Source organism: Streptomyces sp. NPDC050988 (genome assembly GCF_044456225.1).
In the GTDB taxonomy this organism is placed as follows: Bacteria; Actinomycetota; Actinomycetes; order Streptomycetales; family Streptomycetaceae; genus Streptomyces.
The window spans coordinates 113,703-219,829 of record NZ_JBITFQ010000008.1 but is presented as its reverse complement, the minus strand read 5'-3'; the positions used below and the strand labels follow the sequence as shown (position 1 = coordinate 219,829).

At 71.2% G+C, this 106,127-nt stretch carries 92 protein-coding genes and 2 pseudogenes (1 of these 94 only partly in view); 45 read left to right on the top strand and 49 right to left on the bottom strand.

The window, feature by feature from the left end; genetic code table 11:
• The coding region (locus tag ACIBEI_RS20260; protein WP_398890610.1) for a tetratricopeptide repeat protein at window positions 1-3,067 on the bottom strand (3,067 nt) is incomplete at its 3' end.
• Between the two features lie 307 nt (window positions 3,068-3,374).
• On the opposite strand from ACIBEI_RS20260, the gene ACIBEI_RS20255 reads away from it, so the two are divergent.
• From ACIBEI_RS20255 to ACIBEI_RS20240, 4 genes are all read left to right on the top strand, one after another.
• Entirely contained in the window at window positions 3,375-4,001 is a 627-nt protein-coding gene (locus ACIBEI_RS20255; protein ID WP_398890608.1) for a DUF4956 domain-containing protein, read from the top strand.
• Window positions 3,998-4,816 (top strand): polyphosphate polymerase domain-containing protein, encoded by an 819-nt coding sequence (locus tag ACIBEI_RS20250; RefSeq protein WP_398890606.1) that lies wholly within the window; start codon window positions 3,998-4,000, stop codon window positions 4,814-4,816. The genes ACIBEI_RS20255 and ACIBEI_RS20250 overlap by 4 nt, the downstream gene beginning before the upstream one ends.
• Window positions 4,813-6,690: a carbohydrate-binding domain-containing protein gene (locus tag ACIBEI_RS20245; RefSeq protein ID WP_398890604.1), complete on the top strand. Its 1,878-nt coding sequence runs from the start codon at window positions 4,813-4,815 to the stop codon at window positions 6,688-6,690. Before ACIBEI_RS20250 ends, ACIBEI_RS20245 begins: the two co-directional genes overlap by 4 nt.
• A gap of 137 nt (window positions 6,691-6,827) precedes the next feature.
• Window positions 6,828-7,193: a hypothetical protein gene (locus ACIBEI_RS20240; protein ID WP_398890602.1), complete on the top strand. Its 366-nt coding sequence runs from the start codon at window positions 6,828-6,830 to the stop codon at window positions 7,191-7,193.
• Between the two features lie 40 nt (window positions 7,194-7,233).
• Here the strand turns inward: ACIBEI_RS20240 and ACIBEI_RS20235 are convergent, their stop codons facing one another.
• The gene (locus ACIBEI_RS20235) at window positions 7,234-7,710 is read right to left on the bottom strand and encodes a hypothetical protein (protein WP_189841432.1); all 477 of its coding nucleotides are present in this window, start codon (window positions 7,708-7,710) and stop codon (window positions 7,234-7,236) included.
• A gap of 421 nt (window positions 7,711-8,131) precedes the next feature.
• Here ACIBEI_RS20235 and ACIBEI_RS20230 point away from each other — a divergent pair, with 421 nt between their 5' ends.
• The gene (locus ACIBEI_RS20230) at window positions 8,132-8,800 is read left to right on the top strand and encodes a hypothetical protein (RefSeq protein WP_398890867.1); all 669 of its coding nucleotides are present in this window, start codon (window positions 8,132-8,134) and stop codon (window positions 8,798-8,800) included.
• Between the two features lie 219 nt (window positions 8,801-9,019).
• Here ACIBEI_RS20230 and ACIBEI_RS20225 read toward each other — a convergent pair.
• A pseudogene (locus ACIBEI_RS20225) lies at window positions 9,020-9,541 on the bottom strand (response regulator transcription factor); the annotation flags it as partial.
• Window positions 9,542-9,913: 372 nt separating this feature from the next.
• On the opposite strand from ACIBEI_RS20225, the gene ACIBEI_RS20220 reads away from it, so the two are divergent.
• Together ACIBEI_RS20220 and ACIBEI_RS20215 are read left to right on the top strand one after the other, a co-directional pair.
• Window positions 9,914-10,738 (top strand): DUF3152 domain-containing protein, encoded by an 825-nt coding sequence (locus ACIBEI_RS20220; RefSeq protein WP_398890600.1) that lies wholly within the window; start codon window positions 9,914-9,916, stop codon window positions 10,736-10,738.
• A 122-nt stretch (window positions 10,739-10,860) separates the two neighbouring features.
• On the top strand, window positions 10,861-12,204 hold the full coding sequence (locus ACIBEI_RS20215; RefSeq protein ID WP_398890598.1) for a polysaccharide lyase family 1 protein: 1,344 nt from the start codon (window positions 10,861-10,863) through the stop codon (window positions 12,202-12,204).
• A gap of 55 nt (window positions 12,205-12,259) precedes the next feature.
• Here ACIBEI_RS20215 and ACIBEI_RS20210 read toward each other — a convergent pair whose 3' ends face one another.
• Together ACIBEI_RS20210 and ACIBEI_RS20205 are read right to left on the bottom strand one after the other, a co-directional pair.
• Window positions 12,260-12,457 carry a DUF397 domain-containing protein gene (locus ACIBEI_RS20210; protein WP_398890596.1) on the bottom strand — a complete coding sequence of 66 codons (198 nt, stop codon included), beginning with the start codon at window positions 12,455-12,457 and terminating at the stop codon, window positions 12,260-12,262.
• Between the two features lie 8 nt (window positions 12,458-12,465).
• The gene (locus ACIBEI_RS20205) at window positions 12,466-13,317 is read right to left on the bottom strand and encodes a helix-turn-helix domain-containing protein (RefSeq protein WP_398890594.1); all 852 of its coding nucleotides are present in this window, start codon (window positions 13,315-13,317) and stop codon (window positions 12,466-12,468) included.
• Between the two features lie 238 nt (window positions 13,318-13,555).
• On the opposite strand from ACIBEI_RS20205, the gene ACIBEI_RS20200 reads away from it, so the two are divergent.
• Complete coding sequence (locus tag ACIBEI_RS20200) at window positions 13,556-13,972, top strand: ATP-binding protein (protein WP_398890592.1); 417 nt, start codon at window positions 13,556-13,558, stop codon at window positions 13,970-13,972.
• Window positions 13,973-14,035: 63 nt separating this feature from the next.
• On the top strand, window positions 14,036-14,386 hold the full coding sequence (locus ACIBEI_RS20195) for a DUF397 domain-containing protein (RefSeq protein WP_398890590.1): 351 nt from the start codon (window positions 14,036-14,038) through the stop codon (window positions 14,384-14,386).
• A gap of 200 nt (window positions 14,387-14,586) precedes the next feature.
• Here ACIBEI_RS20195 and ACIBEI_RS20190 read toward each other — a convergent pair whose 3' ends face one another.
• Entirely contained in the window at window positions 14,587-14,934 is a 348-nt protein-coding gene (locus ACIBEI_RS20190) for a hypothetical protein (RefSeq protein WP_398890588.1), read from the bottom strand.
• A gap of 139 nt (window positions 14,935-15,073) precedes the next feature.
• On the bottom strand, window positions 15,074-15,934 hold the full coding sequence (locus tag ACIBEI_RS20185) for a helix-turn-helix domain-containing protein (RefSeq protein WP_398890586.1): 861 nt from the start codon (window positions 15,932-15,934) through the stop codon (window positions 15,074-15,076).
• 465 nt (window positions 15,935-16,399) lie between these two features.
• On the opposite strand from ACIBEI_RS20185, the gene ACIBEI_RS20180 reads away from it, so the two are divergent.
• Window positions 16,400-17,101 (top strand): class E sortase, encoded by a 702-nt coding sequence (locus ACIBEI_RS20180; RefSeq protein ID WP_398890584.1) that lies wholly within the window; start codon window positions 16,400-16,402, stop codon window positions 17,099-17,101.
• A gap of 317 nt (window positions 17,102-17,418) precedes the next feature.
• On the opposite strand, the gene ACIBEI_RS20175 is transcribed toward ACIBEI_RS20180, so the two are convergent.
• The 6 genes from ACIBEI_RS20175 to ACIBEI_RS20150 form a co-directional block, all read right to left on the bottom strand.
• Complete coding sequence (locus ACIBEI_RS20175) at window positions 17,419-18,171, bottom strand: ATP-binding cassette domain-containing protein (protein WP_398890582.1); 753 nt, start codon at window positions 18,169-18,171, stop codon at window positions 17,419-17,421.
• Window positions 18,172-18,182: 11 nt separating this feature from the next.
• Entirely contained in the window at window positions 18,183-18,764 is a 582-nt protein-coding gene (locus ACIBEI_RS20170) for a hypothetical protein (RefSeq protein ID WP_398890580.1), read from the bottom strand.
• Window positions 18,761-20,137, bottom strand: a complete 1,377-nt coding sequence (locus tag ACIBEI_RS20165) for a hypothetical protein (protein WP_398890578.1) — start codon at window positions 20,135-20,137, stop codon at window positions 18,761-18,763. The genes ACIBEI_RS20170 and ACIBEI_RS20165 overlap by 4 nt, the downstream gene beginning before the upstream one ends.
• Before the next feature lie 87 nt (window positions 20,138-20,224).
• Window positions 20,225-20,353, bottom strand: a complete 129-nt coding sequence (locus ACIBEI_RS20160; protein ID WP_398890576.1) for a hypothetical protein — start codon at window positions 20,351-20,353, stop codon at window positions 20,225-20,227.
• 556 nt (window positions 20,354-20,909) lie between these two features.
• Window positions 20,910-22,643, bottom strand: coding sequence for a methionine--tRNA ligase (gene metG, locus ACIBEI_RS20155; RefSeq protein WP_398890574.1), 1,734 nt, complete (start codon window positions 22,641-22,643; stop codon window positions 20,910-20,912).
• Between the two features lie 188 nt (window positions 22,644-22,831).
• Window positions 22,832-24,685: a VWA domain-containing protein gene (locus ACIBEI_RS20150; protein WP_398890572.1), complete on the bottom strand. Its 1,854-nt coding sequence runs from the start codon at window positions 24,683-24,685 to the stop codon at window positions 22,832-22,834.
• Window positions 24,686-24,931: 246 nt separating this feature from the next.
• Between ACIBEI_RS20150 and ACIBEI_RS20145 the strand changes: the two genes are divergently transcribed.
• Entirely contained in the window at window positions 24,932-27,013 is a 2,082-nt protein-coding gene (locus tag ACIBEI_RS20145) for a PhoX family protein (RefSeq protein ID WP_398890570.1), read from the top strand.
• A gap of 111 nt (window positions 27,014-27,124) precedes the next feature.
• Here ACIBEI_RS20145 and ACIBEI_RS20140 read toward each other — a convergent pair whose 3' ends face one another.
• The gene (locus ACIBEI_RS20140) at window positions 27,125-28,048 is read right to left on the bottom strand and encodes a LysR family transcriptional regulator (RefSeq protein ID WP_398890568.1); all 924 of its coding nucleotides are present in this window, start codon (window positions 28,046-28,048) and stop codon (window positions 27,125-27,127) included.
• 227 nt (window positions 28,049-28,275) lie between these two features.
• Here ACIBEI_RS20140 and snpA point away from each other — a divergent pair, with 227 nt between their 5' ends.
• Entirely contained in the window at window positions 28,276-28,944 is a 669-nt protein-coding gene (snpA, locus tag ACIBEI_RS20135) for a snapalysin (RefSeq protein ID WP_398890566.1), read from the top strand.
• A gap of 108 nt (window positions 28,945-29,052) precedes the next feature.
• Here the strand turns inward: snpA and ACIBEI_RS20130 are convergent, their stop codons facing one another.
• Window positions 29,053-30,081 (bottom strand): endonuclease/exonuclease/phosphatase family protein, encoded by a 1,029-nt coding sequence (locus tag ACIBEI_RS20130; RefSeq protein WP_398890564.1) that lies wholly within the window; start codon window positions 30,079-30,081, stop codon window positions 29,053-29,055.
• 229 nt (window positions 30,082-30,310) lie between these two features.
• Window positions 30,311-31,087 (bottom strand): alpha/beta fold hydrolase, encoded by a 777-nt coding sequence (locus ACIBEI_RS20125; protein ID WP_398890562.1) that lies wholly within the window; start codon window positions 31,085-31,087, stop codon window positions 30,311-30,313.
• A 77-nt stretch (window positions 31,088-31,164) separates the two neighbouring features.
• Between ACIBEI_RS20125 and ACIBEI_RS20120 the strand changes: the two genes are divergently transcribed.
• Window positions 31,165-32,490, top strand: coding sequence for a PLP-dependent aminotransferase family protein (locus tag ACIBEI_RS20120; protein WP_398890560.1), 1,326 nt, complete (start codon window positions 31,165-31,167; stop codon window positions 32,488-32,490).
• Here the strand turns inward: ACIBEI_RS20120 and ACIBEI_RS20115 are convergent.
• The 3 genes from ACIBEI_RS20115 to ACIBEI_RS20105 all read right to left on the bottom strand — a co-directional run bounded on the left by ACIBEI_RS20115 (window position 32,405) and on the right by ACIBEI_RS20105 (window position 35,343).
• Entirely contained in the window at window positions 32,405-33,289 is an 885-nt protein-coding gene (locus tag ACIBEI_RS20115; RefSeq protein ID WP_398890558.1) for a hypothetical protein, read from the bottom strand. The genes ACIBEI_RS20120 and ACIBEI_RS20115 overlap by 86 nt on opposite strands.
• A gap of 141 nt (window positions 33,290-33,430) precedes the next feature.
• Window positions 33,431-34,291, bottom strand: coding sequence for an ABC transporter permease (locus tag ACIBEI_RS20110; protein WP_398890556.1), 861 nt, complete (start codon window positions 34,289-34,291; stop codon window positions 33,431-33,433).
• Window positions 34,288-35,343 (bottom strand): ATP-binding cassette domain-containing protein, encoded by a 1,056-nt coding sequence (locus tag ACIBEI_RS20105; RefSeq protein WP_398890554.1) that lies wholly within the window; start codon window positions 35,341-35,343, stop codon window positions 34,288-34,290. Before ACIBEI_RS20105 ends, ACIBEI_RS20110 begins: the two co-directional genes overlap by 4 nt.
• A gap of 506 nt (window positions 35,344-35,849) precedes the next feature.
• Between ACIBEI_RS20105 and ACIBEI_RS20100 the strand changes: the two genes are divergently transcribed.
• Entirely contained in the window at window positions 35,850-36,149 is a 300-nt protein-coding gene (locus ACIBEI_RS20100) for a hypothetical protein (RefSeq protein WP_398890552.1), read from the top strand.
• A gap of 141 nt (window positions 36,150-36,290) precedes the next feature.
• On the opposite strand, the gene ACIBEI_RS20095 is transcribed toward ACIBEI_RS20100, so the two are convergent.
• Window positions 36,291-36,689, bottom strand: a complete 399-nt coding sequence (locus tag ACIBEI_RS20095; RefSeq protein ID WP_398890550.1) for a hypothetical protein — start codon at window positions 36,687-36,689, stop codon at window positions 36,291-36,293.
• 406 nt (window positions 36,690-37,095) lie between these two features.
• On the opposite strand from ACIBEI_RS20095, the gene ACIBEI_RS20090 reads away from it, so the two are divergent.
• Entirely contained in the window at window positions 37,096-38,286 is a 1,191-nt protein-coding gene (locus ACIBEI_RS20090) for a PP2C family protein-serine/threonine phosphatase (RefSeq protein WP_398890548.1), read from the top strand.
• Between the two features lie 153 nt (window positions 38,287-38,439).
• The gene (locus ACIBEI_RS20085; RefSeq protein ID WP_398890546.1) at window positions 38,440-39,678 is read left to right on the top strand and encodes a hypothetical protein; all 1,239 of its coding nucleotides are present in this window, start codon (window positions 38,440-38,442) and stop codon (window positions 39,676-39,678) included.
• Between the two features lie 32 nt (window positions 39,679-39,710).
• Here ACIBEI_RS20085 and ACIBEI_RS20080 read toward each other — a convergent pair whose 3' ends face one another.
• On the bottom strand, window positions 39,711-40,961 hold the full coding sequence (locus ACIBEI_RS20080) for an amidohydrolase (protein WP_398890544.1): 1,251 nt from the start codon (window positions 40,959-40,961) through the stop codon (window positions 39,711-39,713).
• 141 nt (window positions 40,962-41,102) lie between these two features.
• On the opposite strand from ACIBEI_RS20080, the gene ACIBEI_RS20075 reads away from it, so the two are divergent.
• On the top strand, window positions 41,103-41,672 hold the full coding sequence (locus tag ACIBEI_RS20075; RefSeq protein WP_398890543.1) for a TIGR03086 family metal-binding protein: 570 nt from the start codon (window positions 41,103-41,105) through the stop codon (window positions 41,670-41,672).
• Window positions 41,673-41,754: 82 nt separating this feature from the next.
• Here the strand turns inward: ACIBEI_RS20075 and ACIBEI_RS20070 are convergent, their stop codons facing one another.
• The 3 genes from ACIBEI_RS20070 to ACIBEI_RS20060 form a co-directional block, all read right to left on the bottom strand.
• Window positions 41,755-43,098 (bottom strand): helix-turn-helix domain-containing protein, encoded by a 1,344-nt coding sequence (locus ACIBEI_RS20070; protein WP_398890541.1) that lies wholly within the window; start codon window positions 43,096-43,098, stop codon window positions 41,755-41,757.
• 486 nt (window positions 43,099-43,584) lie between these two features.
• The gene (locus ACIBEI_RS20065) at window positions 43,585-43,971 is read right to left on the bottom strand and encodes a peptidase inhibitor family I36 protein (protein ID WP_398890539.1); all 387 of its coding nucleotides are present in this window, start codon (window positions 43,969-43,971) and stop codon (window positions 43,585-43,587) included.
• A gap of 73 nt (window positions 43,972-44,044) precedes the next feature.
• Entirely contained in the window at window positions 44,045-44,422 is a 378-nt protein-coding gene (locus tag ACIBEI_RS20060; protein WP_398890537.1) for a peptidase inhibitor family I36 protein, read from the bottom strand.
• Between the two features lie 284 nt (window positions 44,423-44,706).
• Between ACIBEI_RS20060 and ACIBEI_RS20055 the strand changes: the two genes are divergently transcribed.
• The gene (locus ACIBEI_RS20055; RefSeq protein WP_398890535.1) at window positions 44,707-45,702 is read left to right on the top strand and encodes a winged helix-turn-helix domain-containing protein; all 996 of its coding nucleotides are present in this window, start codon (window positions 44,707-44,709) and stop codon (window positions 45,700-45,702) included.
• Between the two features lie 103 nt (window positions 45,703-45,805).
• Here the strand turns inward: ACIBEI_RS20055 and ACIBEI_RS20050 are convergent, their stop codons facing one another.
• Entirely contained in the window at window positions 45,806-46,924 is a 1,119-nt protein-coding gene (locus ACIBEI_RS20050) for a MerR family transcriptional regulator (RefSeq protein ID WP_398890533.1), read from the bottom strand.
• 257 nt (window positions 46,925-47,181) lie between these two features.
• Between ACIBEI_RS20050 and ACIBEI_RS20045 the strand changes: the two genes are divergently transcribed.
• From ACIBEI_RS20045 to ACIBEI_RS20035, 3 genes are all read left to right on the top strand, one after another.
• Window positions 47,182-48,156 (top strand): permease, encoded by a 975-nt coding sequence (locus tag ACIBEI_RS20045; protein ID WP_398890851.1) that lies wholly within the window; start codon window positions 47,182-47,184, stop codon window positions 48,154-48,156.
• 20 nt (window positions 48,157-48,176) lie between these two features.
• Entirely contained in the window at window positions 48,177-48,911 is a 735-nt protein-coding gene (locus ACIBEI_RS20040; protein WP_398890849.1) for a TIGR03943 family putative permease subunit, read from the top strand.
• A 248-nt stretch (window positions 48,912-49,159) separates the two neighbouring features.
• Window positions 49,160-51,199: a TerD family protein gene (locus ACIBEI_RS20035; protein WP_398890847.1), complete on the top strand. Its 2,040-nt coding sequence runs from the start codon at window positions 49,160-49,162 to the stop codon at window positions 51,197-51,199.
• Here ACIBEI_RS20035 and ACIBEI_RS20030 read toward each other — a convergent pair.
• The 3 genes from ACIBEI_RS20030 to ACIBEI_RS20020 all read right to left on the bottom strand — a co-directional run bounded on the left by ACIBEI_RS20030 (window position 51,185) and on the right by ACIBEI_RS20020 (window position 56,493).
• Window positions 51,185-53,032 (bottom strand): SpoIIE family protein phosphatase, encoded by a 1,848-nt coding sequence (locus ACIBEI_RS20030; protein WP_398890531.1) that lies wholly within the window; start codon window positions 53,030-53,032, stop codon window positions 51,185-51,187. The two genes, ACIBEI_RS20035 and ACIBEI_RS20030, sit on opposite strands and share 15 nt — an antisense overlap.
• Before the next feature lie 417 nt (window positions 53,033-53,449).
• On the bottom strand, window positions 53,450-55,366 hold the full coding sequence (locus tag ACIBEI_RS20025) for a transglycosylase domain-containing protein (protein ID WP_398890529.1): 1,917 nt from the start codon (window positions 55,364-55,366) through the stop codon (window positions 53,450-53,452).
• On the bottom strand, window positions 55,363-56,493 hold the full coding sequence (locus tag ACIBEI_RS20020) for a sigma factor-like helix-turn-helix DNA-binding protein (protein ID WP_398890527.1): 1,131 nt from the start codon (window positions 56,491-56,493) through the stop codon (window positions 55,363-55,365). Before ACIBEI_RS20020 ends, ACIBEI_RS20025 begins: the two co-directional genes overlap by 4 nt.
• A 254-nt stretch (window positions 56,494-56,747) precedes the next feature.
• On the opposite strand from ACIBEI_RS20020, the gene ACIBEI_RS20015 reads away from it, so the two are divergent.
• The 3 genes from ACIBEI_RS20015 to ACIBEI_RS20005 all read left to right on the top strand — a co-directional run bounded on the left by ACIBEI_RS20015 (window position 56,748) and on the right by ACIBEI_RS20005 (window position 59,377).
• Window positions 56,748-57,257: a SigE family RNA polymerase sigma factor gene (locus ACIBEI_RS20015; protein WP_398890525.1), complete on the top strand. Its 510-nt coding sequence runs from the start codon at window positions 56,748-56,750 to the stop codon at window positions 57,255-57,257.
• The gene (locus ACIBEI_RS20010; protein WP_398890523.1) at window positions 57,247-58,131 is read left to right on the top strand and encodes a L,D-transpeptidase; all 885 of its coding nucleotides are present in this window, start codon (window positions 57,247-57,249) and stop codon (window positions 58,129-58,131) included. The genes ACIBEI_RS20015 and ACIBEI_RS20010 overlap by 11 nt, the downstream gene beginning before the upstream one ends.
• A 139-nt stretch (window positions 58,132-58,270) precedes the next feature.
• Window positions 58,271-59,377: a HoxN/HupN/NixA family nickel/cobalt transporter gene (locus ACIBEI_RS20005; protein WP_398890521.1), complete on the top strand. Its 1,107-nt coding sequence runs from the start codon at window positions 58,271-58,273 to the stop codon at window positions 59,375-59,377.
• A gap of 54 nt (window positions 59,378-59,431) precedes the next feature.
• Here the strand turns inward: ACIBEI_RS20005 and ACIBEI_RS20000 are convergent, their stop codons facing one another.
• Complete coding sequence (locus tag ACIBEI_RS20000) at window positions 59,432-59,857, bottom strand: luciferase family protein (RefSeq protein ID WP_398890519.1); 426 nt, start codon at window positions 59,855-59,857, stop codon at window positions 59,432-59,434.
• A gap of 194 nt (window positions 59,858-60,051) precedes the next feature.
• On the opposite strand from ACIBEI_RS20000, the pseudogene ACIBEI_RS19995 reads away from it, so the two are divergent.
• The 5 genes and pseudogenes from ACIBEI_RS19995 to ACIBEI_RS19975 form a co-directional block, all read left to right on the top strand.
• Window positions 60,052-60,195 (top strand): annotated as a pseudogene (locus tag ACIBEI_RS19995) (DUF4440 domain-containing protein); the annotation flags it as partial.
• 40 nt (window positions 60,196-60,235) lie between these two features.
• Window positions 60,236-60,457: a SpoIIE family protein phosphatase gene (locus tag ACIBEI_RS19990; protein ID WP_398890517.1), complete on the top strand. Its 222-nt coding sequence runs from the start codon at window positions 60,236-60,238 to the stop codon at window positions 60,455-60,457.
• Between the two features lie 165 nt (window positions 60,458-60,622).
• Entirely contained in the window at window positions 60,623-61,069 is a 447-nt protein-coding gene (locus tag ACIBEI_RS19985; RefSeq protein ID WP_398890515.1) for a hypothetical protein, read from the top strand.
• A 191-nt stretch (window positions 61,070-61,260) separates the two neighbouring features.
• On the top strand, window positions 61,261-62,004 hold the full coding sequence (locus ACIBEI_RS19980) for a SigE family RNA polymerase sigma factor (protein ID WP_398890513.1): 744 nt from the start codon (window positions 61,261-61,263) through the stop codon (window positions 62,002-62,004).
• A gap of 28 nt (window positions 62,005-62,032) precedes the next feature.
• A complete protein-coding gene (locus ACIBEI_RS19975) occupies window positions 62,033-62,389 on the top strand; it encodes a hypothetical protein (RefSeq protein WP_398890511.1) in 357 nt (118 codons plus the stop codon).
• Window positions 62,390-62,445: 56 nt separating this feature from the next.
• On the opposite strand, the gene ACIBEI_RS19970 is transcribed toward ACIBEI_RS19975, so the two are convergent.
• The 3 genes from ACIBEI_RS19970 to ACIBEI_RS19960 all read right to left on the bottom strand — a co-directional run bounded on the left by ACIBEI_RS19970 (window position 62,446) and on the right by ACIBEI_RS19960 (window position 65,384).
• Window positions 62,446-63,279 carry a class I SAM-dependent methyltransferase gene (locus ACIBEI_RS19970; protein ID WP_398890509.1) on the bottom strand — a complete coding sequence of 278 codons (834 nt, stop codon included), beginning with the start codon at window positions 63,277-63,279 and terminating at the stop codon, window positions 62,446-62,448.
• A gap of 78 nt (window positions 63,280-63,357) precedes the next feature.
• Complete coding sequence (locus ACIBEI_RS19965) at window positions 63,358-64,410, bottom strand: ABC transporter substrate-binding protein (RefSeq protein WP_398890845.1); 1,053 nt, start codon at window positions 64,408-64,410, stop codon at window positions 63,358-63,360.
• Between the two features lie 86 nt (window positions 64,411-64,496).
• Window positions 64,497-65,384, bottom strand: coding sequence for an alpha/beta fold hydrolase (locus tag ACIBEI_RS19960; protein ID WP_398890507.1), 888 nt, complete (start codon window positions 65,382-65,384; stop codon window positions 64,497-64,499).
• 338 nt (window positions 65,385-65,722) lie between these two features.
• Between ACIBEI_RS19960 and ACIBEI_RS19955 the strand changes: the two genes are divergently transcribed.
• On the top strand, window positions 65,723-67,900 hold the full coding sequence (locus tag ACIBEI_RS19955) for a BTAD domain-containing putative transcriptional regulator (protein ID WP_398890843.1): 2,178 nt from the start codon (window positions 65,723-65,725) through the stop codon (window positions 67,898-67,900).
• Between the two features lie 30 nt (window positions 67,901-67,930).
• On the opposite strand, the gene ACIBEI_RS19950 is transcribed toward ACIBEI_RS19955, so the two are convergent.
• The gene (locus ACIBEI_RS19950; protein WP_398890505.1) at window positions 67,931-68,809 is read right to left on the bottom strand and encodes a hypothetical protein; all 879 of its coding nucleotides are present in this window, start codon (window positions 68,807-68,809) and stop codon (window positions 67,931-67,933) included.
• A gap of 151 nt (window positions 68,810-68,960) precedes the next feature.
• Between ACIBEI_RS19950 and ACIBEI_RS19945 the strand changes: the two genes are divergently transcribed.
• The 3 genes from ACIBEI_RS19945 to ACIBEI_RS19935 all read left to right on the top strand — a co-directional run bounded on the left by ACIBEI_RS19945 (window position 68,961) and on the right by ACIBEI_RS19935 (window position 73,694).
• On the top strand, window positions 68,961-70,805 hold the full coding sequence (locus tag ACIBEI_RS19945) for a glycoside hydrolase family 15 protein (RefSeq protein WP_398890503.1): 1,845 nt from the start codon (window positions 68,961-68,963) through the stop codon (window positions 70,803-70,805).
• Window positions 70,806-70,846: 41 nt separating this feature from the next.
• Window positions 70,847-71,842 carry an FkbM family methyltransferase gene (locus tag ACIBEI_RS19940; RefSeq protein WP_398890501.1) on the top strand — a complete coding sequence of 332 codons (996 nt, stop codon included), beginning with the start codon at window positions 70,847-70,849 and terminating at the stop codon, window positions 71,840-71,842.
• A 328-nt stretch (window positions 71,843-72,170) separates the two neighbouring features.
• Window positions 72,171-73,694: a serine/threonine-protein kinase gene (locus ACIBEI_RS19935; RefSeq protein ID WP_398890841.1), complete on the top strand. Its 1,524-nt coding sequence runs from the start codon at window positions 72,171-72,173 to the stop codon at window positions 73,692-73,694.
• A 29-nt stretch (window positions 73,695-73,723) separates the two neighbouring features.
• Here ACIBEI_RS19935 and ACIBEI_RS19930 read toward each other — a convergent pair whose 3' ends face one another.
• Window positions 73,724-74,815, bottom strand: coding sequence for a PucR family transcriptional regulator (locus ACIBEI_RS19930; protein WP_398890499.1), 1,092 nt, complete (start codon window positions 74,813-74,815; stop codon window positions 73,724-73,726).
• A gap of 480 nt (window positions 74,816-75,295) precedes the next feature.
• Between ACIBEI_RS19930 and ACIBEI_RS19925 the strand changes: the two genes are divergently transcribed.
• From ACIBEI_RS19925 to ACIBEI_RS19905, 5 genes are all read left to right on the top strand, one after another.
• A complete protein-coding gene (locus ACIBEI_RS19925; protein ID WP_398890497.1) occupies window positions 75,296-75,811 on the top strand; it encodes a hypothetical protein in 516 nt (171 codons plus the stop codon).
• 92 nt (window positions 75,812-75,903) lie between these two features.
• Window positions 75,904-77,322 (top strand): flotillin family protein, encoded by a 1,419-nt coding sequence (locus ACIBEI_RS19920; RefSeq protein ID WP_398890495.1) that lies wholly within the window; start codon window positions 75,904-75,906, stop codon window positions 77,320-77,322.
• A gap of 229 nt (window positions 77,323-77,551) precedes the next feature.
• A complete protein-coding gene (locus ACIBEI_RS19915; protein ID WP_398890493.1) occupies window positions 77,552-78,037 on the top strand; it encodes a cation:proton antiporter regulatory subunit in 486 nt (161 codons plus the stop codon).
• Between the two features lie 4 nt (window positions 78,038-78,041).
• On the top strand, window positions 78,042-79,280 hold the full coding sequence (locus tag ACIBEI_RS19910; RefSeq protein WP_398890491.1) for a cation:proton antiporter: 1,239 nt from the start codon (window positions 78,042-78,044) through the stop codon (window positions 79,278-79,280).
• Between the two features lie 543 nt (window positions 79,281-79,823).
• Window positions 79,824-80,528 (top strand): DUF4232 domain-containing protein, encoded by a 705-nt coding sequence (locus ACIBEI_RS19905; RefSeq protein ID WP_398890489.1) that lies wholly within the window; start codon window positions 79,824-79,826, stop codon window positions 80,526-80,528.
• A gap of 87 nt (window positions 80,529-80,615) precedes the next feature.
• On the opposite strand, the gene ACIBEI_RS19900 is transcribed toward ACIBEI_RS19905, so the two are convergent.
• Window positions 80,616-81,041, bottom strand: a complete 426-nt coding sequence (locus ACIBEI_RS19900; protein WP_398890487.1) for a hypothetical protein — start codon at window positions 81,039-81,041, stop codon at window positions 80,616-80,618.
• Window positions 81,042-81,370: 329 nt separating this feature from the next.
• Between ACIBEI_RS19900 and ACIBEI_RS19895 the strand changes: the two genes are divergently transcribed.
• The 4 genes from ACIBEI_RS19895 to ACIBEI_RS19880 all read left to right on the top strand — a co-directional run bounded on the left by ACIBEI_RS19895 (window position 81,371) and on the right by ACIBEI_RS19880 (window position 86,864).
• Window positions 81,371-82,735, top strand: a complete 1,365-nt coding sequence (locus ACIBEI_RS19895) for a hemolysin family protein (protein ID WP_398890485.1) — start codon at window positions 81,371-81,373, stop codon at window positions 82,733-82,735.
• Window positions 82,732-83,766, top strand: coding sequence for a hemolysin family protein (locus ACIBEI_RS19890; protein WP_398890483.1), 1,035 nt, complete (start codon window positions 82,732-82,734; stop codon window positions 83,764-83,766). Before ACIBEI_RS19895 ends, ACIBEI_RS19890 begins: the two co-directional genes overlap by 4 nt.
• Before the next feature lie 235 nt (window positions 83,767-84,001).
• A complete protein-coding gene (locus tag ACIBEI_RS19885; RefSeq protein WP_398890481.1) occupies window positions 84,002-85,672 on the top strand; it encodes a protein kinase in 1,671 nt (556 codons plus the stop codon).
• A gap of 781 nt (window positions 85,673-86,453) precedes the next feature.
• The gene (locus tag ACIBEI_RS19880) at window positions 86,454-86,864 is read left to right on the top strand and encodes a DUF5994 family protein (protein ID WP_398890479.1); all 411 of its coding nucleotides are present in this window, start codon (window positions 86,454-86,456) and stop codon (window positions 86,862-86,864) included.
• A gap of 5 nt (window positions 86,865-86,869) precedes the next feature.
• Here ACIBEI_RS19880 and ACIBEI_RS19875 read toward each other — a convergent pair whose 3' ends face one another.
• The 5 genes from ACIBEI_RS19875 to ACIBEI_RS19855 form a co-directional block, all read right to left on the bottom strand.
• Entirely contained in the window at window positions 86,870-87,454 is a 585-nt protein-coding gene (locus ACIBEI_RS19875; protein ID WP_398890477.1) for a hypothetical protein, read from the bottom strand.
• A gap of 601 nt (window positions 87,455-88,055) precedes the next feature.
• Entirely contained in the window at window positions 88,056-88,607 is a 552-nt protein-coding gene (locus tag ACIBEI_RS19870) for a GNAT family N-acetyltransferase (protein ID WP_398890475.1), read from the bottom strand.
• A gap of 229 nt (window positions 88,608-88,836) precedes the next feature.
• The gene (locus ACIBEI_RS19865) at window positions 88,837-90,300 is read right to left on the bottom strand and encodes a PP2C family protein-serine/threonine phosphatase (RefSeq protein ID WP_398890473.1); all 1,464 of its coding nucleotides are present in this window, start codon (window positions 90,298-90,300) and stop codon (window positions 88,837-88,839) included.
• A 161-nt stretch (window positions 90,301-90,461) separates the two neighbouring features.
• On the bottom strand, window positions 90,462-91,148 hold the full coding sequence (locus ACIBEI_RS19860) for a response regulator (protein WP_398890471.1): 687 nt from the start codon (window positions 91,146-91,148) through the stop codon (window positions 90,462-90,464).
• A complete protein-coding gene (locus ACIBEI_RS19855) occupies window positions 91,136-92,584 on the bottom strand; it encodes a histidine kinase (RefSeq protein ID WP_398890469.1) in 1,449 nt (482 codons plus the stop codon). Before ACIBEI_RS19855 ends, ACIBEI_RS19860 begins: the two co-directional genes overlap by 13 nt.
• Window positions 92,585-92,754: 170 nt before the next feature.
• Between ACIBEI_RS19855 and ACIBEI_RS19850 the strand changes: the two genes are divergently transcribed.
• From ACIBEI_RS19850 to ACIBEI_RS19840, 3 genes are all read left to right on the top strand, one after another.
• On the top strand, window positions 92,755-93,009 hold the full coding sequence (locus ACIBEI_RS19850) for a hypothetical protein (RefSeq protein ID WP_398890467.1): 255 nt from the start codon (window positions 92,755-92,757) through the stop codon (window positions 93,007-93,009).
• Window positions 93,006-93,782 (top strand): polysaccharide deacetylase family protein, encoded by a 777-nt coding sequence (locus ACIBEI_RS19845; protein WP_398890465.1) that lies wholly within the window; start codon window positions 93,006-93,008, stop codon window positions 93,780-93,782. Before ACIBEI_RS19850 ends, ACIBEI_RS19845 begins: the two co-directional genes overlap by 4 nt.
• A gap of 229 nt (window positions 93,783-94,011) precedes the next feature.
• Entirely contained in the window at window positions 94,012-95,889 is a 1,878-nt protein-coding gene (locus ACIBEI_RS19840) for a lysyl oxidase family protein (protein ID WP_398890463.1), read from the top strand.
• Between the two features lie 175 nt (window positions 95,890-96,064).
• Here ACIBEI_RS19840 and ACIBEI_RS19835 read toward each other — a convergent pair whose 3' ends face one another.
• The 9 genes in view from ACIBEI_RS19835 to ACIBEI_RS19795 are tightly spaced (at most 5 nt apart) and all read right to left on the bottom strand, a layout consistent with a single transcriptional unit that may run on beyond the window.
• The gene (locus ACIBEI_RS19835) at window positions 96,065-96,784 is read right to left on the bottom strand and encodes an SDR family oxidoreductase (protein ID WP_398890461.1); all 720 of its coding nucleotides are present in this window, start codon (window positions 96,782-96,784) and stop codon (window positions 96,065-96,067) included.
• Complete coding sequence (locus ACIBEI_RS19830; protein WP_398890459.1) at window positions 96,666-98,375, bottom strand: MFS transporter; 1,710 nt, start codon at window positions 98,373-98,375, stop codon at window positions 96,666-96,668. Before ACIBEI_RS19830 ends, ACIBEI_RS19835 begins: the two co-directional genes overlap by 119 nt.
• Window positions 98,372-99,826: an adenylosuccinate lyase family protein gene (locus ACIBEI_RS19825; RefSeq protein ID WP_398890457.1), complete on the bottom strand. Its 1,455-nt coding sequence runs from the start codon at window positions 99,824-99,826 to the stop codon at window positions 98,372-98,374. The genes ACIBEI_RS19830 and ACIBEI_RS19825 overlap by 4 nt, the downstream gene beginning before the upstream one ends.
• A gap of 5 nt (window positions 99,827-99,831) precedes the next feature.
• Complete coding sequence (locus ACIBEI_RS19820) at window positions 99,832-101,691, bottom strand: FAD/NAD(P)-binding protein (RefSeq protein WP_398890455.1); 1,860 nt, start codon at window positions 101,689-101,691, stop codon at window positions 99,832-99,834.
• Complete coding sequence (locus tag ACIBEI_RS19815) at window positions 101,688-102,614, bottom strand: NAD-dependent epimerase/dehydratase family protein (protein ID WP_398890453.1); 927 nt, start codon at window positions 102,612-102,614, stop codon at window positions 101,688-101,690. The genes ACIBEI_RS19820 and ACIBEI_RS19815 overlap by 4 nt, the downstream gene beginning before the upstream one ends.
• A 3-nt stretch (window positions 102,615-102,617) precedes the next feature.
• Window positions 102,618-103,196, bottom strand: coding sequence for a hypothetical protein (locus tag ACIBEI_RS19810; protein ID WP_398890451.1), 579 nt, complete (start codon window positions 103,194-103,196; stop codon window positions 102,618-102,620).
• The gene (locus tag ACIBEI_RS19805) at window positions 103,193-104,920 is read right to left on the bottom strand and encodes a class I adenylate-forming enzyme family protein (RefSeq protein WP_398890449.1); all 1,728 of its coding nucleotides are present in this window, start codon (window positions 104,918-104,920) and stop codon (window positions 103,193-103,195) included. The genes ACIBEI_RS19810 and ACIBEI_RS19805 overlap by 4 nt, the downstream gene beginning before the upstream one ends.
• A complete protein-coding gene (locus tag ACIBEI_RS19800) occupies window positions 104,907-105,836 on the bottom strand; it encodes a hypothetical protein (protein WP_398890447.1) in 930 nt (309 codons plus the stop codon). Before ACIBEI_RS19800 ends, ACIBEI_RS19805 begins: the two co-directional genes overlap by 14 nt.
• Window positions 105,833-106,127, bottom strand: partial view of a beta-ketoacyl-[acyl-carrier-protein] synthase family protein gene (locus ACIBEI_RS19795; RefSeq protein WP_398890445.1) — the 3' portion only. Its footprint extends 1,022 nt past the window's final position; the window shows 295 of its 1,317 coding nt (coding positions 1,023-1,317); the start codon falls outside the window, past its right edge — the gene reads right to left on this strand; the stop codon is at window positions 105,833-105,835. Before ACIBEI_RS19795 ends, ACIBEI_RS19800 begins: the two co-directional genes overlap by 4 nt.

Sequence of the window (106,127 nt, the reverse complement as noted above, 5' to 3'; positions counted from 1 at the left end):
TGCCGGGCCTGTTGTTGAGGTCTTCTTTGATGGTGAGGGATTGGCGGTACCAGTTTTCGGCTTCGTCCAGTCGGCCTCGTTCTTCGGCGACCCTGCCGAGCTGGTGGTAGGAACTGGCCATGCCGGGCCTGTTGTTGAGGTCTTCTTTGATGGTGAGGGATTGGCGGTACCAGTCTTCGGCTTCGTCCAGTCGGCCTCGTCCATCGGCGACCATGCCGAGCTGGTGGTAGATGATGGCAAGACGGCTGTGCTGTTTCGAGGTGGCCGGTTGTAGCTGCAGGGCGTGAAGGACGTCTCTGTATGCGCGTTCGGCTTGGCCGAGTTGGCCGGCCGTGACTTGTCGGTTCGCTTGAGACCCCGTCAGGAACAGCCACAGCGCGCCAGCGGAGGAGTTCAGGTCGGGTGCGTTGCCATTGGAGTCTTCCACGGCCACTCGCGCGCGGTTGACCCATGCACGGGCCTCCTCCACGAGTCCTCGCGCGTCCCAGTACGCGTCCAGCGGCTGGGCAATGCCCTGTGCCTGGTCCCACAGACTGTGGTCGAGCGCGTAACCAAGAAGGCTCCCCAGAGTCCTCCGTTGGAGGTGGATCAACACCATGGCCAACTGGGCGTCACCGCTCCGAATCTGCTGGAGCAGCCATCCGCCGAAGGAGGCGTATGCGTCGAGGAGAGCGAGTTCGGCAGCTCTGCGCAGCTTTTGGTGGCGGCCAAGGGCCAGAGTCTGCCAGAAAGAGGTCAGATAGGCGGGCAGGGCCGGATGAATGCGGTACATACCCGAGCCCAGAGATGTCAGCAGTCCCACCTCCGTCGCCCGCTCCAAAACCTGCGCCCACTCGGAGCCGGCGCGGCCCTGATACCACTCGGGCACCTCGGGAACTGCCGAAAACAGGCCCAACACGTCCGCATCAACAACCCCATGGAAGAGGCTGACAACAGTAAGAGCGTGCTGATCCGGCGAGGAGAGGTGCGTGAAGGAATACGCGATGCTGGCGGACAGCGACGTGGTGCGGTCGTTGCCGTCGGTGTCGGCCAACGGTGTGGTGCCCTGGAGGCCGGCCAGCAGATCCCGCGGAGCCGCGCTGTCCAGGCGAGGCAGGATCAGCCGCATGCTGAGCGGGTGTCCATCCAGCCACTGCATCAGTTCGCCGAACGCCTTCGTTTCTCGGTGCGGCTTGGTGTCCGGATAGGAGGACAGAAGCTGTTCCGCGTATTCGTTGGCCTCGTCCGTCTCCAGGCCGCCCACCTCGATCCGCCGTCGCTCGGCGCCGAGCCAGTCCTCCGGGGTGCGGCTGGTCACGATGATCGCGCTCTTGCCTTTGGCGGCGATGCGGTCCAGGAAGCCGCGCAGCTCCTCGCGCTCGGGTTCGGTCAAGGGCTGGGTGGCATGGGTGGGATCGGGCAGAGTGTGGACGGATTCGAAGTTGTCCCAGATCAGCAGTAGTCGATGAGTAGTAAGTGTCTTCTCCACAAGGCCCTGGCGCTTTTCCCGGTCCAAGAGGGCGAACTGTGCGCCGAACAACCCCAGTCCGACACTGTTGATCACCCCATCCAGCCCGAAGCTCGCCACACCGGGCTCGAAGGAGTGCCAGATCACCCCGCGTACGTCGTCCAGCGCACCCGTGTCCCGCCACCACCGCCCGAACGTCTTGGCCAGCTCGGTTTTGCCGGTTCCCCCGGGCCCGTACAACACGACGACACGGTTCAACCGGGCAGCCGTATCCAGCGTGTAGAGCAGTGCATCCCGGCCGGTGAACTCGCCCACGGCCGCCAGCGCGGATTCCGGGTCCGCCTCGCCGGCCTCGGCGTCTTCGACAGCTGGCTGCTCCCGCATCCGGTCCAACAGCTGATCCAAAGAATCCTGTTGACCGCGGCCGGTACGCAACCCCGCAAAGTGCACGTCAGTCCGCGTATAAACGACCGGCACCACCCAGTCCGCCAGCGGCATCAACCCCTTCGGAGACGGCCGCAACGGATGCCGGTCCAAGCGCTGGCGCCCCGCCGACACCGCCGCCGACAACAGATCCCCGGCGAACAACCGCTCGTAGAACGCCGTCATGAACTCCGCCGCCGCGACCGCGTACACGCTGTACGCCATCGCCACCACCGCGCCGGCGCCCTCCTGAAGCAACCGCGTGGCGACCGCCGCTTCGAGCTGGGAGCCCAGCACCGCCGACTGGCAGGCGTTGAGGACGACCACCGGCACCTGGGACTTCTTCAGCACCTGCGCCACGCGCCCCGCAGGCACCAGGTCAGAGCCGCCCGTTGCCTTCTCGAACGCCAGCATTCCCTGCGGACCGGGACGATCCCCGTACATGACCGACGACGGCCACCCGCCCCCGGCACCCCCACCACCCGGCGCCTGCCCGAACACCCCATGCCCGTCGAAGTGCACGATCTGGAACGGTTCCCCCGCCTCCCGCGCCTCCTCAAGCACGCTCTCCAGGTGCTCCAGCGTCGGTGGACGCAGCACCACCAGGTCCACCTGCCCGCGCACCGCCTCCAAGCGGCGCAGCAGCGGCCGGGCGATCATCTGGTAGCCCACATCGGCGGTACCGGACGGCCGTGAGATGACCATCAACACGCGCAGCCGGGAGCCTCCGACCGTGAACACGTCGCCCAGGGCGGCGGTCGGCAGGCTGCGGGACACCACCACCTGGTCGTCGAGCGCGATCGGCGTCGGCCGCTCCGGGTCGGCCATCAGTTCCCACGGCAGGCCCAGGTGCTGGGCCGTTCCCGACCGGACGACGATCTCGACCGGGCCACCGCGTGCCCGCGCCCGCGTGTAGGCATCACGTGCTGGACCGGAACCGAACACCGCCTCGAAGACCTGGGAGCCCCACTTCGCGAACTGGGCCTCCACCCGGGGCCCGCGCTCCCCGTACACGCCGAACGGTGCCCGCAGGTAGTCCTCCAGATACCAGCGCAACTCCTCCAGCGCCGGTCCGTCCAGCGGCCACACCAGCGGGACCGGATCACCAGCCCGATTGGGAAGCGCCTCACCGGCCCGCCACGCGGACACGCTCACCCTGCCGTCTTCGTCCACGTCCAGCAGAAGCCGCTCCGCCATGCCCATCGCCCCCGTGACGGCTGCCGTTCAACAGCCTCTCGGCTGTCCGCATCGGCGACTTTATCCACCACTCTGCGTCATCAACAGGGTCACGCCCGAAGTGATCGGATCAGGGCGGAATTCGTACACAAAGCGCCCTCCTTGGTGTTGAGTTCACCCCTGGTTTCCCGTGCGTACTTCTCAACGCTGGTTAAGGAAACCCAAAGGGAACCCACAGGCGGACCCCCGATCGTCGTCACCATGAGCGCATTCATCGCGGTCGATGGCATATCAGCGGTCGACGGCAGACCCCAGGGAGACCGCTGACATGGACCGGTTGCTACTCGTAGGTGCCGATCTCGTCGCCATTTCTCTCCTGACCTTCGTGGTCTACTTCCCGCGGCATCACCGGCGGGACCTCGTCGCCGCGTTTCTCGGGGTCAATGTCGGGGTGCTCGCCGTGGCGATGGTGCTCGGGTCGACGTCGGTCGGGATCGGGATGGGGATGGGGCTCTTCGGGGTTCTGTCGATCATCAGGCTGCGGTCGTACGAGATCGCGCAGCACGAGATCGCGTACTACTTCTCGGCGTTGGCGCTCGGGCTGCTGACCGGGCTTTCCGAGTCCCTCGACCTTCTGCACACCGGGCTGATGGTGCTCGTCGTGGCCACCCTCTACGCCGGTGACCATCCCCGGCTGTTCCCGCGTCACCGGCAGCGGGAGCTGCGCCTGGACTCCGCGTACACCGACGAGGCGGCCCTGCGCGCGCATCTTGAAGTGCTGCTGGGCGGGCGGGTGCTGAACCTGTCCGTCAAGGGCATCGACCTCGTCAACGACACGACGCTCGTCGAGGTCCGGTACGTGGTCCCCAACGCCTCCCGGGCCGCAGTTACCAAGCCCCGGGAGGGCAACCCCCGTACCGACGACTCCCCCCGCGGGCGCGGAGTGCGGGCATGACAGCCCTCGGATTCGAGTCAGAGTCAGAGTTCGAGTCCGATTCCGTCGGGCGCGTGGTCGGTGCGTTGCCGGCCATCGGGCTCGACGAACTCGTCGCGCAGGCCTCGCTGTTGACCCGGTTGGACCGCAAGTACATGCTGCCCGTCGCCGATCTGCCCCTCGTGCTCGGCGGCCTCGACGAGGACACGCGTGTCCTGGACGTGGACGGCGCACGGGAGTTCGCGTACCGGTCCGTCTATTTCGACACTCCGGAGATGGACGGGTACCTGGGCGCGGCCCGCCATCGCCGACGGCGGTTCAAGCTCCGGATCCGTACCTATCTCGACTCCGGGCGCCACTACTTCGAGGTCAAGACACGCGGCCCGCGCGGCACCACCGTCAAACAGCGCATCCCGTACGAGGGGGACGTCCGGCGGCTCGGGCCCGATGCCCGGGCGTACGCCGACACCGTGCTCGCCGAGGCCGGGATCAACTCCGGGCGCCTGCGCTTCGTACCCGCGCTGACCACGTACTACCGGCGTACGACCCTCTTCCTCCCGGCCACCGGGAGCCGGCTGACCGTCGACACCGATCTGACCTGGGCGCTGCCCGACGGGACCGCGCTGCGTACCCCGGACCGGGCCATCGTCGAGACCAAGGCGGGCCGGGCGGGCTCCGGTGCCGACCGGCTGCTCTGGTCGCTCAAGCACCGGCCCTGTCCCGTGTCGAAGTACGGCACCGGGCTCGCCGCCCTCCGTCCCGACCTGCCCTCCAACCGCTGGCTGCCCGTACTGCGGCGCCACTTTCCGACCGCGCTCGACGGGAGACCCGCATGAACACGCGCCCCAACACTCACCTGAGCAAGTCCTCGTGGACGGCACGACGGTTTCGTACGAAGGCCGTCGGCGCCCTCGCCTCGATGGTGCTCGCCACGGCCGCGCTCGCCGGGTGTTCCTCCGGGAGCGATTCCGACTCCGGCGCCTCCTCGTCGGGTTCTTCCGGTACCAGCGGGTCCGCAGCCGCCGTCGACGGGGGCCAGGACGCCGCCGCCGTGCTCGCCGACAACAAGGAGTCGCACGCCGAGGACTCCGACGCCGAGTGGGAGGAGTCGGACGCCGTCGCGGTCCAGCTCAAGGGCGACTCGGCCTCCGTGGACGGGGACGGGGCTACCGCCAAGGGCGCCACCGTGACCATCACCGCCAGCGGTACCTACCGCATCAGCGGCACCCTCTCCGACGGGCAGATCGTCATCAACGCGCCCGACCAGGACGTGAAGTTGGTGCTCGACGGGGCGAAGATCTCCCACTCCTCCGGCGCCGCGATCGACGTCACCGAGGCGGACGAGGCCGTCGTGATCCTCGCCGACGGCAGCGAGAACACCCTCGGCGACGCCGACTCGTACGCCGATGATGTCGAAGCCAATGCCGCGCTTCACAGCGCCGCCGACCTCACCGTCACGGGCGACGGGAAGCTCACCGTGCGCGGCAACGGCAACGACGGGATCGCGAGCACGGACGGTCTGGTGATCGCCTCCGGCACGATCGTGGTCGATGCCGTGGACGACGGCATCCGCGGCAAGGACTACCTGATCGTCGAGGGCGGTTCGGTTACCGTCACGGCCGGTGGAGATGGCCTCAAGGCCGACAACTCCGAGGACAAGGACTCCGGTTACGTCGCCGTCGGCGGCGGTACCGTGAAGGTGACCGCGAAGGGCGACGGGGTCGACGCGGCCACCGACCTGGTCGCCACCGGCGGCACGCTGACCGTCGAGAGCGGCGGCGGCAGCGGTACGCAGCCCTCGGACGACGCGTCCACGAAGGGGCTGAAGGCGGGCGTGATCAACGTCCTGGAGGGCGGAACCGTCGCTGTGGACGCCTCCGACGACGCCGTCCACAGTGATGGTGCTGTTCACGTCAACGGGGCGAAGGTGACCGCCGCGAGCGGCGACGACGGGGTCCACGCGGAGGGCGATCTGACCGTCGACAAGGGGACGTTGAAGGTCACGTCCGCTGTCGAGGGTGTCGAGGGTGCCGACATTTCTGTGAACGGCGGCACGGTGGACATCCGCTCCAGCGACGACGGGATCAACGCGGCCGGCGGTACGAGCACATCAGATGGAGGCGGAGGCGGGGGCGGCTTCGGCGGAGGCCCGGGTGGCGGAGGCGGCGGTGAGAGCGTCGGTGACTTCAAGCTCACCGTCAGCGGCGGCACCCTGGTCGTCGACTCCGAGGGCGACGGGCTGGACTCCAACGGCACCGCCGAGATCACCGGCGGCACGGTCGTCGTCAACGGCCCGCAGCAGGGTGGCAACGGCGCGCTCGACGTGAACGGTGACTTCGCGATCAGCGGCGGAGTCCTGCTGGCCGCAGGCAGCGCGGGCATGGTCGTCGCCCCCTCCACCGACTCCGAACAGGGCTGGCTCTCCGCCACCCTCGACTCGTCGGTCCCGGCCGGCACGACCCTCCACGTCGTCGACTCCGACGGCAAGGTGGTCGCCACGTACGTCACCTCGAAGTCGATCCAGAACGTCGTGTACTCGTCCTCCGCGGTGAAGAACGGCGAGGAGTACGAGATCCACTCGGGCGGCACGAAGTCCGGTACGGGTACGGGAGGCCTGGCCTCCTCGGGCACCCTGGGCTCGGCCGAGCGCATCGCCACGGTGACGGCGGGCGAGGCACCGGAGGGAGGCTTCGGGGGCGGCCGGCGGTAGGCGAGCTGTCGCATTCCATGGCCCCCGGGGCCAGACTGGAAGGAGGCGGAGATTCCCGAGACGCCGAGAATCCCATGAGCGGAGATTCCCGAGAAGCGGACCCCGAGACCCCGCAGCGGACCGGCCATGGAGGAATCATGACGGCAGCCACGCGGAACGACACACCCGTCGCGATCGAGGGCAACGGTGTGGAACTGCGCATGCAGGAAGTGGGCGGAGGCATGAGCGTCGCCTTCGCCACCCTCCCCGAGGGTACGGACATGGCACCGGCGGTGAAGGGCCTGCCCGACGACCAGTGCCAGTGCCCCCACTGGGGATACCTCCTCAAGGGGCGGCTCAGGATGCGTACCAAGGCCGGGAGCGAGGTCTACGAGGCGGGGCAGGCCTTCTACTGGGCGCCGGGCCACGTACCGGAGGCGCTTGAGGACGTCGAGTACGTCGACTTCTCGCCGACGAAGGAGTTCAACGAGGTCATCGACCACGTCAAGGCGCAGATGAGCTAGGGACCGGGGCAGGGTCCAGGGCCACGGCCTGTCGGGCGGATCAGGTCTCGTACAGCCCGTCCCAGGGTGGGCCGAAGCCCAGCCGGTCCGGGTAGAGCTCGGCCCAGGGCTCCCCTTCGTCCTCGCCGGTCAGCATGCCGAACAGCACGCCGTCGACGGTGAGCCGGAAGGGGCGGACCGCGATGTCCGTGTACCGGCGCCGGGGAAGGCTCCTGAGGAGTTTGGCCAGGTGGGCCTGGGCCCGGGCGAGGACCGAGTCCTGGCCCTCCGGGGCGCGCTGCTGCTCGGCCCAGGTGCCGGCACACCAGATGTCCGAGTCCCGGTAACGGCCCTCGGCGTCGAAGGTGTGGAGCACCGCGTAGAGACGTTTGTGCTCTTCCCAGCCGTCGTCGGGCCGGTATCCCTCGGGGAACGCGTACGTGATCGACCCCAGGAACTGCCCCTCCGCGTAGTGACCGATGGCCTCGGTGCGGTGGCGCGGCTCGTAGGCGATCGGGATGACCTCGGGGACTGCCATGGCGAAACCATACGGATGAATCGTGGACATGCCACAGGCGGGGCCACCGTAACAGTCCTCGGACTCCGGGCGGATGCAAGGTGTGTTCGAGACATTCGCCTTGTTCGACTCGTTTCCGGCGATCGTGCCCGGCGATCGCGCCGAGGCAGATCGACGGCTCCACGGCAACACCACTCCTGGCGACTCGACCCGGGAGACCGTCCGTACGCGACCCCGTCCGCCTTGCTGCGGCTTGCCGAGTGTCCGGTTTCCGATTCGCTTTCGCGCAGGAACCCATTGGAGTTTCGCGTGTCGGCTGATCTGTTGATCGTACGGAGAAGTCCTTCAGTCGTTGCGCCCGCGACCCGATGTTTGCAGAGGAAGCTCGAACTCGCTTCCGGTGCACTCGCACATCTGTACCTTCGGATCAAAGGAGCAATGCATGAGTCCTGAACTCAGGACAAGGTCCTCCCTGAGCCCCCTCGCTACCCGTGGCGCGTGGCTGACCGGCGGGGCTGTTGCCTCGCTCGCTCTCGTGTTCGCAGGCGTCGCGACTCCCGCATCGGCTTCGGTCACCCCGGCCGCCGACAGCGTCGTGGCCGGCCCGTCGAACGAAGACTGCAAGAAGGAGAACGGGCACCACGAGAAGTACCAGCCGGAGGGGAAGGCTCAGACGCCCACCGGACCGGGTCACGAAGAGTGCGAGGACCGGGACCGGGACCGGGACAAGCAGGAGTGCTCGGACATCGACTCGGTCGTCCTGCCGCCCCGCATCCAGGATCCCAGGGTGGAGCTCAGCGCCGTGCTGATCGACGGGAAGGCGTTCGCCGGGCAGCGGACCTTCAACGGGGAACCGAGCGAATACGAATGGGACAAGATCAGCGACAATCGCGGCTTCCCCGACAAGGCCTGCGCCATCTCCATCTCGACCGACGGAGACGACGACGCCTGGATCAAGGTGCTGACCAAGAACGGCCGCGTCTATGAGACCGCGGGCAGCAAGGACGACTCCGAGTTCACCTGGGACAACAACTGGGAGAAGCTGGAGACGCCGAGGGAGCGCGACCTCGCGACCCGAGAGAAGGGCGAGATGGTGACACCGGTTGGCTGACCCCAACTGTGTCCCGACAGGTGCGCAGGGTTCCTGACCCTGACACCAGCCCGGTTCGCCGCGCGCGCAAGGGCCACAGCCGGCGCGCGCGGCACCCCGGCACCCGCTGCCCCGTTTGGTCGGCCGCCCGTCACTCCGCTGCCGTGGACCCGGGGCACGTCTCGCCGGAACCCTCGGCCTGTCCGGCGCCGGGGGATCGTCACGGTCACCTTCGTCGACGCCGGGCGAGGCGGAGAGGGCCAGCAGGAGCCGTAGTTCGGAAGGGGCGAGGGCGACGGGCACACCCCGCCGGGTGATGGCCAACCCGGCCCGGTCGATGGTCAGTTCGCCGTCGTCGCCGTGGCTCTCGATCTTCGGTATGCCGTCGGGGTTGGGTGCGCCGCCGACCCGGCGCAGGACCGCGCGGATACGGGCGTCGAGCACGCGTGCCCGCACCGGCTTGACGACGTAATCGTCCGCCCCGGCCTCCAGTCCGACCACGATGTCCGTGTCGTCGCCCCGGGCGGTCGCCATGACGATCGGCACCTGGTCCTCGGTACGGATCCGGCGGCACACCTCGAGACCGCTGAGGCCGGGCAGCATCAGGTCGAGCACGACGACGTCCGGCCGGAAGGACCGCAGCAGGGCCAGCCCCTCCTCGCCGGTTCCGGCGACGGTGACGTCGTGCCCCTGGCGGCGCAGTGCGAGCCGGACGCCCTCCCGTACGGCTCGGTCGTCTTCGATCAGCAGGACGCGTGGCATGTGCTCAGTATCCGTACGCCTCTGGGGAGTTGAGGCGGGTACGGGCGCCGGTGGGGGAACTGTCACGGGACGATCACATAGGCCGGGCGGGCGATCGGTCGTTATCTCTTCGTTATCGGCTGAGCGATATCCCATCACATGCCGTACTCACTCTTGATGACCATGAACACGACTGCCCGTCGCACGAAGCCGTCCTCGACCAGGAGGTCCTCCGCCTCCCGACCGTCCCGGCGTCGTGGCAGAGGGGTCGCGCAACCTGGTGGCCCCGGGGGTTCCGGCAGACGTTCGGGCGGGCGCGGCCGGAAGAGCAAGGGTCCGTTACTCGGCGGCCTGGCGGCGCTGGTCGCGTTGGTGATCGCCGTCGCTGTGGCCGTGAACTGGACGACATCCTCGTCCTCCGACGCCGCGGACGGATCCGCCGTCTCCTCGTCGCCGTCCGGCCCGGCGCCGGACCGGACACCGGAACCGAGCGGCGGGACGGAGTCGGCCGGGGCGAGCGAGAAGCCCGCAGAGGGCGCCGAGGAGGACGCTGGGAAGGCCGGCGGGGAGGCCGACGGAGAGGCCGACGCCGAGCCGTCCGGAAAGGGCAGCCCCTCCGCCTCCTCGTCCTCCTCCGCGCCCGAGATCCCGGCGTCGGGTCCCGGCACGTTCGCCACCGCGGGCGGCACGAGCGGGACCGTCGGGGGGAAGGGCGGCCGGGTCCTGAGCTACAAGGTCGTCGTCGAGGACGGCCTCACGCAGTCGGCGGCCGATGTCGCCGAGCAGGTGGAGGGCATACTCGCCGACCCGCGCGGCTGGACGGCCGACGGCCGCTCGGGCTTCCGTCGCGTCTCCAGCGGTACGGCCGACTTCGTCGTACGGCTCGCCACGCCGGGAACGGTGGACGCCATCTGCGGAAAGTACGGGCTGAACACGCGCGGCGAGGTCAACTGCAACGTGGGCAAGGACGTCGTCGTCAACCTCAAGCGGTGGCTGCTGGCGACGCCGGTCTACGCCGCCGACGTGGACGCGTACCGTGCGCTGATCATCAACCACGAGGTCGGCCACTTCCTCGGCCACGGCCATGTGACGTGCCCCGGAACGGGGAAGCCGGCCCCGGCGATGATGCAGCAGATCAAGGGGATGCTCGGCTGCAAGCCCAACGTCTGGCCGTACGACGCGAATGGACGGTTCGTCACGGGGCCGGCTGTGTCCTGAGGGATGGTCTGAAAGAAGAGGGCAACCTTTCCGGTCGCCGCGACCACAGATGAGTCGGAACTCCGTGCACAGGGGCTCCACACAACGCACGAGCCCCACAAGAACCACGTAAGGACTCATCCGTGGCATCCCCCTCCCACCGCAGGTCCCTCCGCAAGCGGCGCACCGCTCTCCTCTCTGCCGCTGCCGTGGCGGCCGCGGGTCTCGGCGCCGTCCCCTTCGTGATGAACGCGAACGCGGGTGTGGTCGACCTGGCGCACCAGGCACTGCCCGCCAAGGACGGCTGGGCGGCGTCCGGTTCGGGCACGACGGGCGGTTCGAAGGCCGACTCCGCGCACACCTTCACCGTCAGTACCCGCGCCCAGCTGGTGAAGGCGCTCGGCTCGGCGAGCGACACCACGCCGAGGATCATCCAGGTCAAGGGCACGATCGACGCCAACACGGACGACGCGGGCAAGAAGCTGACCTGCGCCGACTACGCCTCCGGCACGGGGTACTCGCTGTCCGCGTACCTGAAGGCGTTCGACCCGGCCACGTACGGCAAGAAGGCGCCCGCGGGCACGCAGGAGAAGGCCCGCGCGGCCGCCCAGAGCAAGCAGAAGAAGAACATCGTCTTCCGGGTCCCGGCCAACACCACCGTCGTGGGCGTCCCGGGCACCAAGGCCGGTATCACCGGCGGGAGTCTGCAGGTGCAGGACGTCGACAACGTCATCATCCGCAACCTCTCCCTCACCGCCACCGAGGACTGCTTCCCGCAGTGGGACCCGACGGACGGTTCCTCCGGCGAGTGGAACTCCAACTACGACTCGGTGACGCTGCGCGGCGCGACCCACGTCTGGGCGGACCACAACACGTTCAGCGACGCGCCGTTCTTCGACAAGTCCGAGCAGACGTACTTCGGCCGCAAGTACCAGATCCACGACGGCGCCCTCGACATCACCAACGGCTCGGACCTGGTGACCGTCGAGCGGAACCAGTTCACCAACCACGACAAGACGATGCTGATCGGCGGCAGCGACACCGACAGCGTCGGCAAGCTGCGCGTCTCCATCCACCACAACGTGTGGAAGGGCATCACCCAGCGCGCCCCGCTGGCCCGCATCGGCCAGATCCACCTCTACAACAACGTCTATGACACGACGACCTTCAACGGCTACGCCCCCAAGTACAGCCTCGACTCCCGCGCCAAGGCCCAGGTCGTCGCCGAGCACAACTCCTGGACCATCCCGTCCGGCGCGAACGTCGCCAAGCTCCTGAGCGGCGACGGCACGGGCTCGGTCGCCGGCACCGGCAACCTCGTCAACGCCAAGTCCACCGACATCGTCGCCGCATACAACGCGGCGAACTCGAAGAAGCTCAAGACGACGGTCAACTGGAAGCCGACCCTGACGGCGGGCCTCCAGACCTCGGCGAACAGCCTGCCGGCGGAGCTGCTGAAGACGACGGGTGCGGGCGTTCTTTCCTGACCCTGCCCCACTGAAGGCATCTGAGTGGCCCGGGACTTGGCGTCCCGGGCCACTTTCATACGCGGCCGACGGCGCCGGAACGTATGCCGTGGAGGAGGTGGGAGAGGGGGGTGGGGGTGGTGACGAGCTGTATGGAGGGGGCGTCGCTTTCGCGGAGGTGGACGGTGCGGGGGGTGGAGGCGAGTTCGACGCAGGCGTTGCCGTCACCACTACCCGAGAAGGATGACTTCTGCCAGGTGAGAGGGGTGCTCATCGTGCGCCTCATAGTTCCTTCGCCAGCCGGTGGATGAAGTCACGCGATCGTTCGGGACCGAGCGACGCACGCTCCATTCTACGGAAAAGCGTTCGATATGCGCTCAGTTGGGCTTCCGAGTCGATGAAACCCGCCCCTTGAGGCGAATCGCGGACGACCGTGTCCAGCTTGGGTACGGGGCCGCCCGCGTACACCATGGCGCTGTCGGCGCCGGCGAAACCGTCCAGGTCGAAGGGGATCACGCGCACGGTCACATGGTCCGCTTCCGAGAGTTCCAGTATGTGGGCGAGCTGAATTCGTGCTGCGGCGCGGTTACCGACCCGGATGCGCAATGCCGATTCGTGAATCACTGCCTCGTACGGGATCGGCCGGGGGCCTTCGAGGATGACGCGTCGTTCCAGCCGGTGCCGGACACGCAAGTCGAGCTCGCCCTCGGGTAGTTCGGGAACCCGGTACCCGAGGATTCCGCGTGCGTAGTCCTCCGCCTGGAGCAGGCCGGGGACGTGCAGGAAGTCCACGTCCCAGCGGTAGGTGGCGTGGTGCTCCAGCTCGGACAGGTCCAGGAACGACGTGGGCAGCAGGCCGCGATACTCCTCCCACCAGCCGTGCGTGCGGTCGGTGGTCATCGCGACCAGTGCCGAGATCAACTCTTCGTCCGTGCAGGAGTAGTGGGCGGCAAGTCGGCGTACGCGTGTCTCGCTCACGCCCGCGATGGCGGACTCGATCTGGCTCATCTGGACGGAGTCGGCTCCGAGCAGTTCGGCGGCTTCGCGGGCCTTCAAGCCTGCGGCTTCGCGCAGTTTGCGCAGCTCGGAGCCCAGGCGTACCTGGCGTGCGGTGGGCTGCCGTCGACGCGGCATGGCTTCCTCCTCGCCCCCCAACTGCCGGGAGGCAGTGACTCGTTCAGGGGGAAGATTACGGCAACAACTTGCGCGGTCCTAATTTAAGGACCTACCGTCAGTGACGCGACGCACACGCTGCGAAGATCCGGGGCTCCGGAAGCGCACCACTCCGTCCTGCCATGACGGCCGTGACACAGCCACCGCCCGCCACCCGCAGCTGACCTCCAACTCCCCACACCTGAACCGGAGTTCACGCATGCCCCAAAACGCCAGCGAGCCCTGGGAGTACACGCTCCACATCCCTCACGACCCCCGCGCGGTGACGGTCTGCCGCCGAACCCTCCGCCTCATCCTCACGATCCACGGCCTGATCCGCCTTACGGACGTCGCCGAGCTCCTCGCAACGGAGCTGATCTCCAACGCCGTACGCCACACGAAGGGCCCCGCCGCCCTACGCCTCCGCTGGCGGGACGGAGTCCTCCGTATCGGGGCGTGGGACGCGAACCCCGAACCCCCTGACCCCGCACCGGCGTTGGGCCAGTCCTCCCTGGACTCGGAAACGGGCCGAGGGCTGACCCTCGTCCAGGCCTGCGCCGACGTCTGGGGCTGGCACCCGCTGGCCAGAGGCGCCGACCGGGGCAAGTACGTGTGGTGTGACCTCGGTGCCGCGTAGAGAGTCGCAGCGTGGCGCAAAGACCCTGGGTGAGGGAGCGTGCCTTGTTGAGGAGCGCGCGCCGTGGGTAGAACCTCTCTGCGCGGCGGGCCGCCGGGCGCTTTCCGCTGCCTGGATCGTGACCCGCGTCTGGTCTGCGAGCCGCTCGTGAGCTATGAGCATCCGGCATGCGGTTGGGAGGAGGCGGTGTTGGCTGAGGAGACGGCCCCGATTACGTGGCGGAAGAGTAGTTACAGCGGTGCGGGAACAAATGAGGATTGCTGTGAGGTCGGCTTTCTTCCGTCCGAGGTCCGGATACGGGACTCCAAACTCCCCGGGCGGGCGGTCCTCTGTTTCCCGTTGCCCGCCTGGCGCGTCGCGCTAGCGTACTTCGGCAGGGGAGAGACCGCTGGAGGCGATCATGAACCGTTGTGATGCTGACGATCGAGGTGGGAGCGGCCCGTCCGGCGGGGGCGGGTTTGTCTGGTACTGCCTGGTGACGGGACTGGTTGCCGCGGCGGTCGGCGCGGCGGCCTCCTTGCTGGGTGGAGGGCTCGCCGTTCGGTTGGTCGTATGGGCGCTGGTCCTGCTCCTGGTGACCGCAGGCGCAGGCTGGTGGTGGGCTTCGGCGCCCGCTACCGCTCATCGGTGGACGGTGGGTCTTTTGGCGCGTCCGGCAGTGCGGCACGCACCGACTCGAACGCCTTCGCGAAAGTCCTGACCAGCAGGACGGCCGCACTGAAGCTGCCCGCCACGCATGCCTCGGGTGGGATGCCCATCCGGACGCCGGCGTAGGCGACCAGGGTCAGGGTGGCCGAGCAGAACACGGCCAGCGCGGTCAGGTTGCGCAGGACCCGTATCAGGTCGTCCGTGTGCGCCCTTCTGCGGCGTATGGCGTTGTCCGTGTCGTCGTGGCGCAGGCGCCGCAGGCGCGTGCAGGCCTCGTCGCTGGTGATGCCCTGCGCGGTGAGAGGGCCAGGCACCGACGGTTCGCGGGCAGGAGCCCGGTTCTTCGGCCGCGTGGTCGCGCCGGGGGAGCGGCCGGCGCCTGGGCGCCGGTCCTTTCGCCTCCGTTTCTCGTTCACCATGGCCTTCTGTGCCCCCGTCGGTGCCTGGTCGGATTCAGGAACGATTTACGTTCAGTTGGCTGAGGAGTTCGTCGAGCAGCGAGACCGAGGCTTCCTGACTCAGCGCCTTGTCGGTCAGGTCCTCGAAGCACTCCTGATAGCGGGCGACCATCTCGCGGTTGTCCCGGTTGGTGAGGACACCGCCCGGCCCGGAGATGTACAGCACGTCCTCGTCGTCGTGGTAGCCGAAGAGGACGAAGCTGTCCTCCAGGCTGTCGTGGGCGCCGGCGCTGAGCGGCAGGACCTGGAGTTTGATCTTCTCGCTGTCTGCCAACTGCTTGATGTGTGCCAACTGGTTGCGCATGACGCTCGCGCCACCGACGAGGCGGCGCACTGCGGACTCGTCCACGATCGTGGTCACGTTCGGCTCCCCGTCTCCGAAGATGCGCTCCTGCCGGGCCGTCCTGAGGTCGATGCGTCGCTGCGCCTGGGTGACGCCCGGTGTGACGGCGAAGAGCGTGGCGATGTAGTCCGCGGTCTGGAGCAAGCCGGGAATGAGGGTGGGGTGGTAGGCACGAACGGAATCCGCCGCGCTCTCGTAGCCCAGGAACTGGGCGAACGGAGGCGAGATGATGTCGTTGTACTCCGACCACCACGACTGGCCCTTGCTGCCGCGTGCCGCCCGCTCCAGTTCTTCGACGAGTTGCTCGTCGGTGACCTCGTACAGGCGGAGCGTGGCCTGGAGGTCGGTGACGGACAGACTCACAGTGCCCGCCTCGATGCGGATCACCTTTGACAGGGACCAGTCAAGGCGGTCTGCTGCCTCACGCTGAGTCATGCCGGTCTTGTCGCGTGCGGCCTTCAGTGCGAGGCGCAGTTTGCGGCGGTTCAGGCTGGGGTCGGAGGCGGTGGGCATTGTTCTCCTTCTGTGGCGCGCCGGTCGCGCCTCAGTGCTACCTGCCACGCGACCAGCTGTCAGGCATGGATGGGAGCCGCGATGGGCATCCGCCCCCTGATCCTATGATGAGTAGCCGAGCCAAGTAGCATGTAGCCGTAACCGAGGAGACAGGTTCGATAAGGAATCACTCAAACAGGTGCATGCTTATCGAGCGAAGTCTTTTTGGATGTACCCAAAAGCCATATGTCTAATCGACCGTTTGAGTGGCAACGGTCGAAATGTGTCAGACATCACACGGCAAGTGTGGTTTCGTGATCCCTTTTGCCCTGAAGTGAGACTCGTGGAGCCTCGCTGGCGTGGTTGATGTCTGTGGCGGCTGTTGCAAGGGAACCCGTAGCAGGCACCCATCGTTCTCCTTCTGAACCGGTCACCTCCGCGTGCGCGGTTGCGCGCGACCAACCCCGGCTACCGATTCCGAGTGCTATGTCCCGTTCCGCAGCTTTCTCCGTCGCGCTTACGAGCACTGTCGTCGTCCTGCTCTTGGGCTGCTCCGGCGCGACTGTGCCGTCGACGGCCCCGGCCGAGCCTCCGCGGGACGCGTTCTCGACCACGACGGCTCCCGTCGTACCCTCTGCCTCTGAGGAACCGGCCCCTAAAGAGACCCGCTCGCGAACGCAGACCGCCCGGCTCACCATCCCGGCGATCGGGCTCAAGGACCTGCGCGTCGTCCCGTACGAGGGGACGACCGACGACTGGCCGGGCACGCGGATCCAGAACGGTGGGGTCGGAGCCAGCCCGTACGGGAGCGAGGGCGGGGTCGGGCCCGGTGAGGTCGGCAACTACCTCGTCACGGCCCACCGGCTCTCCGCCGGCGGCCCGCTGCGCGACCTCCCGTCCCTCGCCAAGGGTGACTCGGTCGTCGTCACGTCCGGCGGCACGGTGTACGAGTACGAGATCACCGGCACCAGGGAGACCTCCTTCCGCTCCGAGCGCTCGCTCGCCGAGCAGCGGGCGGCGGTCCCGGGCTTCCCGGGCCGGAGTCCCACCCAGGCCATGATCACCATCTCGACGTGCGCCACACCCGAGGACAACGCGGCCGGGAACTTCTGGCGCGACGACCGAGGCAATCCCGAACATCGCATCGACAAGATCGGCGTACTGACCCAGGGGGACGGCGGTCGGTGACCGTCACCGTGCTCTGAGACGGTCGGGGAGTGGTCGTGAGGGCTGAGCGGTTGCGGCAGTTGCCGGCACAGCAGGGGCCGCAGGCTCTCGCGGTGCCGCCCAGCGTCTCCGGGCGGCACCGCCAATCCGACCGGTAGCGCGGCAGTCCTCGCGCAGTTCACCGAGTCATGCCTGGTCGACGCGGGAAGAGGGCAGGGACGCAGGGAGACATGCAGGCTTGAACGGGTGGACAAGCGCGCGACGATTAAAGGGAAGGACATTCGGGCGGCCACAGGGCGGCTCGTGATTGTGGCCGCTGACGAGCGTCCGTCGTACGACTACCGGGACTCCTGCATGGTCGGGAGTGCGGAGACGGTGGCGTAAGCGGTCTCGGCGCGGCGTGCCTGGGGGGCCTCGTGCGGTGCATGGGCGAGGAAATCCCCGGTGGGGCCGGTGAAAGCTATCTGTCCTTGGTGGAGGACGGTGACGTGGTCGGCTTCCTCCGCCAGGTCGGCGACATCGTGGGTGGACATCAGTACGCGGACCTCGGCAGTGGCGAGGCCGAGGATCAGGTCACGGAACACGCGGCGCTGGGTGGGGTCCATGCCGGCGGTCGGCTCGTCGAGGAGGAGAACGTCGGCTCCGTGGACGAGGGCGGAGGCGACGCCGACGCGGCGGAGCTGGCCACCTGACAGCTGCTTCGCTTTGATGCCTGCTCGGTCCGCCATGTTGACCCGCTCCAGGGCGGTGAGCGCGGCGTCCCAGGCGTCGGACTGGGCCATGCCCTTCAGCCAGCCGGTGTAGGCGACCTGCTCGCGGGCGGTGAGGCCGGCCATGGGGGTGATGGTCTGCGGCATCCAGGCGACTTGCTTGGGGAACGCGGAGTCGCGGGACTCCAGGTTTCCCATGCGGACGCTTCCCGAGCGGGGCTGGTACAGGCCGCTGCCAAGTTTCAGCAGGGTGGACTTGCCGGCCCCGTTGGGGCCGAGGAGGACGGTGAATCCGTCGGGGATGGTGTAGGTGAGGTCATTGAGGATCGGGGGCTTCCTGCGTCCGTAGCTGAAGGTGCAGGATTCAAAGTGGATCGGCAAGACAGGACCCTTCAGAAGCGGCGCGTGCGGGTGTGAGCGGCGAGTCCGGCGGCAAGGACGAGCAGGCAGAACCCGAACGTGGGCAGGAACCCGGCGGGATGGAGGGTGACGGCCCATGGCCAGGGGCGACCGAAGTCGCGGTAGCCGATGAGCATCACGGCGAACACCCACCCCACCGGCAAAGCGGATGCGGCCTGTTCGGAAACCGCGCGGGCCAGCAGCATGAGCCCGGCGAGGAACATGGTGTTACGGCCCGCCATGGTCGCCTCCTCTGAACCCGCGAGCGTTCCGGTGACGAGGCTCACCAGGGCAGCAGCGGCGACGAGTGCGATGACCAGGGTCGCATCCAGGAACCGCACCTTGCGCTGTGCCGTTCCCTCGATGTCGCGTACTCCCTGGGCGAGGCTGTACGAGAGCGTGGACGTGATGATCAGGGGCGTCATCTGCAGGAGAAACACCGGGTTCCCCCCGGGGGAGAGCAGACTCGGCAAGCGCACGTACTGGTCATGCGCCACCACGAGAACCAGCGCGAACGCGGCCAGTGCCGGTGCTAGAACGGCCTGGACGCGACGCACTCTGAACCACAGGGTCACCGCGCACCCTCCTGCGCGAGGCGGCACGCCTTCGCCTGCTCTGCCTCGAACCAGGCGCCCTGCTTCGCCGGTGACAGCCTTCGGGCGTCATTGGCCCGTTGATCGACCTTTGCCAGCACTTGCTCTGCGTTCTGGAAAGCACTGCCGTACTCGCTTTGGCGCCATGCCACGTAGGGCTTGTCGGCATCGACGAGCAGTGCGGCCCACAGCATCGCGGCGTCGTGGTTGACCACCCAGTCCGCCGACTGGCCGGCATCGAACGATGAAGGGAAGGAGCAGGGGAACTTCACCGAGGACAGCAGGACCCCGTAGCGGACCGAGATCATGCCGGGGCCGTTCTTCCCTGCCTGTTGCGACAACGGCAGCCACCACACCGCCTGAGTCGAGGGATTCTTGCGGCGTCCGGTGAGCAGACTGTCCGAGACTCTCTCCGGCATGGTGACGTTCACCCCGGCCTCGCGGAGCTCGGTTACGGAACGGACGATCTCGCTGCGCACCTGCCCGAGCCGGCCGGCGGCGCCGCCCGTCTCGGCGATACACACCCTGGGTGCGGTGCCTGTACAGCGGGTGGGCGCGTGACCCGCGCTGATCGGCCCATTGCCGTAACCCCACCCGGAGGCCGCGTTCGCGCACAGAACCATCACCACCAGCGCGGCTGTCGCTGTCGAGGCGCGCACACCGAGCTGTACCGCACGTGCGGCGGGCAGCCACCACACGGCCACGGCCACCGCGACGGATGCGGTGAACAGGAACGGGACGAGAAGAGTCAGGGCTTTGTACTGCTCACCGAAGTCCAGGGACGTGTCCGGCGCACCGGACACGTGGCGCAGCCACACCGGCTCCACCTGTCCCGTCTCCGTGATCATGTAGTAGACGACGACGGCGGACAGCGGAGCGGAGATCAGCCTTGGAGTGATGTGTCCCAGGGCGCAGCCGATCACCGCCCACGCGACCACGAGGCCCATGCCGAACAGGAGCGGTGCAAGAGCCTGAGGCGTCGGCAGAAGGCGGGTTTCGATCAGGCGCATCACGACCGGCAGGCCGAGGACGAGCCAGCCGGCGGCTATCACCGGGGCGAGAGTGTGGGCGGCAACCCGGTAGCGGGAGCGTCCCGGAGCCAGGTTCCACACACCGTCACGTTTGAGTCGCCCGCCTTCCCACACGGCGAGACCACAGGTGATGGCGTAGGCGAAGACGTAGAAGTAGAAAAGGGACCGTGCAACCTGCTGCGGCCCCCACAGAGGACCGGCGATGACTTCTTCGTACGGGTCTTCGAGGTGAAGAGCGTAGAAGAAGTAGAAGACGACGATGCCGACCCATATGGGTGCGGTCCACGCTGCCGAGGTAGTGCGCAGGCGGGCTCGAAGGTTCAACAGACGACACCGTTCTCAAACAGAGCGGGGCCGGGAGACACCACAAAGATGCCCCCCGGCCTCAATGGCGATGCTGGATGAAAGTGTCTAGTCGGCCTTGGAAGTGTCCACGTACACCTTGGACACGTTCAGATGGGCGCGAGTGAACTCCGAGCCGTTGAGCTTGGGGATCGTGAAGTAACGGTCGGCATGCGCGTATGGCCTGTACCACGGCATGGCGGAGTGCTCCCCCATAACGACGGTCCCCCCCCCCGGTCGCTGGCTGACGTGTGCGACGGTGGAGTGGTCAGAATCCGCCGTACGCGGCGATCACCATAGGCATAATCCAGCAAAACAGAACAAGAGTTAATTTCTTGCCTGGCGTGAAAGCGTCTCGCGGGAGCCCTCGCTGCGAGCGGGATTTTTGTGTCAATGTCATGGGTTACTTGCCTGCCAGCCGTGAAGACACAAGCGGATCGGTCTATTCCCAGGTCGAAGGATGGCCGAAAACCTCCCCTGCTCCCTGGCGCCCGATTGGAGTCAAGATTCGCAATCACGCGGCTACCCATATCTCGGGGCTCGGGGTTGTCCAGAGGGTCATTTGCCCACGTTCGGTCTGGCGCGCTGCTCGTACTGTGCTCCCGATTTCTCCCCCATCGAGCCGACCACCGGCACGGCGGACAACCCTGAGAGGAGCCGCGCCGGTCTGCCCCACACAAGAAAACCGGGGTGACTGGACGTCGTACGGCTACGACGTCCAGTCACCCCGGTTTCCGGATGCGCGTGGCTGCTATTACTCCGGGGCGCCGCCGAAGCGCTCCTTGTACGTTTCCAGGTCCTCGTCCGTGATCTTGGCGAAGAGGACCGGGGGGACCGTGAAGGGGGTACCGGCGGGGAGGAAGGTCAGGGACTTCGCCTCGGCCTGCGTCGCCCAGGTCGCCGTGTCGTTCTGCAGGGCGAACGCCGAGCGCATCGCCTTGGAGGAGGCCGGGATGAAGGGTTCGGAGATCACTGAGTAGAGGTGGATGAGGTTCATCGCGACGCGGAGGGTGAGGGCCGCGCCGTCCGGGTTGGTCTTGATCTCCAGCCAGGGGGCCTTCTCCTCCAGATAGGAGTTGCCCGCCGACCACAGGGCGCGCAGGGCGGCCGCGGCCTTGCGGAACTGGAGGGCCTCCATCTGGGTCTCGTACTCCGAGAGAAGGGCCGCGATCTCCTCGCCCAGCTTCGTCTCGGGCTCGCCCGCCTCCGCGCCCGCCGGGACCTCCTCGCCGAAGCGCTTCTTGGAGAAGGAGAGGACCCGGTTGACGAAGTTGCCGAGGGTGTCCGCCAGGTCCTTGTTCACCGTCGCCGTGAAGTGCTCCCAGGTGAAGGACGAGTCGTCGGACTCCGGGGCGTTGGCGATCAGGAAGTAGCGCCAGTAGTCGGCGGGGAGGATGTCCAGGGCGTGGTCGGTGAAGACGCCGCGCTTCTGGGACGTGGAGAACTTTCCGCCGTAGTACGTCAGCCAGTTGAAGGCCTTGACGTAGTCGACCTTCTTCCACGGCTCGCGGACGCCCAGCTCCGTGGCGGGGAACATCACCGTGTGGAACGGGACGTTGTCCTTCGCCATGAACTCCGTGTAGCGGACCGGGTTCTCGCCCGTGTCCGCCTCGTACCACCAGGACTTCCAGTCGCGGTTCTCCGGGTCCTTGTCCGACCACTCCTTCGTCGCGCCGATGTACTCGATCGGGGCGTCGAACCAGACGTAGAAGACCTTGCCCTCCGCCGCCAGATCTGGCCAGGTGTCCGCCGGGACCGGGACGCCCCAGTCGAGGTCACGGGTGATTGCGCGGTCGTGCAGGCCTTCGTTCAGCCACTTGCGGGCGATGGAGGAGGCCAGCTGCGGCCACTCCGGAGCCATTTCGGAGGTCCGCGCCACCCACTCCTCGACCTCGTGCTGCAGCTTCGACTGGAGGAGGAAGAGGTGCTTCGTCTCGCGGACCTCCAGGTCCGTGGAGCCCGAGATCGCGGACCTGGGGTTGATGAGGTCCGTGGGGTCCAGGACGCGGGTGCAGTTCTCGCACTGGTCGCCGCGGGCCTTGTCGTAGCCGCAGTGGGGGCAGGTGCCCTCGACGTAACGGTCCGGGAGGAAGCGGCCGTCCACCGGGGAGTACACCTGGCGGATCGCGCGCTCCTCGATGAAGCCGTTCTCGTTCAGGCGGCGGGCGAAGTGCTGGGTGATCTCGCGGTTCTGGGGGGACGAGCTGCGGCCGAAGTAGTCGAAGGCCAACTCGAAGCCGTCGTAGACCGCCTTCTGGGCGTCATGGGCCTGGGCGCAGAACTCGTCGACCGGGAGGCCCTGCTCCTTCGCCGCCAGTTCGGCCGGGGTGCCGTGCTCGTCCGTCGCGCAGATGTAGAGGACGTCGTGGCCGCGCTGGCGGAGGTACCTGGCGTACACGTCCGCCGGGAGCATGGACCCCACCATGTTGCCCAGGTGCTTGATCCCGTTGATGTACGGAAGGGCGCTGGTGATGAGGTGTCGAGCCATTGCGGGCTGCTCCCGGGTCGTTACGTGGGGTGACGGTTCGGTGGGTGATGCTTCGATCGTCGACCGTCTTACGAACCTTGAAATCGTAGCCGACATGGGTGGGCCGCCCGCTCCCCCTTTTAAGGGGTGGGAGGCGGGCGGCCCGGTGGTGCTTCCCGTGTGTTCCTGTCGGGCTATCGGCCTGTCGGCTACGGGCGCCAGTTCGCCAGTACGCCCTCGTAGACCTCCGTGTCCGTGAGCTCGCGCGGGGTCGGGCCCGCGTGGAAGAACGCGGTGTTGTCCGTCTTGAGCTTGCGGAGGTAGTCGAACGCCTTGTTGTCCTGCTCGCCGAACGCGATGAAGGAGAAGAAGACGCCGGGGTGGTTCTTGGCCGCGTCCGTGAGGGACTGGGTCGCGGGGGTCTTGGCGTCCGGGGCGCCGTCCGTCTGGAAGATCACGAGGGCCGGGGCCGTGGGGGCGTCCGACTTCTCGTGGTGGGTGAGGACTTCCTGTACGGCGGCGTGGTAGCTCGTACGTCCCATGCGGCCGAGGCCCGCGTGGAGTTCGTCGATCTTGTTCTCGTGGTCGGGGAGGGCGAGTTCGCCGGTGCCGTCCAGTTCGGTGGAGAAGAAGACGACGTGGACCGTGGCGGTGGGGTCCAGGTGGGCGGCCAGGGCGAGGGTCTGCTCGCCGAGGGCCTGGGCGGAGCCGTCCTTGTAGTACGGGCGCATGCTCGCGGAGCGGTCGAGGACGAGGTAGACCTTGGCGCGGGTGCCGGTGAGGTTGTGCTTTTCGAGGGTGGAGGTGGCGGCGTTGTAGGCGGTGAGGAGGCCGGGGGCGTGGGCCTTGACCTGGGTGAGGGTGGTGGCGGGGGCGGTCTTCTCGGACTCGGCTTCGCCTTCGTCCGCGCCCGTTTTCCCGCCCGCACCGCCCGTGACGCTTTCGTCGTCGGCTGCGGGTGGCCCCTGTGGGGCCTGACCGCCGTCGGCGGCGATGGGCTCGGCGGTGGGCTCCGCGATGGGCTCGGCGGGTGCCGGCCCTGCGGACTCGGCTTCGCCTTCGTCCGCTTCGGTTTTCCCGCCCGCACCGCCCGTGACGGTCTCGTCGTCGGCTGCGGGTGGCCCCTGTGGGGCCTCATCACCGTCGGCGGCCGCGGGCTCGTCCGCCTGCGCCGCGACCGGCTCGGCCTCGGGGACGGCCTCGGCAACCACGGACTCGGGTGCGGGGACGGCCTCGGCAACCACGGACTCGGGTGCGGGGACGGCCTCGGCAACCACGGACTCGGGCTCGGGCTCGACGACCGGCTCGGGCTCGACGACCGGCTCGGGCTCCGGGGTCACATCGGCGACAACGGGCTCGGGCTCGGCTTCGACGACGGGCTTGGCCTCGGCCTCCGCCACCGCTTCCGTCTCCACGACGGGCTCGGGCTTGACCTCGGCCTCGGGTTCGACGACGGGCTCAGCCTCGGCCACGGGCTCGGCCTTGGCTGTCACGACGGGCTCAGCCTCGACGACGGGCTCAGCCTTGGCCTCGACAACAGGCTCGGGCTCGGCTTCCACGACCGGCTCGGCCTTCGTCTCCGGCTCAGGCTCGGCCTCGACTACGGGCTCGGCCTTTGCCACCGGTTCGGTCTCGACGACCGGTTCGGTCTCGGTGACCGGCTCCGGCGCAGCTGTCGGCTCTGCCGTCGGCTCTGCCTCAACCACTGGCTCTGCTGTCGGCTCGGCCTTGGCCTTTTTGGCAGGCTTGGCCGTGACTTCCGGTTCTGCCGTCGGAGACGACTGCTTCGGGACCGTCACATTGTCGAAGGCCGCCGAAACCAGGTCCTCCACCACTGATGCCTTGGGCTCGGTGGCGGGGGCCGGCACCGAGACCTCCGGCTGAGTCGACCGAGTCGGCTCGGTCGGCGGGCTCGGCTCAGTTGCCGTAGGCACCGGCTCGGGAGCCGTCTCCTGTCGGGCCGCCGGCACGCTCGGCTCGGCGGCAGGGGTGGCGGCAGCAGCGGCAGCGTCCCCCTTGCGTGACTTTCCGAACGCATTCCGCAGGCGGGTGAGAATGCCCATGTGCGCAACCCTTCGCATGAGTTGGTTCCGTCAATCCCTGGCCAGGACGGACACGTAAGGTTAGCCGCAGGATTTGGAGATCTTGGGCAGGGTCGATTATGGCCCCCAAGTTAGGTTCCCCTTACCTCCCCTTTGCCTCGACCCCCCTGCGGACGGCGGGGGTTCACCCCTCGTTCACCTCATGGCTGCGCCCACGAACGGGCGTGCCCATAGCGTCACGCCGGACACAGACATAGGGGAGGGAACGTGCGCAACCTGCTGCCGTTGATCGGTTCGACCGCCTCACACCCGGGCGGCCGTTCCGAGATGACCTGTCGCTACCGCTGTGGTGACGCCTGCTTTCACCCGGCGCCCAACACCAGCGCCAACGAATACGTCGGCGACGTCATCGCCGGAGCGCTCAGCCGCCGTTCCATGATGCGCGCGGCAGCCGCCGTGACCGTCACCGCCGCCGCCGGGGGCGCGGTCGTCGGCGCGGGTGCGACCCCCGCCGCCGCCCAGGCACCCGAGGGCACGCCCGCCACGCCCGCATCCTTCACCGGCGGCAAGGCGGCCCGCGGCCTCCGCTTCACCCCCGTCGCGCCGAACACCGCCGACGCCGTGACCGTCCCGGAGGGCTACGGCCAGAACGTCGTCATCCGCTGGGGCGAGCCCATCCTGCGCGGTGCCCCGGCCTTCGACCCGGACAAGCAGACCGCCAAGGCGCAGGCGGGCCAGTTCGGCTACAACTGCGACTTCCTCGCCCTGCTCCCGCTGCCGGGCGAGCGCGGCCGCCAGCTGCTCGTGGCGAACCACGAGTACACGGACGAAATCCTGATGTTCAAGGGATACGACCCCGCCAACCCCACCCGCGAGCAGGCCGAGACCGCCTGGGCCGCCCACGGTCTGGGCGTCGTCGTGGTCGAGGAGGACAGGAAGAGCGGCAGGCTCACCGCCGTACCCCGCCACCACCTCAACCGCCGCGTCACCGCGACCACCGAGTTCAGGGTGACCGGTCCGGCGGCCGGCTCGAACCTCCTCAAGACCTCCGCCGACCCGACCGGCAAGAAGGTCCTCGGCACGCTCAACAACTGCGCCGGCGGCGAGACCCCCTGGGGCACGACGCTGCACGGCGAGGAGAACTTCAACCAGTACTTCGCCAACGCGAGCCGTCCCACGGACGCGCGCTACGGCATCGGCACCGGCGCCTCCGAGCGCAAGTGGGAGCGTTTCGACAAGCGCTTCGACGTCGCCCAGGAGCCGAACGAGGTGCACCGCTTCGGCTACATCGTCGAGCTGGACCCGTACGACCCCACCTCGACGCCCCGCAAGCGCACCGCGCTCGGCCGGTTCAAGCACGAGGGCGCGACCATCCGCCTCACGGACGACGGGCGCCCGGTCGCCTACTCCGGTGACGACGAGCGCTTCGACTACATGTACAAGTTCGTCGGCAGCAAGCGGATGCGCCACGGCAACAGCCGCTCCGCCCGCGAGCACAACCTGACCCTCCTCGACGAGGGCACCCTGTACGTCGCCAAGCTCACCGGCGACTCCCCGGCGACCGAGATCGACGGCACGGGCAAGCTCCCGGCGGACGGCGAGTTCGACGGCAGCGGTACGTGGATCCCGCTGGCCACCGCCACCGCCAAGGGCGCCGTCTCGCACGTCGAGGGCATGACCGCCGAGGAGGTGTACGTCTTCACGCGCCTCGCCGGTGACAAGGTCGGCGCCACGAAGATGGACCGCCCCGAGGACATCCAGCCCTCGCCGCACACCGGCAAGGTCTACGTCGCCCTCACCAACAACACCAACCGCGGTGTCGGCTCCAACGCCAAGGCGGACGAGGCCAACCCGCGCAACGCCAACAAGCACGGGCACGTCCTGGAGCTCACCGAGCGCCGCAACCGCGCCGACGCCACGACCTTCGCCTGGTCGCTGTTCCTCGTCGCGGGCGACCCGAAGGACCCGGCCACGTACTTCGCGGGCTTCCCCAAGGACCAGGTCAGCCAGATCTCCTGCCCCGACAACGTGGCCTTCGACCCGCACGGCAACCTGTGGATCTCCACCGACGGCGCCCAGCTCGGCTCCCACGACGGCCTGTTCGGCGTAGCCACGAAGGGCGACCGCCGCGGTGAGCTGAAGCAGTTCCTCACCGTGCCGAAGGGCGCCGAGACCTGCGGCCCCATCGTCCAGGACCGCCGCGTCCTCGTCGCGGTCCAGCACCCGGGCGAGATCACCGGCGCGACCGTCGAGAACCCGGCGAGCATCTGGCCCGACGGCCCCGGCAAGATCGTCCGACCGGCAGTGGTGGCAGTCTGGCGCAAGGACGGCTGCGACATCGGCATTTGATACGGGGGATGGGGGCGCCCTATCCGAGATAGGGCGCCCCCTAGCCACCTAGGGGCGCGGGGAACTGCGCACCAAGCCCCGACGGACCCGCACCCGTCACACGACCCGCACCTACACACCCACCCGATCCAGCCACTCCCGATACCCCGGCGCCTCCCGGGCAACCTCCGAATACGCCTCCCACAGCCCGGGAAACACAGAGTCCAGCTCCCCCTCCGAACGCGCCGCGAGCAACAACCGCACACCCAGCGGATCCCCCTGAATCCGCCGGACGGCCATCGTCGGCCCGGGCTGACACGTCGGCTGGCACACCGTGACGACCTCACCGGTCGCGACGAGTGACGCGGCCGTGTGGTAATCGCCGTGCAGCACACGGGGATTGAGCCCCGCCGCCCGCAGCATCCGGTGCACCGCGTCCCACTCGCCGTCCACCGTGGGATCGATCATCCAGCGGTCCTCGGCCAGGTCGGAGAGCTGGACCTCCGGGCGCGCGGCCGCCGGATGGTCGGCGGGCAGGGAGACGAACTGCGGCTCGCGCTCGACCAGGACGCGCAGGGCGAGCCCTTCCGGGACGCGCAGCGGACAGCCCTCCACCTCGTGCACGTAGGCGACGTCGAGACGGCCGTCGGCGAGCATGCGCAGCAGCGCGTTCGGGGAGACGTCCATCTGCAGGACCGGCTCGCGCTGCCGCGCGCGCAGTCGGCGCAGCCAGCCCGCGAGGGCGCGGCTCGCGGTGGAGCCGATCCGGATCTGGGGGCCGTCGTCGTCCTTCGCGGCGGCCCGCGCCTCCGCGACCAGGGCACGCATTTCGGCCACCAGCGGGCGGGCGCGGCCCAGGACGATACGGCCGAGCGGGGTCGGCCGGCAGCCGGTGCGTTCACGGAGGAAGAGCGGGCCGCCGAGTTCCTGCTCTATGCGCTTGAGCTGGGTGCTCAACGAGGGCTGGGCCACGCCGAGTTGCCGGGCCGCCCGGTGCAGGCTGCCGGTGTCGGCGATGGCGCACAGTGCGCGGAGGTGCCTCACCTCGAGCTCCATGCGGTGAGCCTAGGACGGTCACACGAGCCGCACCAGACGCACAAACCCCAACCGAAGGGGGCGAGTTGGGTCGGATACCGATCGGTAAGTGATCATTGATCGACCATTGATGATCGTTTCCGACCAGGTGATAGCTGCGTCCTATCTCCGATTGCCATCATCACAGCCGTCCCACAGACACAGACACTCACCGATGACGACTTCACCCCCCACTCAAGGAGTCATCGATGCGACTGTCCACCCGTCTGTCCACACCCGTTCTCTCGGCCGCGGTCGGGCTCGGCCTCACGGCCGCCGTGCTCGGGGCCGTACCGGCCGCCGCGGCGCCCGCGCCCATCGCCCCGGCCGCCCCGTCCGCGGGTTACAACGGTTCCGGCGAGGAGGCCAAGGCCAACAAGGCGTTCTTCGACGCGGTGCTGAAGTCCGTGGCCGAGAAGCGCGCCGCGAACCCGAAGGCCGCCGCCGTCACCGTCGTCTACAACGCGTCCTCCGCGCCCTCCTTCAGCGCCGAGATAGCCCGCAGCACCCAGATCTGGAACAGCTCCGTCTCGAACGTGAAGCTCCAGTCCGGCTCCAACGCCGACTTCACGTACCGCGAGGGCAATGACTCCCGCGGTTCGTACGCCTCCACGGACGGGCACGGCAGCGGCTACATCTTCCTCGACTACGCGCAGAACGAGCGGTACGACTCCACGCGCGTGACCGCCCACGAGACCGGGCACGTGCTCGGTCTCCCCGACCACTACACCGGGCCCTGCAGCGAGCTGATGTCGGGCGGCGGGCCCGGCACGTCCTGCACGAACGCGAACCCGAACGCGGCCGAGCGGGCCCGTGTCGACCAGTTGTGGGCCAACGGCCTCGCGAAGGCACTGGCGAAGGTGAACCAGGACCGGTAGGTCCCCCTGGATGTACCACCCACCCCCCACTGACGTGGGCCGTCCCTCCTGCACAGGGGCGGCCCGCGTCGCCTTTTCGGCCCTGCCCGGCCCCCTCCAGCCCCTGATCTACGGCTTCTTGAAGAGGGTCAGATCCACCACGAGCGTCCGGTGGTCCGTGTTTCCGAGGTCCAGGAAGCGGGCCCTGTTCGCCGAGAAGTCCCGGGACACGAGGACGTGGTCGATCTGGGTGCCGAGAGGCGGGGCCGTCCGGGCCGGCCAACTCGGCGTGCGGGCGTCGCCGGTGAGGCGGGCGGCGTCCCCGAACCCGGCGTCCAGGATCCGGCGGAAGGCCGCGTGGTCCTGGGAGGCGTTGAAGTCGCCCGCGAGGACGGTGGGCCGGGTGCGGTTCGCCGCCGCGTAGTCGCGGAGGTCGGACAGTTCCTCGCGCCAGGTGGACAGGTGCGTCGGCAGCGGGGGCATGGGATGGGCCAGCTGGAGCCGGATCTCGTGGCCCTTCACATCGGCCGTGGCACCGGGCATGCCCATCGTCGCTCGGATGCCCGCGGCAGGCTTGAGCGGATGGCGGCTGAGGATGACCGAACCGTCTGAGCCCGCGCCTTCGACCGCCTGCCGATACGGATAGGAGCCGTTGTCCCCTTTGCTGTTGCCCTTTCCGAAGGCCTGCTCCAGCTTCTCCTCGCACCCGTACTCGCACTCCTGGACGAAGACGAGGTCGGGGCGCTGGTCCCTGATCGCGTCGATGAGTTCGTCCGTGGCCTGGCCGAACTCGACGTTCGAGGTGAGTACGCGGAGTTCGGCGACCGGGGCGCCTTTGGGCTGGGACGTCTTTCCGTACGGCTCGATGTACCAGGCGAGTGCGGCGAGCACGGCCAGGCTCCAGACGAGGCCGAGGCGCCAGCGGGTGAGGGCGGCGAAGAGGAGGGCGACCGCGGTGGGGGCGAGGAGCCAGGGCAGGAACGCGAGCAGTTGGGGTACGGGGGTGATGCCGTCGGTGTCCGCGATGCGGCAGCCGACGACTGTGCTCACGCCGGCGAGCAGGAGTGCGGCGAACCAGGCGCCGGCCCGGGTTCCGCCGTGGCGTGACACCGGGGTGTCGTCCGTCCACTCGTCTTCCTCAGCTGTCGCGCTGCGCAAGTTCGCCCCCTTCCGTTCCGTTTGGTGGATCCTCTCTCAAAGACGGGGGATGTGGGTGGACGGTTGAGGGCTGCTGCCGGGTGCGGGTGTGTCGTGGCTGGTCGCGCAGTTCCCCGCGCCCCTTAAAAGCAAGGGCTACCGCCCCCTAAAGACAAAAGCCGGGGGCGCAGCCCGGCTTTTGTCTTTAGGGGCGCGGGGAACTGCGCGACCAGCCCCCACCGGGCCGCACTCAAAGACGACGCAGAAGCGCGGCCAGGGCCGCATTGAACTGCTCCGGCTGTTCAAGGTTCGGCATGTGGGCCGCTCGCGGGACGACCTGGAGCGCGGAACCAGGGATCGCCGCGTGCATGGCCCGCGCGTCCGCCACCGGCGTGTACTCGTCGTCCTCGCCGACCACCACCAGCGTCGGAACGGTGACGCGGGTCAGCAGTTCGCGGTAGTCGGGCCGCTCCGCCCGCCCCCGCAGGGCGGCCGCCGCGCCCTCGGGGGACGTGGAGGTCATCATGCGGTGGACGTGGGCGGCCACGTCCGGACGGGCGTACGGGGCCACCATCCGGTGCAGGACCTCGTCGGCGTACGGCCGCATGCCCTCGCGGAGCAGCCGGTCGGCCATGTCGTTGCGGGACTTCCGGCCGGCCGGGGTCTCGGCCGCCGGGAACGTGTCCGCCAGGACCAGTGCCCGGACGCGCTCGGGGAACTGCCGGTAGCACTCCATGACGATCTGGCCGCCCATGGAAAGACCGGCCAGCGCGAACTCGCGTACGCCCAGGTCGTCGAGGAGGGCCGCGATGTCCTCGGCGAAGGTGGCGAGCGGGGTCAGCCCGGGGACCACCGGGGACTTGCCGTAACCGCGCAGGTCGGGGGCGATCACCCGGCGGTCCGGGGAGAAGGCGGCCACCTGCGGGGCCCACATGGTGCGGTCGAAGGGGTGGCCGTGGATCAGGACAAGGGGCACGGAGGTTGAGGCATGCGCGCCTTTGTCCTCGTACAGGAGGAAGGGAGCCATGTTCAGGACCCTAGATTCCGGGAACTCCTCGGTGCAATAAGATCTTTGCCCTCGGTGCAATCCAGGGAGGGGTGGGCGTGGAGGACTACCGGCGGATCGCCGACCGGCTGGCCGAGGAGATCCTCACGGGGCGGCTGAAGGCCGGTGAACGGCTGCCGCCGCAGCGGGTGTTCGCGAAGCGGCGGCGCATCGCGGGGTCCACCGCAGGGCGTGTGTACGGGGAGTTGGTGCGGCGGGGCCTGGTCGTCGGGGAGGTCGGGCGCGGCACCTTCGTACGGGCGGCGCCGGTGCCGTCGGGGCGGGCGCTCGCCGAGCCGGCGGCTACCGCGGCGGTAGTGAACCTGGAGCTCAACTACCCGTCCCTGGAAGGGCAGTCGGAGCTGCTGGCCGGCGGACTCGTGCCGCTGCTGCGGGCCGATGTGCTGGGGGAGGTGACCCGTGCCGTGCCCGCCACCGGGACCGCCGCCGCGCGAGAGGCTGTCGCAGGGCTGCTGGCCGGATCGGGGTGGCGGCCCCGCCCGGAGCAGCTCCTCTTCGCCGGGAACGCACGGCAGGCCATCGCGGGCGCGCTCGCCTCGCTGGTACGGCCCGGCGGGCGGGTGGGGGTGGAGGAGTTGACGTATCCGCTGGTCAAGGAGATCGCGGCGCGGATCGGGTGCGTGCTCGTACCGCTGGAGACGGACGGGGAAGGGCTGCTGCCCGGGGCCGTCGCGGCAGCCCACCGCTCCGCGCCGCTCTCCGCCCTCTACGTCCAGCCGACCCTGCACAATCCCACCTCGGCCACGATGGGGGACGCGCGCAAGCGTGAACTTGCCCAGGTGGTACGGGAGTTGGGGCTGCCCGTCGTGGAGGACCGGATCTGGTCGTTTCTGCACGAGGAGGGCGTGCCGTTCGCCGCGTACGCCCCCGAGCGCGTCCATGTCGTCGACGGACTGTCCAAGCGGGTCGCGCCCGGGCTGACCGTCGGCTTTCTCGTCGTGCCCGAGGGGCGGGTCGAGGCGGCGGCGGGGGCGCTGCGGTCGGGCGGATGGACGGCGGGACGGTTCGCGCTGGAGGCGGGGACGCGGTGGATCCAGGACGGGGTCGTGGACCGGCTGGTCGCCGACCGGCGTGCGGACGCCGCCCGGCGGCAGCGGGTCGTCGCGGAACTGCTCGACGGATTCGCCATACGCGCCGATCCGTCCGCGTACTACGCCTGGTGGGAGCTGCCGTCGCCGTGGCGCGCGGACACCTTCACGGCGGCCGCGGCGGCGCGCGGGATCGCGGTCACGCCGGGGCCCGTCTTCGCGGTGGGGGCGCAGGCGGCGCCGGACGCCGTCAGGCTCGGGCTCGCGTCGGTTCCGGTGCCGGCACTGGGGCGGGCGCTGCGGACGCTGCGCGACGTCGCACGTGGTGGTCCATGAGCCAGGTCACGGCGGCCACGGTGAGGCCGAGGGCCAGGATGAACCAGGTGGCCGTGCGAAGGGTCGAGGTCAGCGCGTCGTAGACCGTGCCCGCCGCCGCCCGGGACACATGGGTGGGCAGGTCGGCGAGCGTCAGGGCACGGCCGATGACCGTGGCGAGGGCCAGCAGGGCGGCGCCCAGGGCCATGCCGAGTGCCGTGGCCGTGACGGCCTGGCGACGGCGTACGGCCAGCAGGATGCCGCCGACGGCCAGGGCGACCGCCGCGAGAGGGAGCCAGAAGCCCGCGATCTCCAGCACGTGGAACCCCTTCCGAAGCGTGCTCAGTTCCTCGGCCTCGAGGACCGTGACCTCGGTGTGCTCGACGGGGATGCGGTTCGCCAGCGGCACCCGGTCGTAGGACAGCTGGGACTTCAGCTGCTCGGTGACCGGTGCCAGGTCGAGCGTGACGGCACCCTCGCGGCCGCTGCGCAGGGCCCGCAGGACGGCGTCGTGGGCGGCCCGGTTCGCCGTGTTCCAGGCGGCGCGGAAGGCCTCCGTACCGGTGAAGGACCGCACCGCCCTGCGCACGTACGCGCGGACCTCGCCCTCCAGCGGTCCGACCTCGATCTGGTTCATGACCCCGTCGGTGACCGAGTCGGCGATCGCGCTCTGCACGTCCGGCCCGGCGGCGAGGGGCGCCATCGTGTCGACGTACCGTCCGGTGTCGCCGATCTCGTACTTCGCCCATGCCGAGAGCCCGCCCAGCGGCACGAGGACGCAGGCGAGCACGATCAGCAGCGCCGAGAGGACTTTCCGCACCCCTCAAGCAAGAACCCCGGCCGTGACCTCCGCCATCGGGGCACGGCCGGGGTGACTGCATCCGGGCCTGGATTGCGTTCTTCCGGGGGACGGACGGCGACCGTCCGGGCCCCCGGGAGAGCGTGTGGTGGTGGAACCGCGCTACTTGCGGTTGTAGAGCCGCATCGTCACGGGGCCGAAGACCGCGACCAGCAGTCCGGCCCAGCCCAGCGACCACGCGATCTCCGCGGCCGGCCAGGAGCCGTCCATCAGACCGCGCACCGCCGAGGACAGATGCGTGATCGGGTTGTTGTTGACGAAGGCCTGCAGCCAGCCCGGCATCGTCTCGGGGCGGACGAAGATGTCGCTCAGGAAGGTCAGGGGGAACAGGATCATCATGCTGACGCCCATCACCGACTTCTCCGTGCGCAGCAGCAGGCCGAACATGGTCCACACCCAGGAGAAGGCGAAGGAGAAGACGATCAGGAGGAGCACCCCGCCGAGCACTCCCTGGACACCGCCGTCCGGGCGGAAGCCCATGATCAGGCCCACCGACAGCATCACGACCGACGCCATCGCGTAGCGCAGGGCGTCCCCGAGCAGATAGCCGACCAGCGTCGACGGACGCCAGATGGGCAGCGAGCGGAAGCGGTCGAAGACACCCTTCTCGATGTCGATGTTGACCGCGAGACCCGTGTACATCGTGATCATGGTGACGGACATGACGAGGATGCCGGGCAGCAGGTACTGGATGTACTCGCGCGGGGAGCCCGCCAGGGCGCCGCCGAACAGATACGTGTACATCAGCACCAACATGATCGGGAACGCCGTCACGTCGAAGAGCTGCTCGGGCACGTGCTTGATCTTGAGCATCGCGCGCCAGCCGAAGGTGAGGGACGTCTGGATCGCGTTCGGCCGCGGCGGGCGCTCGGTGGCGACGAGCAGCGCGGCCAGGCTCTCGGTACTGACCGGCGCGAGGTCGGCGGTGTCTGTGCCGTTGGTGGGCTTGGTCGCGGTGCTCATGCCGTGGCCTCTTTCGTCTGCTGCGGTGTCTGCTGCGTCGGCGGCTGGGGTGACGTCTGTGCGTGGTCGGACTTGCCGGTGAGGGCGAGGAACACCTCGTCCAGGCTCGGCTGGCCCAGGGAGAAGTTGTCGACGGTGATGCCCGCGTGGGCCAGCTCGGCGAGGGCACGGGACGCCTTCTCGGCGGCCCCGGCCCCGTTCGAGGAGCCGTTGCCGACCCGGGCCGTCAGTGCCACCGGGTCCGGCTCCAGCTGGACGTCCGCGTCGAGGGCCTGCCTCAGCAGCCGCTCGGCGTCGGGGCGCTGGTGTGCGTCCCGCAGCCGTACGTGCACGGCTCCCGCGCCCACCGACGCCTTCAGCTCGCCCTTGGTGCCCTCGGCGATGACCTTGCCCTTGTCGATGACGGCGATCCGGGCCGCCAACTGGTCGGCCTCGTCCAGGTACTGGGTGGTGAGCAGGACCGTGGTCCCCTGGGCGACGACCGCCCGCACGATCTCCCACACCTGGTTGCGGCTGCGCGGGTCGAGGCCCGTCGTCGGCTCGTCCAGGAACAGCAGGTCGGGGGTGTTGAGGATGGACGCGGCGATGTCGATACGGCGCCGCATGCCGCCCGAGTAGTTCTTCACCTGGCGGGCCGCCGCGTCCGACAGGCCGAAGGCGTCGAGGAGCTGGGCCGCCCGGTCGTACGAGGCCTTCTTGCTGTGGCCCGTCAGCCGGGCCAGCAGCACGAGGTTCTCCGTGCCCGTCAGGTCCTCGTCCACCGAGGCGTACTGCCCGGTGAGGCTCACCCTGGTCCGTACGGCGTCCGCCTCCCGTACGACGTCGTGGCCGAAGACGTGGGCCTCGCCGCCGTCGGGGCGCAGCAGGGTCGCCAGCATGCGCACGGTCGTCGTCTTGCCGGCTCCGTTCGGCCCGAGCAGGCCGTACACGGTGCCGGCCTCGATGCGCAGGTCCACGCCGTCGACGGCGCGGTTGTCGCCGAAGGTCTTCACCAGACCCGCGGTCTCGATGGCCGGCCCGGCCCATTGGTCGGTGCGGTTCTTGCTCGTCATGTCGGTCCGCCCATCCGCGTCGTTCTCTCGTGCCTGCTGTTGGTTTTCGAGGTCTTCGAGGTCTTCGAGGTCCCTCGCGCCGCTTCCGTGGCTCTCAGGGTGCGTCCGCGGAGCCCGAAGGGCATCGGTCTGTCGATGCAGTTCTCGATCGGTCTCGGGATGCAGACCCCGGGGCGCACGAAAACTCATCGGTGGGCCCGCAGGAGATTTCTCCGCCGTGCTCCCTGGGCTCCGGTGGAGGGTTCACCCGAACGGGTGTTTCCTGGTTCTGGGGACGGAGGCGGGGAGAAGGAGGCCGATCATGGGCATCACTCCGGCCCTGCGGACCCTTGCGATCCCCCTGGTCGGCGGCGGTGTGCTGACGGTGGCCGCGGCCGGTACGGCTTCTGCCGGTACGGCGACGGCGGGCGGTACGACGTCCGGAGGGTTAGCGGCGGCCAGTTCCGGCCACGGCGGCTCCGGGGATCCGGTGTGGGGCACCGTCAAACCAGGACCGGGTCGCCTGTGTGGCGCGCGGCTCGCACGTGTTCGGCAACCCGCACTGGTACTGGCTCGTCGGGGCGCGTGCCTGGGCGAGTGCCGCGTTCGTGGACATAGGCGGGGCGGGGGTGCCGCGGTGCTCCGACCCCTGCGAGGGCGCCTGGAAGGACCGGTGGCACGACGGTTCGGGGGGCTGCAACGGCTGCGACGACGGTTCCTGGAGCCCCTCCGGCTCCTGGAGCGCGTCCGGTTCGTGGAACTGGAGCTTCTCCGGCTCCTGGGACGCCTCGGGCTCGAGCTGGGAGTGGGTGCCCGGCGGGCGGTGAGTCCGAGGAGAACGGGTGGCCCGGGACGGGGAGATGTGGGTGAGGCCCGGGCCACCCGCACACGTATACCGGCCTGTGCCCGATGGGCACAGGCCGGTGGTGCGTCGTTCGCCGGTTCAGTCTTCGGTCGTGTGGTCCGGCTCAGTCCTCGGTCGTGTAGTAGCGGTAGAACACCATCGCGAACACGCCCCCGGCGATCACGAGGGAGATGCCCGAGGACTTGAGGACGCTGGCGTCCGTGAGGCTGTAGAGGAACCCGAACGAGATGCCCGCGAACACCGCCCACGCGGTCGCCCGGGCCTCCCGGGGGAGGCGTGGGGCGACGGTGTGAATGCCCTGGGCGACCGCGGCGAACAGTACCGCCGAGACGACGCCCAGGAGGACGTTCCAGCCGGTGATCGGGCCCGAGTGGCGGTCGATGCCGGATGTCCAGAAGCCGTAGATGATGCCGCCCAGCGCCGGGATCGCGAGTTTCGCGGAGGCCGCGGCCGTTCTTGTGGCGGTGGTGGGTGTGCGTGGTGCGGGTGCCGCGTGAGTCATCGGGCACTCCTCTCATTCGCCCCTGCCTTCCAGAGCACACCTGGGGGCGCGCCCTGGCAAGTCGTGTGCGGCTTGGCTGCCGCCGGCTCGCTTTTGGGTGCGGGTTGCCTGTGGCTGGTCGCGCAGTTCCCCGCGCCCCTGGGTGGGTGGGGGTCGGCGTGGCGTGTTGGGTGCGGGTGCGTTTGGGCTGAGCGCGCAGTTCCCCGCGCCCCTAAAGGCAAAAGCCGGGGCTGCGCCCCTGTCTTTTGCCTTTAGGGGCGGTAGCCCCTGCTTTTAAGGGGCGCGGGGAACTGCGCGACCAGCCCCCACCGGGCCCGCACCCGAAAACGGGCCGGCGGCAGGCCAGGGTGCAGCCGGGCAAGAGAGTCGGCGTGCGCCAAGCACGCGGTCGTGCTTCGCTGGGCGGGTGAGCGGCGCGGATCCGGCCCGCCGCGCCCGGCGGCAGCAGCTTCTCCGGGTACGCGACCGCAGCGTGGCCTGGGTACCACCCCTCCTCCTGCTCATCGCCATCGCGGTGGTCGACTGGAACACCTCGGGCGAGTTCAGGGTCATCTCCTGGATCGTCCTCGTCCCCGGCATCGCGGCGGCGATCTGCGGCGTCCGGGGAACCGCCGCCTTCGCCGTCCTCGCGCTCCTCACCTACATCGAGGTCGACGCCTCCTGGCCGCACCAGGACCAGACCGGCCTGCCGGACTTCATCCTCGTCGCCGTGGGCGGAGCCCTGGCGACGCTCGCGTGTGCCGTACGGGTCCGGGAGGAGCGCCGGATGCTGCACATGCGGGACGTGGCCGACACGACCCGCCGTACCGTGCTGCGCCCCCTCCCCACCCCGTGGGGCGGGCTCGACCACGCGGCCGTGTATCTGGCCGCCGACAGCGAGGCCCGCGTCGGCGGCGACTTCTACGACATCCAGCCCGGCCCGCACGGCACCCGGGTCCTCCTCGGGGACGTCCAGGGCAAGGGCCTGCCCGCGGTCGCGGCCGCCGCCGCCCTGCTGGGCACGTTCCGCGAGTCCGCGTACCACGAGGCCTCCCTGACCGTCGTCGCGGAACGGCTGGAGGTACGGATGGGCCGCCACCGCCAGTACGTCACGGACCTCGGCGAGGACCTGGACGGCGACCCCGAACGGGGCGTGGAGCGCTTCGCGACCGCGGTCCTCGTTGCCTTCCCGCCCCCGGGCTCCCCCGCGGGCCACATCGAGGTCGTCAACTTCGGCCACGAACCCCCGCTGGTGGCGGGCCCGCGCGGCGTACGCGTCCTGCCGCCCGGCGACGGACTCCCGCTGGGTCTTTCAGCGCTGGCCGGGTCCGGCGCGGGCGTCCCGCCCGTCCGCAGGGTCCCCCTCGCCGCAGACGAGACCCTCCTCCTCGTCACCGACGGCGTGACCGAGGCCCGTGACGCGGACGGCGTCTTCTTCCCCCTCCACGAACGCGTGACCCTCGCCGTCTCCACCGACCCCAAGGCCGCCCACCCCCACCGCCTGGTGGAACTGGTCCGCGACGGCACCCTCCACCACAGCACGGACCACGTGGCGGACGACACCACGATCTTCGCGGTGAGGCCGGCGCCTCAGGGGGCCGGCGGAGCCGCCCCCTAGGGGCGCGGGGAACTGCGCGACAAGCCCCCACCCACCCGCAGAGGCCGAACAAACCCCCACCACCCACCCCCTATCGCCCCCACCCCAACACCCTTTGCACCCGCACCGGTTACCGTGCTGACCGTGGTGATCCAAGGGCAGGAGACAACGGCGATGCCAGGAACCGTATTGCTGCTCGCAGCGTCGCCGACAGGCAAGAGCTGCCTCGTGGACGCCGCGTCCGTACTCCCCGTACTCGCCGCCGTGGCCCCCTCCGTGCTCTCCGGCACGGACACGGCGAACGTCGTCGAACTGGCCGACCCCCTGGAACCGCAGGCCGTCCTCACCCGCCTGCGCGCCGCCGCGACGGCCCCAGGACCGCTGACGGTCTTCCTCACCGGACAGCTCCAACTCGACCGCCGCCAACGGCTTCCGCACCTCGCGCTGGCCCGTACGACCGCCGCGACCGTCCGCTACACCGGTTTCCCCTGGCACTGGATCCGAGAGGAACTCCGGCTGCGTGCGCCGGGCAGTACGGCGGTCGTCGTCGACCTGCACACGGACGCGGAGACCTGGCAGCACCTGGCCGCCCAGCCGCTCACCGTGGGACCGGGCGCCCTGCTGTACGGCCGCGTCGCCCCGCCGCCCCCGCGACGCGCGGTGGCGTCGCCCACGTACATGAAGTCCGTGGCCACGATCCTCCGCAGCGGTCACCGCCCGCCGCTCGCGCACCTCCACCAGCAGGCGCTGACACGGTCGTCGGGCGAGGACCCGGAGGCCGCCCGCCGGGACATCGTGCTGGCGGTCGACCCCACGCGGCCAGCCCGGCCCGCACAGCCCATGCATCCCGCACAGCCGCCCCTGCACCCCGTACCCGGATTCCGGCCCGCGCCCCCTCCCGGACCCGCGCCCGTGCCTGTCCCGGTGTCCCTGCCGGCATCCGTACCGGCCCCCGCCTCCCCCATGGCACCTTCGTCTCCGCCCCCGCCCTCCGACCCCCACGCCGAGATCACCGCCGCCGTCGAGAGCGGCAGGCATGCCGAGGCCGCCGAGCTGGCCGGACGGCGGGAGCGGGAAGCGCTGAGCGCGCACGGGCCCGGGGCCGACGAGGTCGTGCACTGGATGGAAGTACGCGCGGATCTGGCCATGTTCGCGGGGGACGCGGAGCTGAGCTGCCGGATCTGGCTGGCGGTGGCCGACGTACGGCTGGCCGCCGGGCAGGAGCCGGGCGCGCCCGGTGTCGAGGCGGCCGTGGACCGGGCGCATCACCAGTGGGGCCGTATCGGCGACTCCGCGCGGGCCCGTGAGCTCGGTCCCGCGCTGGCCGACCTGCGCCTGCGCGTTCCGGGGCGTCGGCAGGGGGCGTTGGACGATGTCCAGCGGCACCTCAGCCGACTCCAGGCGCAGGTGTAGCACCTGCTACCGGGCAAAGCACCGGGACCGGTTCATCGGGGCGACAGCATCTCCAACGCCCCCGACACCAGCGTCCGTACGCCCGGTCCGACCGTCGCCAGATCGGGTGCGAAGTGCGGGCTGTGGTTGCTGGGCACGGCGGCGAGCTGTTCCATCAGGTCGCCCCCGGCCGCGCTTCCCGCCGCGTCCCACACGTCGGCGGGTGTGCTCGTCACGAACCAGTACGCGTACGGGAGTCCGCCCTCGGCGAGGAGCGGGAAGTCCTCGCTGCCCATGACGGGCCCGAAGTCGAGGACCGTGCCCGCGCCGAACACCTCGCCGTGCACGGCGGCCACCCGGCGGTCGGTGTCGGCGTCGTTCACCGTGATCGGGAAGCTGCCGCCGACCGTCACCGTGGGCTCGCGCGGGCAGCCCGCCGCCGCGCACTCGCCCGCCGTGATCCGCCGGATCGCGGCGAGCATCCGCTCCCGCACCTCGGCGGACTGCGTACGGAGGTTGAGGGCGATGTGCGCCTCGGACGGGATGATGTTGTGCCGCGTGCCCGCCTCGATCCGGCCGACCGTGAGCACGGCGGATTCGCGGGCGGCTATCTCCCGCGAGACGACCGTCTGGAGCCTCGTCACGATGTACGCGGCCGTCACCACCGGGTCCACGGTCGCCTCCGGCCGCGAGCCGTGCCCGCCCACCCCGTGCACGACGATGTCGACGTCCGTCGAGGCCGACATGATCAGTCCCGGCGAGTGCGCGTACAGCCCGGCGGGACCGGGGGCCGCGTGCTGGGCGAGCAGGACGTCGGGGCGCGGAAAGCGTTCGTACAGGCCGTCGTCGACCATCGCGGCGGCGCCCTGACCGGTCTCCTCGGCGGGCTGGCCGACGACCAGCAGTGTGCCGTTCCAGGTGTCGCGCCCGGCGGCGAGCGCCTCGGCGGCGCCGGTCAGCCAGGTGACGTGCAGGTCGTGACCGCAGGCGTGCATGACCCCGGGCGTCCCGGACGCGTACGGCAGCCCGGTCTCCTCGGTGACCGGCAGCGCGTCCATGTCGCCGCGCAGCAGGACGGTCGGCCCGTCGCCGTTGCGCAGCATCCCGACGACTCCGGTGCCGCCGATGCCGTCCACCGTCTCGTACCCGGCCCCGGCCAGCCGCTCGGAGAGCCTCGCGGCCGTCCGGCGCTCCTGCCCCGACAGCTCGGGATGACGGTGCAGATCCCGGTAGAGGTCCTCAAGGGCGGGGACCGGCAGGTCGGCGGTGAGGTCCAGCGCGGTGCGTGCGGCGGGTGAGGTCACCGGGCCAGCGTATGTGCGTACGCCGTCCCGCGGGCCGGGATGGGAACGTCCGCGCGGTCGGCGCGATGCCCTCGTCGTGAGGCCGTCGCCGTGACGCGTTTCTTCAAGACCGGCGTGCGCGGGCACTCCTAGACTCCGGGCATGGATGAGATCGAACTGCTTTCGGGTGTTCTGTCCAAGACCGGTGACCTCATCGAGGGCGTCGAGCCCGGGCGGCTGGGTGCTCCGACGCCGTGCGAGGACTACGACGTCGAGACGCTGGTCGACCATCTCGTCGGCTGGCTGCTGCTGTTCGAGGCCCGCTGCCACGGCCGCGCGTACGACGCCGACCCCGCGCGGTACCGGTCGGGGCCGGACCCCGCCGGTGAGTTCCGTGCAGCGGCGGCCGGACTGGTCGCCGGATGGCAGAAGTACGGCTTCGACCGCGAGGTGGGCGTGACCGGCGACGCCAAACTGCCCGCCGCCATGGTCCTCAACATGACCCTCATGGAGTTCACGGTCCACGGCTGGGACCTGGCAGTGGCCACGGGGCAGCCGGTCCCCTTCACGGAGGAGGAGGCGGCCGAGATCCTGACCCGCGCGGAGGCCACCCTCCCGCCGAAGTTCCGGGGCGAGGGCATGCCCTTCGGCGACATCGTCCCGGTGGCGGAGGATGCCCCGGCCGCAGACCGCCTGGCGGGCTTCCTGGGCCGAGACCCAGCACGCTTTTAGGGGCGCGAGGAACCGCGCACCTGGCCACGACCAACCCGCACGTCAAAACTCGCCCCCCCCCGCGGAGCGGATCAGATGCTCGTCAGAGCGGCGGGTGGGCCGGCGCCGGCCCAAGCGTGGTCGTCCCCGGGGCAGTCCGGTGCCCCAGCCCCGTGCGATACGCGTCCAACGCCGCCTCGATCCGCCCCGTACGCCGCAACAGATCCCCCAACAACCGGCACAGGTCGGCCAAGTCACCCGCCGCACCGGCCCGTTCAAGCAGGCTGAGCGCGCGCACGTAGTGCTCCTCGGCGGTCTCCGTGTCGCGGGCGTCCTCCGCGATGATGCCGAGCAGCCGGTGCGCGGCCGCGGAGTGGACGGCCCCGCGCTCCGAACTCAGGTCCCCGAGCACGTCGTGGAGCAGGGCCGCCGCCTCGTCCGACTTCCCGCGCCGGTGCAGTACGTCCGCGAGTTCCACGGCGACCTGGCTGGTGTAGAGCGTGGCGCGCTGCGCCGAGTGCATGGCCTGCGCCTCGCGCAACTCGCTCTCGGCGCGCTCCATGTCGCCGTTCTGCGCGTGCATGTACCCGCGCATCCAGTGGCAGTTGGCCAGTTCCGTACGGATCTGGAGCTGGCGGTACAGTTCCGCCGCCTTGCCCAGGGACGCGTCCGCCTCGGCGATGCGGTCCTCGGCGATCATCGTGCGGGCGACGGACCGGTGCATTCGGGCCAGCAGCGCGGGCTCGCCGACCTGCGGGGCCAGCGCGAGCGCGTACTCCGCGGCCTGTGCGGCCCGCGCGTGCGCGCCCATGTCCATGTACGGGGCGATGATCGCCGCGTAGAGCAGCAGCAGGGCGTCCGGATCGTGCAGCCCGCCACGGTTCAGCTCGTCGATCGTGGATTCCAGCAGGTAGCAGGAGTACCGGAGTTCGCCCGCGAGGTAGTGCGAGACCGCCCGGCCGCGCAGGGCCGGTACCCGGACCGGCAGCGGGGCGTCCGCGAGCCGCTTCTCCGACTCCTCGAAACGCAGCCGGGCCGTTCCCAGATCCCCTGTGGCCAGGGCGCATTCGCCCAGGCCGAGGAGCGCGGCCGCGCACTCGGCGTTGAGCCCGTGCGACTCCGCCTCCGCGAGCAGCGCGGTGTACTGCTCGGCGGCGACCTCCGCCTCGCCGGTCGCCAGTGTCCGCTGGGCGTCGGTGAGCCGCAGCCGCAGGTCCGTGGCGAGGTGTGCGGGCCGCCCCGTGGCGAGCTCCTCGTACGCGACCCCGAGCCGCTCCGCGATGTGCCGCAGCGCCTCTTCGGAGGGCCGTACGCGGCCCGCCTCCAGCGTGGAGACGTACGCGGGTGTGTAGGCGGGTTCCGCCAACTGCTTCTGTGTCAGCCCGCGTTCCGTACGCAGCTGCTGCACTCTGCGCCCGATGATTCCCGGGTCGTCGCGCTCGGCCATGGCGTAAGCATGCCAGTAAGTCGACTTACACCCGCACGCTATTCAACTTCCCGTTGAAATAGGGCAGTTAAGACGGGCGGGCGGGCCGCCGATCGGCTCAATGCGGCCCTTGCCCCGGAGGCGAACACGCCCTAGGTTAAGCGGCGCGTTAAGCGCACGATGACGCAGACTTAATACGCTGGCCCAGGTTGCCCACGTTGACGAAGCGAGGTTGTCGCCGTGTTCCGACGCATTGCCACGCGCTTCTTCCCTGCTCGGTTCGTGACCGCGCTGGGGGCCGCCGTGATTGCTTTCGCGGCGCTGATCAGTGCGGCGGAGGCGGGGCCGCACTAGGGTCCCGCCTGGTGTTTTGATTTTGGGTGCGGGCCGGTGGGGGCTGGTCGCGCCCACGCGGCGGAGCCGCAAAATGTCACAGCCCCGCGCCCCTTGAAAGCAAGGGGCTGCGCCCCTGTCTCTCAGCCCCCACCGGGCCGCCGTGTCAGCCGGTCAGCATTCGCCTCGCCAGACCACTCGGGTGATGGTGAGGCCTGCCTCGGCGTTGGCCTTGTACTTGCCGGGGCCCGGGTTGTAGTGGAAGCAGTCGGTCGACGGCTGGCCGCTCAGGAGGGATGTCACGTCGACGTGGTCCGCGCCCGGGAAGACGGTTCCGTTGTTGAAGATGGAGCCGACGGACAGGTTGCCCGACCAGTTGCCCGCGACCTTGAGGACGAGCCGGCCGGTCTGGTCGGGGCCGCTGTAGGCGCAGAAGTTGCCCTTCCCGCAGCCGGGCGGGTTCGCCTCAGCCGACGCGGTCGGGGACACGGCGAGGACACCGAGGAAGGCGGCCGCGACGGTTCCGGCGCCCAGGGTGACGAGTCGCTTTCCGGTCAGCATGATGAGGACTCCTCCGTGGTCAGCGCTCGTGTGGTCAGCACGCGCGTTGCTCGTGTGGTCAGCATGCGCGTTGTCAGCACTCGCCGCGCCATACGACCTTGGTGATGTGGACGCCGGCGGCCGCGTTCACCTTGTAGGCGCCGGGGCCGGGGTTGTAGTGCAGACAGGCCGTTTCCCCGCCGCCGCCGGGCGACGTGTACGTCACGTCGACGTGGTCGGCGCCCGGGAAGGCGACCCCGTTGTTGAACACCGAGCGGATGGCGACGTTCCCGGACCAGTTCCCCTTGGTCTTGAGGACGAGCCGGCCGGTCTGGTTCTCTCCGCTGTAGGCGCAGAAGTACTCCTTCCCGCACCCGGGCGGATTGGGTTCGGCCGAAGCACTCGGCGCGGTGGCCAGCACGGCAGTGAAAGCCGCGGCCGCCACCGCCCCGAAAGCAGCACGTTTGCGCATGTCGTTCTTCCCCCTTGGCCGTTGTGAAGATCTTGGTCGCGTACGCCCTTCAGGCTGCCCGCTGCCGACTGTTCCTGCCAGGTGTTTCGGCGCGCGCCGAAAAGGGCTGGTGGCGTGCCGGAAGGGTGGTGCGCGCGACGGTCCTCGCGGCCGTGTGGCGTGCGGTGATCCGGGGAATGGTGGTGGCGAGTCGGCGCGAAAGGAGTTTTCGTGATCTTCGTATCCAGGGGGACATTTCGCGCCGACGCCTCAGCCGATCGCACCAGCGACTGTGAGAGTTTGCCGTGCTCCGAGTGCATTTCACGTGCGAAGACCTGCTCAGAACCCGAGTCGCCGCCGCGCCGGACCCGTTGTGGGAGACCGTGCTCAGCGCGAACCTGCTGGCGACGCGTCAGGGCCGGGCCGTCTTCGGCGCGTGGCGCGCGCAGGCGCGGGCCGGGCTGCGGCGGCTGCCCCGTCACCAGCTGCACCTGGTGAGGACTTTGGCACCGCCCCGGGGCAGCTTCCCCGACTTCCTGAATCCGGCGGAAGCCTCCCAGGGGCTGGCGGAGGGTGTGCGGGCGATTCTGTCCACGCCTCGCCGACGGCTGGCCGAGGAGATGAACGTACTCACCGAGGCACCGTCGTGGCTGCGTCCCCTCGCGGACGGTGAGCCGGCGGCGCTGGAGAACCTCGGGCAGGCGCTGCACGGCTACTTCCACGCGGCCCTGACCCCGTACTGGTCCGCCGTGCGGGCGCAGATCGAGGCCGACCGGGTGGTGCGGGCGCGGGAGATGCTGAGCGGCGGCGTCGAGGCGCTGCTGTCGAGCCTGGGTCCGGCACTGCGCTGGCGGCCGCCCCATCTGGAGGCGGAGTATCCGCTCGACCGTGAACTGCGGCTCGACGGAAGGGGGTTGCTCCTGGTGCCGTCCGTCTTCTGCTGGCAGGCACCGATCACGCTCACCGATCCGAGCCTGCCGCCCGTACTGGTCTATCCGGTCGCCCGGACCCACCACTGGTGGCTGCCCCAGCAGTCGGGTGCCGGGCCCCGCACGCTCGGCAGACTCATCGGCCAGGGGCGGGCCGCCGTCCTCCACGCCCTGGAGGACGGCGGCACCACGAGCGAGGTGGCCCGGCGCGCGGGAGTGACCTCCGCGACGGTCAGCGAACACGTCAGGATCCTGCGGGAGGCCGGCCTGACCGCGTCGGTCCGCGACCGCAACACCGTGCTGCACGTCCCCACTCCACTGGGCCTCAGCCTCCTGACGGCGAACCGGTCCGGGGTGCATGGAACCCGATGAAGCGGCCGGCCGGCGCCCCAAAGGGGCGCGGGGAACCGCGCGACTGGCCCCCACTGGCCCGCAGACGAGACACAGCCCTCCGCGGAAGCCCTCCGCGGAGCGCTCAGTTCTCCAGCCGCACCGGCATCAGGAGCGAGAACGTGTCCTCGTCGTCGGGCCGCCGGACAGCCAGGGGAGCCGTAGGGGCCCCGAACTCCAGCACCAGCCGGTCGCGGGCCCCGGCGTCGAGCGCGTGCAGCAGAAACTCGCGATTGACGGCGACGTGGCCCGGGCCGTCGTTCCCAGCTTCCCCTGCTTCCCCCTCTTCGCCGTCGGCGCAGACGGTCACCGTGCCGTCGGCCGCAGACTTGAGCACGCTGAGGTCGCAGGGCGTGCCGTCCGGCCCGGGCGTCTCGCTCGTACGGACGGGCCCGGTCTCCAAAGCCTCGCGGAACGCGGGCACGTCGACGACCGCGCGGCGTCCGGCCGGCAGCCGGACGAGACGGCGGTAGTCGGGGAAGTCGTGGTCCAGGCACTGCCCGGACGCCTGCCGGTCCCCGGCCTCCAGGGTCACGCGGTCACCGTCCACGGAGAGTCGGACGGGTCCGTCCGCGTCCGCACCGCTCAGCAGCGCCCGCATCGCGTCGGCGAGCGGGGCGGGCACGATGACCTGCTCACGGGCCCCGTCGTGACCGGTCGCGCGGGCCCGCGCGACGGCCATCCGGTACCGGTCGGTGGCCACGACCCGAAGTGCCTCGCCCTCGATGTCGAACAGGACACCGCCGAGCATCGGCAGCTCCGGGTCGGTACCGGCGGCGAAGCGGACGGCGTCCAGCGCGGCGGTCAGTTCGGCCGCCGGGACGGTCAGCCGGACGGCCGTGGTGCGGAGCGATGTCATGGGTTTCTCCCTGCCTTCGAGTAGCGCTCGGACCGCGGAGAACTCGCTGCGGGCATCGGACAGCCCCAGTTCGAGTCGGCGCAGATGCGCCTGAAGCAGCTTCCGTACGAGGTCGGTGTCCGCGCCGGACCAGCCGGCCAGCACCAGCCGGATGTCCGGCAGGGGCATACCGGCCCGGCGCAGCCGCGTCAGCAGGCGCGCCTCCTCGCACTGCTCGGGGCCGTACCAGCGGTAGCCGCTCACCGGATCCACCCAGGCGGGGACCAGCACCCCGGCACGGTCGTAGAACCGCAGGGCACTCACACTCAGCCCGCTGTCCCGGGCCATCTCCCCGATACTGCGCATCTCGCTCTCCACATCCGGAACTCTGGGCCCTGCACAAGGTCGAGGGTCAACAACGCCGCTGACAGCCTGCACCGGGCGAAAACGCAGACCCCGCACAGCACCACCGGTTAGCCTGCGCGAACGTACGACGGGTGAGGCGGGGGCGGGAAGCAAGGCGCGTGGAGACAAGGGGCGTGGAGACGCGGGGCACGGACCCGGGCGGCGCGGACACGAGTGGTGCCGAGAGCCGGTCCGCCGCGGCCGACGGGGCACGGCTGGTGGTCCGGGCGCTGGTGTACGTGGTGGTCGGCGGGGTCGCGCTGGTCGTCATCGCCACCGTCGGGTCCGTACTCGGGCCGATGGTCGCGCTCGACATCGCGACGCCGGCCATGGCCGCCTGGTGGACCGTGTTCACGGCGGTCGCGGTGCAGGGTATTCCCTTCCTCCTCCTTGGCACGGTCGTGTCGGCGGCGATCGGGGCGTTCGTGCCGGAGCGGGTCTTCAGACGCGTACTGCCGAAGAACCAGGCGCTCGCCGTGCCCGTGGCGGGGGCGGCGGGGGTCGTGCTGCCCGGGTGCGAGTGCGCGTCCGTGCCCGTGGCCGACAGTCTGATGCGACGGGGAGTCGCACCGGCGGCGGCACTGGCGTTCCTGTTGTCGGCCCCCGCCATCAACCCGGTCGTGCTTGTCGCCACGTCCATCGCCTTCCCGGGGAACCCGGCGATGGTCGGCGCCCGGCTCGTCGCCTCGCTCGCCACCGCCGTGGTGATGGGGTGGCTGTGGGTGCGGTTCGGGAGGGAGGAGTGGCTGCCGACGCGGCGTACGCCGGAGGCGGGAGCCGGAGCGGCCATCGTCGGCTGGCGGGGCTTCCGGGACGGACTGCAGCACGACTTCCTGCACGCCGGAGGCTTTCTCGTGCTGGGCGCGGCGGCCGCGGCGACGTTCAACATCCTGGTGCCGCGATCCCTACTGGACGTGTTCACAGGATCGCCCTGGCTTTCGGTGCTGCTGCTGGCCGTCCTCGCCGTGGTGCTGTGCGTGTGCTCCGAGGCGGACGCCTTCGTGGCCGCCTCGCTGACCGGGTTCTCGCCGACGGCCCGGCTCGCCTTCATGGTCGTCGGCCCGATGGTCGACCTGAAGCTCATCGCCCTCCAGGCGGGGACCTTCGGGCGGGCGTTCGCCGTCCGGTTCTCGGCCGTCACGTGGGTGGTGGCCGTGGTGAGCAGTGGGGTGGTGGGCTGGTGGCTGCTGTGACGACCCGACCGCGTACGCGTCTGAGGCCGCGTCCACAGGGCGTGCTGCTCATCCTGTGCGGCGCCGCCCTCCTCCGGATCGCCCTCTTCAGCGAGCTGTATCTGCGCTATGTGAAGGAGGGCCTGCGCCCGTACCTGGTGGTCTCGGGGGTGGCGTTGATCGCGCTGGCCCTGGTGGGCATGATCAGCCGCGACCGCGACCACCATCACGATCATGACGAGGACGAGGACGAGGACGACGCCCACGCCGGGCACGACCACACCCGCAACCCGCGCATCGCCTGGCTCCTCACCGCGCCCGCCCTCGCCCTCCTCCTCTTCCCACCGCCCGCCCTCGGCTCGTACAGCGCCGGCCGCGAGGAGGCCAGGGTCGCCGCCCAGGGCACCGGCACCTTCCCCAAGCTGCCCGCCGGGGACCCCGTCGACCTGACCCTCGGCGCGTTCGCCTCCCGTGCCGAGTGGGACACCGGGGCGTCCATGAAGGGCCGCACGGTCCGCCTCACCGGTTTCGTGACCCGGGACGACGACGGCACCTGGTACATCGCCCGCCTCCTCGTCACCTGCTGCGCCGCCGACGCGCAGGCGCTGAAGGTCGAGATCCGCGGCGCGGACGCGCCCGCGGCCGACGCGTGGGTGACGGTCACGGGGGCGTGGCGTCCGACCGGCAAGCCCGGCTCGGACGCGGCTCGTCCGGTCCTGGACGCCGCGTCCGTGAAACGGGTCCCGGCGCCATCGGATCCGTACGAGAAGCGTTGAGCGGTTGTGTGTCGGGTGCCGGTCGGTTGGGGCTTGGCGCGCCCACACGGCGAAGCCGCACATGGCACAGCCCCGCGCCCCTAAAGGGGCGCAGCCATCCGAGTCGTTCATTCGGGGTCTATGCGCATGATTCCGGCGCTACAGTTCGTTGCTGATGCGCTGGGTGTGGGGCGCGTCACACATCGCGACGAAACGAGCCGGCGGGTAGCACCTGTGCGGCGGTGCATTTGGGGGGCCTCGTGCACGAGATGGTCAAGGGCGCCAATGTCGGACTGTCGGCGTTAAGTGAAGACGTGGGCTCCGTGATGGTGAGCCTGGGCTGGAGCAGTCCGACGGGTGAGGGCGACGCGGACGTGTCCGTGCTGCTGCTGACGGCGGACGGCAAGGTCCGCAGTGACGCCGACTTCTACTTCTACAACAACCCCGTGGCGGCCGACGGGTCCGTGCAGCTGCTGGGCAAGACGCCCACCTCCGACGGCAACGAGGACCGCATCACCTTCGATCTGACCGCGATTCCGGCGGACGTCGAGCAGGTCGTCGTGGCGGCGAGCCGCTACAACGGCGCCCGGTTCGGGGATCTGGAGGACGTACGGGTGACCCTGGCCGACGGCTCGGGGGAGGGGCTGCTGCGGTTCTCCATCGAGGACGCCGGCGCGGTCGGCGCACTGCTCTTCGGCGAGTTCTACCGGCGGGCCGGCGGCTGGAAGTTCCGTGCCATCGGGCAGGGATACGAGTCCGGTCTCGCGGGCCTCGCCCAGGACTACGGCGTCGATGTCGACGACGACGCGGAGGAGTCGGAGGCAGAGGCGGCCGAAGTGGCCGAAGTGGCCGAGCCCGTCGCGACGGAGCTGCGGCCCGAGGCCGAGGCTGAAGCCGTAGCGGCGGCGGTGCCGTTGGCCGCCGTGCCCGCCCCCGGTCCCGTTCCCGTGGTGGAACAGATCGTGAGCGAGTCCGTCGAGGCGCCGGCCAAGCCGGTCCCCCGGCCCCGTACGGCGAAGAAGAAGGTCACGCTGCCCAAGGTGGCCAAGAAGTCGCTCGCCGAGAACGACTCCTGGCGGGCCGCCCGGCTCTTCCCGGTCTCCGCCCTCAAGAGCGACCGGGACAGGGAGACCCGCGCGACCTCCGTGCTGCTGTCCGTGATGGCGCAGGTGCCCGAGTTCGGCAGGCGGCTCACCGCCGGTTTCGGGGCGCCCGCCGGGCGGATGGAGATGTTCACCGAGGTCTCCCTGCCCAACGGCGACAGCCCACGGCGGCCGGACGGCGTGATCCGGATCGAGCGGGCGGGCAAGCTGTGGACCGCGCTGGTCGAGACGAAGACCAACGGCAACTCCCTCAAGCCGGACCAGGTGCAGGCGTACACCGACATCGCCGCCCGCCGTGGCTACGAGGCCGTCATCACCCTCTCCAACGACGTGGAGCTGGACGGCAGTCCGCTGGTCGACGTGAAGACGGACGGCCGGCGCAAGCACAAGGTGGCGCTGCGGCACCTGTCGTGGGCCGACGTCGCCCACCAGGCCCAGATGCTGATCCGCCACGAAGGCGTCGGCAACGCGGCGCACGCCTGGCTGCTCCAGGAACTCCTGCACTACCTCCAGCACGAGAACTCCGGCTGCCACGGCTTCCAGAACATGGGCCCGGCCTGGGTCCCCGTGCGCAACGGGATCGACGACGAGACCCTCTGCCAGGGCGACCGGCGCGCCGTGGAGGTCGTCGAGAGCTGGGAACGGCTCGTACGGCAGGTGTGTCTGCGCCTGGGCGGCGAACTCGGGCAGAAGGTGCTTCCCGTGCAGCGGGCGAAACGCGGCACCGATCCCCGCGTCCGCCGCGCGGCCCTCGCCGACCAGCTCTGTCTGGCGGGCCGCCTGGACTCCGAACTCCGAATCGAGGGCACGCCCGGCATCCTCGCGCTCTCCGCGGACCTGCGGACGGGCAAACTGCGGACGTCCATCGAGATCGCCGTACCCGAGCAGGGCTATCCCCTCACCTGGGCCAAGCGGCTCATCCGTCAACTCTCCGACGCACCGGCCGACCTGCATGTCGAGACCCTGCTCGACGGGCAGGTGGGCGGCCCGCGCGGCACGCTGGAGCGGCTGCGCCCCGAACCGGGCGACATCCTCCCCAGGAACGACGCCGAGATCACCGGCTTCCGGCTGTCCCTCTTCCGGAGCATGGGCAACACCCGGGGCAGCGCCGAGTCCGGGTTCATCCGCAGTGTCGACGAGGCCGTGGACCGCTTCCACGACCACGTGGTCGTGCACCTGGGCCGCCCCGGCTCAACGCGTCGCTGACCCCGGCCCCTTCGTCCACCCCGGCGGTAACCAGCCCAGTCGGTCCGGCTCGGGTGGGGTGGGTTTGGTGCGGGCCAGGAGGATGGCCACGTCGTCCTCCGAGGCGGTGGGGTCGAGGTGGGTGATGACGGTGTCGAGGAGGGCGGGGAGGGGGGCCGTCGGGGTGATGGGGAGGGTGGCGAGGGTGTGGAGGCCTGTCTCGATGTCGCGGTCGCGGCGTTCGACCAGGCCGTCGGTGCACAGGAGGAGGACGGAACCCGGGGGGAGGGGGACCGTGGTGGCCGAGAAGGAGCCCAGGCCCACGCCCAGGGGTGGGGCGACGGGGAGGTTGAGGAGGGTGCGGGTGCCGTCGGGGGTGACGAGGAGCGGGGGGATGTGGCCCGCGTTGGAGAACGTGGCGCGTTCCCGGCGGGGGTCGAGGAGGGCGATGAGGCAGGTTGCCACCCGGTCCAACTCCAGGGTGAGCGCGGTGCGTTCGGCCTGGAGGAGGATGAAGTCGGGGCTGCTGCCCTGGATCGCCAGGGTGCGGAGGACCGAGCGGTACTCGCTCATCGCCGCCGCCGCTCGGACTCCGTGGCCCATGACGTCGCCCACCACCAGCAGCGTGCGGTCGTGGGGGAGCGCCAGTGTGTCGAACCAGTCGCCGCCCACCTCCGCCCCCGAGCCCGCCGGCAGGTAGCGGCCCAGGGTCTCCACGCCCGGGCCCGTGACCGTGGGCGCGTTCAGGAAGGCGCGCTGCATCTCCAGGGCCGTCTCGTGTTCCCGCGTGTAGCGGACCGCGTGGGCGATGCCGGTGGCGGCCCGGTCGGTGAGGTCGCCCAGCAACTCGGCGTCCGCGTCGGTCAGTCGGGGGGAGTCGCCCGCCCGGAACACCATCACCGCTCCCACCAGCTCCTCGTGCACCGCGAGGGGGAGGTAGATCCCCGAGTGCGCGCCCATCCGCAGGAGGTGCTCCTTGCGTTCCGGCGACGGCGAGAACTGGCGCATGGCCTCGTCGTCGGGGTGGCTGAGGACCAGCGGGCGGCGGTCGGCCAGGACGTGTGCCATCGGGGAGCCCGCCCGGTGGACCACGAATTCGTCGAGACGGCCGAGCGGGGAGGACACCTCCGCCAGGTCCGGGGTGGTGGTCAGCGCGATGCGGCGCAGGCGCAGCGGGTAGTTCTCCGACGGCACCCGGGGCGTGCCCTCCGGGTCGACCACGTCCACCGCCGCGTAGTCCGCGAAGCGCGGGACCAGCAGATCGGCGAGCGCCTGGCAGGCCTGGCGGAGGTCGAGTGTCGCGCCGGTGGTGCGGTTCGCCTCGTCGAGCAGGGCCATCCGGTTGCCCGCCCGTACGAGGTGCTCGCGGCCGCGCAGCGCGTCGGTGACCTCCAGGACGACGGCCGCCACCCCGAGGATCTCGCCGGACGACGCCGTCAGCCGGTGGTAGGCGCCCAGCCACCACCGGTTGTCCCCCGCCGCGTCGGCCGGGGTCTGCCCGCCCACCGTGACGATCTGCGGCACCCCCGTGCGCAGCACCTGTTCGAGGAGCTGCTGCGACGACTCCAGGTCCGGCAGGACGTCCGGCAGCCGGCGGCCGATGTGGTCGGCGGCCGGGACGCCGTTGAGGAGGGCCAGCGCGTCGTTGATGTAGAGGTAGCGCAGGCTCCGGTCCAGGACGGCGATACCGGCCGGGCAGCCGTCGAGGATCCGCCGGGCCAGGGTCAGTTCCGCCAGCAGCCGCTCCGCGTGCTCCCCCACCCCTTCGGCGCGGTCCACCGCGTTCGCGATCGCCGCCAGTTCCTCCTGGGTGAGCAGGATGCGCGGGGTGGGCTGGACCTGGTCACCGGGCACCCTCCCACGGCACCACGCCGTCGCCCTGCCCACCAACGGGCGGGCCCGTCCGGGTGACGCCGACGCCCGAGTCCGGGCCCGAGTCCGGGTCCGGGTCCGGGTCCGAGTCCGGGTCCGAGTCCGGGTCCGAGTCCGGGTCCGAGTCCGGGTCCGGGTCCGGGTCCGGGTCCGAGTCCGGGTCCGAGTCCGAGTCCGGGTCCGGGTCCGAGTCCGGGCCCGAGTCAGAGTCAGAGCCCGGGCCGGAGTCAGAGCCCGAGCTCGAGTCAGAGTCAGAACCCGGGCCCGAGTCGGAGCCCGAGCCCGAGCCCGAGCCCGAGACCGAGACCGAGACCGACCGAGACCGAGACCGACCGAGACCGAGACAGAGCCCGGGCCCGAGCCCCAGTCCGGGCCCGGGCCCGAGTCCGGGCCCGAGTCCTAATCCGAGCCCAAGCCCGAACTCTGGCCCGTGCCTTCGCCCGTCCCCTTGTCTTCGGTTCCGGCCTCGGTCCCAGCTACGGTTCCGGCCTTGGCCCCGGCCCCGGCCCCGGCCCCGGATTCGGCCCCGGCCCCGGATTCGGCCTTGGCATCGGCATCGGCATCGGCCTCGGCCTCGGATTTGGCCTTGGCCGCCGGCCAGGCCTCCGCCGCAGGCCCCTCCGTCCCGGGTGAACCCGCCAGCCGCCACACCTCCCCCGCCTGCAGCGCCGCGTGCTCGGCGGGCGGGTACGCGCCGGTCAGCCCCGCGACCCGGACCGGCTTGCCCCCGCGCTCGGCGAACAGGGCGACGGTGAGGGCGAGCCGCGGTGAGTACACGCTCTGCCACACCGTCCGCGCCCCCGGCCCGCTGCCCGCGCCCGCCGCATGGCTGGTCACCGGCAGGAACGCGGCCCCGACCCCCGTCGCGACCGGCTTGACCGCGGTGCCCAAAGCGCCCGGAGCGCCCGGAGCGTCCGGACCGAGCGAACCGTGCATCAGTTCGGTGACCACCGCGGCTTCCTTCTCACCCATCGCGGTACGCGTCTTCGGGCGAGCGGTGTGCACCGTACGGCCCCCGCGGGTGATCTTCGTGACGGTGTACGGCGTCGCGTACTCACCCCCGGCGGCCACGGTCGCGTACGCGGAGTTCAGGCGCATCGGTGTCGGGGCGGCCTCCTTCGGGAGCCCGGTCAGCGGCTCGCCCAGCCGGATGCCCGCGTACGTGAACGGTTCGGTGGCCGTGCCCGCCTCGACCGCCCCGTCGACGGCGTCGTTGAACGGCTGGTGCGCGTAGTCCGCGCCGCCGTACAGCACACGGACCGCCCCGTCGCCGGGCACGGTCGCGACGACCGCGGTGTGCAGCCGTGCCCCCTTCGCGTCCGCCGGCGTACGGTCACGGACCAGCTCCGCCGTCTCGTCCTGGAGGCCGAGGTCGAAGGTGGTGTGCACCTTGTAGCCGCCGCGCGCCAGCTGGTCCTCGGTGATGCCGAGCCGGTCGGCGGCCTCGGCGGACGCCGCGTCGATCAGGTACTGACGCCCGCCGTCCGTGTCGCCCGGCGGATAGAAGCGGAACGCGGGGAAGCGGGCCGCCGTCCGCTCCCGGGCGCTGATCGCGCCCGAGTCCGCCATGGCGTCCAGCACCCAGACCCAGCGGCGCTCCAGCGTCCCGGTCACCTTCGCGTCGGCACCGGCCCGCTCGTAGTACGAGGGGATGTTGACGATCGCCGCGAGGGCGGCGCCCTGAGAGACCGTCAAGTCCTTCGCGCCCACGCCGAAGTAGTTCCGCGCCGCCGATTCGACACCGGCCGCGCCACGGCCGAAGTACACGGTGTTGAGGTAGCCCTCCAGGATGTCGTCCTTGGACCGTGTGCGGTCGAGCTTCACCGCGATCAGCGCCTCGCGCGCCTTGCGGCTCAGCGACTGCTCCGGGGTCAGCAGGGCGTTCTTCACGTACTGCTGCGTGATCGTGGAGCCGCCCTGCCGCTCGCCGCCCGTCACGGTCGCGATCGCCGCCCGCAGGATCGCGGTCGGGGCGACCCCCGAGTCCGTACGGAAGGAGCGGTTCTCCGCGGCGATCACGGCGTCCTGGACGTGCCGGGGCACCTGATCGAGGGAGACGTCCTGGCGGTCGACCGGCCCGCGCCGGCCCAGGTACTCGCCCCCGGCGTCCACGAAGACCGTGCTCTGGCTGACCGTCTCCGGGTGCGGGTCGGGGATCCCGGTCATGCGGTACGCGACGACGAGCCCGGCGCAGGCCGTGAGGAACAGGACGAGGAGGGCGGCCAGGACGCGCCGCAGACGGCGGGTACGGGTGCGGCGGAGGCGGGTGCGCGCGTGGCGGAGGTGGGTCCGCAGGGTGCGGAGGCGGGTGCTCATGAGGAGGTGCCCGTCTGTGCGAGGAGCTTGCCGGCGGAGTCGTAGGCCTTCACGGTGATCTCGCTCAACCGGCGCTTGCTGTCAGGGAGTTGAGTGTCCGGGAGTTGGGTGTCCGCGTACCAGACGGACCAGCCGGGGTCGCCCGCCAGGGTGAGGATCCGGGCGGTGAACGTGCCGTCGGGGGTGGTGAGTTGGACGCGGGACGGTTCGCGGGAGTCCTGGAGTACGCCGGAGTGGAAGCGGCGTGTCCCCGAGACGGGGTCGGAGTCCAGGGTGATGGTGGCGCGCGATCCCTTCTCGGTCGGGCGGAACTGGTTCGGCCCCTTCGGCGTCGACCAGTGCTTGCCGTCCTTGGTGAGCCAGAGTTCGACACCGGGCGCGGCGGCGACCCGCTCACCTGCGGTCACGACCCGAACCGCCGTCCTGGCGACGGGAGTTGTGCCGCCGCCACCGCCGTCGGAGCCAGTGCCCCGCACGGCCCCCAGTGCCAGCGGCACGAGCAGCAGGGCGCAGACGGTCGTCAGCACGGCCGTCGTGCGGCGGCGGCTCCGCAGACGGGTGCGGCCCGCCTCCTCGACAGCCGGGAGAACGGTGGCAGGGAGAATGGTGGCCGGGAGAACGGTGGCCGGGATGCCGGGGGGCGGGACGGGGCCGGGCATGAACTGGCCCCTGGAGCGGGGCGATTGGCCGTACGCCGGATGGGCGCGCAGGGCCTTCAGCACCCGGCGGCCGTGCGACTTGACCGCGCCGGGCGAGGAGTTCAGCAGCGCGGCGATCTCGCGATGGGACAGGCCGTCCCAGTGGTGCAGGACGGTGACGGCCCGGCGGCGGGGCGGAAGAGCCGCCAACACCTCGGTGAGCGGGTCGAGTTGGTCGGTCGCGTACGACTCCGGGGCGCGCCGGGTGCCGATGAACGGCCGTGTCCGGCTCCGCACAAAGCCCCGTACCAGAGCCCGCCGGACGTAGAACTCCGCGTCGTCGCGCGGAGTTCTGCGCCGCGCGTACACCTCGGCGAGCGCCGCTCTCGCGAGTCTCTCCGCGTCGGCGGAGTCCCCCGTGAGCAGCCGGGCCGTACGCGTCAGCCGGGGCCAGTACTCCCCGGCACGGGCGGTGAATTCGTCGTCCATGGTCAGTCGAGCGCGCTGTCCGCGCGCCACTCCCTCCGGCTCAGCCCTGCGTGGTGCTTGTGCTTCGATGTACGCGGCGGCCGTAACCTCCGTGCCGTCTGAGACGTCTGTGACGTACGGGACCTGTACGCACGGCGGAGGCCGCCGGGTTGCACGGGCATCCGAAGAGAGCGGCGAAGAGAGCGGCGAGGACAGCGGCTACGACAACTGCGACGACAGCGGCGACGACAGCGGCAGGGGGCGGGGCGGGGGGTATGACCGAGGAGGAGTTCGATGGGTTCTACGCCGCGGCGTTCCCCCGGCTGACCGGGCAGCTCTACGCCTTCACCGGCGACCACGGCGAGGCGCAGGACGTCGTCCAGGAGGCGTTCGTCCGCGCCTGGGACCGGCGGCGGGAGTTCCTCGCCGACGGGGCGCCCGAGGCGTGGATCCGTACGGTCGCGATGCGGCTCGCGGTGAGCCGGTGGCGGCGGGCCCGGCGCTGGCTGGAACTGGTGCGCCGCAATCCGCCGCCCGAGCACACACCCGGTCCCGGGCCCGAACGGACCGCTCTCGTGGGCGCGTTGCGGGAGTTGCCCGAGGCGCAGCGCATGGCTGTCGTTCTGCACCATCTGTGCGACTTGAGTGTCGAGCAGGTAGCCTCCGAGACCGGTGCGCCCGTGGGGACGGTCAAGGCCCGGCTGTCCCGTGGCCGGGCGGCGCTGGCGCGGCGGCTCGGCGAGGCCGACGAACTGGGTGAGAGGGAGGACGACCGTGTCCGATGAGCTCACGCCCGGCGCCACGCCCGGCGCCACGCCTGGATTCGACGGTCTCGACTCCGGCCCCGACGCGGCCCCCGACCTCGGTTCCGGTGGCACCGAACTGGCCACCGCACTGCGCGAGTTGGCCCATGACCACGAGACGCCCGTACCGGTTCCGGGCACGGAGATCCGTCGTCGCGCGGGGCGTCGACGGCGCCGGCGGCAGGTCTCGTTCGCCGCGGCCGGTGCCACGGCCGCCGGGGCTCTCGCGCTGGTCCTGACCGTGGCCCTCACGGGTGGGCGGGACGCCGGAACGACGCCGCCCGCCGCGAGCTACGCCGCGCGCACACCCCCGGCCACCGCCGAGGGCAAGGCCAGTCCGGTGGCGGTCGCCGCCACCGTCGATCTCGGCCGGCGCGAGATGTCCGTCGAGGGGCGGACCCTGCCGATCTCCTCCGGGTCGCTCAAGACACCGACGCCGACCGGCCTGATGACGGTCACCGCCAAGTACCGGGCGGCGACGGTGCCCGGCGACTCCGCGGGCTGGAACGGGTACGACGTCAAGGGGACCTGGGTGATGAGGCTGCGTACCCCCGACGACCGTACGAACTACCTCCTCGCCCTCACCTGGGACGAGAAGGCACCCGGCAACTACGACCGCACCGGCGGTGTGATCGGCCTACGGCTCGACGACGCGATGTGGCTGTACGAGGCGCTGAAGCCGGGATCGGTGGTGGACGTCGTGGGGTCGGCCCCGCAGGAGACGTCCGAAGGTACGGGCACAGGCACGGGCACGAGTACGGATTCGGATTCGGATTCGGGGGCCATGGCGACGACGCCGGCGGGGGCGGGCGCCTTGGAGGCGACTCCGACCGAGCGCGGTCGCACGACCCCCTGAAGCCTGCGGGCTTTCCCTGTTGCCGGTCGTATCCGGGGCAAGACCTGGTCCGCCCTTTACTGCGCATTAGTTGCAGGTGCGGTGGTCGCGCGGTGAGGGTGGGGAGGCGGCTCCACCGGACGTAAGGCAAGGCGAACCCATGACCACCCTCTCCTCCTGGCGTGCCTCCCTGAACCGGGAGGAGTGGGTCCGGGTCGGCGGGATGGCCGCGTTCATCGGGGCGCTGCACGTCATCGGCTGGTTCACGCTCGTCGCGATCGTGGCGCCCGAGCACTACAGCATCGGTACGAAGTCCTTCGGGATCGGCATCGGCGTCACCGCGTACACGCTCGGCATGCGGCACGCCTTCGACGCGGACCACATCGCCGCGATCGACAACACCACCCGCAAGCTGATGGCCGACGGCCAGAGGCCGCTGTCGGTCGGGTTCTGGTTCTCGCTCGGGCACTCCAGCGTCGTGTTCGCGCTCGCGTTCCTGCTGTCGCTGGGCGTGAAGGCGGTCGCCGGGCCGGTACGGGACGACGGCTCCGCCCTGCACAGCGTCACGGGGCTCATCGGCACGACGGTCTCCGGGGTCTTCCTGTATGTCATCGCCGCGGTCAATCTCGTCGTCCTCGCCGGGATCTGGAAGGTCTTCCGGCGCATGCGGCACGGGCACTTCGACGAGGCGGCGCTGGAGGACCAGCTGAACAACCGCGGATTCATGAACAGGCTGCTGGGCCGCGTCATGAAGTCCATCACCAGGCCGTGGCAGATGTACCCGCTGGGGCTGCTCTTCGGGCTCGGCTTCGACACCGCCACGGAGGTCGCGCTGCTGGTGCTCGCCGGATCCGGGGCCGCCTCCGGACTGCCGTGGTACGCGATCCTGTGCCTGCCCGTGCTGTTCGCGGCGGGCATGTCGCTGCTCGACACGGTCGACGGGTCGTTCATGAACTTCGCGTACGGCTGGGCCTTCTCCAAGCCCGTACGGAAGGTCTACTACAACCTCACCGTCACGGGTCTGTCGGTCGCGGTCGCGCTCCTCATCGGGACCGTGGAACTCCTCGGACTGCTCGCCGAACGGTTCTCCCTGCACGGCGTGTTCTGGGACCGGGTGGCCGGCATCGACCTGAACGTCGTCGGGTTCGTGATCGTGGGGCTCTTCGTCGTCACCTGGGCGCTCGCGCTGGTGGTGTGGCGGGTCGGCCGCATCGAGGAGAAGTGGACGGCGGGTCTGCGCACACCGACGGAACAGCCGGCCGAGTAAGAGGCTCTGGCGACCGGGCCGGTCAGCGGGCCGGCCGGTCGGCAGGCGGGCCGGTCAGTGGGCGTGCGGCATGAGGCGGTCCACCATGCGGCGGGCCGCTCCCGGGCGTGGTCCGGGGACCACCGGTGGACGCTCCCAGTCGCACGGTGGTGACGGACGGCGGGGCGTGACCGCGCCGTGCTCCTTCAGCGCGACGCTCACGAGGCCCAGCAGGAGCTGGACGTCGGCGTCGCAGTCGAGGAGCACGGTGATCCAGGAGGCGCCGGGGCGGACCCTGATCGCGCTGGCGTGCGCGAGCTGGGGCAGCAGGCGCTCGACGGCCGTGCGGGTGAGGTAGAGGTCGGCGGAGTCGTCGGAGTGGAAGTGGACGATCTCGTGTCCCGCCGAAGCGAAGGCTTGCCCAACGGTGCACCGGGGCGGGCCACTTACCAGGTTCGGCCAGGTCTCCAGGAGAGCCATGGCGCGATGGGCCGCGGTCATAACCCCATACTCGCGCACGCTTCACCTGAAGGACCACCCCCAGCCACTTGCGACTACTCCCCCCGCATGCCCGGTCACCCGATGATCCGGACCTGGGGCCGAATGAGCCCGGTGTGATGACTTTCCGCGCGGAGCAGTCCTCACCGGAGAAGGCGCCCGCAGAGCAGCGGACCGCAGAGAAACAGGGGACGACGACCGCGGGCGCGGACGTCGCCTTCGCCCACGCCCTGCTGCGCTGCGGCACCCCGGAGGAACTGGCCGCCGCGCCCGGCACCCGCCTCCGCCTCACCCTGGTCGGCGGCGACCGGTTCGAGACCGTACGGCTGCACCACGCATGAGCCGGGCACGCACGAACTGGCCCCCGACGAGCCCCTGTTGATGTTCACGGACGGTCTGGTCGAGCGGCGCGAGGAGGACATCGACGCCTCCCTGGCCCGGCCGGCCGCCCTGCGGCTGCTGCGCCCGGAGGCCGACATCGAACCTTTCCTGGAACAGGTCCTCGACCGCCTCGACGCCCACCGCGCCCAGGACGACGTCGCGGTCCTGGCCGCACGGATTTGCCCCCGGAGAGCACGCCGGCGCTCCGAGCCGGATCGCTGAGCCGGGTGGCTGAAGGGCGAAAAAGATTCTTCCGACCTGCAACCTCGGTGCCGTCGGAACGTCTGTCCGGGTGGAGGCGCCTCCGAGCCAAGGCCTTCGCCACGGGAAACCATCCGTGGCGGTCGCCGCGACAGACCAGTCACCACCGACGATTCGAGGAATCACATGTCTGCAGGTCAGACTCTCCGAAGCAGCCTCCGCCCGGCCCGAGTGCGGCTCGTGCTCGGGGCCACCGCTGCCGCCGCCGTGCTCGCCCTCGGAGGCGCCGTCACCGCCCACGCCGGCAACGACTCCGCGCCCGCTCCCAAGCTCTCGACCGAGAAGGTGCGGACCACCGACGAGTGCGCGGAGCCGGACCCGGTCGACGCGGTGCCGGGTGACAGCGACGCCACCCCGGGCCGCGACGCCAAGGACGCCAAGGACGCCAAGGTCGACTACGGGTTCCACGACGAGGGCCCCATCGACGCGGTGCCCGGCGACGGTGACGAGTGCGCGGAGCCGGCTCCGGGCGACGACCCGGTCGAGGCGGTGCCCGGCGGGTACGACTCCACCCCGGCCCGCGGCGCCAAGGACGTCAGGGTCGAGGGCGAGCTCGCTCCCGCCAAGCGGTGACGTGACGGACGGGAAACGGGCGGCCCAGGGCCGCTGACCGTCTCCGGGCCGCGGGTGGCCCGGGACGAGGTGGAGCCGCCGGGTCCCTGCCCGGCGGCTCCACCGCCCCTCCGGCGCTGCGGTGCTGCGGTGCTGCGGCGCTGCGGTGCTTCGGTGCGGAGGGTGTGAGGACCGACATCTCCGGGAGATCCATGAAGGCAGCGACGATCCTGGCCGCCCCGGCCCAGACCGGCGGTGGGCCGGCGGGCGGGTACAGACCCGTGCGTTTCCCGGCCCGTGCCTGGGCGGACGCGCTGCACCGGGCATGGCGCCTGGTGCGCGGGGTGTCGCAACGGCGCGAGGAGATCCCGGCGGGCCGCCCGCGGCCGGTGCCGGGCGCACCGGCCGCCCACGCCGACCTCGACGGTCCCGACCGGGACGCGCGCGGCATCAACGAGCCCGGTATCGACGAGCCCGGCATCGACGAGCTGTACTCCCACCGCCGTCTGGACCTGGTCCGGCTGGCCCTGCTCCTGGTGGACGACCTGCCCACGGCGGAGGACGTCGTGCAGGACGTCTTCGCGGCGCTCTACCGCCGCCACGGCGAGCGGCTGGCAGGCCTGGACAACCCGGACGCCTATCTGCGGACGAGCGTGGTCAACACCTCGCGCTCGGTGCTGCGCCGCCGCCGCACGGTACGGGCCCACGTACCCGAACGGCAGGGGCACGCCCCGTCGGCGGAAGAACCCGTGCTGCTGCGCGAGGAACACGGAGAAGTGGTCGCCGCCCTGCACCGGCTGACCCGACGACAGCGTGAAGTACTGGTGCTGCGCTACTGGTCCCACCTCAGCGAGGCCCAGATCGCCGATACCCTCGGCCTGTCCCGCGGGGCGGTCAAGTCCACCGCGAGCCGGGCGCTGGCTGCCCTGCGCAGACAGCTGGAGGATCCCCGATGAAGCCCAGAGTGATCCCGGAGGCTCCCCGATGATCGAACAGGACCCCGGTCCCGGCGTCCACCCGGATCCCCTCGAACAACGGCTGCACGACGCCCTGCGGGCCAGGGCCGACTCGGTCGGCCTGTCCGATCTGCGGCCCGCCGCACCGCCGTCCCGGCACGCCCGGTTCCGGCTCCCCGCCGTACGTCCCGTCAGCCGCTCCGCCCTGGCGCTGCTCATGCTGGCCGCCGTGGTGGCCGGCCTGCTGTTCGTGGCGGCGCGCTGGGAACGGGAGACACCGGTCAGGCCCGCGAACGTCCCGTCGGTGTCGCCCACCCCCGACACCACTGACGCGGTGCCCTATTTTCCCGAGGACGACGGGGTCGACGCGGTGCCCGGCCCCTGACCGCCGCCGAGGCCGGGTAGGGCGGCGGTCGCCGACCGCCCCGCGCCGCCGCGGTGTCACTCCGCCGCGAACCGGAACAGGTTGAAGCGGTACGCCTCGATGTCCCGGCGGCGGATCGTGGCCATGACCCGGAGCAGGGCACGGTAGGGCAGGGAGAGCCGGTGCGAGACCTCGGCCGGCAGGTGGGCCAGGGTGCGGGAGTCCGTCAGGACGAGACCGGGCTGCCAGTGTTCGAGGGCGCCGGGTTCGTCGCAGCTCCAGCGCATCCGGGCCGCCACCTTGGCGAGTACGTCGTGGCTGTCCTGGGTGTCGACCATGCGGGATGCCGCGGTCTCCAGAGCGAGGTGGGCCCCGGGCAGCCGCTCGGCGATCTGCCGGAAGACCGAACGGACCAGCTCCTCCTCCAGATAGATCAACACCGCCTCGGCGGCCAGGAAGTACGGTCCGGGGCTGCTGCGCCGCACCTCCTCCATCCACTCCGGGTCGGTGACCGAGGCGGCGATCATGCGCCGGCGGTCCGTGTCCTCGAAGAAGCCCCGCCGCAGCGCGATCACATCGGGCAGGTCGAGGTCGAACCAGTGGACCGTGCCGTTGTCGAGCCGCTCGAACCGGGTGTTGAGGCCCGTGCCGATCTCCACGACCGTGCCCGAGGGATGCCGCTCCAGGAAGTCCCGTACCCACAGGTCGAAGAGCAGCGTGCGAAGGTTCGCCCCGAGCAGGCTCTTCGCGCCGTCGAAACGGGAGAAGTCGTAGTCCAGGGCCTCGACCATCTCCACGGCCCGCGGATCCCTGAGCATGCCGCGCGGTTTACGCGTCTCGACCGCCCGTGCGTAGAGGGGGATGAGCAACGTCTCCTGGACGTCACCGAGTCGGGGCGTGCGCTTGTCCATGACCGGCTGCTCCCTTCCTGCGGAGTTCTGCAGAGATCCACGGAGTACTGAGGAGTACTGCGACGTGCTGCGGCGTGCTTACGTGTCCAGCCGCTTCGACTTCTTCACCGCCGCGGCGAGCCGTTCGATCACCGGGGCGAACCCGGCGTAGCTGAACCGCTCCTCCATCGACCACGGCGTGGTCTGTGCCGCCTTCACGGCGGGCAGCTGCCGCCAAGTGGGCTTCTTGGCCAGATCCTTGGGCGGGAGGGCGGTGGAGCGGTTGTCGATCATGATGAGGTCGGCGTGGTGCCTGTCGGCGTTCTCCCAGCTGAGGAACTCCCAGAAGCCCCACTCGTCGGACTTCTTCCCCTCGACGAACTCCACGCCCAGGTCCTTGAAGTAGTTGAGATCGCTGTACGAGTCGGGGACGGCCACGTACATCTGGTCGGCGTCCCCCGTCATCGCCATGACCTTCAGCCCGCCGCTCGCCCCGGCGGCCTCGCGGAGGGTCTCGGAGGCCTTGTCGAAACGGGCCTTCGCGTCGGTGACCTTCTTGGCGCCCAGGTCGGCGCCGAGGGACTCGGCGAGTTCGGCGGTCCGGCGCAGCGGGTCGAGGAGCGAGGTCCGGGCGATGCTGATGCCGACGGAGGGCGCGAGGGCCTCTATCTTCTTCCGGCTCTCCTCGGGGACGAACCAGAGGTCGGGGCCCGGGAACATGTTGCTGATCAGGAGGTCGGGTTCGAGGGCCGCGTACTTCTCGACGTTGAACTGGCCCCATGCGGTGCCGAGGCTGGTCAGTTTCGACACGTCCAGGTCGCCGGCCTGGGGATTGGGCTCCCCGTCGACCGGCTCGGTGGGGCCGAAGACGCCCTTGCACTCGATGCCGTAGTCGTGGAGCGCCGCGGCCGCGCTCACGAACGCGACGAGCGTCTTCGGCTCGCTGTCCGTCTCGACCTTCCGCCCGCGGTCGTCCTTGAAGGACCAGGGACCGCCGCCCGCCGGGTCCCCGGCCGACCGCGCGGACTCGTCGCCGGACTCGCCGTCGTCGTTGCCGTCACCGCAGGCGGCGAGCAGGGGGCCGAGGGCGAGGGCGCCGCCGGCCGCGAGCAGGCGCCGACGGGAGACACGGTTCGGGCCGGAGGCTGGCATCATTAGGGCAGGCTAACCTAACCCGCGTTCGGTCGACAGCCCCCGTGTCCACCGCGGCGGCGGCCCTCGCGGAGGCGCGCCCGATCTCACCGGGTCAGCAGGTCCCGTACGGCCTTGACCACCTCGTCGGGAGCCTCCTCCGCCATGAAGTGGCCGCAGGAGACGGTCGTATGACGCAGGTCGGGTGCCCACGCGGACCACAGGGCGGCGGCGTCGAAACCGAGGGCGGTTCCCCAGTCCTGCTGGAGGACCGTCACCGGCATCCGCAGACGGCGGCCGGCCTCGCGGTCGGCCCGGTCGTGCGTGACGTCGATCCCGGCGGAGGCGCGGTAGTCGGCGACGATGGAGGGGACGGCCGCGCGGGACGCCGCCAGGTAGGCGGCGCGGATCTCGGGCGGCACGGCCGCCGGGTCGCGCGTCCAGATGTCGAGGAAGTGGCCGAAGAAGGCGTCGGGGCTCGCGCCGATCAACTGCTCGGGCAGGCCCGGAGGTTGGGCCATGAGGTAGAGGTGGAAGCCGACCGCGGCCGACGTTCCGCGCATCACCTCCCACATGTCGAGCGTCGGCAGGACGTCCAGCGAGGCCAGGTGGGTGACCTTGTCCGGGTGGTCGAGACCGGCCCGGATCGCCACGAGGGCGCCACGGTCGTGGCCGACCAGGGCGAAGCGCTCGTGCCCCAGCGCCTTGGCCAGCGCGATCACGTCGGCGGCCATGGTGCGCTTCGAGTACGTCGTTCCGTCGTGGTCGGCGGGTTTGTCGCTGGCTCCGTAGCCGCGGAGGTCCGGGCAGATGACGGTGTGCTCCGTCGCGAGTTCGGGCGCCACGTGGCGCCACATCAGGTGGGTCTGGGGGAAGCCGTGCAGGAGGATCACGGGGGTGCCGGTGCCGCCTATGGCGGTGTTGAGGGTGATGTCGTGGGTGACGGGGATGCGGTGTTCGGCGAAGCGGGGGATTGCCGGGGGCGTGTGGGACATGGGGGCCTTTCGGGGTGTGTGTTGGCTGCGGGTGGGTGGGGGCTGGTCGCGCAGTTCCCCGCGCCCCTGGGGGGTGGGGGTTGGTGTGGTGTGTTGGGTGCGGGCTCGTTTGGGTTGAGCGCGCCGTTCCCCGCGCCCCTGGGTGGGTGGGGTGGGCCGGGGGTGTTGGGGTCGGGTTCGTATGGGCTGGGTGCGCGGTTCCTCGCGCCCCTGGTGGGGCGCGGGTGGGGGCGGACTTTTGAGTCTGGTGGGGGTGAATCAGCGGGCGATCAGTGGCCGGGTGGGGGGCGTACCGTGGCCTGGGGATACTTGGGGAGTAGAGGTCGGCGGTCGGGATGGTGCGGGTCGTGTTCGGGGTGCTCGGGCCTACGGTCGCCGCCGTTGAAGGCGGGGTGCCGCTCGCGTTGAAGGGGCCGCGGCACCGGGCCGTGCTGGCGCGGCTGATCGTGGCCCGCCGTCGGGTCGTGCCCGTGGCCCGGCTGGTCGAGGACCTGTGGGCCGATCCGCCGCCCGGTGCCGTGGGAGCCGTCCAGACGTTCGTGGCCGCGCTGCGCCGCGTACTGGAGCCGGAGCGTCCGCCGCGGGCACCCGCCCGGCTGCTGGTCACCGACGGGCCCGGATACGCGCTGCGGACCGAGCCGGACACGGTGGACGCGTGGCGCTTCGAGACGGCCCTCGCCACCGCGGCCGGCCTGCCCGCCCCGGGGGCCCTCGCCACCCTGGAGGAGGCACTCGGATGGTGGCGGGGCCCCGCCTACGCCGAGTTCGCGGACGAGGACTGGTCCCGCGGCGAACGCGCCCGCCTCGCCGAACTCCGCCTCCAGGCCGTGGAACGGCGCGCCGAGGCCCACCTAGCCCTCGGCCGCCCCGCCGACGCGGTCCCCGACCTCGACGCCCACCTCACCGACCACCCCTGGCGCGAGGACGCCTGGCGCCTGCTGGCCCTGGCCCTCTACCGCCAACACCGCCAGGGCGACGCCCTCGCCGTACTCCGCCGAGCCAGAGAGGTCCTGACCGGCCAACTGGGCCTGGACCCGGGCCAGGCCCTGCGCCACCTGGAATCGGCCATCCTCACCCAGGCCCCGGCACTGGACCTACGCCCCGGCGGGGCCCCGCAGCATGACCCCGCCCAGCCCCACCCACCCAGGGACGCGAGGAACCGCGCACCCAGCCCATACGAGCCCGATCCCAACACCCCCGGCCCACCTCACCCACCCAGGGGCGCGAGGAACCGCGCACCCAGCCCATACGAGCCCGATCCCAACACCCCCGGCCCACCTCACCCACCCAGGGGCGCGAGGAACCGCGCACCCAGCCCAAACCAACCCCCACCCAACACCCCACCCACAACACCAGCCGACCTATGGACAAGAGCCGCCAAGGCCTACAACCGCACAGTCGCCGAAGGCACCCGCGCCCGCCTCGAATCCACCGTCGGCCTGATCAGGAACCTCGCGGTCACAGGCGGCGAAGGCCTGGCGGAAGCCCGCCGCCACCGCACGGCGGCGATCACCGCGGCCGAGGAGTTCGCGGACCCGGAACTGACGGCCCGGGTCATCGGCGCGTACGACGTCCCGGCGATCTGGACCCGCGCCGACGACCCGGCGGCGGCCGAGCACATCGTCGCCGTGGCGGAACGCACGCTCACCGAGCTGCCGACGGGCACGCACGACACGGCCCGCTGCCGCCTGCTCGCCACCATCGCCCTGGAGACCCGCGGAGCAACCGGCCCGCGCGGCCCCGAGGCGGCCCGCGAGGCCGAGGCGCTCGCCCGCCGCCTCGACGACCCCGCGCTGCTGGCATTCGCCCTCAACGGCACGTTCATGCAGTCCTTCACCCGGGCCGGCCTCGCGCCACAACGGGACGCGATCGGCGCGGAACTCGTCGAACTGGCCGTACGCCACGGCCTGGTGATCTACGAGGTCCTCGGCCACCTCATCCGCCTCCAGGCCCGCGCCGCCCTCGCCGACTTCGCCGCCGCGGACACCCACGCGGCCACCGCGGACCGCCTCGCCGAACGCCACGAACTGCCACTGGTGGGCGTCTTCACCGACTGGTACGGAGCCCTGCGGCTCAGCGCGACGGGACAGCCGGCCCGGGCCGAGACCGCCTGCCGTGCCGCCGCGGCCCGCCTCGACGGCGCCGGCATGCCCGGCCTGGAACGCGGCCTCCTCCCCCTCGCGCTCCTCTGCCTGCGCCTGACCCACGGGCTGCCGCCGGACCCGGACCCCCGGGCGGACTGGGGCCCCCACCGCCCCTGGGCCGAGCCGTTCACCCTGATCGCCGAGGGCCGTCACACCGAGGCCCGCACCGCCCTGCGCGCCCTTCCGGAGCCTCCACATGACCTCCTGTACGAGGCCTACTGCGCCCTGGAGGCCGAAGCCGCACTCCGTCTCGACGACCGGCCCGTACTGGAACACGCCCGCACCCGCCTGCGCCCGGCCGCCGCCGAACTCGCGGGCGCGGGCAGCGGACTGCTCACCCTGGGACCGGTCGAGCGCTACCTCGCCGACTAGGGACGACGACCGCCGAGCAGGCCCGAAGGCTCAGCCCTCCGCGTCAGCCTCCGCGTCGGCGTCCTCGTTCGCCGGACGAGCCGCCGGCTTCTTTCCGGCGAGTACGTCCTGGAGGCGCTGCGTGCCGAGCTGGGCCGCCTGCCGGGTGGAGTTGGCGGAGACGCCGTCGAGGCCGCCGTTGGTGAGGGAGAGGGCGCTGTCGCCGACCCGTACGGCGGCGAAGTCCAGGGTGAGTACGGCGGACGAGCCGCCCGACTCGCCGTACACCTTCATGCGCAGGCTCTCGCGGGCCTCGCCCACGCCGGGCAGGGGCGTGGCGGTGACCAGGACGGTCAGCTCCCCGCCCCTGACGTCCGCGGCCGTGAACTGGCCGCACTTGCCCGGCACCTCCTTCAGCCAGGCCAGCGACGCGTCCAGCGCCGCCCGGTCGTACGCCCCGACCTGGTAGCGCACCTGCGCCCCGTCGTCGGTGTCGTCCAGGCCCCTGACCGCGCGGGCCCCGGCCGGTTCGCCCAGCAGGTCCTCCGCGTACAGGCCGTCGAGCAGCCGCTGGCAGTCGGGGATGTCCGTCCTGCCCTTGAGCAGCGCGTCCCGCCAGGTCGCCCCACCCTGGGTCGGCTTCCAGCCCTTGCCCAGGTCCTTGTTGGAGATCAGCGCCGACTTCACCTGCGCCTCGGTGAGCGTGGGGGCGACCGTGACCGAGGGGGACGGCGACGGGACCTGTCCGGCCACGGGCGAGGCGGAGACCGCCGCGGCGGCCTTCGGCGCAGCCCCGGAACCGGCGCCCTCGACGGCCGAACACCCTGCCGTCGTCAGCAGCGAGGCCGCCGCCAGGGCGGGGGCTAGTGCGAGGACCGTACGACGTCGGGAGAGGCGGAGCGGGCGGAGTGGGCCGGGCGGACGGGTCATCGCGGAATGCCTCCTACGGCTCCTGCGGGCGAGAGATCTCCACCTCACCGCACCACCCGCCGCCACCGCCCACCAGCGCACCGGTCCGACCGGGTGAGGCATTCCGCCCGTTCGAGATGCCTCCGTCCCCCGCCGCGCGGACACTTGCACCATGCCGGGAAGGATCGAGGACTACGCCCTCGTCGGAGACCTGCTCACCGCCGCCCTCGTCGGGCGCGACGGCAGCCTCGACTGGCTGTGCCTGCCGCGCTTCGACTCGCCCGCCTGCTTCGCCGCGCTGCTGGGCGACGAGAACAACGGCCGATGGCTGATCGCCCCGGTGGGCGCGGACACCGACGAAGGGGTGACGGTCCGCCGTCGCTACCGCGGCGATTCCCTCGTCCTGGAGACCGAGTGGGAGACCGCCACCGGCCGGGCCACCGTCGTCGACTTCATGCCGCGCCGCGACGGCGCTCCCAGCGTTGTACGCATCGTCGAGGGCCACTCCGGCACGGTCGACCTGCACATGGATCTGCGGCTGCGCTTCGAGTACGGCAGCGTCGTGCCCTGGATGCACCGCGTGGACGGGCAGCTGACGGGCATCGCGGGCCCCGAGTCGGTGTGGCTGACCACGCCCGTCGGGCTGACCGGGCGGGGCGAGGCCCACACCGCCGACTTTACGGTCACCGCGGGCGAACGGATCCCCTCCGTCCTGACCTGGCAGCCCTCCCACCTGCCCGCTCCCGACCCGGTGGACCCCTTCGACGCGCTGAGCCGCACCGAGGAGTACTGGAAGCAGTGGCTGCGCCCCTTCTCGTACGACGGCACCTACCGTGACGCGGTCGTCCGTTCCCTCATCACCCTCAAGGCCCTCACCTACGAGCCGACCGGCGGCATCGTCGCCGCCCCCACCACCTCCCTCCCCGAACAGCCCGGCGGCGTCCGCAACTGGGACTACCGCTACTGCTGGCTGCGTGACGCCGGAATGACCCTGGAGGCCCTGCTGCGCAGCGGCTTCACCACCGAGGCACAGGCCTGGCGCGGCTGGCTGGAACGGGCGGTGGCGGGCCGGCCCAAGGACATCCAGATCATGTACGGCATCGGCGGCGAACGCAGGCTGACCGAGTGGACGGCCGACTGGCTCCCCGGGTACGAGAACTCCCGCCCGGTACGGATCGGCAACGGCGCCGCGGCCCAGCAACAGCTCGACGTACCGGGCGAGTTGATGGAGACCCTCTCCCTCACCGTGCGCTCCGGACTGCGTCCCGAACGGCATCTCCTCTCGCTCCAGCAGGCGCTGCTCGACCATCTGGAGGAGGTGTGGACCCGCCCCGACCAGGGCCTGTGGGAGACGCGCGGCGAACCGCGCCACCACGTCCACTCCAAGATCATGTGCTGGGTGGCCTTCGACCGGGCGGTCCGCTTGGCCGAGGAGCACGGGCGCCCGGGGCCGGTCGCGCACTGGCGCGAGGTCCGGGACCGTATCCACCGGGAGGTCTGCGAGCGGGGCTACGACCCGGCCCGCGCCACCTTCACTCAGTCCTACGGCTCCCGCGCGCTCGACGCCGCGCTGCTGCTCATCCCGGGGACCGGCTTCCTGCCGCCGGACGACCCGCGCGTGATCGGTACGGTCGCCGCCGTCGAACGCGAACTCACGACCGATGACGGCCTGGTCCGCCGCTACTCGACGGGTGCCGCGGGTGCCGCGGGAGCCACGGGCACGGGCGGGGCGGCGGCCCCCGACGGCCTCACCGGCGGGGAAGGTGCTTTCCTCGCCTGCTCCTTCTGGCTGGCGGACGCCCTGCTCCTGACCGGCCGCGAGGACGACGCCCGCCGCCTCTTCGAGCGCCTTCTGCTCCTGCGCAACGACCTCGGTCTCCTGGCCGAGGAGTACGACCCCCTCGCCCGCCGCCAGCTGGGCAATTTCCCCCAGGCGTTCACGCACGTTCCGCTGATCCGCGTGGCGTACGAACTGGACGGGCACGCGACCCGTCACGCACGAAAACTTGTTCCGTAAAGTACCGGTGAATCCTGGGCCTCTTCTGCGAGGCTGGCGGGATGCAGACCCTTTACAGAAGACTGCTCACGTTCCTTCCCCGTATAGGTGTGAAGGTGCTCGATCTCGGCCCAGGCGCCGCCGTCGTGTTCCGGCGGGGTGACCGGACCGGCGTCCCTGTGGGACAGGACGCCCATCTGGTGGCCCAGGGGAAGGGGCGGTACGCCGTCACCTCCGTGGGTTCCGATACGTGGCTGGTGGGGCGCGGTGCCAAGGGGCGGAAGGCGACGAGCGTCCCCTTCGGTGCCACCGGAGCGCGGCTCCTCCTCGACCAGGCCGTCTCGGCCGAAGCGGAACGGGAGTTCCAGCTCGAGGCCGCCCACTATCTCGGCGCCCAGCACGTGGCCGCGCTGCTGGAGCTGAACCGCGTGAACTGCGTGTTCGACGTGGGGGCCAATATCGGGCAGTACGGGAAGGGGCTCAGGCGGTTCGGCTACAAGGGGCGCATCGTCTCCTTCGAGCCGGTCTCCGTCACCTTCGAGAAGCTGCGGCAGGCCGCCGAGAACGATCCCGACTGGCAGGTCTACAACTTCGCGCTCGGGCGTGAGGAGGCCGTGCAGTCCATCCACATCGACTGGAAGTCCATGAACTCCCTGCTGCCGCCGAGCGAGTACGGCAAGGAGCGGTACAAGCGGTTCGCCAAGGGGCGTACCGAGGAGATCGAGATCCGGCGGCTCGACGACGTGATGCAGAAGGCGTTGGAGGGGATCGAGGACCCCCGGCCGTATCTGAAGATGGACACGCAGGGCTTCGACATGGAGGTGTTCGCCGGGGCGGGGGACCGGATCTCCGAGTTCGTGGGGATGCAGTCCGAGGTCGCCGCGCTGCGGTTGTACGAGGGGAGCCCCTTGATGGGGGAGGCCATCGCCGCGTACGAGGCCGCGGGGTTCGGTGTCACCGGGATGTACCCCGTCACTCGGGAGCCTGCCACCGGGCGTGTTGTGGAGTTCGACTGCGTGATGGTCCGGCCTGGGGCAAGTGGGGTCGCTGCGGGTTGAGTTGGGCTGGTCGCGCAGTTCCCCGCGCCCCTAGGGGGTGGGGGTTCCGCTTGGTCGTTGGCAGCAGGTTGTTTCGGGTTGTTTCGGGCTGAGCGCGCCCACGCGGCGGAGCCGCACATGTCCACAGCCCCGCGCCCCTTGCGGGGCGTTGGGGGTGGTCGCGAGTCGGTAGGCTGGCCCCTGCTGCGGATCCCCCCACCTGCGCGCTTCTGCATCGCATGAAGTGCCGTTCGCGGTCGTCGTGTTGGCCTTCTGCGTTGTTGAGGATGATTCGCTGGTGCTCGTCGCGGAGCGGTATCGGTTGCACGGATCCATTGGCCGCGGCGGTATGGGGGAGGTGTGGCAGGCCACCGACGAGGTGCTCGGGCGTGAGGTGGCGGTCAAGCTGCTGCTCGGGGACGAGGCCGACAGCGCGGCGGCCGCCCGGTTCCGGCTGGAGGCGCAGACGGCGGCCCGGCTGAGCCACCCATACGTCGTCGCCGTGTTCGACTTCGGCGCCTGGGACGACCGCTTCTACCTGGTCATGGAACTCGTCGAGGGCCAGAGCCTCGCGCAGGAGCTGACCGCGGCGGGCAGCCTGGGGACCGAGCGGGTCGCCACCGTCGCCGCCCAGGCCGCGGCCGGGCTCGCCGCCGCGCACCGGGAAGGGATCGTGCACCGGGACATCAAGCCCGGCAACCTCCTCTCGGACGCCCAAGGGACCGTGAAGATCGGTGACTTCGGCATCGCCCGCTTCGTCGACGACCCGGCCTCCGCGCTCACCACGGCGGGCCAGATCGTCGGCACCAGCCTCTATCTCGCCCCCGAACGCGCCCTGGGCAGACCGGCGTCGGCCGCCTCCGACGTCTACTCCCTGGGCTGTGTGCTGTACCAACTCCTCACCGGGCGACCGCCGTTCCACGCCGAGAGCGCGACGGTCACCCTGCACCAGCACATCGACATGGCCCCGGTGCCGCCCCGCGAGCACGGTGTCCAACTGCCGCCCGCCTTCGAGAACTACCTCCTCGGCCTGCTCGCCAAGCAGCCCGATGACCGGCCCTCGGCCCAGGAGGTCGCGGACTGGTTCGGCACGGGGGCGTGGCGGGGGCTGGCCGAGCCGCTTCCCGTGGCATCGGACACGAGGCACACCTCGCGCTCCGCCTCGCCGTCGTACGCCTCCCGGCCGCCGGACTCAGGTTCCGCCGAGACCGGTCCTCCGACGATGTACCGGCTGCCGCCGACCGCCGCCCAGCCCGGGCAGCCCGCCCGCGCCGCTCAGCAGACCCGCGCCACTCACGCCGGTCACGCCGGTCACGCCACTCATGCCGGTCACGCGGCCAACTCCGCGCACTCCTCGCACTCCGCGTCCTCCACGCCGTCGCGCCGCGCGAGATCGGGCGGGACGCGGTCGAACGGGGCTGCGAGATCGGGTGGCGGGGTCGGTTCGATGGCCCGTCGCCGGCCCCGGGTGTTCGGCGTCCTCGCCGGTGCGGTGCTGTTCGTGCTGGCCGTGCTCGCCGGCATGAAGATGTTCTCGCCGGACACCACCTCGGCGGAGACCGGGAACGGGCTGAAGGACGGTTCGTCGTCCACCGGCCCCGAGAAGTCCGGGGTGCCGGCCGCCGGAACCGTGGCCCGGACCGGGGCGCCGGACTCCACACCCGAGCCCGGTGTCAACACGGAGCCTCCCCCGTCCCCCTCTTCGACGGAAAGCGCGGCCGTCACGCCGACCCCGGCCGAGACCGAGAAGGAGAAGCCGAAGCCGAAGGAGGAGCAGGCCCCGCCGAAGCAGCAGGAACAGGAGCAGCCGCCGCCGCAGTACAGCGGCGGCGGCGACGATGACGACGGGTACGGGTACGACGGCGACGACTAGAAGTCCTCTGCAGGTCTTCTGCAGGTCCTCTAGAAGTCCCTCGCCGGCCAGTCGAGCAGCCGCGCCCCGATGACCGCCGTCTGGAGCGTGTACCGGTGCACGGGATCGGCCGGATTCGCCCCGGTGAGCGTGTGGATGCGGTCCAGCCGGTAGGTGAGCGCGCGGACGCTGAGCGACAGCCGCCGGGCCGCCTCCGCGGCGACGCAGCCGGAGTCGAAGTACGCGGTGAGGGTGTCGAGCAGCGGCTCCGCCCCGCCGCGGGCCTGACGCAACGGTCCGAGCGCACTGAGGACGAGGTCGGCCATGGCCTGCCGGTCCCGGGTGAGCACGGGGTAGACGAGCAGGTCGGCGGCGCGCAGCACGGGGGTGTCGAACTCCAGGCGGTCGGCCAGGTCGAGGGCGTTCAGCGCCTCCTCGTACGAGTGGACGACCCCGCCGGGCCCCGGCTGGGAGCGGCCGATGGCGACGCGCCCGCCGTCGGTGGCCGCGTACGCCTGCTTGGCGAAGAAGTCGAGCACGTCGTCCTGGTCGCCGGGCGCGATGCACACCAGACGCCCGTCCTTGGTGGTCACGAGGATGCTGCGGTCGCCGAACCGGCCGATCAGGGAGCGCTCCACATCGCGGGGCACGGCGTCCCCCTCGTCGTACGCGGCCCGGCCCTGGGCCACGGCGACGGCGTGCGCGTGCGAGAGGCGCAGCCCGAAGCGTTCGGCGCGTTCGGCCAGCAGACCGAGGTCGCTGCGGCCGTGCAGGAGATCGTCGATGAACTCCCGGCGGGCGGCCTCCTCCTGGCGTACGGCGAGGAGTTGGGCCCGCTCGTAGCCCTCGGCGAAGGCGTCGACGGCCTGCTCGACGGCGGCGAGCGTGCTCTCGCCCGCCGTGGCCGGCCAGTGGAGGCGGGCGGCGGCCAGGTGTGCGCCGACGAGGGCACGCAGTCCGTAGCCCGCCTCGGCGGCCCGTTCGCCCAGGGCCCGGCGGGAGTCGAGTTCGTCGCGCGTCAGCCGACGGCCGGTCGCGGAGGCGTCCGCGAGGATGCGCCCATACCCCTCCAGATACTCCTCGGGTATGTCCCGCCCCGCCGCCATCCGCACCCCCGCTTTCCTGATGTGCCGTTGACGCATTTCTAGCGCATACGGGCGGAGCGCGGCCCCTTGGGGGAGGTGCTCACTGCCGGAAGACGGCAGGTCCATGCGTGATCTCGGTTCCCCTCACCGCGGAGGACGTTCGGAGGATGTTCGGGGTTGTTCGGGGGAAGTCCGGAGGGACTTCGGGGGCTCGGCAAGAGATGAGGCCCCGGTGCCGGTCGTCTTGCGACGATGTGTCCGGCACCGGGGCCCTTATCCGTCCCCCGTGCTCCCCCGTTTCTGCCGGACCATCGTGACCCGGGACGGAAGCCCGGCGCATTGCCGGTTTCCGGCAATCTTTACGCGTTCTTGATGCCGGAGGGCGGCGAAGCGCTCGAACGCGAGTGCCGCGTACGGTGTCGGCACGGCGTCAAGAACGCATAAAGACTGCCAGGTCACGGCAATGTGCACACGTGTACGGAGCTGGCACAATGCCCGTTGATCGAGGTGACCGGCGCAGGTGGGGGAGGTGGACCGGTGACTCTGTTTCTCGGTCTCGGCATCGCGGGGATCGTCCTGCTGGTCCTGACGCTCGTCTTCGACGGCGTACTTGAAGGGCTTTTCGGCGGGACGAGTTTCCTGGACGGGCTCTTCGACGGCCTGCTCTCGCTGCCGGTCATCGCCGGGTTCGTCTCGATGCTCGGCTTCGGCGGGGCGCTCGTGCTCGGCACGACCGGGCTCGGTGCCGGACCCGCCACCGCGGTGGGCATCGGCGCGGGGGCCGGCGCGGGCTGGCTGACCTGGCGGTTCAGCCGGTCCCTGATGCGGGACGAGCCGTCCGCGACCCCGCGCGGCACCGACCTCGTGGGCAGTTCGGGCTCGGTCGTCACACCGATCCCGGCCGAGGGCTACGGCGAGGTGCTCGTGTATCTCGCGGGCCAGCCCGTGAAGCTGGCGGCCAAGAGCCCCGAGCCGGTGGCCCGGGGCGCCGAGATCTGGGTCGAGGAGTCGCTGTCACCGACGTCGGTGGCTGTCAGGCCGGTCCGGCGCTGAGGCCCTGTCCGACCGGCAGTCCGTAACCCGTACCGCTTGCTTGTACCACTCGTACTGATCTGCCGCCCGGGGGCGGCAGGGGGGAATCCACCATGAGTCCAGTTCTCGTCGCGGTCGTGGGAGTCGTCGTACTCCTCGTGCTGCTCGCGCTCGTCGTCGTCACCCGTTACAAGGTGGCCGGGCCCAGCCAGGCGTTCATCGTCACCGGCCGGCGCGGCAAGAAGTCCACCGACCCGGACACCGGCCGGGTGTTCACCGACAACAGCGGCCAGAAGGTCGTGGTCGGCGGCGGTGTCTTCGTCGTGCCGTTCGTCCAGCAGAAGTTCACCCTGGACCTGTCGTCGCGGCACATCCCGATCTCGGTGCGCGGCGCGGTCACGCTGCGCGGCGTCAAGGCGAACCTCGAAGGCGTCGCCATCGTCAAGGTCGGCGGCACCGAGGACTCCATCCGCGCCGCGGCCCAGCGGTTCCTGATGCAGCAGGACGGCATCGTCGGCTTCACCCAGGAGGTGCTGTCCGGCGCGCTGCGTTCCATCGTGGGCCGGATGTCGGTGGAGGACATCATCCGGGACCGTGCCGCGTTCGCCGGGCAGGTCGCGGAGGAGGCCGAGGCGAGCCTGTCCGGGCAGGGCCTGGTGCTCGACGCCTTCCAGATCCAGGACATCACCACCGAGGGCTCCTACCTGGAGGACCTCGGCCGGCCCGAGGCCGCCCGGGCCAAGCAGGAGGCCGACATCGCCGAGGCGGTGGCCCGGCGCGCCGCCGAGCAGGCCCGGCTGAAGGCCGAGGAGGAGATCGCGATCGCCCAGCGGACCTTCGCCCTCAAGACCGCGGAGATCAAGGCCGAGACGGACGAGGCGGCGGCCCGTGCCGCGGCGGCCGGCCCGCTGGCCGAGGCCGCCCGTTCGCAGGAGGTCCTCGCCGAGCAGGAGAAGGTCGCCCAGCGGCAGGCCGCGCTGACCGACCGCGAGCTGGACACCAAGGTCCGCAAGCCCGCCGATGCCGCCCGCTACCAGGCCGAGCAGGAGGCCGAGGCCCGGCGTATCGCCCAGGTCAAGGAGGCCGAGGCGGACGCCCAGCGCTCCAGGCTGACCGGTGAGGGCGAGAAGGCACACCGCGCCGCACTCGCCGACGCCGTACGCATCGAGGGTGAGGCGGAGGCCGCGGCCATCGGGGCGAAGGGTTCGGCCGAGGCCGAGGCCATGCGCAAGAAGGCCGACGCGTTCGCCCAGTACGGCGACGCCGCCGTACTGCAGATGCTTGTCGAGGTGCTCCCTCAGGTTGTCGCCAAGGCGTCCGAGCCGCTCAGTGCCATCGACAAGATGACTGTGATCTCGACGGACGGGGCGAGCCAGTTGTCGCGCACTGTCGCGGACAACGTGGCCCAGGGGGTCGAACTCCTCAGCTCCACGACGGGGGTTGACCTCGCGGAGCTTCTGAAGAGCATCACTGCGCCGAAGCAGGGCGCTGTCGCGGTGGAGGCCAATGGGAAGATCGAAGTGGGTGAGTGACGGTATGGGTTGAGATTTGTCTGCGGCCCGGTGGGGGTTGATCGCGCAGTTCCCCGCGCCCCTTGAAAGACAAAAGCCAGGGGCGCAGCCCCGCTTTTAGGGGCGCGGGGAACTGCGCGACAAGCCCCCACCGGGCCGCAGACGAAACCACGCCAAAACCGGCCCCCACCCCCTCGATAGGGTGAACGCACAGCGAGATCGACGCCGGACACCGGACAGGGGACCAGCCATGGGCACTCCACGCCTGAGCAGTACGCCGTTGCCGGGAATCGGTGTGCGGTACGACCTGACGACGCGAGAACAGCGCCGCCTGTCGGTGGTCGCGCACCGGGACGGCGGCCGGACACTGAGCGCGTACCGGACGGACGACCCGGACGCCTGCGCCCTCTCCGTGCGGCTCACCGCAGGAGAATCGGCGGCGCTCATCGACGCGCTGATGCCCGCGCACCACAGCCCGAACCTGCTCTCCACCACCGAACTGGGCCTGGTGGCCGAGCGGATCGAACTGTCGTCGGTCTCGCACTGGAACGGGCGCGTCCTCGGCGACACCCGGATGCGCACCGAGACCGGCGCCTCGATCGTCGCGGTGCTGCGCCGGGCCGAGGCCATCCCGTCCCCCACGCCGGACTTCCGGCTGGCCGGTGGCGACACCCTCATCGTGATCGGCACCCGCGAGGGCGTCGAGACGGCCGCCGAGATACTCGGAAGGGAGTGACCAGGTGCACTCGTCCGCGACGTTCCTGATCGAGTTCGGTGCGATCATCCTGGGGCTCGGGCTGCTCGGCCGGTTCGCCGGACGGTTCCAGTTCTCGCCCATACCCCTCTACCTGCTGGCCGGACTCGCGTTCGGCGAGGGCGGGCTGCTGCCACTGGGCACCAGCGAGGAGTTCGTCGCGATCGGCGCCGAGATCGGCGTCATCCTGCTGCTGCTCATGCTCGGCCTCGAATACACCGCCACCGACCTGGTCTCCAACCTCAAGACCCAGTACCCCGCAGGCCTGGTCGACGCCGCCCTCAACGCCGTGCCCGGCGCCGCGATGGCCCTCCTGCTCGGCTGGGGCCCGGTCGCCGCCGTCGTCCTGGCCGGCGTCACCTGGATCTCCTCCTCCGGCGTCATCGCCAAGGTCCTGGGGGACCTGGGCCGCCTCGGCAACCGCGAAACCCCGGTCATCCTGAGCATCCTGGTCCTCGAAGACCTCTCCATGGCCGTCTACCTGCCCATCATCACCGCCCTGCTGGCCGGCGCCGGCCTCGCCGCCGGCAGCGCCACCCTCGCCATCGCCCTCGGTGTCGCCGGCCTCGTCCTGGTCGTCGCGGTCCGCTACGGACGCCACATCTCCCGCTTCGTCTCCAGCGACGACCCCGAGAAACTCCTGCTGGTGGTGCTGGGTCTTACGCTGCTGGTCGCGGGCGTCGCGCAGCAGCTGCAGGTCTCCGCCGCTGTCGGCGCGTTCCTGGTGGGGATCGCGCTGTCCGGTGAGGTCGCCGAGGGCGCCCACGGCCTGCTCTCCCCGCTGCGCGACCTGTTCGCCGCCGTGTTCTTCGTCTTCTTCGGCCTGCACACCGACCCCGCCAGCATCCCGCCCGTCCTGCTGCCCGCCCTCGCCCTGGCCGTCGTCACCGCCGCCACGAAAATCGCCACCGGCTACTGGGCCGCGAAGCGGGCCGGGATCTCGGCGAAAGGCCGCTGGCGGGCCGGCGGCACCCTCGTCGCCCGCGGCGAGTTCTCCATCGTCATCGCCGGACTCGCCGTCACCTCCGGCATCGAGCCGAGGCTCGGCCCCCTGGCCACGGCTTACGTTCTGATCCTGGTGATCGTCGGCCCCCTGACCGCCCGCTTCACCGAACCGGTGGCCACCCGCCTCACCGGCCGGTCACACCGGTCCGCCCCCACGCTCGCCGAGACCCCCCAGGACCGGGACTTCGTCCCGAGCCCCGACGCGCCCATCGAGAAGTGACCACCGGGGGTTCGCGGACACCTGCGGCCCGGTGGGGGCTGATCGCGCAGTTCCCCGCGCCCCTGGGGGATGGGGGTTGCGGTGGGCTGCGACGTGCGGGTCGTGTGTGGCTGATCGCGCAGTTCCCCGCGCCCCTAAAGGCAAAGGCCGGGGCTGCGCCCGGTCTTTGCCTTTAGGGGGCGGTAGCCCTTGCCTTTAAGGGGCGCGGGGAACTGCGCGACCAGCCCCCACCGGGCCCGCACCCGACAACGCACCCCCCACCCCCCCCCCCCCCCCCCCCCCCCCCCCCCCGGCCCCCCCCCCCCGCCCCCCCCCCGGGCCCGCACCCGACAACGCACCCCCAACCCCCCAACCCCCTCCCCACACCCACAGCCGTCCCGCCCACCCGTTCCAGGCAACTGGTGTTTCCGCAGGTCGGAGGCGGTGAAAGCATTCCCGCGTCCCGCACTGCCCGAGCACCCTTGCCCGCTCCCCAACCGCCCCCGTTTCCTGGAGGCAGTTCGGAAACGATCACGCCTCACGGCCTCCACGCAAGGACACGCAATGCGCCTCAAGAACGCCCGCCGCACGACCCTGTTCGCCACGCTCGGCCTCGCCGCCACCCTCACGCTCACGGCGTGCGGCGGCGGTGACGACGACACGGCCGGCGACACGCAGTCGGGCGCTCCGTCCTCCTCGGCCTCGTCCACCGGCAAGGAGACGGGCGGCTCGGACAGCGGCACCACCGGCTCGGACAGCGGCTCCTCCGGCGGTTCTTCCGGCGGCTCCTCCGGCGGATCGGACGACGGCGGCACCGCCACGGGCGGCACCGGTGGAGGTACGGGATCAGGCGGCAAGGCGTCGATCTGCCGTACCGACGAGCTGGAGGTCAACGCCGCCGACAACACCACCGACAAGAAGGAGGGAGTCGTCACCGTCCAGCTCAAGAACGCCGGCGGCCGCGACTGCTCCATCAACGGCTACGCGGGCGTCGACCTGAAGGCCGCCGACGGCTCCACCCTCTCCGTCGAGCGCAACGGCGAGCCCGTCCACCCGGCGGTCCTCAAGAACGGCGACTCCGCCGCCTTCAACATCACGTTCCCCTACAACAACTCCGGCGGCTCCGGCGTCCGCCTGACCGACATCCTCGTCACGCCCCCGAACGAGACGAAGTACGTCCGCGTCGCCTGGCCCGCGGGCACCCTCCCGGTCACGGACGGCAGCTCGTCCGGCAAGCTCCAGATCGGCCCCGCGACCAAGGTCGGCTGAGGCCGCGTACCCCCTCGTACGTACGAGACCGGCTCGGCCCGCGGCCCGCACGCCAGCGACCGGGCCGACCGGGCCGACCGCCGGGCCCTACGACAGGCTCACCGCCGGGCACCCGAACGTCTCCGTCAGTACCCGGCGCTGGTGTTCCGTGAGGGCGTTGAGGAAGACCACCGCGTCCGCTCCCGACTCCTCGCGGAGTGCGGCCACTTCTCGGGTCTTTCCGGAGCTGAGCAGGGTCCGGGAGGAGTACGGGAGGGCCATCCTCCTCGCCCCGCCGTTCGAGACGCCGCGGCGCTGTACGACGCGGCCGACGACCCGGGCGCCGCTTGCCGTCAGGTCGGCGGCCGCCGCGTCCATGCGTAGGGCGAAGTCCTTCTGCCTGGCGGAGAAGTATCCGACGATCACGACGTCGGCTCCCGTGAGATCCAGGCCGGGAGGGCTCGCGGGCGGGTCCGCCGGCCGGGGGTTCCGGCGGGCGGACGGTCTGCGGTCGCGCCTCCGGTGCTGGTGCACGGCCTCACCGTAGGCACCCGTGCCCCTGCGGCGACAGGTGTTTTCCGGGAGCGGGCCCGGTCCTCGACGGCTCCCCGGCCACCCGCCTGCGCCGCCCCCCCCGGCCACCCGCTTGCGCCGCTCCCCGGCCACCTGCCTGCGCCGCTCCTCTCCGCCCCCGACGCGCTACTTTGCGATTCCTTTACACTGGGTGGGACGTGTCCGGTCAGGGCGCGTCATACGACGTTGAGTGCGAGAAGGAGCGAAGGTTCCGCGATGGGTGAACCTCCCAGTACCAGCCGTGCCATGCCCGGCCCGAGACATGTGCGTGACGGGGCGGGGGCGGCACGGTGACCGAGATCCTGCTGCTCCTGCTCGCCCTCTTGCTCACGCTCGCCTGTGCCGTGTTCGTGGCGGCCGAGTTCTCGCTGACCACCGTCGAGCGCGGTGACCTGGAGCGGGCCGCCGAGGCGGGCGAGCGGGGTGCCGACGGCGCGCTGAAGGCGGTGCGGCGGCTGACGCTCCAGCTGTCCGGTGCCCAGCTGGGCATCACCGTCACCTCGCTGGTGATCGGCATGCTCGCCGAACCGTCGCTCGCCGCGCTGCTGAAGGGCCCCCTGGAATCGGCGGGCCTCGGCGGAGCCGCCTCGACCGTGGCGACCGTGCTCGGTGTCGTCGTCTCCACCGTCGTCCTGATGGTGGTCGGCGAGCTGGTGCCGAAGAACTGGGCGATCTCGCGCCCGCTGGCCGTCGCCAAGGTCGTCGCGGGCCCGCAGCGCGGGTTCACGGCCGCGTTCGGCCCGTTCATCCATCACCTCAACAACACCGCGAACCGTTTCGTACGCCGCGCCGGCCTGGAGCCCGCCGAGGAGCTGGCCTCCGCCCGCGGCCCCGAGGAACTCGTCGCGCTGGCCCAGCACTCGGCCGCCCAGGGAGCCCTGGAGTCCGACTCGGCGGAGCTCTTCGTCCGCACGCTGCACCTGAGCGCGCTCACCGCGGAGAACGTCATGACCCCGCGCGTCGACGTACGGGCGCTTGAGTCGCGCGCCACGGCCGCCGACGCCGCCAACCTCACCCACGCGACCGGCCTGTCCCGCTTCCCGGTCTACCGCGACAGCCTGGACGAGGTCGTCGGCTCGGTCCACATCCGCGACGTACTCGCCCTGGAGCCGGACAAGCGGGCCGTCACGCCCGTGACCGAGCTGGCCACGGCCCCGCTCCTTGTGCCCGACAGCCTGCCCGCCGACCGGCTCCTGGAGCGGATGCGCAAGGCCCGCACCATGGCCGTCGTCATCGACGAGTACGGCGGCACGGCGGGCGTGGCGACGGTCGAGGACATCGTCGAGGAGGTCGTCGGCGAGGTCCGCGACGAGCACGACCCCGTCGAGGTGCCCGACCTGCTGCCCGCCCCCGCGTCGCCGGACGGCCGCGCGGTCTGGGAGGCGGACGGCGGCGTACGGATCGACGAGCTCGCCGGGATAGGCCTGCGGGCGCCGGAGGGTCCGTACGAGACCGTCGCCGGCCTGGTCGCCACGCGGCTCGCCCGGATCCCGGCCGAGGGCGACATGCTCGACCTCGACGGCTGGCGCCTCGACGTCCTCGACGTCGACCACCACCGCGCCGACCGCGTCCGCATCACAGAACCGGCCGCCGACGAGTTGGCCGCCGAGTCCACGCGTGACGCGGCCCGCCAGACGGCGGAGGAGTCCCGATGAGCACGACGACCACCCTCCAACTGGCCATCGGCGCCCTGACCCTGGTGACCAACGCGTTCTTCGTCGGCGCCGAGTTCGCCCTGATCTCCGTACGCCGGAGCCAGATCGAACCGCGCGCCCAGGAGGGCAACAAGCGGGCCCGGATGACCCTGTGGGGTCTCAGGCACATCTCCGCGATGATGGCGACGGCCCAACTCGGCATCACCGTCTCGTCGTTGGTGCTGGGCGCGGTCGCCGAGCCCGCCATCGCGCATCTGCTGGAGCCGGCCTTCGAGGCGACCGGCGTCCCGGACACCTTCGTCCACCCGATCGCCTTCGTGATCGCGCTCACCGTGGCGACGTATCTGCACATGCTGATCGGCGAGATGATCCCGAAGAACATCGCGCTCGCCGCGCCGGTGCCCGCCGCGCTGCTGCTCGGACCGCCCCTGGTGGCCCTCACCCGGGCGCTGAAGCCGGTCGTCTTCGGTATCAACGCCTTCGCCAACGCCCTGCTGAAGGTGTTGCGGGTCGAGGCCAAGGACGAGGTGGAGTCGGTCTTCACCGACGACCAGCTCGCCCGTATGGTCGTCGACTCCAGCCAGGCCGGACTGCTGTCGTCCGCGGACGGCGAGCGGTTGCGGGACGCCCTGGAGCTGGGCACCCGCCCGGTCGGCGAGATCCTCGTGCCCGCCCAGCGGATGCGTACGGTCGAGCACACCGTCACCCCGGCACGGCTGGAGCGCGCGGCCGCCGAGGCCGGCTTCTCCCGCTTCCCGGTGACCGGCGAGGACGGCACGGTGCTCGGCTACCTCCACATCAAGGACACCCTCGGCGTCACCGACCGCGACCGGCCCTTCCCGCGTACGGCGCTGCACGCGGTCACGCGCGTCCGTATCGACACCCCGCTCGACGACACCCTCACCGCCCTGCGCGCCAACGACAGTCACCTGGCCGCGGTCACCGGCGAGTCGGGCAAGGTCCTCGGCTTCGTCACGATGGAGGACGTGCTGTCGGAACTGGTGGGGCCGGCCCCGGCGGGGGCCCGGTAGTCGGCACCGGGCCCGGCCCCGTCAGGGGCGCGGGGAACTGCGCGCCCAGCCCCCACAGCCCCGCAGACGAATATCCGGCATCCCGCGGAGCGACATGGCCTCCGCCACAGTGCCCCGCGACCGCGGCGACTATCGTGGCGATCCGAATCGAACGTGGAGCGGTTCACAGGGAGCGGTTCACAGGGATCGGGCTCGGATGGGGTTCGGATCGGGTCGGGTCGGCGAAAGGCGCGCTGTGTCGGACGAGGGGCGGTCGATCGCCGGGCGGTACCGGTTGATCGAGCGGATCGGCCGCGGTGGCATGGGCACCGTGTGGCGTGCCGAGGACGAGGTCCTCGGCCGCGAGATCGCGCTCAAGCGGCTCCACGTCCAGCAGCACCTCTCCGAGGACGAACTCGCCACCGTCTACGAACGCACCCGCCGGGAAGCCCGCAGCGCCGCCCGGATCGCCCACCCGAACGTGGTCGTCGTCCATGACGTCCTGGACGACGAGGGGTTGCCGTGCATCGTCATGGAGTACGTGCACGGCACCACCCTCGGCGCGCTCCTCAAGGGCGGCGGGGCCCTGCCGCCCGGTGAGGCCGCCCGGGTGGGCCTCGGTATGGTCGCCGCGCTGCGGGCCGCCCACGCCGCCGGAGTGCTGCACCGCGACGTGAAGCCCGGCAACGTCCTGCTGGGCGGGAACGGCCGTGTCGTCCTCACCGACTTCGGCATCGCCATGGCGACCGGTACCTCGACGCTGACGAAGACCGGCGAGATCATCGGGTCGATCGACTACATCGCGCCCGAGCGCATGAGGGGCCACAAGCCCGGCCCCTCCGCCGACCTCTGGGCACTCGGCGCCACCCTCTTCCAGTCCGTCGAGGGCCGCCCCCCGTTCCGTAGGGCCACGGCGATGGAGACCGCGTACGCCATCGCCGTCGACCCGCTCGCCCCAATGCGGGCCGCCGGTCCGCTGGAACCCCTCATCGAGATGCTGCTCGCCAAGGACCCGGACGAGCGTCCGTCGGCGGAGGAGACGGAACGGGCGCTGCGGGTCGTGGCGTCGGAGGCACCGGGCGCTACGACGGGCGGGACGGTCGGCGCGACGACGGACGCCGCTTGGGCGTCGGCGGTGCCGGGCAGGGCGACGGCGACCGTGGCGGCGACGGGGCCGACGGCTTCGGCAGGGGCCACGCTCACCGAATCGGGGTCCGGATCGGGACCGATGCCGGGCTCGGGACCGGCGCCCGCTCCCATCGGCGGCAGCGGCAGCGGCAGCAGTGGCAGTAGCAGTAGCAGTAGCAGTGGCAGCGGCCGCCGAGGCCGCAAGCGGCGACCTCTCCTCTGGAGCGCGGCGGCCGTGACGCTCGCCGCGGCGGCCGTGGCGGGCGGGCTCTACGCGATGACGTCCGACAACGGCGGCCACGGCAGCAAGGGCTCGGCGACCGCGACCTCACCCACCGCGCCCGATTCGTCCCCCGTCCCCGCGGGGTTCCGTCTGGTCAGGGAGAAGGCGCTGGGCGTCACCTTCCCCGTCCCGGACGGCTGGAAGCGCGTCGACAAGGCGAGCGCCGAACAGGTCACCTACATCGACGAGTCGCGCCTGGTCGAGCTGACCATCGGCACCGTGAACCCCGCGGGCGCGAACCCCGAGTCGCACTTCCAGAACATCGAGGCGAACACCAAGCTCAACTACTCGACGTACCGGAAACTGCGCATGCAGCGCACCACGTTCCAGGGAAAGCCGGCGGCGGTGTGGGAGTTCACCTTCCAGGGCCAGGCCCGTGCCTTCCGCGCCATCGACTTCGGCTTCGGCGAGGAGGGCGGCACGGAGTACGACATCTACCTCTCGGCGCCCGAAGCTCAATGGGACACGCACCGCCCGGTGTTCGACACGGTCAAGACGGGCTTCCGCGTCGACTGACGACTCGTCGTACCGTTATCGGGTGCGGTCCTCCGGCGCGGCCGGTTCAGGTTCCGGTGTCGTCTCGGGGGCCGGGGGCCGGGGGCCGGGGGCACGGGCTGCCGTACGGCGGGCGTACTGCTGGGGAGGAGGTGCACTCAGCGCTGCTTCCGGTATCCGTCGGGTGGGCGCTCGAAGAGGCCGTACTTGGCCGGTATCCGACCGGCTCCTGACGGCTCGGTGTCAAAGAGGCAAGGTCTGCCCGGAAGTTGACGCGGGCCGAGACCTCGCAAACCGTACGGTCTCGGCAGCCTCGTTCACCGACGGTCAAGGTACGGTGGGGGAACCGAGGGCATGTCGTACGCCGGTGTTCGAGCCGGTCTCGTCCTCGGCGCACGACGACGCCGGGCCGATCAGCGCCCGGGGCAGGGTCCGCCCCATGTCCGGTTGAAGTCGTCCACGTCCGCCGGTCGAGCCCCAGTGCCGGGGCGGCACACGACCCTGACCGTACGCTCCGCGTCGGCGAGTCACCGAACCGCTGAGCCGTCGAACCGCTGAGCCGTCGAACCACTGGGTCACCCATTCGTGGGCTCAGGGAAGCACGAAGGTACCCGGCACCGTGGCATCGAGGCCAAGGAGCCACCTGTCATCCGGCTCGACCGAGCCGCAGGAGAAGTTCGGCCGAGCCGTAGGGAAAGAGAGCCCGTTCCGTGGCGCGGTCCGTCGTGTCTGCAATGTCCGTCGTGTCCGCCGCGAACGAACCACCGGCACGCCGTAGTCGTGCCCCAGACAGGAGTGCTCCATGACCACCGTCCCCGTCCTCGAACCCCTGCCTTCCCAGCCCCTCGCCCGCCTTCGGCTGGCCCCGCACAGCGCCCTGCCGCGCCGTATCGACGGGGCGTGGTGGCCCCACTCGCGCGATCTGCTGGCCGAACTGCCGCTGCTGATCGGCGCCTTGCCCCGTACGTGGGGACAGATCACCGGCGTCACCGTGAACACGGCGATGTGGGCGGCGTCGCCCGGCCGGATGCTCGTCGCCAACCACGTCGTACGGCTCAGCCGGTCCTCCGGGGCGCACGGCAGGCACACCGTCTGCCTGGTCAGTCCGGGCCGGGGCCGCTGGGACCTGCTGGTCGTGCCCCCGGAGGTCGACGCGGCGGACGCGGAGCCGCTGATGGCGGCCGCGGCGGCGGGCCTGCGCCCGTCCCGCTGACGGGATCACCGCAGTGGCCTGCGGATCCAAACCTCGCGGACGGCCGACGGGGAGTGCGGGGCGAGGACGCCCAGCTTCGACCAGCCCCAGGCGCGCACGGTCTCCTGGGCGGCGTTCGCCGGACGACCGCCGCCGTCACCGCCCCCTCCACTGTCGGGTCGCTCAACGTCCACGGCCGCGACGACCAGATCGGCTTCGAGCCGGGCCAGCAGCCGTTCACCCAGGAGGGTCGCGACGCCATGCCTGCGGTGGGCCGGCAGCACCATCAGCTCGGCGAGCAGGAAGGTGCGGCCCGAGGCGGTGAGTTCCTCGATGTCCGTGGGCAGTTCCCCACGGAAGTCGGACCACCACTCGCCGGTCCGCTCCACCCGGAACCCGTACGCGCATCCGACCAGCCCGCCCGAGTCGGCGACCATCATGTCGAAGCCGAGGCGCTGCACATGCTGCTCGAACCGGTCCAGGAAGCCCTGGCGGTCGCGGTATTCGGCCCCCGCGGCTCCCCGGTACGCCGTGACGTGCACGTCCGCGACGCCGGCCCGCTGCTGCTCGGCCTGCCACCGGGACAGTCTGCGCAAGTACACCTCGGTCATACGGGTCCTCCCCCGGCCGCGGGACGGTCATCTCCCGACTCGGCATCATCACAGCAGGAGCCTCTGGGGTAAACGGGGCGTCGGGATCAGCCGCGTGCCGCCCGGCCCGCAGGTGGCGGCGCCCGTACGGGCATACGGGACGTACGGACGCGGGACTGTCCAGAACAGGCGGTCGGGCCTGGGCCCGGACCCGAGTGACGAGTGAGGCTCTTCGGGAGCCGTCACAGCATCGAGGCCGTGTTCACCGGCTTCTCGCGCGCCCTGTGTCCCCGGGCGCATCCGGCCCCTGCCCCCGGGCGTCAGGACGAGGCGCTCTCCACCGCCGAGACAACTTCCGTATCCCAGCCGCCCCTTCGCGGCCGGGCCCTCGACCAAGCGTCCCTCGCGGACTCCGCCACGGCGCACTCCCGCGTGCCGCGGCGCGACCCATGAGGGATCCCCATGCCCTGCAACCCGCCGACCGGGGGTGGCATGCCAGGGCGGTGTGGTCGCCGCCGGAGCACCACCGGCGGCGACCACCACACCACGGAGGACGGTCGTACGAGGAGGACGGCGAGGACACCTTCCCGACGCGCCGCGTGGCTGATGTGCCGGAGGGCGGTCAGGCCGACGGGTGCAGTCGGTCGAACTCGTCGGCGAGGATGCCCAGCAGGACGAGATCGTGGTGCCGGCCGGCGAGGAACACGTGATCGCGGAGGCGCCCCTCCTCGACGAAACCGAGCCGGTGATGGAGCGCCAACGACCCCTGGTTGTAGGCGAAGACGCGGGCTTCGCACTTGTGATACCGCCGCTCGGCGAACATGTACCGCAGCAACATCACCACGGCTTCCGCCGCGTAGCCCTTGCGCCGATGATCCGCCCCGACCGTGACGCCGTACTCGAAGCGCCCCGCCTGCGGATCGGCGTGGTTGGACGAGACGGCGCCGACCATCTCCCCGGTGTCGAGCGCCTCGATCGCCAACCGGAAGCAGTCACCGTCTGTCTCGGCCGCGGCCTGCTCCTTGGCCCACGCACGATGCCCCTCGGCCGAACGCGGCGGACACACCGCATCCCCCAACCGCTCCTCATCCACGGCGAACCGCATGAACCCGGTCCAGTCGTCGGGCTCGATCCCGCGCAGCCGTATCCGCGTGCCTGTCCAGAACGATGTCATCCACCATTGGATCAAGCGGGGGCACCGGGAGTCCAGGTCGAACGGTCTCGAACCGCGCTCTACCGAGAAGACTTCAACTCCGTTCCCCGGGATCGAGAGCGGCGCGACGAACCCGTCCCCCGTGGTGACGGTCAGGCCTGGCTGCCCAACCCGGAGCCGGCGGCGAACTTCGCTGTCGGATTGGCCGCCTGGCCATGTCGCGAGGTCCGGTGGATGCGGCCGCAGCAGGTCACAGCCGGATCACCACCAGTGCCGTGTCGTCGTCCGGGCCCCGGCGGGGGGCCGGGACCAGGTCCGTCAGGATGGCGTCGGCCAGGGGCTCGGGGGGCAGGGTGTGGTGGCGTTCGAGGCTGTGGGTCAGGCGGTGGAGGCCGTGGTCGATGTCTTCGCCGCGGCGTTCGATGAGGCCGTCGGTGTAGAGGACGAGCGTGGCGCCGGGCGTGTACCGCACCGTCGCCTGGGTGCGGGGGATCGTGTCGTCGCTCGCCGCCAGGGGCGGGTCTGTGGCCGTGTCGAGCAGTTCGACCGTTCCGTCGGGGTGGGCCAGGAGCGGGGGCGGGTGGCCTGCGCAGCTGTACGTGACCGTGTGCGCGGCCCGGTCGATCACGGCCTGGACGGCCGTCGTGGCCAGCGCGCCCTCGACGGTGTGCGCGTGCTGCGCGAGGGTCGTGAGCGCGTCCGCGGGCCTGCCGGTCGCGCGGATCGCGGCGCTCAGGGCGCTGCGCAGCTGGCCCATGACACCGGCCGCCTCCAGACCGTGTCCGACGACATCGCCGACCGCCGCGGCCAGCTGGTCCTCGTCGAGGTCGATCAGGTCGTACCAGTCGCCGCAGACGTTGAGGAAACTGGCCGCGGGCTGGTAGCGGACGGCGGCGAAGTCGTGCCGCGGCAGTGCGGTGCCGGGCAGCATGGCGCGCTGCAGCGTGACGGCGACCTCGTGCGTGCGGGCGTGGGCCTTGCGCAGCTCCTCGTTGAGTTCCTGCAGTTCCTGGGAGCGCGTCAGGAGGTCCGCGGTCATCGCGTCCTCGCGACTGAGCGTGGTGAGGGAGGCGTGCTCGGTCCCCGGCGTCCGCGTGGCGGCCTGGCGGGCGCGGACCAGGGCCGTGACCTCCTCGACCCGGTGGGCGATGAGCGACACCCGCCCGTCCGCGTCGAGGACCGGGATGTTGACCGGGCTCCAGTAGCGCTCCTCGAACACTCCGGGGCGGTCGGGCGACTCCACGTCGTACTTCTGCAGGGCCATCGTGTCCCGCTCGCCTGTGGCCAGCACCCGCTCGAGCGACGCGCGCAGGGTCCTGGCGCCGGTGGCCTCCTCGGAGGGGCTGTCGGGAAACACGTCGAAGAGGAACCGGCCCAGCAGCTCCTCGGGGCCGCGGCCGGAGACCTGCGCGTAGGCCCGGTTCGCGGCGATGATCGTCAGGTCCGGCGCGAGCAGCAGGACCGGGCTGGGCAGGGCCTGGAAGACCTTCCCGAAGTCGATGTCTACCCCGGGAGGAGAGGAGGAGGGGGGAGGGGAGGAGGGTGAAGAGGAGGGGGAGGGGCTGGTGCGGGAGCTTGAGCGCGTGATGTTCGGATCGCGATCCGCAATCGCTTCTACGTCGGCGTCCGCTTCTACGTCGGCGTCCGCCTCGACGTCGGGGTCCGTCCTGATGCCCGGGCTCTCTCTCCCACCAGGCGCATCACTGTCGCTCATGCCACCATGTCTACTCCCTCCCCCGGCCCCGTGCGACCCGGTCCCGGGACGGGCCTCCCGCGCGCACATGCCCGGGTGCGTACGGGGCCCGGGTGCCTACGGGGCGAAGCGCGTACGGGCACGATTCCTCGCGCCTTCCATCCCCCCGCGAAGCGGAACGCTCAGACGAGGCCCGCGCGGTAGACCAGCAGCGCGATCTGTACTCGGTTGTTGAGGTCGAGTCTGGTCAGGATGTGGGAGACGTGGGCCTTCACCGTGGGCAGGCTCATGTGGCAGGCGGTCGCGATCTCCGCGTTCGTTCTGCCCTCGGCGACGGCGAGGGCGACCTCCCGTTCCCGGGCGCCGAGCCGGTCCAGCATCTCCTCGGCCTTCTTCCGTTCCTCGTGGCGGGACGGGCCGGGCACGCCCGCGGGGTCCGTCACGGTGTCGATCAGCTGCCTGACGGCGGCCGAGGACAGTACGGGCTCTCCCGCCATGACGTTGCGCACGGCAGCCACGATCTGGGCCGGGGGCGTGTGCTTGAGGACGTATCCCGCCGCTCCGGCGCGCAGGGCTTGCAGTACGTAGCTGTCGGTGGTGAAGGTGGTCAGGATCAGCACCTGCGGAGGCCGCTGCCGCTGCCGGAGCGCCGCGGTGGCCGCGAGACCGTCCATCCTCGGCATGCGGATGTCCATGAGGACGAGATCCGGACGGTGCTCGTCCACGAGTTCCCCCACGTCGGCTCCGTCGGCCGCCTCCGCGACGACATCGATGTCGTCGGCCGCCGACAGCATGAGGCGCAGCCCTGCGCGTACCAGGGGGTCGTCGTCGACGACGAGCAGGCGGATCCGGGGGGTCAGGCCGTCCATGGGAGCCAGACGTCGAGGTGGAATTCGGTGGGTGTGGTGCGGTGGCGCAGGCGGCCACCCGCGAGGTCGACGCGTTCCCGCATGCCGATGAGCCCCTGACCGGAGCCCGGTACGGGGTTCGGCGGAGGGGCGGGCGCAGGGTTCGGTGCGGGGTCGGCTGCAGGGTTCGGTGCGGGGCCGGCTACAGGGCCCAGTACGGAGTCCGGCTTCAAGTCCGGCTTCGAGTTCGGTATCGAGGCCGGTTTCAAATTAGGTATCGAGTTCGGTACGGAGCCCTGCGTCGGACCCTGCCCGGGATCCCGCGGCGAGTCCCGCGGCGAGTCCCTCGCAGGGCCGCCACGCGCCACCGGTTCCAGCGGGTTCGTCACCCGGATGGTCAGGCCGGTCTCCGGGCCGCCCTCAAGGATGAGGGTCACTGGGGCGCCGGGCGCGTGCTTGCGGTGGTTGGTCAGGGCCTCCTGCAGTAGGCGGTAGGCCGTGCGGGCCATCGCCGGCGACATGGTGACCGAGTTGTCGACCCGTTGCCGGAGGTGGACTTCCACGCCCGCGGCGCGGGACTCCTCGATCAGCTGGGCCACATCCACGTGTGTGGGCTGGGGCGGTTCGGTGTGGTCGCCCACGACGGGGGCCCGCAGGACCTTCAGTACGTCCTGAAGGTCCTCCAGGGCCCGGGTGGCGCTCTGCCGGATCACGCCCACGGCCTCGGCGAGCTGTTCCGGCGGCGCTCCCGGGGCGTATTCCAGGGCGCCCGCGTGCATGGACAGCAGCGACAGCCGGTGCGCGAGCACGTCGTGCATCTCCCGGGCGATCTCCTCCCGGGCGTGCTGCCGCGCCTGCTCGGTCCGCAGGGTCGCCTCCGTCTCCGCGCGGACCGCCCGTTCCCGCAGGCCCACGACGACCAGGCCCCAGCCGACGGCACCCGCGACCAGGGTGACGGCCGACACCGCGGTCGCCAGGATGAGCGGTCCCGGGGGATACGGGGCGAGCAGAAGGGCCACGGGCACCGGGACGAGTGCGGCCGCGGTGACCGCCCAGGCCGTACGGGCCGGGCACATCGTGGCGACGGTGAACAGGGCGATCAGCAGGGGCACCACCACCGGCCAGCCCGTGCTGAGGACGATCAGGGCCACCGCCAGCCCGGCGGGGTGGCGCCGCCGCAGACCCAGTGCGGCGCAGGAGAGCAGGGGTACGAGGCTGTCGGATCCCGTGTGAGCCCAGGCGAAGGGCTGTACGCCGCTGAGTCCCGTGAGCGCCCAGTGAAACGGCAGTACCTCTTCCAGCAGGCTTGCCGGGGCGCCTCCGCCGATCTGCGGATAGACGGACAGACCCGACCGCTGCGCCCTGGCCACGAGCACGGTCAGGGCAACGGCGGCCATGGCCACGGCCAGTTCCGCGAGCCCGGGACGGCCACGCCAGGCCTGTTTCACGTCGATCACGGAGAAACCGTACCCATGGATCCCCATGAGCGGGAACCGGCGGCGAATTCCTATACCAAAGTATAGGTGCGTCCTGTTCATTGGTATCGGTGCGCTCTGTCAATTGGGTCAGGTGTGCCGTATTCTTTTTGTCGATTTCTTTTTCCCCGTCGATTTCTACGGTCGACGGCATGGAAACAGAGAACTCGGGGACCGGGACCCTCAATCGGACGACGCTGCTGTGCGGAGTGGCGGGCGGGCTGCTCCTGGCGCTCGGCGGGCTCCCGCTGCTGGACCGGATATGGGCCCTGCTGGGCGCCATGTTCTGGGCCTTTCCCGGCGCGCGAGATGTCCTCTCGGTGGTGGTCGGCGCGGTCCTCGTGACCGTCGCTGTCACCGCCCACCGGCGCGGGCGGCAGGGCGCACGTGCCGCTGATGTGCGGTGACGCGGCTCAGAAAGCCGGCCTTCCGCGCCGCGGTCACGCTCGCGATCGGCGTCTCCCTCCTCCTGGCCGGCGGCTGCGGCACCCTGCACGGCGTGCAGGCCCCGCGCGACGCCCGGGAGGCAGCCGCCACTGAATCCGGAGCGCAGAAGAGCACCGACGGCCCCGACTGCACAGTCGCGAAGTGCGTCGCGCTCACCTTTGACGGCGGCCCGAGCGAACCCACCCCGAAACTCCTCGACATCCTGAAGGAGAAGAAAGTACACGCGACTTTCTTTCTTCAGGGAAAGGGGCACACGGACACCTATCCGGACACGGTTCTGCGGATGTCCAGGGAAGGTCATGAGATAGCGAACCACACCTGGTCCCACAAAGTGCTCACGGAATTGAACGCCGAGGAGATCGAGGCGGAGATGAAGCCCGTGCAGGACGACGTGCGGCGCATCACGGGCCGCGCCCCGGTGCTGATGCGGCCGCCGCAGGGGCGGACCAGCGACGACGTGTCGGCCGTGATGAGGAAACTGGGCCTCGCCCAGGTCCTGTGGAGCGTCACGGCCAAGGACTACGCCACGACGGACACCGCCCTGATCACCCGGCGGGTGCTGGACCAGACGAGACGCGACGGGATCATCCTGCTGCACGACCGCTACAAGGGGACCGTTCCGGCCGTGCCGGGCATCATCGACTCCCTGCGCCGGCGCGGCTACACCGTCGTGACGGTCTCCCAGCTGCTGGCGCCCGCGTCACCGGAGCCCGGGACCATATACCGGCCCTGACTGCCGGCCCTGACTGCCGCCCCTGACATGTCGCCCCTGACGGCTTTTTCCCGAGCTTGTTCCCAACAGGCAACCCACGCACCGCATTTGCCTCTCTCACAGGTTGCTCACAGCAGCTTGATCACAGATCGGCGCCGGGCGCGCGGGGGTGCGTCCGGACCGTACGGCCCGTGCCTGCGCAGCTCCATGCCCCGGCACCGGCCCGGTCGGCTGTGGGCAGCCCAGTCCGATGCCACTGACCATGGCACTCGCAGACGAGGAATCGATGACCAGCAAGAGAAGTCAGACCGGCCGGATGAGTCGCACAAACCGGACGAGGACGAGTCAGGGAAGTCAGACAGACCAGAGAAGTCAGACAGACCAGGGAAGTCAGACAGGCCGGGGCGGTCAGGAAGGCCGCACCCGTCTACAGCGTGCGACGCTCGCGGCGGGAGCCGCGCTCACCGTCGTCGTCGCGGGGGCCGGGGCCGCTCCCGGCGCCGGGGCCGCACAGGAGAGCACGGCGGGGAAGCCGAAGCTCAAACTGATCGCCGCGTCGAACTCCGTGACGCTGGAACGGTACGAGGGGGACGGCGCCTCCGGTGTCTACCTGGACCTCGGCACGTACGTCTCGGTCGACGACGCGCCCTTGGAGTTCAAGGTGACCCGGAAGTCGTACAAGGACCCGGTCGTCGCCCAGCAGATACTCCGCGACGGAACGAGCACGAGTACCCCGAAGACACGGACGCTGCCCGCCGGGCTGGTGAAGGACTTCTCCGGGCTGCCGGGCTTCATCGACGTGTCGATCAAGAACGCGGCGGGCGAGGTGGTGTCGACCACCAAGGGTGGCTTCTGTCCGAACAACGCCTCGGGGCGGATCCGTCCGGACGCCCCGGCGACCTCGAAGTATCCGCAGAGCTGCCCCACCAATCCCTTCACGCTGGGCTCGGTGTGGGGCGTCGAGAAGGGCTGGGCGTCCAACACCAGCATGGTCGACTACGACAAGCCGGTGGACCTGCCGGTGGGTGAGTACACCGCCAGGGTCGGGGTGGCCAAGAAGTACCGCGACCTGTTCGGAATCCCCGACGACCAGCACACCATCAAGGTGACGGTCCGGTCGGAGGACGAAGGCGGGGAGGGAGCCGGAGCGGCCGCCCCGCGGTCCTCCGCGTCATCCTCCGCCCACCACGGAGGCGGGCACGGCGCACCGTCCGCCGACGACCCCGCCGCGGCAGCCGCTGCCGCCGCACACCACTACGGCCCCCGCGGCGCCGACGCACCCACCCCGCCCGCCCTCTCCCACGCGCTCGAAGACCGTGGCCTGGCACACCACCTGGGCGACGGACCCGGCCACACCGACGGCTCGCGCATCGCGCCCGCGCTGAAGCCGGCCGCCAAGCGGCCCGGCGGCCGCGCCGGTGTCCCGGCCAACGTGCCCAAGCCCGACCTGCGTTCGCTCCCGGCCTGGGACATCGCCGTCACCGACGGCGAGGACGGCGACGCCCCGGGCAAGGACTACCTCGCCTTCAGCGCCAACGTCTGGAACGCGGGTCCCGCGCCGCTCGTCGTGGACGGCTTCCGCAGCCCGGGCAAGGACCTGATGGACTCCTACCAGTACTTCTACGACGCCGCCGGCAAGCAGGTCGGCTACGCCCCCAGCGGCACCATGGAGTGGGACCCGCGCGAAGGCCACGAGCACTGGCACTTCACGGACTTCGCCAGCTACCGGCTGCTGAGCGAGGACCAGACCAAGGAGGTGCGCAGCGGCAAGGAGGCGTTCTGCCTGGCCAACACCGACGCGGTCGACTACACGGTGAAGAACGCCAACTGGCACCCGGAGAACACCGACCTGTCGACCGCCTGCGGTGAGCGGAACTCGATCTCCGTCCGTGAGGTGCTCGACGTCGGCTCCGGCGACACGTACACCCAGTACCGTCCCGGCCAGTCCTTCGACATCACGGACCTGCCGAACGGCACGTATTACATCCAGGTGATCGCCAACCCGGAGAACCGTCTCCAGGAGACGAACACCAAGAACAACGTCGCGCTGCGCAAGGTCGTCCTGGCCGGTGAGCCGGGCGCCCGCACCGTGACGGTCCCGCCGCACGACCTGATCAACGCCCCGTAGCGGACCGCTCAACTGACCGCCCGTAACAGGCTCTTGGTCCCGGCGCTCCGGCTCCGGGACCAAGGGCCGCGTGCGAGCCGCGTGCGGTACGGGGAGCAGGGGCCGCGGTCATCCCCGGCGTCGGCGTTGGTGCTGGTGCTGGTGCCGGTGCCGGTGCCGCGGACGGGAGGGTCACTCAGTGGCCCAGCCCCGCACCCCCGTCCACCGGGATCACCGCCCCGCGCACATATCCCGCGCCGACCAGGAACGCCACCGCGTCGGCGACCTCCTCCGGCCGGGCGAGCCGGCCGGCCGGGGTCTGCCGCAGCAGGGTCCCGCGCTGCTCCTCGGTGAGCGCACGGCTCATGTCCGCCTCGGTCAGACCGGGCGCCACCACGTTGCAGGTGATGTCCCGGGGCCCGAGTTCATGGGTCAGCGACCGGGCGAAACCGACCAGACCCGCCTTCGACGCCGCGTAGTTGGTCTGCCCGGCGGCGCCGTGCAGCGCCGCCGTGGAGGAGATCAGCACGATACGTCCGTGGCCCCCGCCCAGCATTCCGCGCATCGCCCGCCGGGCGACCCGGAAGGCCCCAGTGAGGTTGGTGTCGACGACGGAGGTGAAGTCCTCCTCGGTCATCCGCACCAGCAGCCGGTCCTGGGTGGTGCCCGCGTTGGCGACCAGGACGGTGACCGGACCGTGGGCCGCCTCGGCCACCTTGAAGGCCAGGTCCACCTGCTGACTGTCCGTCACATCGCAGCGTACGGCGAGGAATCCAGCGGTCGCGGGCGGCGGCTCCTCACCGCGGTACGTCACCGTGACCCGGTCCCCCGCCGCCGCGAAGCGGCGGGCCGTGGCCAGCCCGATCCCCCGGTTCCCCCCGGTCACGAAGACCGACCGGCCCGTTGCCTGTTCCATCGGCGCCCCCACTTCCCCTGCCTCCGCCACTACTTGGTCTGTCGACGTTCCGTGTCCGCAGTCCCACGACGCCCACCGCGAATCCGACGACGGCCAGTACGGCGGTCCAGAACGTGGCCGCGTACATGGCGTCGAGGAAGGCGCGGTCGGCCGTGGCCGCCAGTTCGGGCAGCCGCAGTGAACCGGCCAGCGAGCGGGCCGCCTCGGCGGAGGTGCGTGCCTGTTCCACGACCTCCGGCGTCAACCCCCTTGCCCCGTCCGGGAGTTCGGCGTCCGCCATTCGCTCCCGGTACACCCCGGAGAGGATCGAGCCGGTCATCGCCACACCGAGCGTCCCGCCCACCTGCCGGGTGACGCTGTTGACGGCCGACCCGGCGCCCGCGAGATGTGGCGGCACTCCGCTCATCATCACGGCCGTGACCGGCGTACCGACCAGGCCCATCCCGAACCCCTGCACCCACAGCAGCGCGGCGACGGTCAGGACGGGGGTCCGTCCGTCGAACCACAGATAACCGACGTACGTGGCCGCCGTGGCCAGGACCCCGGCCGCGACCGTCCACCGGGCCGAGAGCAGCCGGCTCAGCGCGGGGGACGCCTGACTTCCCAGGACGATGCCGACGGCCGCGGCGATCATGACCGTTCCGGCGTCGGCGGGGGAGAGCCCGCGCGGCCCCTGCAAGTAGAAGGCCGCGTAGAAGAGGTGCCCGGCCAGTGCCATGAACGCGATCAGCAGCACCACGCTCCCCGCCGTGAACCCCGGCTGCCGGAACAGCCGCAGATCCAGGCTGGGCGCGGGTGACCTGCGCTGACCGGCGACGAAGGCGGCGAGCAGCGCGCAGCCGAGGAGGAGCGGGAGCAGCACGTACGGGCCGTACCAGATCTGCCCGTTGCCGAGTTCGATGACTCCGAAAACCACGCCGCCGAGACCGAGCACCGACAGGGCGAGGCCGGGCAGATCGAGCACCCGGCGCCGGGGCCCCTTCAACTCCGGTACGACGGCTACCACTCCGGCCATGCACAGGGCCACGATCGGCACGTTGACCAGGAACACCGAGCCCCACCAGAAGTGGCTGAGCAGCGACCCGCCCACGACCGGGCCGACGGCCACCCCGAGACCGCTGGACGAACTCCAGATCGCGATCGCCCGGGTGCGCTTCTCCTCCGGAGTGCTCTGCACGATGACCGAGAGGGTCGCCGGCATCAGCAGCGCGCTGCCCGCGCCCATGACGGCACGCGCCACGATCAGCCAGGCGGGACTCGTGGCGAAGGCGCCCGCGCCGGAGGCCGCGCCGAACAGCGCGAGCCCCGCGACGAGGGTGTTCCGGGGGCCGAAACGGTCGGCCAGCGCGCCGCCCGCGAAGAGCGTGCCGGCGAAGACCAGGGTGTAGGCGCTCGCCACCCACTCCAGTTCGGCGGGGGTCGCGCCCAGGCCGTCGACCGGGTCGGCGAGCGTGGTGACGGCGACGTTGAGGACCGAGGTGTCCAGCCAGATCAGCATCTGGGCGCAGACCACGACCAGGAGAACGGGCCAGGACCGGGACGGGACGGCCTTCTCCCCCGCCTCCTCCTCCGCCCGGTTCGCGGTGGTCATCGGCTGCCTCCCTTGTCGTCGAGATCCGCGTCATGCGCGTACCGGCCCAGCGCCCGGTCGACCAGTGCGTCGGCCGCGCCCGTGTAGTGGGCCGGGTCGAGCAGTTCCGACAGCCGGTCGGGGGTGAACAGGGCGGAGAGTTCGGGGTGTTGGGCCAGTACCTCGGCGAGTGGGCGCCCGGTGTCGGCCACCTCGGCGGACGCGGCGGTCAGCAGCTTCTTCGCCCGCGCCTTGCCGAACGCCGGGGCCAGCACCACCGTCAGCCGCTCGGTCACGAGGGCGCCCCCGGTCAGTTCGAGGTTGGCCAGCATCCGCTCCGGGTGGACGACCAGCCCCTCGGCGAGTTCGACGGCGGTGTGCGCGGCCCCGCCCGCCAGCCGCAACGCCTCCCGCAGCGGCTGCCATTCGGCGTGCCACGCCCCGGCGGGCCGCTCGTCCTCGGCCAGCAGACACTGGGCCAGTACGAGCGCATGGGCGGGCACCTGACGGGCGGCCGACACGATCAGCGTGGCGAGCGCGGGATTGCGCTTCTGCGGCATCGCCGAGGAGGCCCCGCGTCCGGCGGCCGCGGGCTCGGACACCTCACCGATCTCCGTACGGGACAGGGTCTGCACGTCGAGCGCGAACTTGCCGAGCGCGCCCGTGACCAGCTGGAGTACCGCCCCCACCTCCGCGACGGGCGTACGCACGGTGTGCCACGGCAGCACCGGCTCGGCCAGCCCCAGCGCCTCGGCGAAGGGGCGGAGCAACTCGACTCCACCCTCGCCGCCGACCGGCTCCCGGCCCCCGCCCCCGTCACTCCCGTCCTGCCCGCGGTCCAGCAGGGCGTACTCGCGGTAGGCGGCGAGCGTCCCGGCCGCTCCCCCCAACTGGGCCGGGAGCGCGGCGGCGACGGCCCGAACCCGGACCAGGGCGTCGCCGACCAACTGGAGCCAGCCCGCCGCCTTGAGACCGAAGGTGGTGGGCACCGCGTGCTGGGCCAGGGTCCGACCGGCGAGCACGGTACGGCGGTGGGTGTCGGCCAGCGCGGCCAGGGCGGCGCCGGTGCGTTCCAGGTCGGCGGCGATCAGTCCGAGCACCCTGCGGGCGACCAGCATGACCGCCGAGTCGAGGATGTCCTGGCTGGTCGACCCCCGGTGTACGTACTCGGCGGCGGCCGCGCCCTTGGCGGCGACCACCTCTGTGAACGCCGTCACCAGCGCGACCACCGGGTTGGCTGCGGCCCGGGCCGCGTGGGCCAGGGCGACCAGGTCCAGCCGGTCCGCACGGGCCACCGAGGCGATCGCCCGTACCGCGGCGGCGGGGGTCAGTCCGACCGCGTACTGCGCCCGGGCCAGGGCCACTTCGGCGTCCAGCATGGCCTGCAGCCACGCCTCGTCGGTCACCTCGGCGGCCGCGGGCGTACCCGCCCAGGTGGGGGCGAGCAGGCCCGCGTCGGTACCCACGGACATCACGTTCACGCTCCTCGCCTTTCTTCGTCTGGTATGTGACGTATCGTCAAATCACTTGGGGGTGCCGGTATTTCGGCGTCCTCCAGGCTCAGCGCCGCCCGAGCGATCGCGTCCGAGTCCTCCAGCGTCACCGAGCCGACGCCCGGCCTGATGCCGACCGCCGTCACCCAGCGCACCCCCTCCGTCGGCACCCCGAAGGCGAACCGGCGCGGGTGTGCCCGGCCGGCCGCGTCCACCAGCCGGGGCGGGTTTCTGGTCACCGCGAGGCCGCCCGTCTCCTGTCCGCCCAGCCGGTACGGGACGCAGTCACCGGCCGCCAGCAGCCCCCGCAGCAGGGGATCGGCGCTCCGCCGCAGATCGACGACGGGCAGCCGCGCCTCGACGAGCGCGCGGACCGGCACCGGGGCTTCGGGCACCTGCTCCGCGTCCACGAGGAAACCGCCGTCGCGCGCGGAGGGCCGTACGCGCGTCCCCGGGCCGAGCACATGCACCACCTCGGCCTCGATCAGCGCGATCAGCTGCTCGATGCGGAAGGCGGGCGGGCCGATCGACGTGTAGGCGTTCAACGGCGTGTACCAGCCGTCCAGTTCGGCCCGGTAGGACGCGCCGGACACCCCGCCGTGGTCGACCACCAGCCGGATCTCGTTGCGCAGGTCCCGCAGTGCGTCCAGCGCGGCCTTCACCGGCCCGCTCACATTGCCCAGCCGGGCCTCGGCAACATCCCGCCGCAGGTACTCCAGCAGCCAGTGCCGGAAGTCGTCGCGGCCGGTGAAGTCCCGGTCGCCGTAGGGCCGTTCGATCCGCCGCCAGTCCCACGGCTCGGCGGGCGGCACCCCGTACCGGTCGATCCACGCCTCGCCGTAGACGGTCCGCACCTCACGGTCGATCAGCGGCCAGATGTCGTCGCGGAAGGAGACGGGGTGACCGTCGTCCGCCCGCCGCCGCAGCCCGGCGATGACCTCGGGGGTCAGGAAGCGGGGGTGGTGGCGGCCGAGCGCGCCCTTCTCGTTCTCGCCGCGTGCGTGGTACGGGACCCCGCGCCGCGAACCGGCGTACAGCACAGGCTCGTTGCCGCTCGGCAGGTACACCAGGCCGGACTCGCTCTCCTTGAAGGTGCCGCCGCGCCCCTCGGTGAGCAGCGCCACGCAGTCGAAGAAGTTCAGCCCCAGGCCGCGCAGGGCGACCGGTGTGCCCGGGGCGATCCGGCTCAGGTCGGCGTCGGCCGGGTTGGCGGGCCGCACGTAGAGCGAGCCGTGCCGGTCGGCGAAGGCGCCCAGCGCACGCTCCTCCGGGCTCGGGGTCAGGCCGCCGTGGCCGAGCGCCAGCACCACCGAGTCCAGCCCGGTCAGCCGGCCGCCGTCCGCCAGCGTCACCGTCTGCCGCCCGTCCGGGGTGTCCGCCAGCGCGACCGCGGTCGCCCGGTGCGTGTGGACCGTCACCCCGGGAGGGGCGGTGCGTAAGAGATGCCGGAAGACCCACTCCAGGTAGTGGCCGTGGAAGGCGCGGGTCGGATAGGTGTCCGGGCCGAGCCGCCGCGCCTCCTCCAGAACCCGGTCCGGGTACGCCTCGGGCCGCAGGGCGCGCGCCCACTCGTAGAGACTCGGCCCCGGAACGGACGGCCCCGCGCAGGCCACGCTGTCGTCGGTGAACAGGGTCACCTGGGAGGCGACCGTGTTCATCAGCAGCTCGGCCGGCTGGTCGGTACGCCACACCGCGCCCGCGCCTGGCGGGTACGGGTCGACGAGGTGGACGGCGACCGGGCGGGCGGCCCGGTCCGCGTTGGCGCAGATCCGCTCCAGGACCGAGAGGCCGCGCGGACCGGCTCCGATCACGCACAAACTGATGACGTCACCGGGGCCGGTCATTCCCGGCCCAGCCCGTCGCGCCAGCTCGGCCGCAGCGGCTTCCAGCCCAGTTCCGTACGGGCCCGGTCGTTCGCCGCGCCCCGTGCCGCGGTGAGCTGGTGGGCCATGAACCAGCCGAGGAGCCGGGGCGCGAGTGCCGCCGGAATCGTCCGCGGGGGCGGGCCGCCCAGCGTGCGGGCGAAGTGCGGCAGCCACTGCGCGGCCGGGGCCGGATCGTCGTCGGTCACATGGAAGACGCCGGTGACATCCGACTCGACCGCCGCCACGGCCGCCCCCACGGCGTCCACCACATGCACGAACGAGGTGATCCCGGCCCCGCCCTCGGGCAGCGGGAACTTCCCGGTCAACACCCGTTGGCCGGTCCCGCCGATACGGGCGTACCCGGTGCCGGGCCCGTACAGCGTGCCGTACCGCAGCACCACGCCCGCGAGGTCCGGACCTCCGCCCAGGACCTGCCGCTCCAGCTCGGCGACGGCCCGTACGGTGGCGGCCCAGCCGGCGTCCGGGGCGTCCACGTACAGCGGCGCGTCCTCGTCGAGGACCGGGTCCCCGGCCGGGGCGGCGGCGAAGGCGACGGACTGCGCGACCAGCCGCCGCGCACCGGCCGCACGGGCCGCCGCGACGAGATGGGCGGTCCCCTCGGTCCGCAGCCGCGCGGTCAGTGCGAAGGCCTCCACGGGGTCGGCGGGCAGCAGCCGCAAGGCCGTCATCTGGTGGACGACCACCTCGGGCCGGGCGGCCGACACCGCGGACAGCAGGCCCTCCCGGTCCAGGGCGTCGGCGACCACGACCGCGTCGGCCTCCGGAGCCCGGGCCCGGGACTCCTCCCGTACCAGCGCGCTCACTTCATGACCCCGCGCCCGCAACGCTCCCACCAGCGGATGTCCGACCACGCCGGTGGCCCCGGCGACCAGTACGCGCACGGCTCAGCCCTCCGTTGCGGGGGAGGGGACAGGGGCGAGAGGAGTGGCTACGCGCATCAGCAGACGGCACGCCTTGTCGCCGTCGCGCAGACAGCTCTCGGCCCGGTTCTCCGTCAGGGTCACGCCGAGTCCTTCGGACCAGCCCGCGTGGATGTCGGTGCACGGGCACCGGTAGCCCTCCAGCGAACCGGCCATCCGGACCATGGTGACGGCGAAGTTCCGCCGCAGCGTGAGCACGATCAGGCCCGCGCCACCGTCCCCTCCCTCGCATTTGTCCTCGACCTCGGTGGAGGCGTTGCGCAGCTCCCGCGGGAACATCCGGTCGCCGCACTCGTCGTAGCGGCGGCGCAGCTCCTCCAGGTCCTTGCCGTTGTCACCGCTGCCGGGCAGCGGTCCGGACCGGCGGCCGACGCGCTGCCCGACGTGGACGGCGACCTTGCGCAGCGCCTCCGCGTTGAGCTCGTTCGCGGCCTGCTGCCCGAACCGGCTCGCCACGCCCTGGTACCAGTGGGCGTCGTGCTGCCACCACAGCCGGTACGCCTCCACGGTCCGCGCGCGCTGGTTGACCTCCTCGGCACTCACACCTGCCCCCTGACGGCGAACCGGTCGCGCATCACGCGTTTCAGGACCTTGCCGGTGGCGCCCTTGGCCACGTCGTCGGGCTTCATCCGCAGGGCGTGGGTGACCGGGGGGAATCCGGCGCGTACGAGAACGGCGTTGACCCGCGAGGTCCACACCTCGTCGCCGTCGTGCTTGGCTGTCTCGTGCTCGGCTGTCTCGTTCTCTGTGGGCTCGTTCTCCGTGGTCTCGTCCGCGAGTTGGAGCAGTGCGTACGCCTCGGCCTCGCCGTCGCCGTCCCAGTCGGCCCGTACGCCCTCGGGGGCCACCCCGACGACCGTGCAGTCGGCCAGCTCGGGCAGCTCCCGGAGCAGGAGTTCCTCGGTGCGGGTGCTGAAGAGGATCCCGTCGCGGGTGCGGACGGCGTCCGGTGCCCGGTCGAGGTGGTAGAAGTTGCCCTCCTCGTCCTGCTGGGCGAGGTCCCCGGTGAGCCAGTAGCCGCCCAGCCGCATCCGGTTCCAGGTCAGCGAGTCGTTCCAGTAACCGGGCGTGAGAGTGGGCGACTTGAGGCCGAGGCGGCCGATCCGGCCGGGCGGCAGCGGGGTGCCGTCCTCGGCGAGCACGGCGGCCTCGGCGAAGCTGATCGGCTTGCCGACACAGCGCGAGTAGGCCGAGGTGTCCTTGGTGTGCCGGTTGTGGAAGACGGAGTACCCGGCCTCCGAGGAGCCGAGCCCGTCCACGAATACGGACCCCTCGACCCGTACGCGCCGCAGGTCCTTGCCCATCGTCTGGTGGCTGCCGTGCTGGACGAGGGCCCGGATGTGCGCCTCGTGGGCCGCGTCCCCGGTGTTGAACCACACCTGCACGCTCGACAGATCACGGTCCGCCAGCGTCTCGGCGGCCATCTCGCCGAAGGTCCCGGCGAAGGCCAGCACGGTGGTGGGCCCGAACTCCTCGATGGCGTCCAGCACTTGGGCACCGCGCTGGCTGGAGAGCAGCTTGATGTCCGTGCGCAGCAGCAGGCAGTACAGCAGCGTCGCCACCATGGCGTTGTGCGCGCCAGGCAGCCCCACCAGCGTGCGGGCCATGTCGGTGCCGGTGGAGTAGCGGAGCCGGTGCACCTGCGCGTACATCAGCGTCCGGTGGGTGTGCGGAACTCCCTTGGGCATACCGGTGGTTCCGGAGGAGTGCGAGATGAGCACCGGATCGGTGGGGTCGTGCCGGTACGGATAGGAGGGCGGGAGCAATTCGCGGTGCTCCGGGCGGATGTCGTCGGCGGTCACGCAGAAGCCGAGCCCCTCCGTCGACTCCGCTCCCTCCACCGGCGCCAGCACGTCATGGTGCTCGCGGTCCGTGAAGGCGCCGACCGCGCCCTGCCGGCGTACGTACTCCCGGGCGGTTTCCGGAGGCAGATTGCCGTTGACGAACGACGGGACGGCACCGAGAGCCGTCAGCGCCAGGAAGTTCACCGCGAACTCGGTACTGGAGTAGGAGTGGACGGCGACCGGGTCGCGGGGCCGCACACCCTGGGCGGCGTACCAGCCCGCGTACGTCTCGACCGCCTCGTTCAGCTGTCCGAGCGTCAGTGTCTCGGGCCGGCTGCCGTCCGGCGCTCGCCAGCCGCCGTCCGTCCACAGCACGGGTTCGTCGAGCGGCCGGCCGTACGCGGTCAGGCGCTCCAGTACGTTGCCGGCGCCGAGTTCGGTGTCGGAGCAGATCCGCGCCCGCTCCTGTCTACTGATGAGCATGGGTCTCCGTCTCGTTCCTTGCGATGGTCGTTGCCTCTGTGCCGGCGGTGTCGGCGGTGTCGGCGGTGAGGAGGAACGCGGGCGCGCGCGGGTCGGTCACCAGGACCTGGCTGCCGCCCTCCCGCAGCAGTCGCCGGTGGAGGCCGACCAGGTCGAACAGGCTCTGGATGCTGCCGGGACGCACGCGTGTGCCGGTCCCGTCGGCGCTGGTGCCGCCGTCGCTCTCGTACGCCTCTGCCGACCGGACCGAGACCGGTGTTCCGGTGCCGGGGCGGCCGAGCAGGACGGCCGCCGCGAGTCCGGCGTCCGGGGGAAGGGCCGGGACCGGGGCCGGGGCCGGATGACCGTGGCTGTCGGCCAGTTCGTCGTACACGGCGGCCAGCCGCTCGCCGCCGCCCAGTTCGACGCCCACCACCAGGACCCGGTCCACCTCCGGGTCCTCCAGGAGAAGGTCGGCCATGGAGAGCAGTTCGGTCACCGGGTCGTCGAGGGTGGAGAGGCTGAACATCTGCCCGGTGATCCCGAACTCCCGGCTCAGATAGCCCAGTACGGAGTTGGGGGTGGCCTGCATGAACAGCAGCGGGTTGTGGACCCGCCCGGAGACCATCCGCCGGCTGGCCAGATCCGCGGTGGTGGTGTCACCGGTCGTACTCGCCAGTGCCACCGCGGTACGCGCCCCGTCCTCGGGCCGTTCGGCGAGGCACTGCCGGGCGGCCTCGTACGCGAGCGGGCTGAAGGCCGACTCCACGAAGCCGGGGAGTCTCGGCAGCGGGATGTCGCCGTCCCGCCCGGTGCCGTGGGTGGCGGTGGCCGTGGAGAGGATGCCGAGGGGCGTACGCAGCACGGGCTTGCGGGTGTTCCCGGCCGTGGTCTTGGTGTTCGTGTTCGTGTTCGTGGTGTTCTCGGTCGGGGTCACGGCCGCTCCAGGACGAGTGCGGTGTTGGCGCCCCCGAAGGCGGCGTTGACGGTGAGGGCCCGGCGGAGGTCGGCCGGGCGCGGCTCGTTCGGCACGTAGTCGAGGTCGCACTCCGGGTCGGGCGCGGTGAATCCGGCGGTCGGCGGCAGTACGCCGTCCGTCAGGGCCAGCATCGTGATCACGAACTCCACGACGCCCGCCGCCTCCAGGAGATGGCCGGTGGTGCTCTTGGTCGAGCTGACCGGTATCGACTCGGCCCGCTCGGGGAAGGCGGCCCGCAGCCCTCGGGTC

Coding starts and splice junctions, on each gene's coding strand:
- ACIBEI_RS20255 (WP_398890608.1), top strand. CDS start 3,375: ATGGACCGGTTGCTACTCGTAGGTGCCGATCTCGTCGCCATTTCTCTC.
- ACIBEI_RS20250 (WP_398890606.1), top strand. CDS start 3,998: ATGACAGCCCTCGGATTCGAGTCAGAGTCAGAGTTCGAGTCCGATTCC.
- ACIBEI_RS20245 (WP_398890604.1), top strand. CDS start 4,813: ATGAACACGCGCCCCAACACTCACCTGAGCAAGTCCTCGTGGACGGCA.
- ACIBEI_RS20240 (WP_398890602.1), top strand. CDS start 6,828: ATGACGGCAGCCACGCGGAACGACACACCCGTCGCGATCGAGGGCAAC.
- ACIBEI_RS20235 (WP_189841432.1), bottom strand. CDS start 7,710: ATGGCAGTCCCCGAGGTCATCCCGATCGCCTACGAGCCGCGCCACCGC.
- ACIBEI_RS20230 (WP_398890867.1), top strand. CDS start 8,132: ATGAGTCCTGAACTCAGGACAAGGTCCTCCCTGAGCCCCCTCGCTACC.
- ACIBEI_RS20210 (WP_398890596.1), bottom strand. CDS start 12,457: ATGAGCACCCCTCTCACCTGGCAGAAGTCATCCTTCTCGGGTAGTGGT.
- ACIBEI_RS20205 (WP_398890594.1), bottom strand. CDS start 13,317: ATGCCGCGTCGACGGCAGCCCACCGCACGCCAGGTACGCCTGGGCTCC.
- ACIBEI_RS20200 (WP_398890592.1), top strand. CDS start 13,556: ATGCCCCAAAACGCCAGCGAGCCCTGGGAGTACACGCTCCACATCCCT.
- ACIBEI_RS20185 (WP_398890586.1), bottom strand. CDS start 15,934: ATGCCCACCGCCTCCGACCCCAGCCTGAACCGCCGCAAACTGCGCCTC.
- ACIBEI_RS20180 (WP_398890584.1), top strand. CDS start 16,400: ATGTCCCGTTCCGCAGCTTTCTCCGTCGCGCTTACGAGCACTGTCGTC.
- ACIBEI_RS20160 (WP_398890576.1), bottom strand. CDS start 20,353: ATGCCGTGGTACAGGCCATACGCGCATGCCGACCGTTACTTCACGATC.
- metG (WP_398890574.1), bottom strand. CDS start 22,643: ATGGCTCGACACCTCATCACCAGCGCCCTTCCGTACATCAACGGGATC.
- ACIBEI_RS20150 (WP_398890572.1), bottom strand. CDS start 24,685: ATGGGCATTCTCACCCGCCTGCGGAATGCGTTCGGAAAGTCACGCAAG.
- ACIBEI_RS20140 (WP_398890568.1), bottom strand. CDS start 28,048: ATGGAGCTCGAGGTGAGGCACCTCCGCGCACTGTGCGCCATCGCCGAC.
- snpA (WP_398890566.1), top strand. CDS start 28,276: ATGCGACTGTCCACCCGTCTGTCCACACCCGTTCTCTCGGCCGCGGTC.
- ACIBEI_RS20125 (WP_398890562.1), bottom strand. CDS start 31,087: ATGGCTCCCTTCCTCCTGTACGAGGACAAAGGCGCGCATGCCTCAACC.
- ACIBEI_RS20110 (WP_398890556.1), bottom strand. CDS start 34,291: ATGAGCACCGCGACCAAGCCCACCAACGGCACAGACACCGCCGACCTC.
- ACIBEI_RS20105 (WP_398890554.1), bottom strand. CDS start 35,343: ATGACGAGCAAGAACCGCACCGACCAATGGGCCGGGCCGGCCATCGAG.
- ACIBEI_RS20095 (WP_398890550.1), bottom strand. CDS start 36,689: ATGACTCACGCGGCACCCGCACCACGCACACCCACCACCGCCACAAGA.
- ACIBEI_RS20085 (WP_398890546.1), top strand. CDS start 38,440: ATGCCAGGAACCGTATTGCTGCTCGCAGCGTCGCCGACAGGCAAGAGC.
- ACIBEI_RS20075 (WP_398890543.1), top strand. CDS start 41,103: ATGGATGAGATCGAACTGCTTTCGGGTGTTCTGTCCAAGACCGGTGAC.
- ACIBEI_RS20070 (WP_398890541.1), bottom strand. CDS start 43,098: ATGGCCGAGCGCGACGACCCGGGAATCATCGGGCGCAGAGTGCAGCAG.
- ACIBEI_RS20065 (WP_398890539.1), bottom strand. CDS start 43,971: ATGCTGACCGGAAAGCGACTCGTCACCCTGGGCGCCGGAACCGTCGCG.
- ACIBEI_RS20060 (WP_398890537.1), bottom strand. CDS start 44,422: ATGCGCAAACGTGCTGCTTTCGGGGCGGTGGCGGCCGCGGCTTTCACT.
- ACIBEI_RS20050 (WP_398890533.1), bottom strand. CDS start 46,924: ATGCGCAGTATCGGGGAGATGGCCCGGGACAGCGGGCTGAGTGTGAGT.
- ACIBEI_RS20035 (WP_398890847.1), top strand. CDS start 49,160: ATGGTCAAGGGCGCCAATGTCGGACTGTCGGCGTTAAGTGAAGACGTG.
- ACIBEI_RS20025 (WP_398890529.1), bottom strand. CDS start 55,366: ATGAGCACCCGCCTCCGCACCCTGCGGACCCACCTCCGCCACGCGCGC.
- ACIBEI_RS20020 (WP_398890527.1), bottom strand. CDS start 56,493: ATGGACGACGAATTCACCGCCCGTGCCGGGGAGTACTGGCCCCGGCTG.
- ACIBEI_RS20015 (WP_398890525.1), top strand. CDS start 56,748: ATGACCGAGGAGGAGTTCGATGGGTTCTACGCCGCGGCGTTCCCCCGG.
- ACIBEI_RS20005 (WP_398890521.1), top strand. CDS start 58,271: ATGACCACCCTCTCCTCCTGGCGTGCCTCCCTGAACCGGGAGGAGTGG.
- ACIBEI_RS20000 (WP_398890519.1), bottom strand. CDS start 59,857: ATGACCGCGGCCCATCGCGCCATGGCTCTCCTGGAGACCTGGCCGAAC.
- ACIBEI_RS19990 (WP_398890517.1), top strand. CDS start 60,236: ATGTTCACGGACGGTCTGGTCGAGCGGCGCGAGGAGGACATCGACGCC.
- ACIBEI_RS19985 (WP_398890515.1), top strand. CDS start 60,623: ATGTCTGCAGGTCAGACTCTCCGAAGCAGCCTCCGCCCGGCCCGAGTG.
- ACIBEI_RS19980 (WP_398890513.1), top strand. CDS start 61,261: ATGAAGGCAGCGACGATCCTGGCCGCCCCGGCCCAGACCGGCGGTGGG.
- ACIBEI_RS19975 (WP_398890511.1), top strand. CDS start 62,033: ATGATCGAACAGGACCCCGGTCCCGGCGTCCACCCGGATCCCCTCGAA.
- ACIBEI_RS19970 (WP_398890509.1), bottom strand. CDS start 63,279: ATGGACAAGCGCACGCCCCGACTCGGTGACGTCCAGGAGACGTTGCTC.
- ACIBEI_RS19965 (WP_398890845.1), bottom strand. CDS start 64,410: ATGCCAGCCTCCGGCCCGAACCGTGTCTCCCGTCGGCGCCTGCTCGCG.
- ACIBEI_RS19960 (WP_398890507.1), bottom strand. CDS start 65,384: ATGTCCCACACGCCCCCGGCAATCCCCCGCTTCGCCGAACACCGCATC.
- ACIBEI_RS19950 (WP_398890505.1), bottom strand. CDS start 68,809: ATGACCCGTCCGCCCGGCCCACTCCGCCCGCTCCGCCTCTCCCGACGT.
- ACIBEI_RS19945 (WP_398890503.1), top strand. CDS start 68,961: ATGCCGGGAAGGATCGAGGACTACGCCCTCGTCGGAGACCTGCTCACC.
- ACIBEI_RS19940 (WP_398890501.1), top strand. CDS start 70,847: ATGCAGACCCTTTACAGAAGACTGCTCACGTTCCTTCCCCGTATAGGT.
- ACIBEI_RS19935 (WP_398890841.1), top strand. CDS start 72,171: ATGGGGGAGGTGTGGCAGGCCACCGACGAGGTGCTCGGGCGTGAGGTG.
- ACIBEI_RS19930 (WP_398890499.1), bottom strand. CDS start 74,815: ATGCGTCAACGGCACATCAGGAAAGCGGGGGTGCGGATGGCGGCGGGG.
- ACIBEI_RS19920 (WP_398890495.1), top strand. CDS start 75,904: ATGAGTCCAGTTCTCGTCGCGGTCGTGGGAGTCGTCGTACTCCTCGTG.
- ACIBEI_RS19915 (WP_398890493.1), top strand. CDS start 77,552: ATGGGCACTCCACGCCTGAGCAGTACGCCGTTGCCGGGAATCGGTGTG.
- ACIBEI_RS19905 (WP_398890489.1), top strand. CDS start 79,824: ATGCGCCTCAAGAACGCCCGCCGCACGACCCTGTTCGCCACGCTCGGC.
- ACIBEI_RS19890 (WP_398890483.1), top strand. CDS start 82,732: ATGAGCACGACGACCACCCTCCAACTGGCCATCGGCGCCCTGACCCTG.
- ACIBEI_RS19880 (WP_398890479.1), top strand. CDS start 86,454: ATGACCACCGTCCCCGTCCTCGAACCCCTGCCTTCCCAGCCCCTCGCC.
- ACIBEI_RS19875 (WP_398890477.1), bottom strand. CDS start 87,454: ATGACCGAGGTGTACTTGCGCAGACTGTCCCGGTGGCAGGCCGAGCAG.
- ACIBEI_RS19870 (WP_398890475.1), bottom strand. CDS start 88,607: ATGACATCGTTCTGGACAGGCACGCGGATACGGCTGCGCGGGATCGAG.
- ACIBEI_RS19865 (WP_398890473.1), bottom strand. CDS start 90,300: ATGAGCGACAGTGATGCGCCTGGTGGGAGAGAGAGCCCGGGCATCAGG.
- ACIBEI_RS19860 (WP_398890471.1), bottom strand. CDS start 91,148: ATGGACGGCCTGACCCCCCGGATCCGCCTGCTCGTCGTCGACGACGAC.
- ACIBEI_RS19850 (WP_398890467.1), top strand. CDS start 92,755: ATGGAAACAGAGAACTCGGGGACCGGGACCCTCAATCGGACGACGCTG.
- ACIBEI_RS19840 (WP_398890463.1), top strand. CDS start 94,012: ATGCCACTGACCATGGCACTCGCAGACGAGGAATCGATGACCAGCAAG.
- ACIBEI_RS19835 (WP_398890461.1), bottom strand. CDS start 96,784: ATGGAACAGGCAACGGGCCGGTCGGTCTTCGTGACCGGGGGGAACCGG.
- ACIBEI_RS19830 (WP_398890459.1), bottom strand. CDS start 98,375: ATGACCACCGCGAACCGGGCGGAGGAGGAGGCGGGGGAGAAGGCCGTC.
- ACIBEI_RS19825 (WP_398890457.1), bottom strand. CDS start 99,826: ATGTCCGTGGGTACCGACGCGGGCCTGCTCGCCCCCACCTGGGCGGGT.
- ACIBEI_RS19820 (WP_398890455.1), bottom strand. CDS start 101,691: ATGACCGGCCCCGGTGACGTCATCAGTTTGTGCGTGATCGGAGCCGGT.
- ACIBEI_RS19805 (WP_398890449.1), bottom strand. CDS start 104,920: ATGCTCATCAGTAGACAGGAGCGGGCGCGGATCTGCTCCGACACCGAA.